The 115,343-nt window shown below is 34.6% G+C and carries 106 protein-coding genes, 2 pseudogenes and 1 riboswitch (1 of these 109 running past the window's edge); of the genes and pseudogenes, 53 read left to right on the top strand and 55 right to left on the bottom strand.

Translation table 11 applies throughout. The annotated features are described in order from the left end of the window. Positions 1–107: the beginning of a TM2 domain-containing protein gene (locus FA048_RS03355; protein ID WP_136838794.1), read on the bottom strand. The gene continues 256 nt to the left of window position 1, outside the view; the window shows 107 of its 363 coding nt (coding positions 1–107); it begins with the start codon at positions 105–107; its stop codon lies off the left edge, out of view. A gap of 2 nt (positions 108–109) precedes the next feature. Then, entirely contained in the window at positions 110–415 is a 306-nt protein-coding gene (locus FA048_RS03350) for a DUF2752 domain-containing protein (RefSeq protein WP_136838793.1), read from the bottom strand. A gap of 534 nt (positions 416–949) precedes the next feature. On the opposite strand from FA048_RS03350, the gene mfd reads away from it, so the two are divergent. Both mfd and FA048_RS03340 read left to right on the top strand, forming a co-directional pair. Then, positions 950–4,288 (top strand): transcription-repair coupling factor, encoded by a 3,339-nt coding sequence (mfd, locus tag FA048_RS03345; protein ID WP_136838792.1) that lies wholly within the window; start codon positions 950–952, stop codon positions 4,286–4,288. 127 nt (positions 4,289–4,415) lie between these two features. Next, complete coding sequence (locus FA048_RS03340) at positions 4,416–4,625, top strand: DUF3820 family protein (RefSeq protein ID WP_136838791.1); 210 nt, start codon at positions 4,416–4,418, stop codon at positions 4,623–4,625. Between the two features lie 337 nt (positions 4,626–4,962). On the opposite strand, the gene FA048_RS03335 is transcribed toward FA048_RS03340, so the two are convergent. Beyond that, a complete protein-coding gene (locus FA048_RS03335; protein WP_136838790.1) occupies positions 4,963–5,679 on the bottom strand; it encodes a DsbA family oxidoreductase in 717 nt (238 codons plus the stop codon). A gap of 149 nt (positions 5,680–5,828) precedes the next feature. Beyond that, positions 5,829–8,549 carry a M14 family metallopeptidase gene (locus FA048_RS03330; protein WP_136838789.1) on the bottom strand — a complete coding sequence of 907 codons (2,721 nt, stop codon included), beginning with the start codon at positions 8,547–8,549 and terminating at the stop codon, positions 5,829–5,831. 144 nt (positions 8,550–8,693) lie between these two features. Further along, positions 8,694–8,891: riboswitch (cobalamin riboswitch) on the top strand. 182 nt (positions 8,892–9,073) lie between these two features. Between FA048_RS03330 and metE the strand changes: the two genes are divergently transcribed. Both metE and FA048_RS03320 read left to right on the top strand, forming a co-directional pair. Beyond that, complete coding sequence (gene metE / locus FA048_RS03325) at positions 9,074–11,377, top strand: 5-methyltetrahydropteroyltriglutamate--homocysteine S-methyltransferase (protein ID WP_136838788.1); 2,304 nt, start codon at positions 9,074–9,076, stop codon at positions 11,375–11,377. Positions 11,378–11,427: 50 nt separating this feature from the next. Beyond that, entirely contained in the window at positions 11,428–11,814 is a 387-nt protein-coding gene (locus tag FA048_RS03320) for an acyl-CoA thioesterase (protein ID WP_136838787.1), read from the top strand. 209 nt (positions 11,815–12,023) lie between these two features. On the opposite strand, the gene FA048_RS03315 is transcribed toward FA048_RS03320, so the two are convergent. Continuing rightward, positions 12,024–12,833: a phosphatidate cytidylyltransferase gene (locus tag FA048_RS03315; protein ID WP_136838786.1), complete on the bottom strand. Its 810-nt coding sequence runs from the start codon at positions 12,831–12,833 to the stop codon at positions 12,024–12,026. 42 nt (positions 12,834–12,875) lie between these two features. Then, positions 12,876–13,799: a CPBP family intramembrane glutamic endopeptidase gene (locus FA048_RS03310; RefSeq protein WP_136838785.1), complete on the bottom strand. Its 924-nt coding sequence runs from the start codon at positions 13,797–13,799 to the stop codon at positions 12,876–12,878. A 52-nt stretch (positions 13,800–13,851) separates the two neighbouring features. Between FA048_RS03310 and dusB the strand changes: the two genes are divergently transcribed. Both dusB and apaG read left to right on the top strand, forming a co-directional pair. After that, entirely contained in the window at positions 13,852–14,859 is a 1,008-nt protein-coding gene (gene dusB / locus FA048_RS03305; protein WP_136838784.1) for a tRNA dihydrouridine synthase DusB, read from the top strand. Positions 14,860–14,889: 30 nt separating this feature from the next. Next, positions 14,890–15,276: a Co2+/Mg2+ efflux protein ApaG gene (gene apaG / locus FA048_RS03300; protein ID WP_136838783.1), complete on the top strand. Its 387-nt coding sequence runs from the start codon at positions 14,890–14,892 to the stop codon at positions 15,274–15,276. Positions 15,277–15,631: 355 nt separating this feature from the next. Here apaG and FA048_RS03295 read toward each other — a convergent pair whose 3' ends face one another. After that, positions 15,632–16,327 carry a zinc metallopeptidase gene (locus FA048_RS03295; protein WP_136838782.1) on the bottom strand — a complete coding sequence of 232 codons (696 nt, stop codon included), beginning with the start codon at positions 16,325–16,327 and terminating at the stop codon, positions 15,632–15,634. Between the two features lie 86 nt (positions 16,328–16,413). On the opposite strand from FA048_RS03295, the gene FA048_RS03290 reads away from it, so the two are divergent. Continuing rightward, positions 16,414–17,553: an NAD(P)/FAD-dependent oxidoreductase gene (locus FA048_RS03290; RefSeq protein WP_136838781.1), complete on the top strand. Its 1,140-nt coding sequence runs from the start codon at positions 16,414–16,416 to the stop codon at positions 17,551–17,553. A 90-nt stretch (positions 17,554–17,643) separates the two neighbouring features. Here the strand turns inward: FA048_RS03290 and purU are convergent, their stop codons facing one another. Continuing rightward, positions 17,644–18,483, bottom strand: a complete 840-nt coding sequence (gene purU / locus FA048_RS03285; protein ID WP_136838780.1) for a formyltetrahydrofolate deformylase — start codon at positions 18,481–18,483, stop codon at positions 17,644–17,646. A gap of 80 nt (positions 18,484–18,563) precedes the next feature. Between purU and FA048_RS03280 the strand changes: the two genes are divergently transcribed. Continuing rightward, complete coding sequence (locus tag FA048_RS03280) at positions 18,564–19,853, top strand: DNA recombination protein RmuC (protein WP_136838779.1); 1,290 nt, start codon at positions 18,564–18,566, stop codon at positions 19,851–19,853. Positions 19,854–19,894: 41 nt separating this feature from the next. On the opposite strand, the gene FA048_RS03275 is transcribed toward FA048_RS03280, so the two are convergent. The 3 genes from FA048_RS03275 to nadA all read right to left on the bottom strand — a co-directional run bounded on the left by FA048_RS03275 (position 19,895) and on the right by nadA (position 22,582). Then, positions 19,895–20,326, bottom strand: coding sequence for a hypothetical protein (locus FA048_RS03275; RefSeq protein WP_136838778.1), 432 nt, complete (start codon positions 20,324–20,326; stop codon positions 19,895–19,897). Between the two features lie 151 nt (positions 20,327–20,477). Beyond that, positions 20,478–21,515, bottom strand: a complete 1,038-nt coding sequence (thiL, locus tag FA048_RS03270; RefSeq protein WP_136838777.1) for a thiamine-phosphate kinase — start codon at positions 21,513–21,515, stop codon at positions 20,478–20,480. A gap of 68 nt (positions 21,516–21,583) precedes the next feature. Continuing rightward, the gene (gene nadA / locus FA048_RS03265) at positions 21,584–22,582 is read right to left on the bottom strand and encodes a quinolinate synthase NadA (RefSeq protein WP_136839396.1); all 999 of its coding nucleotides are present in this window, start codon (positions 22,580–22,582) and stop codon (positions 21,584–21,586) included. A gap of 445 nt (positions 22,583–23,027) precedes the next feature. Between nadA and nadB the strand changes: the two genes are divergently transcribed. Both nadB and FA048_RS03255 read left to right on the top strand, forming a co-directional pair. Beyond that, a complete protein-coding gene (gene nadB, locus FA048_RS03260) occupies positions 23,028–24,614 on the top strand; it encodes an L-aspartate oxidase (protein WP_136838776.1) in 1,587 nt (528 codons plus the stop codon). A 102-nt stretch (positions 24,615–24,716) separates the two neighbouring features. Continuing rightward, positions 24,717–25,229 (top strand): gamma carbonic anhydrase family protein, encoded by a 513-nt coding sequence (locus tag FA048_RS03255; protein WP_136838775.1) that lies wholly within the window; start codon positions 24,717–24,719, stop codon positions 25,227–25,229. Positions 25,230–25,291: 62 nt separating this feature from the next. On the opposite strand, the gene FA048_RS03250 is transcribed toward FA048_RS03255, so the two are convergent. The 7 genes and pseudogenes from FA048_RS03250 to FA048_RS03230 all read right to left on the bottom strand — a co-directional run bounded on the left by FA048_RS03250 (position 25,292) and on the right by FA048_RS03230 (position 32,596). Beyond that, positions 25,292–26,926, bottom strand: a complete 1,635-nt coding sequence (locus tag FA048_RS03250) for an Ig-like domain-containing protein (protein ID WP_136838774.1) — start codon at positions 26,924–26,926, stop codon at positions 25,292–25,294. Positions 26,927–27,059: 133 nt separating this feature from the next. After that, positions 27,060–28,922, bottom strand: a complete 1,863-nt coding sequence (gene mnmG / locus FA048_RS03245; protein ID WP_136838773.1) for a tRNA uridine-5-carboxymethylaminomethyl(34) synthesis enzyme MnmG — start codon at positions 28,920–28,922, stop codon at positions 27,060–27,062. 135 nt (positions 28,923–29,057) lie between these two features. Then, a complete protein-coding gene (locus tag FA048_RS20175; protein ID WP_449421249.1) occupies positions 29,058–29,408 on the bottom strand; it encodes an ABC transporter C-terminal domain-containing protein in 351 nt (116 codons plus the stop codon). A gap of 180 nt (positions 29,409–29,588) precedes the next feature. Then, a pseudogene (locus FA048_RS20170) lies at positions 29,589–29,900 on the bottom strand (ATP-binding cassette domain-containing protein); the annotation flags it as partial. Positions 29,901–30,080: 180 nt separating this feature from the next. Next, positions 30,081–30,821, bottom strand: a pseudogene (locus FA048_RS20165) (ABC-F family ATP-binding cassette domain-containing protein); the annotation flags it as partial. Between the two features lie 231 nt (positions 30,822–31,052). Further along, entirely contained in the window at positions 31,053–31,727 is a 675-nt protein-coding gene (locus FA048_RS03235) for an MCP four helix bundle domain-containing protein (RefSeq protein WP_136838771.1), read from the bottom strand. A 239-nt stretch (positions 31,728–31,966) separates the two neighbouring features. Beyond that, complete coding sequence (locus FA048_RS03230) at positions 31,967–32,596, bottom strand: GIN domain-containing protein (RefSeq protein WP_136838770.1); 630 nt, start codon at positions 32,594–32,596, stop codon at positions 31,967–31,969. Between the two features lie 514 nt (positions 32,597–33,110). Here FA048_RS03230 and FA048_RS03225 point away from each other — a divergent pair. Together FA048_RS03225 and FA048_RS03220 are read left to right on the top strand one after the other, a co-directional pair. Further along, a complete protein-coding gene (locus tag FA048_RS03225) occupies positions 33,111–34,628 on the top strand; it encodes a DUF2271 domain-containing protein (protein WP_136838769.1) in 1,518 nt (505 codons plus the stop codon). Continuing rightward, positions 34,609–35,268, top strand: a complete 660-nt coding sequence (locus FA048_RS03220; protein WP_136838768.1) for a PepSY-associated TM helix domain-containing protein — start codon at positions 34,609–34,611, stop codon at positions 35,266–35,268. The genes FA048_RS03225 and FA048_RS03220 overlap by 20 nt, the downstream gene beginning before the upstream one ends. A gap of 119 nt (positions 35,269–35,387) precedes the next feature. Here FA048_RS03220 and FA048_RS03215 read toward each other — a convergent pair whose 3' ends face one another. The 3 genes from FA048_RS03215 to FA048_RS03205 form a co-directional block, all read right to left on the bottom strand. Further along, positions 35,388–35,930, bottom strand: a complete 543-nt coding sequence (locus FA048_RS03215; protein ID WP_136838767.1) for a hypothetical protein — start codon at positions 35,928–35,930, stop codon at positions 35,388–35,390. Positions 35,931–35,960: 30 nt separating this feature from the next. Continuing rightward, positions 35,961–36,392 (bottom strand): rRNA maturation RNase YbeY, encoded by a 432-nt coding sequence (gene ybeY, locus FA048_RS03210; RefSeq protein WP_136838766.1) that lies wholly within the window; start codon positions 36,390–36,392, stop codon positions 35,961–35,963. Between the two features lie 77 nt (positions 36,393–36,469). After that, on the bottom strand, positions 36,470–39,787 hold the full coding sequence (locus FA048_RS03205) for a DUF4175 family protein (RefSeq protein WP_136838765.1): 3,318 nt from the start codon (positions 39,785–39,787) through the stop codon (positions 36,470–36,472). 153 nt (positions 39,788–39,940) lie between these two features. Between FA048_RS03205 and FA048_RS03200 the strand changes: the two genes are divergently transcribed. Beyond that, positions 39,941–41,458 carry a glycerophosphodiester phosphodiesterase family protein gene (locus FA048_RS03200; protein ID WP_136838764.1) on the top strand — a complete coding sequence of 506 codons (1,518 nt, stop codon included), beginning with the start codon at positions 39,941–39,943 and terminating at the stop codon, positions 41,456–41,458. A gap of 58 nt (positions 41,459–41,516) precedes the next feature. Here the strand turns inward: FA048_RS03200 and FA048_RS03195 are convergent, their stop codons facing one another. The 5 genes from FA048_RS03195 to FA048_RS03175 form a co-directional block, all read right to left on the bottom strand. Then, positions 41,517–41,708, bottom strand: a complete 192-nt coding sequence (locus FA048_RS03195; RefSeq protein WP_090993574.1) for a cold-shock protein — start codon at positions 41,706–41,708, stop codon at positions 41,517–41,519. 96 nt (positions 41,709–41,804) lie between these two features. Then, on the bottom strand, positions 41,805–42,785 hold the full coding sequence (locus tag FA048_RS03190) for a hypothetical protein (protein WP_136838763.1): 981 nt from the start codon (positions 42,783–42,785) through the stop codon (positions 41,805–41,807). A gap of 37 nt (positions 42,786–42,822) precedes the next feature. Then, positions 42,823–43,689 (bottom strand): phosphodiester glycosidase family protein, encoded by an 867-nt coding sequence (locus FA048_RS03185; RefSeq protein WP_136838762.1) that lies wholly within the window; start codon positions 43,687–43,689, stop codon positions 42,823–42,825. Positions 43,690–43,744: 55 nt separating this feature from the next. Further along, positions 43,745–46,237 carry a zinc-dependent metalloprotease gene (locus FA048_RS03180; protein ID WP_136838761.1) on the bottom strand — a complete coding sequence of 831 codons (2,493 nt, stop codon included), beginning with the start codon at positions 46,235–46,237 and terminating at the stop codon, positions 43,745–43,747. 141 nt (positions 46,238–46,378) lie between these two features. Next, positions 46,379–47,632 (bottom strand): aspartyl protease family protein, encoded by a 1,254-nt coding sequence (locus FA048_RS03175; protein WP_136838760.1) that lies wholly within the window; start codon positions 47,630–47,632, stop codon positions 46,379–46,381. A gap of 52 nt (positions 47,633–47,684) precedes the next feature. Between FA048_RS03175 and FA048_RS03170 the strand changes: the two genes are divergently transcribed. The 6 genes from FA048_RS03170 to FA048_RS03145 all read left to right on the top strand — a co-directional run bounded on the left by FA048_RS03170 (position 47,685) and on the right by FA048_RS03145 (position 53,971). Then, on the top strand, positions 47,685–49,019 hold the full coding sequence (locus FA048_RS03170) for a D-alanyl-D-alanine carboxypeptidase/D-alanyl-D-alanine-endopeptidase (RefSeq protein WP_136838759.1): 1,335 nt from the start codon (positions 47,685–47,687) through the stop codon (positions 49,017–49,019). Between the two features lie 257 nt (positions 49,020–49,276). Next, on the top strand, positions 49,277–50,068 hold the full coding sequence (locus tag FA048_RS03165; RefSeq protein WP_136838758.1) for an alpha/beta hydrolase: 792 nt from the start codon (positions 49,277–49,279) through the stop codon (positions 50,066–50,068). Positions 50,069–50,084: 16 nt separating this feature from the next. Then, on the top strand, positions 50,085–51,155 hold the full coding sequence (locus FA048_RS03160; RefSeq protein WP_136838757.1) for a glycosyl hydrolase family 18 protein: 1,071 nt from the start codon (positions 50,085–50,087) through the stop codon (positions 51,153–51,155). Next, the gene (locus FA048_RS03155) at positions 51,155–52,192 is read left to right on the top strand and encodes an aminotransferase class I/II-fold pyridoxal phosphate-dependent enzyme (protein ID WP_136838756.1); all 1,038 of its coding nucleotides are present in this window, start codon (positions 51,155–51,157) and stop codon (positions 52,190–52,192) included. Before FA048_RS03160 ends, FA048_RS03155 begins: the two co-directional genes overlap by 1 nt. Further along, positions 52,189–52,746, top strand: coding sequence for a SixA phosphatase family protein (locus FA048_RS03150; protein WP_136838755.1), 558 nt, complete (start codon positions 52,189–52,191; stop codon positions 52,744–52,746). Before FA048_RS03155 ends, FA048_RS03150 begins: the two co-directional genes overlap by 4 nt. A gap of 43 nt (positions 52,747–52,789) precedes the next feature. After that, complete coding sequence (locus FA048_RS03145; RefSeq protein ID WP_136838754.1) at positions 52,790–53,971, top strand: MFS transporter; 1,182 nt, start codon at positions 52,790–52,792, stop codon at positions 53,969–53,971. Between the two features lies 1 nt (position 53,972). Here FA048_RS03145 and FA048_RS03140 read toward each other — a convergent pair whose 3' ends face one another. From FA048_RS03140 to porX, 4 genes are all read right to left on the bottom strand, one after another. Then, the gene (locus FA048_RS03140) at positions 53,973–54,659 is read right to left on the bottom strand and encodes a M15 family metallopeptidase (protein WP_136838753.1); all 687 of its coding nucleotides are present in this window, start codon (positions 54,657–54,659) and stop codon (positions 53,973–53,975) included. Between the two features lie 51 nt (positions 54,660–54,710). After that, positions 54,711–55,937: an alanine dehydrogenase gene (locus tag FA048_RS03135; RefSeq protein WP_136838752.1), complete on the bottom strand. Its 1,227-nt coding sequence runs from the start codon at positions 55,935–55,937 to the stop codon at positions 54,711–54,713. Between the two features lie 103 nt (positions 55,938–56,040). Further along, complete coding sequence (tsaE, locus tag FA048_RS03130) at positions 56,041–56,466, bottom strand: tRNA (adenosine(37)-N6)-threonylcarbamoyltransferase complex ATPase subunit type 1 TsaE (protein WP_136838751.1); 426 nt, start codon at positions 56,464–56,466, stop codon at positions 56,041–56,043. A gap of 101 nt (positions 56,467–56,567) precedes the next feature. Continuing rightward, complete coding sequence (porX, locus tag FA048_RS03125) at positions 56,568–58,121, bottom strand: T9SS response regulator signal transducer PorX (protein ID WP_136838750.1); 1,554 nt, start codon at positions 58,119–58,121, stop codon at positions 56,568–56,570. A 101-nt stretch (positions 58,122–58,222) separates the two neighbouring features. Between porX and FA048_RS03120 the strand changes: the two genes are divergently transcribed. The 8 genes from FA048_RS03120 to FA048_RS19680 all read left to right on the top strand — a co-directional run bounded on the left by FA048_RS03120 (position 58,223) and on the right by FA048_RS19680 (position 65,472). After that, complete coding sequence (locus tag FA048_RS03120; RefSeq protein WP_136838749.1) at positions 58,223–59,446, top strand: HD domain-containing protein; 1,224 nt, start codon at positions 58,223–58,225, stop codon at positions 59,444–59,446. A 112-nt stretch (positions 59,447–59,558) separates the two neighbouring features. Then, entirely contained in the window at positions 59,559–60,641 is a 1,083-nt protein-coding gene (lpxD, locus tag FA048_RS03115; RefSeq protein WP_136838748.1) for a UDP-3-O-(3-hydroxymyristoyl)glucosamine N-acyltransferase, read from the top strand. Next, positions 60,631–62,040 carry a bifunctional UDP-3-O-[3-hydroxymyristoyl] N-acetylglucosamine deacetylase/3-hydroxyacyl-ACP dehydratase gene (locus FA048_RS03110; RefSeq protein ID WP_136838747.1) on the top strand — a complete coding sequence of 470 codons (1,410 nt, stop codon included), beginning with the start codon at positions 60,631–60,633 and terminating at the stop codon, positions 62,038–62,040. The genes lpxD and FA048_RS03110 overlap by 11 nt, the downstream gene beginning before the upstream one ends. Then, complete coding sequence (gene lpxA, locus FA048_RS03105; protein WP_136838746.1) at positions 62,040–62,834, top strand: acyl-ACP--UDP-N-acetylglucosamine O-acyltransferase; 795 nt, start codon at positions 62,040–62,042, stop codon at positions 62,832–62,834. Before FA048_RS03110 ends, lpxA begins: the two co-directional genes overlap by 1 nt. 63 nt (positions 62,835–62,897) lie before the next feature. After that, on the top strand, positions 62,898–63,512 hold the full coding sequence (locus FA048_RS03100; protein WP_136838745.1) for an ABC transporter ATP-binding protein: 615 nt from the start codon (positions 62,898–62,900) through the stop codon (positions 63,510–63,512). A gap of 396 nt (positions 63,513–63,908) precedes the next feature. After that, positions 63,909–64,469, top strand: coding sequence for an elongation factor P (gene efp / locus FA048_RS03095; protein WP_136838744.1), 561 nt, complete (start codon positions 63,909–63,911; stop codon positions 64,467–64,469). Between the two features lie 239 nt (positions 64,470–64,708). Continuing rightward, positions 64,709–65,272, top strand: coding sequence for a 5-formyltetrahydrofolate cyclo-ligase (locus FA048_RS03090; RefSeq protein ID WP_136838743.1), 564 nt, complete (start codon positions 64,709–64,711; stop codon positions 65,270–65,272). 38 nt (positions 65,273–65,310) lie between these two features. Next, positions 65,311–65,472, top strand: a complete 162-nt coding sequence (locus FA048_RS19680) for a hypothetical protein (RefSeq protein ID WP_169306804.1) — start codon at positions 65,311–65,313, stop codon at positions 65,470–65,472. Here the strand turns inward: FA048_RS19680 and FA048_RS03085 are convergent. From FA048_RS03085 to FA048_RS03070, 4 genes are all read right to left on the bottom strand, one after another. Further along, positions 65,435–66,460: a formimidoylglutamase gene (locus tag FA048_RS03085; RefSeq protein WP_136838742.1), complete on the bottom strand. Its 1,026-nt coding sequence runs from the start codon at positions 66,458–66,460 to the stop codon at positions 65,435–65,437. The two genes, FA048_RS19680 and FA048_RS03085, sit on opposite strands and share 38 nt — an antisense overlap. Beyond that, entirely contained in the window at positions 66,453–67,691 is a 1,239-nt protein-coding gene (gene hutI / locus FA048_RS03080; RefSeq protein ID WP_136838741.1) for an imidazolonepropionase, read from the bottom strand. The genes FA048_RS03085 and hutI overlap by 8 nt, the downstream gene beginning before the upstream one ends. A 67-nt stretch (positions 67,692–67,758) precedes the next feature. Continuing rightward, positions 67,759–68,526 carry an exodeoxyribonuclease III gene (locus FA048_RS03075; RefSeq protein ID WP_136838740.1) on the bottom strand — a complete coding sequence of 256 codons (768 nt, stop codon included), beginning with the start codon at positions 68,524–68,526 and terminating at the stop codon, positions 67,759–67,761. Between the two features lie 5 nt (positions 68,527–68,531). Then, positions 68,532–69,248, bottom strand: a complete 717-nt coding sequence (locus FA048_RS03070) for a peptidylprolyl isomerase (protein ID WP_136838739.1) — start codon at positions 69,246–69,248, stop codon at positions 68,532–68,534. Between the two features lie 236 nt (positions 69,249–69,484). Here FA048_RS03070 and FA048_RS03065 point away from each other — a divergent pair, with 236 nt between their 5' ends. The 9 genes from FA048_RS03065 to FA048_RS03025 all read left to right on the top strand — a co-directional run bounded on the left by FA048_RS03065 (position 69,485) and on the right by FA048_RS03025 (position 75,546). Beyond that, positions 69,485–69,886 carry an HYC_CC_PP family protein gene (locus FA048_RS03065; RefSeq protein ID WP_136838738.1) on the top strand — a complete coding sequence of 134 codons (402 nt, stop codon included), beginning with the start codon at positions 69,485–69,487 and terminating at the stop codon, positions 69,884–69,886. 95 nt (positions 69,887–69,981) lie between these two features. After that, the gene (locus FA048_RS03060) at positions 69,982–70,518 is read left to right on the top strand and encodes a heavy-metal-associated domain-containing protein (protein WP_136838737.1); all 537 of its coding nucleotides are present in this window, start codon (positions 69,982–69,984) and stop codon (positions 70,516–70,518) included. Between the two features lie 2 nt (positions 70,519–70,520). Continuing rightward, complete coding sequence (locus FA048_RS03055; protein WP_136838736.1) at positions 70,521–71,360, top strand: hypothetical protein; 840 nt, start codon at positions 70,521–70,523, stop codon at positions 71,358–71,360. Between the two features lie 5 nt (positions 71,361–71,365). Then, entirely contained in the window at positions 71,366–71,872 is a 507-nt protein-coding gene (locus FA048_RS03050) for a DUF3347 domain-containing protein (protein WP_136838735.1), read from the top strand. Between the two features lie 41 nt (positions 71,873–71,913). Further along, on the top strand, positions 71,914–72,432 hold the full coding sequence (locus tag FA048_RS03045) for a helix-turn-helix domain-containing protein (RefSeq protein ID WP_225872464.1): 519 nt from the start codon (positions 71,914–71,916) through the stop codon (positions 72,430–72,432). Between the two features lie 82 nt (positions 72,433–72,514). Beyond that, positions 72,515–73,108, top strand: coding sequence for a YceI family protein (locus FA048_RS03040; protein WP_136838733.1), 594 nt, complete (start codon positions 72,515–72,517; stop codon positions 73,106–73,108). Positions 73,109–73,185: 77 nt separating this feature from the next. Then, entirely contained in the window at positions 73,186–74,010 is an 825-nt protein-coding gene (ygiD, locus tag FA048_RS03035) for a 4,5-DOPA-extradiol-dioxygenase (RefSeq protein ID WP_136838732.1), read from the top strand. Positions 74,011–74,201: 191 nt separating this feature from the next. Then, complete coding sequence (locus tag FA048_RS03030) at positions 74,202–74,921, top strand: heavy-metal-associated domain-containing protein (RefSeq protein WP_136838731.1); 720 nt, start codon at positions 74,202–74,204, stop codon at positions 74,919–74,921. Position 74,922: 1 nt separating this feature from the next. Beyond that, the gene (locus FA048_RS03025; protein WP_136838730.1) at positions 74,923–75,546 is read left to right on the top strand and encodes a DUF305 domain-containing protein; all 624 of its coding nucleotides are present in this window, start codon (positions 74,923–74,925) and stop codon (positions 75,544–75,546) included. Positions 75,547–75,548: 2 nt separating this feature from the next. On the opposite strand, the gene FA048_RS03020 is transcribed toward FA048_RS03025, so the two are convergent. Genes FA048_RS03020 through FA048_RS03010 form a run of 3 tightly spaced genes read right to left on the bottom strand, consistent with a single transcriptional unit; the run spans position 75,549 to position 77,940 of the window. Next, on the bottom strand, positions 75,549–76,016 hold the full coding sequence (locus FA048_RS03020; RefSeq protein ID WP_136838729.1) for a DUF6265 family protein: 468 nt from the start codon (positions 76,014–76,016) through the stop codon (positions 75,549–75,551). Next, complete coding sequence (locus FA048_RS03015) at positions 76,013–76,573, bottom strand: YfiT family bacillithiol transferase (protein WP_225872463.1); 561 nt, start codon at positions 76,571–76,573, stop codon at positions 76,013–76,015. The genes FA048_RS03020 and FA048_RS03015 overlap by 4 nt, the downstream gene beginning before the upstream one ends. After that, entirely contained in the window at positions 76,540–77,940 is a 1,401-nt protein-coding gene (locus FA048_RS03010) for an aldehyde dehydrogenase family protein (RefSeq protein WP_136838727.1), read from the bottom strand. The genes FA048_RS03015 and FA048_RS03010 overlap by 34 nt, the downstream gene beginning before the upstream one ends. Positions 77,941–78,055: 115 nt before the next feature. Here FA048_RS03010 and FA048_RS03005 point away from each other — a divergent pair, with 115 nt between their 5' ends. The 7 genes from FA048_RS03005 (at position 78,056) to FA048_RS02975 (ending at position 87,093) form a co-directional block, all read left to right on the top strand. Beyond that, positions 78,056–79,258: a hypothetical protein gene (locus FA048_RS03005; protein WP_136838726.1), complete on the top strand. Its 1,203-nt coding sequence runs from the start codon at positions 78,056–78,058 to the stop codon at positions 79,256–79,258. A 173-nt stretch (positions 79,259–79,431) separates the two neighbouring features. After that, the gene (locus tag FA048_RS03000) at positions 79,432–81,075 is read left to right on the top strand and encodes a M14 family metallopeptidase (RefSeq protein WP_169306803.1); all 1,644 of its coding nucleotides are present in this window, start codon (positions 79,432–79,434) and stop codon (positions 81,073–81,075) included. Positions 81,076–81,087: 12 nt separating this feature from the next. Continuing rightward, on the top strand, positions 81,088–82,818 hold the full coding sequence (locus tag FA048_RS02995; protein WP_136838724.1) for a M14 family zinc carboxypeptidase: 1,731 nt from the start codon (positions 81,088–81,090) through the stop codon (positions 82,816–82,818). 53 nt (positions 82,819–82,871) lie between these two features. After that, positions 82,872–85,244, top strand: a complete 2,373-nt coding sequence (locus FA048_RS02990; protein WP_136838723.1) for a S9 family peptidase — start codon at positions 82,872–82,874, stop codon at positions 85,242–85,244. Positions 85,245–85,887: 643 nt separating this feature from the next. After that, positions 85,888–86,520 (top strand): peroxiredoxin, encoded by a 633-nt coding sequence (locus FA048_RS02985; RefSeq protein WP_136838722.1) that lies wholly within the window; start codon positions 85,888–85,890, stop codon positions 86,518–86,520. 13 nt (positions 86,521–86,533) lie between these two features. Next, a complete protein-coding gene (locus tag FA048_RS02980) occupies positions 86,534–86,842 on the top strand; it encodes a thioredoxin family protein (protein ID WP_136838721.1) in 309 nt (102 codons plus the stop codon). Between the two features lie 2 nt (positions 86,843–86,844). Continuing rightward, on the top strand, positions 86,845–87,093 hold the full coding sequence (locus tag FA048_RS02975; RefSeq protein WP_136838720.1) for a DUF6952 family protein: 249 nt from the start codon (positions 86,845–86,847) through the stop codon (positions 87,091–87,093). 215 nt (positions 87,094–87,308) lie between these two features. Here FA048_RS02975 and FA048_RS02970 read toward each other — a convergent pair whose 3' ends face one another. The 7 genes from FA048_RS02970 to FA048_RS02940 all read right to left on the bottom strand — a co-directional run bounded on the left by FA048_RS02970 (position 87,309) and on the right by FA048_RS02940 (position 95,846). Then, positions 87,309–87,758, bottom strand: a complete 450-nt coding sequence (locus tag FA048_RS02970; RefSeq protein ID WP_136838719.1) for a GNAT family N-acetyltransferase — start codon at positions 87,756–87,758, stop codon at positions 87,309–87,311. Positions 87,759–87,764: 6 nt separating this feature from the next. After that, a complete protein-coding gene (locus tag FA048_RS02965) occupies positions 87,765–88,070 on the bottom strand; it encodes a hypothetical protein (protein WP_136838718.1) in 306 nt (101 codons plus the stop codon). Between the two features lie 119 nt (positions 88,071–88,189). Then, positions 88,190–90,775 (bottom strand): phosphoenolpyruvate carboxylase, encoded by a 2,586-nt coding sequence (locus tag FA048_RS02960; protein WP_136838717.1) that lies wholly within the window; start codon positions 90,773–90,775, stop codon positions 88,190–88,192. 475 nt (positions 90,776–91,250) lie between these two features. Then, positions 91,251–92,798: a DHA2 family efflux MFS transporter permease subunit gene (locus FA048_RS02955; RefSeq protein ID WP_136838716.1), complete on the bottom strand. Its 1,548-nt coding sequence runs from the start codon at positions 92,796–92,798 to the stop codon at positions 91,251–91,253. Positions 92,799–92,800: 2 nt separating this feature from the next. Continuing rightward, positions 92,801–93,886 (bottom strand): HlyD family secretion protein, encoded by a 1,086-nt coding sequence (locus FA048_RS02950; RefSeq protein ID WP_136838715.1) that lies wholly within the window; start codon positions 93,884–93,886, stop codon positions 92,801–92,803. Positions 93,887–93,910: 24 nt separating this feature from the next. After that, positions 93,911–95,227 (bottom strand): TolC family protein, encoded by a 1,317-nt coding sequence (locus tag FA048_RS02945; RefSeq protein ID WP_136838714.1) that lies wholly within the window; start codon positions 95,225–95,227, stop codon positions 93,911–93,913. Continuing rightward, positions 95,208–95,846 (bottom strand): TetR/AcrR family transcriptional regulator, encoded by a 639-nt coding sequence (locus FA048_RS02940; RefSeq protein ID WP_136838713.1) that lies wholly within the window; start codon positions 95,844–95,846, stop codon positions 95,208–95,210. Before FA048_RS02940 ends, FA048_RS02945 begins: the two co-directional genes overlap by 20 nt. 117 nt (positions 95,847–95,963) lie before the next feature. Here FA048_RS02940 and FA048_RS02935 point away from each other — a divergent pair, with 117 nt between their 5' ends. From FA048_RS02935 to FA048_RS02915, 5 genes are all read left to right on the top strand, one after another. Continuing rightward, positions 95,964–96,323, top strand: a complete 360-nt coding sequence (locus FA048_RS02935) for a hypothetical protein (RefSeq protein ID WP_136838712.1) — start codon at positions 95,964–95,966, stop codon at positions 96,321–96,323. Positions 96,324–96,482: 159 nt separating this feature from the next. After that, positions 96,483–97,169: a HEAT repeat domain-containing protein gene (locus FA048_RS02930; protein ID WP_136838711.1), complete on the top strand. Its 687-nt coding sequence runs from the start codon at positions 96,483–96,485 to the stop codon at positions 97,167–97,169. A 10-nt stretch (positions 97,170–97,179) separates the two neighbouring features. Beyond that, positions 97,180–99,702, top strand: a complete 2,523-nt coding sequence (locus tag FA048_RS02925) for a glycoside hydrolase family 9 protein (RefSeq protein WP_136838710.1) — start codon at positions 97,180–97,182, stop codon at positions 99,700–99,702. A gap of 54 nt (positions 99,703–99,756) precedes the next feature. Then, positions 99,757–99,936 (top strand): hypothetical protein, encoded by a 180-nt coding sequence (locus tag FA048_RS02920; protein ID WP_136838709.1) that lies wholly within the window; start codon positions 99,757–99,759, stop codon positions 99,934–99,936. Positions 99,937–99,959: 23 nt separating this feature from the next. After that, positions 99,960–100,535 carry a DUF2911 domain-containing protein gene (locus FA048_RS02915; protein ID WP_136838708.1) on the top strand — a complete coding sequence of 192 codons (576 nt, stop codon included), beginning with the start codon at positions 99,960–99,962 and terminating at the stop codon, positions 100,533–100,535. A 30-nt stretch (positions 100,536–100,565) separates the two neighbouring features. On the opposite strand, the gene FA048_RS02910 is transcribed toward FA048_RS02915, so the two are convergent. Then, positions 100,566–101,063 (bottom strand): anti-sigma factor, encoded by a 498-nt coding sequence (locus FA048_RS02910; protein WP_136838707.1) that lies wholly within the window; start codon positions 101,061–101,063, stop codon positions 100,566–100,568. Beyond that, on the bottom strand, positions 101,060–101,641 hold the full coding sequence (locus tag FA048_RS02905) for an RNA polymerase sigma factor (RefSeq protein ID WP_136838706.1): 582 nt from the start codon (positions 101,639–101,641) through the stop codon (positions 101,060–101,062). Before FA048_RS02905 ends, FA048_RS02910 begins: the two co-directional genes overlap by 4 nt. Before the next feature lie 147 nt (positions 101,642–101,788). Here FA048_RS02905 and FA048_RS19675 point away from each other — a divergent pair, with 147 nt between their 5' ends. Then, positions 101,789–101,962, top strand: coding sequence for a hypothetical protein (locus tag FA048_RS19675; protein WP_169306802.1), 174 nt, complete (start codon positions 101,789–101,791; stop codon positions 101,960–101,962). A 46-nt stretch (positions 101,963–102,008) separates the two neighbouring features. Here FA048_RS19675 and FA048_RS02900 read toward each other — a convergent pair whose 3' ends face one another. The 3 genes from FA048_RS02900 to FA048_RS02890 all read right to left on the bottom strand — a co-directional run bounded on the left by FA048_RS02900 (position 102,009) and on the right by FA048_RS02890 (position 103,928). Further along, positions 102,009–102,680 carry an NAD-dependent epimerase/dehydratase family protein gene (locus FA048_RS02900; RefSeq protein WP_136838705.1) on the bottom strand — a complete coding sequence of 224 codons (672 nt, stop codon included), beginning with the start codon at positions 102,678–102,680 and terminating at the stop codon, positions 102,009–102,011. Positions 102,681–102,733: 53 nt separating this feature from the next. Continuing rightward, positions 102,734–103,492, bottom strand: coding sequence for a carboxypeptidase-like regulatory domain-containing protein (locus FA048_RS02895; protein ID WP_136838704.1), 759 nt, complete (start codon positions 103,490–103,492; stop codon positions 102,734–102,736). A gap of 109 nt (positions 103,493–103,601) precedes the next feature. Continuing rightward, positions 103,602–103,928 (bottom strand): alpha/beta hydrolase, encoded by a 327-nt coding sequence (locus FA048_RS02890; RefSeq protein ID WP_205943409.1) that lies wholly within the window; start codon positions 103,926–103,928, stop codon positions 103,602–103,604. A 62-nt stretch (positions 103,929–103,990) separates the two neighbouring features. Between FA048_RS02890 and FA048_RS02885 the strand changes: the two genes are divergently transcribed. Together FA048_RS02885 and FA048_RS02880 are read left to right on the top strand one after the other, a co-directional pair. Continuing rightward, complete coding sequence (locus tag FA048_RS02885; RefSeq protein ID WP_136838703.1) at positions 103,991–105,064, top strand: serine hydrolase domain-containing protein; 1,074 nt, start codon at positions 103,991–103,993, stop codon at positions 105,062–105,064. Between the two features lie 36 nt (positions 105,065–105,100). Continuing rightward, entirely contained in the window at positions 105,101–105,328 is a 228-nt protein-coding gene (locus tag FA048_RS02880; protein ID WP_136838702.1) for a hypothetical protein, read from the top strand. Between the two features lie 45 nt (positions 105,329–105,373). Here FA048_RS02880 and FA048_RS02875 read toward each other — a convergent pair whose 3' ends face one another. The 6 genes from FA048_RS02875 to FA048_RS02850 all read right to left on the bottom strand — a co-directional run bounded on the left by FA048_RS02875 (position 105,374) and on the right by FA048_RS02850 (position 113,623). After that, positions 105,374–107,512, bottom strand: coding sequence for a S9 family peptidase (locus FA048_RS02875; protein ID WP_136838701.1), 2,139 nt, complete (start codon positions 107,510–107,512; stop codon positions 105,374–105,376). Between the two features lie 131 nt (positions 107,513–107,643). Further along, on the bottom strand, positions 107,644–108,342 hold the full coding sequence (locus FA048_RS02870) for a response regulator transcription factor (RefSeq protein WP_136838700.1): 699 nt from the start codon (positions 108,340–108,342) through the stop codon (positions 107,644–107,646). Then, positions 108,339–110,003 (bottom strand): sensor histidine kinase, encoded by a 1,665-nt coding sequence (locus FA048_RS02865; RefSeq protein ID WP_136838699.1) that lies wholly within the window; start codon positions 110,001–110,003, stop codon positions 108,339–108,341. The genes FA048_RS02870 and FA048_RS02865 overlap by 4 nt, the downstream gene beginning before the upstream one ends. Positions 110,004–110,005: 2 nt before the next feature. Then, entirely contained in the window at positions 110,006–111,487 is a 1,482-nt protein-coding gene (locus tag FA048_RS02860) for a TlpA family protein disulfide reductase (protein WP_136838698.1), read from the bottom strand. A 146-nt stretch (positions 111,488–111,633) separates the two neighbouring features. Beyond that, on the bottom strand, positions 111,634–113,064 hold the full coding sequence (pyk, locus tag FA048_RS02855; protein ID WP_136838697.1) for a pyruvate kinase: 1,431 nt from the start codon (positions 113,062–113,064) through the stop codon (positions 111,634–111,636). Between the two features lie 139 nt (positions 113,065–113,203). Next, positions 113,204–113,623, bottom strand: a complete 420-nt coding sequence (locus FA048_RS02850; RefSeq protein ID WP_136838696.1) for an IPExxxVDY family protein — start codon at positions 113,621–113,623, stop codon at positions 113,204–113,206. Positions 113,624–113,781: 158 nt separating this feature from the next. On the opposite strand from FA048_RS02850, the gene FA048_RS02845 reads away from it, so the two are divergent. Further along, positions 113,782–114,018 (top strand): acyl carrier protein, encoded by a 237-nt coding sequence (locus FA048_RS02845; RefSeq protein ID WP_031266521.1) that lies wholly within the window; start codon positions 113,782–113,784, stop codon positions 114,016–114,018. A gap of 28 nt (positions 114,019–114,046) precedes the next feature. Further along, entirely contained in the window at positions 114,047–115,300 is a 1,254-nt protein-coding gene (fabF, locus tag FA048_RS02840; RefSeq protein ID WP_136838695.1) for a beta-ketoacyl-ACP synthase II, read from the top strand. Positions 115,301–115,343 lie beyond the last annotated feature (43 nt).

The raw sequence follows: 115,343 nt of genomic DNA, 5'->3' as shown, positions 1-115,343 counted from the left end.
AAAAATGTGCGAACTTGTTGCTCACTTAAGCCACTTGTTGCGGTTTGTAAATAACTATATTCTTGTGGGGTGATACCCGGTAATGCCATAAATTGTGAATCAAACATTGCTAGTCCTCCTTTAATTTTAAATTAATTTGTTTGTTAAATAATTTTTTGGTGAGCTGATAGATGCGGTAGCTTATTAAAATCAATGATGGTATACCGAACCAATGATGAGAAAAGCTTGCATTTACATCTCCGTGAAACAGTGCGGTAATCGACCTTCCTAATCCACATCCCGGGCACCAATCGAAACCTAAATTTGCCAATGGGCAAAGGGTAAAGTGGTGCTCATGAGGGCTTGCTGTTGCCAACAACACTAAAGCCAAAACCCAGAATACTAATTCTATCGGAAAGCTTTTAATGTACTTCATGTTTCGCGTTTTATATTATTTAGAAACAATGATAAGTTTTTTGTTACGGCTATTAAATTGTACTCGACGAAACTAAAAAAAATCTCGACAAACTCGGCTTTGGCTTCGAAGAAACATTTGAGTATGGAGTAGAATGTACTATGTATTGAGATAAGTTGGAAAAGATTGCAGTGCATTTTGGGATACAGCAGCCCCGCTTTTGTAGCAAGTTTTGCCAATTAATCTTCGACAAGCTCAGACTGACAATTGTCCGAAGTTTTATGCGAAATTGGGTTTATGAACAAAGCAGTTGCGCCATGCAAACCCCAAAATGAAATGCTGGTTTTGCCCTATAGCCCCGATTGCAGCATTACCCTGCAGCAAGGAGAAACGACGCAGCGAAGCGTAAAAGCGCAAACAAACTTATTGTTTTGCACCAAATTGCGCTTCAAATTATAAATCTAAATACTTAGAAAAATCGTTTTATATAAAGTAAGTATTCAAATCTTGATACTTGATACTTACTACTTGATACTAATTCTATACCTTTACATAGTGAACATTCGCGACCTGATTAACAGATACAAAACAGACGAGCGTGTTGTTTCGACAGCAAAATCGTTAAATAAAGGAAAGGGCAGTAAAACCCAATTAAAGGGATTGGTGGGTTCTGCCGATGCTGTAATTGCCATTTCAACCTACTTTTTACTACACAAACCACAACTTTTCATTCTACCAAACAGAGAAGAAGCTTCTTATTTTCTTTCAGATTTGGAAGGGATTTTAGATAAGGAAGTATTGTTTTTTCCTTCATCATTTAGAAAAGCTTTTGAATTTACCCAGATAGATACTGCTAATGTTTTGGCAAGGGCCGAGGTATTAAACGAATTAAATCATCAATCTGAATATGGAAAAATTGTGGTTACTTATCCTGAGGCATTGGCCGAAAAGGTAATTGACCGTTCAGTTTTAGAAAAAAACACCTTAGAAATTAGCATTGGAGCTACATTAGGTATCGATTTTATCAATGAGTTTTTATTTGAATACGATTTCGAAAGAGCTGATTTTGTGTATGAGCCTGGGCAATTCTCCATTCGTGGAGGTATTGTAGATATTTTTTCTTTTTCGCACGAACTTCCTTATCGAATTGAGTTTTTTGGTGATACTGTTGAAAGTATTAGAACTTTTGAAATTGAAAGCCAACTTTCTGTTGATGATGTAAAAAGCTTAACCATTGTGCCAAATGTACAGGCAAAATTCTTAACCGAAAATAACATCAGCCTGTTAGATTATATTGAAAAAGACACGCAACTTTGGTTTAAAGATGTAGAATATACCATAGACATTGTTAAAGGTGGTTATAAAAAAGCTGTTGAGCTTTGGAAAGCATTGGGCGTTGCTGAAAAGCAACAAAACCCTAATTGGTTAGATCCAAAATTCTCATTCACAGATGAAAAAATGCTATCTGATCTTTTTCAAGATTTTGCGCTAGTAGAATTTGGAAAACAGTTTTTCTACCAAACAGCTGATGTAGTTCATTTTGAAACCAAACCACAACCATCTTTTAATAAAGATTTCGATTTACTCATCAAAAATCTAAAAGAGAATGAAAACCAGCATATTCACAATTTCATTTTCACCAATTCTACCAAACAAACCGAACGTTTGTATGCGATATTAGATGATATTGATAAAACGGCTAAGTTTACCCCTGTAAATATTCCGTTAAGGGAAGGCTTTTTAGATGCCGCCCAGAAAGTTGCTTTTTACACAGATCATCAGATATTCGATCGTTTTTATAAATACCAATTAAAAAAAGGCTATCAACGTAGTCAAGCAATTACGCTTAAAGATTTACGAGAACTTAAACCGGGAGATTTTGTAACACATATAGATCATGGTATTGGTAAGTATGCGGGGCTGGAAAAAGTTGAGGTAAATGGCAAAACACAAGAGATGATTCGTTTGGTGTATGCCGATAACGATTTACTTTATGTAAATATCAATTCCTTAAATCGCATTGCAAAGTTTAGCGGAAAAGATGGTACACAACCCAAAATGAATAAATTGGGTACAGAAGCGTGGGATAAACTTAAGAAGACAACAAAAAAAAAAGTTAAAGACATTGCCCGAGATTTGATCAAGCTTTATGCGTTGAGAAAAGCTCAAGTGGGTACTGCTTTTGCCCCCGATGGATATTTAGAAACTGAGCTAGAAGCTTCATTTATTTACGAAGATACACCAGACCAAGTTAAGGCAACTGCCGATGTTAAAAAAGACATGGAAGCACCACACCCAATGGATAGGTTGGTTTGTGGAGATGTAGGCTTTGGAAAAACAGAAATTGCCATTCGTGCTGCTTTTAAAGCCGTTGCAAATGGCAAACAAGCCGCTATTTTGGTGCCTACTACTATTTTGGCACTACAGCATTTTAAAACCTTTTCGTCTCGTTTAAAAGAGTTTCCTTGTACGGTAGATTATATCAATCGTTTTAAAACTTCTAAACAAATTAAAGACACTTTAGAGCGTGTGGCAAATGGAAAAGTTGATATTGTAATCGGCACTCATCGTTTACTGAGTAAAGATGTAAAGTTCAAAGATTTGGGCATCATGATTATTGATGAAGAACAAAAATTTGGTGTAGCTGCGAAAGAAAAACTGAGGGCTTTACGCGTAAACGTAGATACCCTTACCTTAACCGCAACACCAATTCCAAGAACTTTACATTTCTCTTTAATGGGTGCTCGAGATTTATCGATCATGAGTACGCCACCACCTAATAGGCAAGCGGTTAATACAGAATTGCACGTTTTTAATGACAAATTAATTCAAGAGGCTGTACAATTTGAATTAGACCGAGGTGGGCAGGTTTTCTTTATCCACAACCGTGTGAATGATTTACCACAGCTAGGCGGACTGATACAAAAATTAGTTCCAAAAGCTAGAATTGGTATAGCACATGGTCAATTAGATGGGGACCAGTTAGAAGATGTAATGCTTGATTTTATCAATGGCGAAAAAGATGTTTTGGTGGCTACCACAATCATTGAAGCAGGTCTTGATATTCCGAATGCAAATACAATTATCATTAACCATGCGCACATGTTTGGGCTAAGCGATTTGCACCAGATGCGTGGTCGTGTTGGCCGCTCCAATAAAAAAGCTTTCTGTTATTTGTTGAGTTTACCTTTATCCACATTAACCAACGAGGCTAGAAAGAGATTAAGTGCTATTGAAGAGTTTTCTGATTTAGGAAGTGGTTTTAATATCGCTATGCGTGATTTAGACATTAGAGGAAGTGGAAATTTACTAGGTGGCGAACAAAGTGGTTTCATTGCAGAAATAGGGTTTGAAATGTATAATAAAATCTTGGATGAAGCTATTCAGGAGTTAAAGGATGCAGAGTTTAAAGATTTATTTAAGGATGAGCCGCAGCGAGCTTTTGTGAACTTTACACAGGTTGATACAGATGTAGAATTACACATTCCTGATGATTATGTAACCAGTATAACCGAACGATACAATTTATATACTGAACTTTCTAAATTAGAAAATGAGGCAGAATTATCCGCATTCGAGATAGAATTAAAAGATAGATTTGGACCAGTTCCACAGCCCGTAAAAGCAATGCTTAAGGTTTTAAGACTTCAATGGGTTGGTAAACGTTTAGGGTTTGAAAAACTGAGCTTTAAAAAGAATATCCTTCGTGGTTATTTTATTAGCGACAAACAATCAAAGTTTTTCGATTCAGAAGTATTCAATAAAATATTAGCTTTTGCACAAATCCATCAGCGTTTGTGTAATTTAAAGGAAGTAAAAGATAGTTTACGGATTTCTTTCGATAACATTGCAAACGTAGATGAAGCAATAGAAATGTTAGAGTTGATTCTTTAAGGATGTTGCGGGTTGCGAGTTACAGGTTATGAGTTTTAAGCACCAAAATCAGCAAATTTTAAAGATAGACACTATAGCTTAAGCACCCTGACCTGTAGCCTCCTAAAACACATAACTCGTACCCCAGATGGATCCACAAATGTTAAATGAACTGGTTACAATGAAAATGCCCTTTGGTAAATACAAAGGTTGGGTGATTTCGCGTTTGCCAGAAACTTATCTAGTATGGTTTCATAGCCAAGGCTTTCCTCCTGGGAGACTAGGGCATTTACTAGGAACTATGTATGAGATTAAACTTAATGGTTTAGAATACTTGTTGCAAGGTTTGAAGAAGTAATACCTTCCCTTTCCCGTCATTTCGAACGAGGCACGAGGACAAATCTCTATCCCTCTTTGTCCCATGGTTAATGTTTCCGCAGGAGCAAATTTGTTATTCAGGACATGTGCCAATCTTACATCAGTAGAGCAGTTAAGAATCTAACCATTAAATCAACTAAATAGATTCCTCCAAAGTCGGAATGACAAAGCAATCTTTCCTGCATGATAGATTGACGCGACTTATTACTTGACATTCGTTATGCTCAGCTCTACTGGGCATCGTAATGCTATAGAAAATCTAAATTTGGATTGCTTTGTGCATTATGATTCCAGTTTTCACGGGAATGACAAAACGATTATATCTCACACCCATTTTCATCGCAAACAGCATCATCGTTTTTATTTAATGATTTTAGTGTTGTTTTAGGCTGTGTAGCTTGCCATTCAGTAAAACCCTGCACGATTGCCTGTTCAAAAGCAGGGACTGGTTGTGCGCCAGATAAAGCATATTTCCTATCAAACACAAAGTAAGGAACACCTCTAACGCCTAATTGCTGACTTTCATAAACGTCATAACGAACGGCTTCTGCAAAATCATCACCCTGCAAAACTTGTTCTGTCTCTGTTTTATCCAAGCCCAAGTCTTCAGCAATGCTGATTAAAGTTTCTTGTTTAGCGATATCTTTGGCGCCCATAAAATGTGCCTTAAATAAGGCTTCTTCTGCTTCGTCTTGCAACCCCTTACTTTTTGCGAAATGAATAAATCGATGTGCATCAAAAGAATTAGCAGGAACGTTTGTAGCGAAGTTCAAATTCAATCCAATGTTTTCTGCCATCTCAACCACTTGTCCAGTCATTTGTTTGGCTTGATCTATAGACATTCCTTTCGCTCTAGCTAAATAAGTATATAAATCCTCATTAGTCGTATTATGATACTCTGGATTAAGCTGAAAACTTTTCCATTCTACTTCAATTTCACTCTTAAATGGCAATTTTTCTATCGCTTTTTCAAAATGTCTTTTGCCAATATAGCAAAATGGACACATCACGTCTGACCAGATTTCTATTTTCATAAAACAAAGTTAAGGGTGATGATTTATCGAATAGTAAGTTTAAAGTAAAAAACCAGCTAACAAAAAGGTTAGCTGGTTTTTAAAAGCTTGTCAGTCTGAGCCTGTCGAAGACCTTACATTCATTTTGACAAGCTTAATGTAACAACTAGTTATTTATATAACTGGTTAAACATCCATTTAAATGTTCCATGGGTTTGTGATCTGAATGTGATTTCTGGACCAAAGGCATATAATTTTCCTTTGCCATAATTTGCTTCAAAAGCGGCAATGCCATCTTGTAAATAACTTTGTCCCCAAGCCCAGCCGCTACGTAACGGCGTTGCATTTGCAAACCAAGCTAATGGTTTAATTTTTCCACTAGAAACCGCATCTGCACTTAATTTAAACACAGGGCTATTGTCAAAATAAACATCTGCTGTATTATCCATGCCCCAATTTGCAGGTTGGGATTTATCTAAAGCAACATTTAAAACACTTCCTGGAACATAATATTTTTCTGCAGGTAATCTTTTTTCAGTACCAGCAACTAATTCTACCAATGCATTGCGAACTGGCAAATTCAAATGAGCCGTTAAATTTGTGGCTGTACCAATGGCTACAATTTCACCGCCAGCTTCTAAAAATGCTTTTAATTGAGGTATTGATTTGTCTTGGCTCATTCTTCCAACCCTTGCCCTATATTCTTCTGGAATGGTTTCTAAAGCTGGAGTGCCAAATCCACCTCTATTTCCTGCTCCTGTAGATGCATTTGTGCTGTAAGCAGGTATTGATCCATCAACAAAAACAATCACATCGTATTTGTCTTTCAAGTTACCCTTATCAATATCTGGCGGATAAATAACTGTTGCATCAAAATGATATTGTTCCATAATAAAGCGAATCCACCCTGAATCCATTGAACCTCCATAAGTATCCCAAATGGCAATTCTAGAAGGTGTAATTTTTATTGCTTTAGCAGGCTTCGATCCAGCAACTATTCTCATTCCGAATGCATGTTCTGCTTTGTTTAAAATGCTTTTTGATTTGGCAGAGGCAGGCACATAAAAAGAACCATCAGTAGTATTACGATAAACCTCCACACCGCCTTTTAATAACTCATTTACCGCAATAAAACTTTCGTTCGCAGCTGCACTCAATACATAGCCGCCTCCAGAAGGAAGTGGTTTTGGTGTTACCTTTAATAATTCTCCATAAGGTAATTTTTCAAAGGGACCATCAAATTTATCTAGAATTCTATCAAACTTAACATTCATTAAATAAGCCAATGTCCAGCCGGCAGCATCGTAAGGCGCAACAGGAGGGCCACCTTCGTATTTAAAATCATTAGGGTGATCCTGCGGCTCGAACATATCTAAAACATGTGGGCGAAAAGCTTGATCTGTTTTTACAACGTAACTTCCAGCAGGATAGTTTTTACCAGCAACCGCAAAAGGTGCTGTTGCCCTTTGAACACCAACTCCAGTTCTTATCAAAGCATTTAAGAAGCGAATGGCTGTTGTAAAATCTGGTTGGTCTGCAGAAAGAATATACCCTCTGGCATCGCGATTAGCCGGGTTTTTCATCACCGTATCAAGATACTTTAGAGACATTCCCCCTCTTCCGCTGCTCGAAAGAAGAGCCGTTTTATCAGCTTGTGCTGCAGCGTTTATCGCATCAATCTTTTTAGGAGAGAATGACCAAGTGTCTTTACTTCCTCTATCAATAGAGTTTTTGCCCATCGTATAAATATTAAACAACAACTCATCATAATAACGCTGCGCATAGTTTAATACAGCATAGTTTAAGGAAACCGAGTAATCTATAGAGTTCTTGAAATACCATTTTTGCGGTAAAACCGGATTTGGGGAATCGCCATTTGGCAATAAACGAGAAGGCACTAAGGGAATTTCTGAGGGTGTTGGACTTCCTGTTATTTCAGTTAACAAACCTATCATATTGTGGAAATATGTTGTGGTTCTTAATCCGCCGTTATACCAAGTAGAAAACACAGAGCCGCCACGTTGTGTATAACCAGGCTTAGCTTCTACATTCATCCTATTGTGCATTGCGGCACCAACAGCATCTATACTTGTTAAAATAATTGGGTCGAAAACATAATTATAGGGGTCACGATACGGCGGCCCAGCAACTACAGTTCCAGCAGGACCTGTTTGATGGTGGTTATACATAATTTGAGGGATCCATTCTACGAACAATTGGCGTCCCATGTTTTGCGTTTCCTTAAGGTTTAACATAAAGAAATCACGGTTATTATCATGCCCTGCATATTTCTCATATAAACGAGGTAGCCCGCTTAACGATCTTTTCTTAGGGTCTTTCTCTCTCATGTACCAATCGCTTTGCAACTCTTGCCCATCTGGATTTGCATGAGTCATTAAAACAATTACATTATCTAAAATCTTAGTGGTTTCTGCATCAGTTTTACTAGAAAGGTTATAAGCCATTTGTATCAATTGATGAGCGCCCACAACTTCATTTGCATGTAAACCTCCATCAATCCACACCACAGCCTTGCCTTCAGCAGCCAATGTTTTAGCCTGTTCTGGCGTTAAACCTTCAGCATGTGCCAGTCTCTGAGAAATCTCTTTGTATTTGGCTAAGTTTTTTTGGTTTTCTGGCGAAGAGATGATCAACATGTATTGCGATCGTCCTTCTTCGGTTTTACCAATATCTACTAGCTTAACTCTTTTAGAGGCTTCTGCTAACTTTTTAAAATAAGCTTCTGTTTGAGTATAGTTAGCGAGCTGGTAATCATCGCCAATGTTAAAGCCAAAATGTTCTTTGGGGGTAGGAATAGTTTGCGCAAAGCTTGTTTGAACGCAAAAGAGCATTGCAACAAGCCAAAGACTGGTTTTGTAAAGTTTTGCCATATAAATAAGTTTAGTTTGTAAATCAAATATAAAGTAGAAAACAAAGTAATTTACCGCTGTTGTGTTTTTGTTACATCACCAAATACCTTCATATATTCATTCTTAATGCATACATTTGTTTTGATGTAAGTTCTTAACTTTATTTTTTCATCAACCGATAACGGTTTTACTTAGCTGTAGATTAATAGGGAATCGTGTTCAAATCACGAGCTGTCGCGCAACTGTAAACCTCTTCCTTTTTTGTAAGGATAAAAACAAATTATCAAATATGCCACTGTATAATTATGGGAAGGCGATAATTTGGAGGTAAGCCAGGAGACCTGCCATTATTGAATTGACGATGCTTTCGCGAAATAAAGCAATTGGTCAGGTCGATATTTATTCCAATAAATTAACTTTTATTACCATTTGTGTACCTTATAAGATATACATGGAATTTGTGTGCCTTTTCCTTTTGTTTGTTTTTAGAGCGCAATAATGCTTAAGGGCTTTTAAACGATTTATTAATTTAATCTTTAAAAGAAATGCTAACGCAAAATTTAGGATACCCGCGAATTGGTAGCCACAGAGAGTTAAAAAAAGTCTGCGAAAATTACTGGGCAGCAAAGACTGGACACAAAACAGTACTACAAGTTGGAAAAAACATTCGTCAAGAAAATTGGCAAATGCAGAAACAAACGGGGATAGCTATTATCCCATCCAATGATTTTTCATTTTATGATCAGGTACTTGATCATTCTTTAATGTTTGGTGCCATACCAAAGAGGTATAATGAAGTAATTCTTAAAAAGGGAAATACAGAGTTAGATTTATATTTTGCCATGGCCAGGGGTTATCAACAAGATGGTTTGGATATCATAGCAATGGAAATGACAAAATGGTTTGATACCAATTATCATTACCTGGTTCCAGAGTTTTATAAAAACCAGCAGTTTAAATTATTCTCTACTAAGATAATTGATGAGTTTTATGAAGCAAAACAATTAGGAATTACTACTAAACCTGTTCTAATTGGCCCAATTTCTTACCTATTATTAGGAAAAGAGAAAGAGAATGGGTTTGAAAAAATAGACCTAATTAAAAATCTTTTACCTGTCTACATAGACATTTTAACACGGCTTGATGCACTAAATGTAGAATATGTACAATTTGACGAACCTTTTTTAGCTTTAGATTTAAATGAAAAAGAACAAAAGGCCTTTCAAGAAACTTATAGACAAATCAGCAATGCTTTTCCAAGATTAAAAATAGTTCTGGCTACTTATTTTGATGCCCTTGATAACAACACTGAACTTGCAGCAAGCTTACCTATAACAGTTTTACACATAGATTTAGTTAGAGCGCCTCAACAACTGGATAAAGTTCTTGAGGTATTAGGTGATAGAACAATTCTATCGCTTGGTTTAGTAGATGGAAGGAATATTTGGAAGAATGATTTTGAAAATTCATTATCAATAATTGACCATGCTGTTAAAAAGATTGGAGAAGAAAGGGTTTGGATTGCTCCATCATGCTCATTAATCCATTCACCTTGCGATTTAGATAATGAAACAAATGAGAAAACATTAACTCCTGAAATTAAACAATGGATGGCTTTTGCAAAACAGAAAATTGCAGAAGTAGTAGTTCTTAAACAGTTGGCAACTAAAGAACAAGGAACGGCTGCTGAAACGAAATTTGCCGAAAATAAACTAGCCCAACAAAACAGAAAAACTTCTGATCTTATTCATAATCCAGAGGTAAAAACCCGTGTAAAAGCAATTGTTACTAAGGATGCTGAGCGTTTAAACGTTTTTTCTACTCGTAAAATGAAACAACGAGCAGCCTTAAATCTTCCAGCTTATACTACTACAACAATTGGTTCTTTTCCACAAACTACAGAGGTAAGAAGTTGGAGAGCTAAGTATAAAAAAGGTGATTTATCCCAAAAACAATATGATGATTTAATTGCAGACGAAACAGCTAAAGCTGTAAAATGGCAAGAAGAAATTGGATTAGATGTATTGGTACATGGGGAGTTCGAAAGAAATGATATGGTTGAATATTTTGGTGAGCAATTAGAGGGTTTTACTTTCTCTAAAAACGGTTGGGTGCAAAGTTATGGCTCACGCTGTGTAAAGCCGCCTATTATTTATGGAGATGTAAAAAGACCTGAGCCAATGACATTAAACTGGACAGTTTACGCACAATCATTAACATCAAAATACATGAAGGGCATGTTAACAGGTCCTGTAACTATTTTACAATGGTCTTTTGTTAGAAACGATCAGCCAAGAGCAGAAACTTGTACTCAAATAGCATTAGCAATAAGAGACGAAGTTTGCGATCTAGAAAAAGCAGGTATAAAAATTATTCAAATTGATGAGCCTGCAATTAGAGAAGGGCTTCCGCTGAGAAAAGAGGCTTGGCAAAACTACCTAAACTGGGCGATTAAAGCTTTTAGAATTTCTGCAAGTGGTGTACAAGATGAAACCCAAATCCATACGCATATGTGCTATTCTGAATTTAATGATATTATTAAAAATATTGCAGACATGGACGCTGATGTAATTACAATTGAAACATCAAGATCTCAAATGGAGCTTTTGGATGTTTTTGCAGACTTCAATTATCCGAATGAAATTGGCCCTGGTGTATATGATATCCATTCTCCAAGGGTGCCAAAAAGGGAAGAGATGATACATCTACTGAAAAAAGCAAAGGCAGTAATTCCTCAAGAACAGTTATGGGTAAATCCAGATTGCGGACTAAAAACTCGTGGTTGGGACGAAACCAAAAAAGCATTGATAGAAATGGTAGAAGCCGCTAAAGAAATGCGTAAAGATTAATACAAACATAGCCCGTTGAAAGTTTCAGCGGGCTTATTAAAAAAAACAAAATGACATTAGAAGAAAAAATTATCTCCTCACAGACCAGTATTTTTAAAGCTGTTTTTCCCAATACCACTAATCATTATGACACCCTTTTTGGTGGCGCAGCTATGCACATGATGGATGAGGTAGCATTTATCACAGCAACAAGGTTTAGCAGGCAAATCATGGTTACGGTAAGTAGTGATAGAATAGATTTTAAAAAAGCTATTCCTGCAGGCACAATTGTAGAGTTAATTGGTAAAGTAACTCATGTAGGCAATACCAGCATAAAAGTTAATGTAGAAATTTATATCGAGCAAATGTATGCTGAAGGTAGAGAGCTAGCCGTACATGGCGATTTTACATTTGTAGCTATAGATGAGGACAAAAAGCCTACACAGGTTATTAAATAACGTAATTCAGCATGTTGATTGTCTAATTCAAACTAAGAAAAAGTTCCTTTCAGGGTTTTTCAGATTATTCTTATCAATTGACTTTGTATTGCGTCATACCCAACTCGATTGGGTATCGTAATGCGTTTTGATTTGGCTTACAATTCCCATTTTCACACGAATGACGGAGATAATGGTAGAGTTCACACGATAAGATTATTCGTGAGGGTTTATGGATTTAATATCAAATACAGATAAACATAAACAACTGGTGCAGCAATTAAAAGCCCATCGAATCTGTCTAAGAAGCCACCATGCCCTGGTAAAAAGCTTCCTGAATCTTTCGTATCCAAGCTTCTTTTTAACATCGATTCTACTAGATCTCCAAGCGTACCGAAGCAAACAATTAGTACAGACATCCCGCCCCAAACCGCAGCGCTCATCTCGGTAAATTGTAAGGAGATTAAATAAGAAACTACTAAACTTGTGAGCATCCCCCCAAAAAAACCTTCCCAAGATTTTTTTGGGGAATGGCGTTCAAACAATCGATTTTTACCGAATCTTACGCCAAATAAATAAGCTCCTGTATCACTTGCCCAAAGCAATAATAAAAATGCCAATGGTAAATGGAAATTATAAACATGAAAATCGACCAAAAAGCCAAGTGAAAAGAAAAAACAAAAAGGGATCGTTACATAAATAAAACCTACAAATGTGTAAGAAATATTAGCAAAGGGGATTTTATTCTTTTTATAAAGTTCGAAGATAAAAACGGAGAATATTAAGGGTACAATTAGCAGTAAATACTTTAATTCGAACTGAAAAAAATGATATGCTGCGGTTAAAGAGAACATAACTGATGCCGCAAAAATGCCAATATTTCTATGTGGCCGAATGCCACCAATTTTCACCATTTTATAGAATTCTAATAACGCAACAATGCTTAATACCAAGTAGAAACCCGTAAAAGCGTAACCATTTAGTAGTGAGGCAAGCATTACTATGGTAAAAAAGAAAGCGGTTATTGCTCTGGTCTTCATTGTTAGATTTGAGATGTGAGTATTGTGATTTGAGACTGGGTTCTATTCTTCTACTTCTTTTTTGGTGGTATTGTCTTTTAAAATCCAGAACAAAGCTAGGGTAAATATTGCACTAATTATAACTCCATAAAAGGGAATATTTGTTTCGTCTGCTTTCTCTAATGGCATATTATTTCTCTGCAAATACCAAGCAATTGCAACTGCATATCCATTGTTTATAAAATGTGCAAATGCAGTATACCATAAACTGCCTGTCCAGAAGTAGATATAACCAAAAGCGGCCCCTAAAAACATTCTTGGAAAAAAGCCAAAAAATTGAAAATGTATGGTACTAAATATAATTGCAGATATCCAAATGGCAACGTGTGGATTTTTTAACCATCTTAAAATTGTTCTTTGTAAACCGCCTCTAAATATAAGCTCTTCACAAATAGCGGGAGTTACCGCTATTACCAACATATTGATAATGAGCGCACCAAAAGATGTTCCTTTTAAAATGGCTTTGGTAGTAATTGCACCTTCATCTTCTAATCTTCTCATCCACTTTTCCAATCCACTTAAAAAATCTGGTAAATGCATGGCCATATTTCGTTCGTTTATCCAACCCATTAATGGAATTGAACCAAGCATAATCAAAAATACAATTGCTAAGAGCTTAATTTTAGGCGCTTTAAACCCATAAAAATACTGTGGTTTTTTACCCTCAAATATGGCGAGCATAATTGCAGGAACCAAAAATAAACCTATCTGCTGTGCTGTTATAAGGATTTTTAAGGCGCCAACATATCTTACATCTTTGCCTGTCATCCAATCCATATTATGAATTAAGTCTAATCCATAAATAGCAATACAAATTACAAAGCCAATTAGTATGAAAACAATTAACCCAACAAAAGCACTAATTCCTAGTATTAAAAGCTGTAATAGCGGATGATTTTCTTCTCTAATTGGTTGATTGAATTGCATTATTTTGAATTTTCGTACCTTTGCATCATTAATTTGGTTTGAAGATAGAAAAATGTCTGTAAAGATAGGAAATATAGATTTGGGAGAATTCCCTTTATTGTTAGCACCGATGGAAGATGTGAGCGATCCACCTTTCCGTTATGTATGCAAACAAGGTGGGGCAGATTTGATGTACACAGAGTTTATTTCTTCTGAAGGATTAATTCGTGATGCTGCAAAAAGCCGTAAAAAACTTGATATTTTCGAATACGAAAGACCAATTGGCATTCAAATTTTTGGTAGCGACATCGAAAGTATGCGTGAAGCCACAGAGATTGCAACACTTGCAGGGCCAGATTTAATGGACATTAACTATGGTTGTCCGGTTAAAAATGTGGCTTGTCGTGGCGCTGGGTCTGCATTATTGCAAGACATCGATAAAATGGTAAAAATGACAGCAGCTGTTGTTAAAGCGACACACCTGCCAGTTACCGTAAAAACACGTTTAGGTTGGGATGACAATACTAAAAACATTGAAGAAGTTGCAGAACGCCTACAAGATATTGGTATCCAAGCTTTAACAGTTCATGGGCGCACCAGAGCTCAACTATACAAAGGTGAAGCCGATTGGACTTTAATTAGAGAGATTAAACGTAATCCACGTATTAAAATTCCAATTTTTGGCAATGGGGATGTAGATAGTGTGGAAAAAGCCGCCAACTGGAGAATGGAATACGAGGTAGATGGAATCATGATTGGAAGAGCCGCAATTGGTTATCCTTGGATTTTTAGAGAAGTAAAACATTTCTTTAAAACAGGTGAAATTTTACCTGGGCCAACGCTAGAAGAAAGGATAATTGCCTGCAGAACACATCTTGATAAATCAATAGAATGGAAAGGCCCAAAAGTTGGTGTATTTGAAATGAGGCGCCATTATGCTAACTATTTTAAAGGATTGCCAGACTTTAAACCTTACAGAATGCTATTGGTTAAAGAAGAAAACATCGAAACCATTCATCAAATATTAGACGAAGTGGCAGAGAAATATGAGCATATTTTACCCTTTTCAGAAATGGCTTGATTATTGAAAAGCATTTTATAAATTTATCAAATGGTTACAGCAATAACAGACGGTGTAAAAATTTCGGTAGAAACCATTTACCAAGACGAACATTCCAAACCCGCTAACGAACATTTTATGTTTGCTTACCGCATTGAGGTAGAGAACATGTCTGATCATGCAATACAATTAATGCGTAGAAAATGGTTTATCTTCGATAGCAACGGCACAGTAAGGGAAGTTGAGGGGGAAGGTGTTGTTGGTATACAGCCTGTTATAGAATCAGGTGAAAATTATGCCTATGTTTCTGGCTGCAATTTAAAAACAGACATGGGCAGTATGCGTGGTAATTATACTATGCATAATCTTGTACTAGAAACCAGCTTTAAAGTAGAAATTCCAGAATTTCAATTGATTGTTCCCTATAGGTTAAATTAATATTTAAGACTGTCATGCTGAGCCTGTCGAAGCATCTTTAAAAATTAAAGTTTTATTTGTAAAACAATGTCAGTAGTTCTTTGCGAATGTCGCCCTGCTGTCCGTTTTACTTCACTTCGTTTCGTGCTCACTTCCATCAGGTTTATTTTACAAAATACAGGCGCTACTTTGTCCCATTAGCGCCTACTTGGTTCATAAAAACGATGGCCCTGATATACTTTTTGTCATCCTGAGCTTGTCGAAGGACAAAAATATTGATGAAAGGTAGCGCGGAATTTTCTGAAAAGCAGCACCAAATTTTCACAAAAAAAGGATGATAAATTAATACCATCCTCTTAGCTCTCATTTAATATTTTTAGTCTCGCCCTCTGCCAAACAGCATTGAAGCGTAATACAGTAAGTTAGCCAATGCACCCAAAGCTGCAACTACATAAGTCATAGCCGCCCACCAAAGCGCATCTTTTGCTTGTACATTTTCTTCATCAGTGTACATTACACTTCTGTTATTTTTTAACCAGATTAAAGCTCTTTTACTTGCATCAAACTCTACAGGTAGTGTAATAATACTAAATATAGTAACAAGCGCTAAGCCACCTACTCCAATAGCCAACACAACTGGTGTGCCTTTAAAAATAATAAGCATAATACCTATTAAAAGCACCCATTGCAACAAATTTGAAGAGATGCTCACTAATGGCACCATGCTAGAGCGAAACTGTAGCCAATGATAAGATTTAGCGTGTTGAACCGCATGTCCGCATTCGTGTGCAGCTACAGCGGCAGCAGCAACGCTTCGTCCATAATATACATCTGTACTTAAATTTACTGTTCTTGTTGCCGGATTATAGTGATCTGTTAATTGCCCTTCTAAACTCAGCACATTTACATCGTAAATTCCATTGTCATGTAGCATTTTTTCAGCTACTTCCTTACCCGATAGCGCAGAGTTGAGCTGCATTTCTGCATATTTAGAAAATTTATTTCTAAATCGCCACTGCACAAACATGCTCAACAATAATATCGGGATGATTAAAATTAAATAGGTTCCCATATCGATAATGTATGTTTTTCATTGTGCATAAATCAAAAAGTGTTCCCATATTTAATAAAGATTTAAAATTGTTAAAACCTAGAGCTATGCCAACTAATTTATCCTACTGGGAAAAGAAAAATTTCTTTCATGCCGACATTATTATTATTGGAAGCGGAATTGTAGGATTGAATGCAGCAATTACCATCAAACATGAAAATCCAAAAATAAGCGTATTAATACTAGAAAGAGGTTTTTTGCCTTCAGGAGCGAGTACCAAAAATGCTGGGTTCGCTTGCTTTGGAAGCATTTCAGAACTAATTGAACAAGAAAAATTAAGCGGTACAGACGGTTTACACAGCCTGATTTCAAAACGGTGGAAAGGCCTATTAAAGCTTAGAAATTTGCTTGGTGATGACAATATATCCTTTAAAAATCATGGCGGATATGAATTATTTAAATCTGATCAGCAGGTTTTAGCAAATGATTGTGTATCAAAATTAAGCCATTTTAATGCATTAATTGAAGATATTGTGCTACAAAAAGATGTTTATAACGAAGCCAATGCCAAAATTAACTTGTTTGGATTTAACGGTGTTATTACTCTTATAGAAAATAAATTAGAAGCACAAATTGATCCTGGATTGATGATGAAGGCGCTCGTGTCAAAAGCAATGTCAGTGGGTATTCAAATTTACAATAACTGTAAAGTAGAGGATATAATACATGAGGATAATGGAGTGAATTTATTAACCCAACAAGGGCGTTTTACTTGTAAAAGAGTTCTGCTCACAAACAATGCTTTTGTAAATGAATTATTGCCAGATTTAGCTGTTGTACCTGGCCGAGGGCAAGTAATAGTTACCAAACCTATTCAAAACTTAAAAATTAAAGGGACTTTCCATTATGATAAAGGCTATTACTATTTTAGAAATATTGATGGTAGAATCCTTTTGGGTGGTGGTAGAAATTTAAATTTTTCTGCAGAGGAGACTACTGAATTTGGAGAAACTGCATTAATCCAAAATGCTTTACAGCAGTTATTAACAGAACTAATTGTTCCAAAAATTAACTTCGAAATTGAACATAAATGGAGCGGGATTATGGCTTTTGGTCCACAACTCACACCAATTGTTGATGAAGTTAAACCCAATGTTTTTTGTGCTGTTCGTTGCAATGGAATGGGTATCGCAATTGGTAGCCAGACAGGGGAAGAGGCAGGAGAAATGGTTATGAGGAGTCTTTAGGTTTTACCACATAGAAACATAGGTCATATAGCAGTTAATCTTTTTTTAACTATTCTATTCCTTCTATGTGCCTATGTGGTTCACAAACCCTTATTCAAAAACTATCGTTTTATTTCCACTTACAAAAACACGGTCTTCCAGAACTTGCTCTAACGCTTTACTCAATACAGCTTTTTCTATTTCTCTACCCGCAACCGCCATTTGTTTGGCATCATAAGTATGGTTTACGTGAATTGTCTGCTGTGAAATAATTGGCCCTTCATCTAAATTATTAGTTACAAAATGAGCGGTAGCCCCAATAATTTTAACACCTCTTTCAAATGCTTGTTTATATGGGCTTGCACCAATAAAAGCAGGCAAAAAGGAGTGATGGATATTAATTATTTTATGTGTGTATTGGGCATTAAACGCAGGAGAAAGTATTCTCATAAACTTTGCCAATACAATATAATCTAACTGATAATTGGATAGTAGATTGGTAATTTCATTTTCAAAATCAGCTTTGCTTTTGTCTTCATGTGAAACATAGAAAAAAGGAACATCAAATTTCTCAGCAAACTCTTTTAATGTTTCATGGTTTCCAATTACGCATTTAACCTCTGCTCCAAGTGTTTTAAAATGAGCCCTCACTAAAATATCTGCGAGGCAATGGAATTCTTTAGTTACTAACAATGCAATACTTTTCTCTGCTTTTGGAATGAGATGAACATCTGCCGCTATAGGTAGGCTGCTTAATAATTCTTCCTTTAAAATTTTATAATCTTCAACAGTTCCACTACATTCAATTCTGGTGAAAAATTTCTGTTCTACTTCATCAACAAATTCACGCATGGCGATGATATTCAATTGATGTTGAGCCAAAACTCTGGTAATATTGGTTACTAATCCAACACGGTCTTTACATTGGATTAAGACTAAAAGATTATTCATGTGGTAAATATAAGGTTTAAGCCATCTATAGGAAATTGGTTAGCCAATAATTTATTATTTTTGATAAAAATATTAGCAAAATGGAAATCGTTGTAGTTGTACTTTTAGTTATTGTTGTATTGTTAATTATTGCCGTTTTATTGAGAAAACCTATTTCCAATAACGAAACCATTAATTATTTAAAGGACGAAAAACTAAAATTAGAAGATGAATTAAACGATTTGCGTGAACGTTTTAGCGCAGAACGAAGCAATCTTGTTAAAGCAGAAGCATTAGTGAGTTCTTATCAGGATAAATTGACAGAGCAACAAAAAAACCTGGCAGATTTACAGCAGAAATTTACTTTAGAATTTTCGCTTATAGCAAATAAAATTTTAGATGAAAAGACAGCTAAGTTCACTGCACAAAATCAAACCAATTTAGATTCTATATTAAATCCGCTTAAAGCTAATATCAAATCTTTTGAAGAAAAAGTAGATAAAGTTTACCAAACCGAAGCAGCTGAAAGAAACCATTTAAAAGGTGTTATTTTTCAGTTGATGGATCAAAGTAAGCAAATTCAAACAGATGCTAACAACTTAACTAAGGCACTAAAAGGAGATAGCAAAAAACAAGGAAACTGGGGAGAGGTTATTCTAGAAAGAGTATTAGAACGTTCTGGATTAATAAAGGATAGGGAATATCGTATCCAAGCAAGCTTTAACAGCACAGAAGGAGCACGATTTCAGCCAGATGTAATCATTGACCTTCCTGATGAAAAACATTTGATTGTAGACGCTAAGATTAGCTTGGTTGCTTATGAAAGAATGATGAGTGCTGAAACTGATGAGGAAAAATTAATTAACCTTAAACAGCATTTAATTTCTGTAAAATCCCATATTGATGGATTGGCGGGCAAAAACTATCAAAATTTATATCAAATCAATTCTCCTGATTTTGTATTATTATTTATGCCCATTGAATCGTCTTTTAGCATAACTGTTCAAGCCGATAATGAATTATTTAATTATGCTTGGGATAGAAAAGTGGTTATTGTTAGTCCTACTACTTTATTGGCAACTTTACGCACCATTGCAAGTATTTGGAAAGTTGATAGACAAAACAAAAACGTATTTGAAATTGCTGAAGAGGCAGGTGCTTTGTATGATAAATTTGTTGGCTTTTTAGAAGATATGGAGAAGATTGGTAAGCATATAGACCTTACTCAGAAAGCGCACGATGATGCATTTAAAAAATTGCAGTATGGTAATGGTAATTTAATTGGCAAAGTAGAAAAGATCAAAAAGTTAGGGGCAAAGACCAAATCTAATAAACAGATTGATTCTAAATTTCTAGAGGAGGGTTTGGATGAACAGTCGTCTTCGCAATGACGAACACGACTATGGTTTCGCTTCTTAAAGCTATTTCTTTTTTATTTAATAAATTTAACCTTACCATCAACACATTCTACACCGGATGGTTCTATGGGAATTTCACAAGTTGAAAATATTCCCCACTTTTTATTGAAAACTACTTGAGCTGCTGTATAATCTTTTACTTTTTTTAGAAAAGCTGCTTCATTAATGCTTTTTTCGTATGCTATAAAACCAGTCGGACCGCCACAAGCTTTAGAACCGATAGCTATAATCTTCCAATTAGCAGCATTTGTACAAACCACTCCATTAGCTATGCTTGTAATTTCATTATATTTAATAGCTAGATAAGCTTGGCCATCTGCCTTAGAAAGCTTAGCAACTTCAACACAATCTTCACAATTTGGGTCTGTATCAAAATTTGGAGTGTCATCTTTACAGGCTGAAAACCCTGTTAATAAAATGAATAGAATAAAGTAAAGTTTTTTCATCTCTGTAAGTTTTTAGTCTATACGAAGCTATTAATCAAAACGCTACATCATTACAAAGTTAAAATTTCACTTACCCAAATTAAATTTGTCATTCCTACTTTGGAGGAATCTATTAATCAGATTCTTCACAATACTCAGAATGATAAAAAAATTACCCTTTAAAGGCATTCCAACCTTGCGCTTTTATCTCATGAGATATATTAGATTTTGAAATCATATTGCATCCAGCATTTTTATCTGTAATGTGCCCAATAATACTGATATCAACATCGTTCTTCAGCTTTGCGTAATCGCTTTGCTTAATGGTAAATAACAACTCATAATCTTCTCCACCATTTAATGCACAAACTGTTGGATCCAAACCTAATTCACGAGCGGTTTCATAAGTCATTGGATCTATAGGAATTTTTTCTTCGTATAAAGTACAACCTTTTTCAGATTGTGTACATATATGCAAAATTTCAGAGGCCAAACCATCAGAAACATCAATCATAGCTGTAGGTTTAATTTTCATTTGAGCTAATAAATCAACAATATCCCTTCTTCCTTCTGGTTTTAACTGACGTTCGATGATGTAATCTTTACCCTCTAAATCAGGTTGTAATTGTGGATTTTCTAAAAAGATTTGTTTCTCTCTTTCCAAAATTTGTAAGCCAACATAAGCTCCACCTAAATCTCCAGAAACACAAATTAAATCGCCTTCTTCTGCACCATTTCTATAACAAATATCTTCAGCAGCTGCGTGACCAATGCTAGTTACAGAAATTACTAAACCTTGTTTACTAGAAGAAGTATCGCCACCTATTAAATCGATGTTAAATTTATTACACGCCAGTTCTATTCCTTTATAAATTTCTTCCACAGCTTCTAACGGAAACTTGCTAGAAATACCTATAGAAACTGTAATCTGAGTAGCAATCCCATTCATCGCATAAATATCACTCAAGTTTACTTGAACTGCTTTATAACCTAAATGCATTAAAGGCACATAAGCTAAATCAAAATGAATTCCTTCTAACAATAAATCAGTAGATATTAACACTTGATCTTTAAAATCTAATACTGCAGCATCATCACCAACTCCTTTTAAACTTGTTTCGTGCTGTATTTTAAAATTTGTTGTTAAGTGTTTTATTAAACCAAATTCACCTAAATCTGATATCGCTGTGCGTTCTTTATTTTCAAACATAACCCCATACCCCTTAAGGGGCTTTTAATTTTATTTTTTTTAATTGTCAGTCTGAGCGTAGTCGAAGACTACAACCCTAAACTTGCAGATATTTCTAGCATTCTTTCTATTGGTTTACGTGCTTCTACAATAATATTTGCAGGTACAGTAACTTCTGGTAAACCATTTTTTAAACACAAATACAATTTCTCTAATGTGTTTCTTTTCATATAAGGACAATCATTACAAGCACAACTGTTATTTGGTGGTGCAGGAATAAATGTTTTTGTAGGGCAAGCTTTTTCCATTTGGTGGATAATGCCGCTTTCTGTTGCTACAATAAATTCTTCAGCAGGATTATTTATTGCATATTTTAACAATCCAGTAGTAGATCCAATATAATCGGCCATTGCCAAAACTGCTTCTTCACACTCTGGGTGTGCTATAAATTGAGCATTTGGATGACGTTCTTTTAATTTGGTAATTTTCTCTCTAGAAAAAATCTCATGTACCATACAGGCGCCATTCCACAACACTAAATCTCTTCCTGTTTTTTTAGCAACCCAAGCACCTAAATTTTTATCTGGACCAAAAATTATCTTTTGCTCTTTAGGTAAGCTCTCCACAATCTGAACAGCATTTGTTGATGTACAAACAATATCGCTTAATGCTTTTAATTCTGCTGTGCAATTCACATAAGTAATCACCAAATGGTCTGGATATTTTTCCTTAAATTTTTTAAACAAATGGGGTGGACAACTATCAGCCAAAGAGCATCCAGCTTTTAAATCTGGTAATAAAACCGTCTTTTCTGGTGATAAAATCTTAGCCGTTTCGGCCATAAAATGCACTCCAGCGAAAACAATGATATCAGCATCTGTTTTTGCCGCTTCTTGAGATAAACCTAAACTATCTCCAATATAATCAGCAATATCTTGTATATCAGGCTCTTGGTAATAATGAGCCAATATTACTGCATTTTTTTCCTTCTTTAATTTTTCAATTTCATCAAATAAATCAAGTGTAGGGTCAATTGCTTCGTCAACAAAACCTTTTTTATTTAATTCTTCTAATACCTCGATAGTCATCATCAATTATTTTTTGGTCCTTCTAACTTTTGTAAAGATACCGTGTTTCAACAGTACAATAGATTCTAATTATTTTATATAAAGAAGAATCTTATTACTTATTAAGGTGTTGGTATTGTGAGTAAGTTCTCATTTTTAATAGTGTAATATGAGTTATCATATACTTACCAACAATTAACATTCATTTTTATTTTAAATTTATACTGATTTACAACCTTATACTATTTAACCTATAAACTTATCAATACCAAAATGTGTATTGTTAGTTTAGTATCAAAAGGTTGATAAACTATACAAAGTTGCTTAAAAATAATGTAAAAGATTGTGTCAAATTACCTTTTTACCTTAGCTTTAAACATTCAAAAATAGTTGTTGGTTTTATTTATACATTATGTTAACACTATTTACGATGTTCTTAACAAGTTTTTGATTTACGTTAATTTTAATGAGAAAAGTCGATTTTTTAGTCATAGGTTCAGGTATTGCTGGTTTAAGTTTTGCTTTAAAGGCTGCACAACACGGAAAAGTGTTAATTGTTACCAAATCTAATGAGGATGAATCTAATACAAAATATGCACAAGGTGGAGTAGCTGTTGTGGTTGATGAATCTGATTCTTTTGAAAAGCATATTGAAGATACTTTGATTGCTGGAGATGGATTATGTGATGAAAATATTGTGGAAATTGTGGTTAAAGAGGGGCCACAACGCATACAAGAGATTATAGATTACGGTATTAACTTCGATAAAAATACTGCTGGTGTTTTCGATTTAGCTAAAGAGGGAGGCCATTCTGAGCACCGAGTTTTACACTATAAAGATATTACAGGGTACGAAATAGAGAGTGTTTTATTGAAGCAAATTCATGAAAATGAAAACATAGAGATATTAACACATTACTTTTGCTTAGAGCTTATCACCCAACATCACCTTGGTAAACATGTTGATAAGAGCAGTGAAGATATCAACTGTTATGGTATATATGCCTTTAATACAGAGCTTAACGATGTGGAGAAAATATTGGCAAGTGTTACTGTAATGGCAAGTGGTGGTGCTGGACATGTATATTCTAACACTACAAATCCAGTTATTGCCACAGGCGACGGAATGGCAATGGTGTATAGAGCAAAAGGAAAAATTAGAAATATGGAGTTTATCCAATTTCATCCAACTGCTTTGTATAATCCAGGAGAGTACCCTTCTTTTTTAATATCTGAAGCAGTTCGTGGTTTTGGTGGCGTTTTAAGAAGAAAGAACGGCGACGAATTTATGTACGAATATGATAAAAGAGGATCACTAGCTCCTCGTGATATTGTAGCTCGTGCAGTTGATAATGAGATGAAGAAGTCTGGAGATGATTTTGTTTATCTTGATATTACGATGAGAAAGAAAGCTGATATCTTAAAACATTTTCCAAACATTTATGCAAAATGTTTATCAATAGGTATAGATATGACGAAAGATTTTATTCCTGTTACACCAGCATCGCATTACATGTGCGGGGGTATTTTGGTTGATGAATATGGAAAATCTTCGATCAAGAATTTATATGCATGTGGTGAGGTTTCCTCAACAGGATTACATGGGGCAAATAGATTGGCATCAAATTCATTATTAGAAGCAACAGTTTTTGCACATCGTATTTATTTATCGGCTCTAGAGAATTTTAAAAACAATATTATACCAGATGAAATTCCAGAATGGAATGAACAAGGTGTAACACAATCTAATGAAGAAATTTTAGTTACCCATAACCTACGCGAAACCCAAAAAATAATGAGCGATTATGTGGGTATTGTTCGTTCTGATTTTAGATTGGATAGGGCGATGCGACGATTATTTTTATTGTTTGAAGAAACAGAAGAATTTTATAAAAAGAACAAGGTTTCTGTTAAACTTTGTGAACTAAGAAATGTAATTCAAGTAGCTTACATGATCATTAAATCTGCAGTTGCTAGAAAAGAAAGTAGGGGTTTACACTATACAACAGATTATCCGGAGCACGCTAAAGAATTAGTTGATACTATAATATAAATATCATCCTGAGCGTTGTCGAAGGATTATGTAAGAGTCTTCGACAAGCTCAGACTGACATTTTATCTAACATCTAAATACTAACTACTATATACTCACAATATGCCAATAATACTACCAGTTAAAGAAGTACACCCTAAATGGGGAGAAAAATGTTTCATTGCACCGAATGCTACAATTGTAGGCGATGTGGTAATGGGCGATAATTGTTCTGTTTGGTTTAATGCGGTAATTAGAGGAGATGTGAATAGCATTACCATTGGCAATGATAGCAATATTCAAGATGGCGCTGTAATTCATGCTACGTATTTAAAAGCGGCTACATTTATAGGTAATAGAGTTTCTATAGGCCATAATGCAATTGTACATGGATGTGAGGTAAAAGACCACGTGCTAATAGGAATGGGTGCCATCGTAATGGATAATGCTATTGTAGAAGAGTATTGCATTATCGCTGCCGGAGCTGTTGTTTTAGAAAATACCATTTGTGAAACAGGGCATTTATATGCTGGTACTCCGGCAAAAAAAATAAAGCCCATTACTGATGAGCAACGGGCTTTATTGAATAAATTGCCAGATAATTATATCATGTATAGCGGGTGGTTTAACCCCTAAATGCCCTAAAGGGGACTTCATAATAGAGTGTTAAATAAGCACAAAGATGGCCAAACTCCCCTTTAAGGGTTAGGAATATCTATTTTCTCTCTTCTTTCAAAATTTGCTCTAATAGAAAACTCTTTTGGTTCGTACCAAATCTTTTCTGGTTGAATTCCCTTGGCTACATTTCCGGTATCCCAAATGCCATTTTTGTTTTCATCATAAACAATACGTGCATAATATATACCTGACCTATAGTTAGGGAAAATAACAGGTCCACTTTTTAAAATTCTTTCACTTCCCATCACTACTTCCTTCTTTTCGTTTACCAATTCTAAAATATAATTTTTGCTGGTATCAGGCACAGTTACGTTAATATAAAGGGTGCTATAAATATCTGCTTCGGCAAGTAAAAAGTTTTTTGTAATCTCTTTGTTTTTTGAATTGAAAAGACCGGTTACAGCACCATCGCCAATTTTAAGGATATATTGTTCTTTCTTTTTCCAAGGATACTTAAAAGTATAAACTAGTAAATCTGTACTGTCTTTGGTTAATATAAATCCTTTTCGTGGAATAGAATCTTCAAGCAAAGTTATTTTAGTTAAATCTATATTTTCAATAGGGAAGTTGAAGTATAATTTTAAATCTTTAAAAGGGTTTAATGCCGAGCCTTCTAAATTATCTCCAGCTTGCACATTTCTTGTATAAACATCTTTTTTGCCTCTTGTAAATTTAACGGTATCCAGAGCTTTGCCTTCATCTTTAACAGCTACTTTTACTGAATCAAAAGATAAATCTTTTAGCCAAAATTTAACCGAGTCATTGTTTTTATTAAAGCGAACAATTTTACCTACATCAACTGCTACTGGATCTATAATGGTAAGCTCTGGGCGACGTAATTTTTGGTTAAAGTCCATCGTAATACTTCCATCACTGTTTAGTTTTCTATCTACAATTCTAAAATCCTTGGCTAACTCTTTAAATACTTTTAGGTTCACACTATCCATATTTTTTGTCAACACTAAAGGTTCTTTGATAAAACCGATCTCATCGAAATTTTGCTGATAAATTTTATCACCACCTTTTTCTTTTAGTGCATAAATTTTGTAGGTCTCTTTTTTAAGATTGTTCAATTTGTAATTTCCGCTACTATCGGTAGTTGTATAAATGGAAGGTTTCTTTTTTCCCAAAATAGTATCTCTAGCAAGCGGTAAAATAAAAACAACGGTTTCAATTTCAGGTGCTCCTGTTAATGCATTTTTAATAGTACCACTAATGCTTAAGGAATCTAAAGTAGGGCCTGTAGAGAAAACGTAAGTAAAATTTTTAATGGCATTACTTTCGTTGATGTCGGCTATCGCTTTTCCAAAGTTTAAAGTATAGGTTGTATTTTTTTCTAGCGTATCTTGTAGTGTAATTTCTAATTTTTTGGTGTTGCTACCTTTTAGTATAGGTGGCTTTTCCATTTCTGGAGAAATAGAGAATTCTTTAAACTCATTGTCTAATTTGATGTACTCATCAAAATCGATAACAATTTTTTTAGCTGAAAAATTTGTCGACAAATTTTTTGGTTCCATTTTTAAAACCTTGGGGGGGAGGCTATCTTTTGGTCCACCTTGAGGCATTTGGATGCTCGCACACCCGTAAATTAACCCAACGATTAAAATTAGATAATAAAAATACTGCTTGTTAACTAGCCTGTTGTTTTTCGACATTTAGATGAGCTATATTTAGTTTTATATTGTTTTTAATGAATAACATTAAGAAAACGAAAAAACGCCTTAAATCGTCTAAAATTAAGCCGTCAATTTGTTAATATTAATCAATTGATAATCAACAGTTTACGTGTTATTTAGTAATATGAACCATTAAAACAGAGATATCGGAAGGTGAAACTCCAGATATTCTTGAAGCTTGGCCTAAAGTTCTTGGTTTAATTTTCAATAGTTTTTCGCGAGCCTCTTTTGAAAGCGAAAGGAGTTTGTTATAATCGAATTCTGGATTGATAGACTTGTCCTCCATTTTCTGCATTTTGTTTACAATCTCATTTTCTTTCTCGAAATAGCTTTCGTATTTAATTTTAATTTCTGCCTGCTCTACAGTTTCAGTATCAAAGGTATTTAAAAGGTCGTCAAATGTTTTGCTAACTTTTCTAATATCGTCAATACCAACTTGTGGACGGCTTAGAATATTAAATAATTTTACATTTTGTGTAAGAGCAGCTGTTCCTAAGCTTTCTAATAACTCATTAGCTTCGCCCATCTCAATTCCTTGTTTTCTGGTGAAAGCAACGATTGCATCAGAATTTTCTATTTTCTTATTTACAATGGCTAAACGCTCGTCATTAATTAAACCTAATTTATGAGCAATAGGAGAGAGTCTAATATCTGCATTATCTTGTCTAAGCAATAAACGGTGCTCTGCCCTAGAGGTAAACATTCTATAAGGCTCTTCAGTACCTTTAGTTACTAGATCATCTATTAAAACGCCTATATATGATTCTGAGCGCTTCATGATCAGTTCATGTTGATCTTTTACTTTCTGATGTGCGTTTATTCCTGCTATAAATCCCTGACTAGCAGCTTCTTCATAGCCTGTAGTGCCATTAATTTGCCCCGCAAAGAACAAATTACTGATTAATTTAGTTTCTAGCGTTAATCCTAATTGTGTAGGTGGAAAGTAATCATATTCAATCGCATAACCAGGCCTAAACATCTTCGCATTTTCAAATCCAGGAATTTGTGTTAGGGCTTTGTATTGGACATCTTCTGGTAAGGAAGTGGAGAAACCATTAACATAAATTTCACAGGTATTCCAGCCTTCAGGTTCTACAAATATTTGGTGTCTTTCTCTTTCTGCAAAACGATTAATTTTATCTTCAATAGATGGACAGTACCGAGGACCTAACCCCTTAATCCGACCCGTGAACATAGGGGATTTCTCGAAGCCTTCTTTTAAAGTTTCATGAACATTAGAATTGGTATAAGTAATCCAACAGCACCTTTGGCCTGTTGGTCTTTCTACGTTTGTATAAGAAAAGCGGCCAGGATTTTCATCTCCCCATTGCTCTTCCATTAAACTATAATTTAATGATCGACCATCAACTCGGGGAGGAGTTCCAGTTTTCATTCTGCCTGCTTCAAAACCTAATTCGGTTAATTGTTCTGTTAAACCAGTTGCTGATTTTTCTCCAGTTCTGCCGCCACCAAATTTCTTTTCTCCAATATGGATAATTCCATTTAAGAAAGTGCCATTTGTAAGTACAACGGCCTTACCCATGATCTCTACACCAAGTGCTGTTTTTACACCTATAACCGTGTTGTTTTTAATGATCAAACTACCAACCATCTCTTGCCAAAAATCAACATTCGGCGTTCTTTCTAATGCTAATCTCCACTCTTCAGCAAAACGTTTTCTGTCATTTTGAGCTCTTGGGCTCCACATGGCAGGGCCTTTAGACTTATTTAACATTCTAAATTGGAGTGTCGTTTTATCAGCGATAACTCCAGAATAGCCGCCCATAGCATCAATCTCTCTCACAATTTGTCCCTTGGCAACACCACCCATAGCAGGGTTACAACTCATCTGCGCAATAGTCTCCATGTTCATGGTAACTAATAACACAGAAGAACCAAGGTTTGCGGCTGCAGCTGCGGCTTCGCAGCCGGCGTGTCCTGCGCCTACAACAATAACATCGTATTCTTTAAACATGTTTATATTTTTGTTTCACGTGGAACAAGATAAAGTTAATGAAATCTCACCGAGATCAAATCTTGTTTCACGTGAAACTTTTACTTTTTATACAATTTGATTTGGCTATTGTGCCACGAACTAATAACTAATGCGCTAGTTTGTTTTGTCAGAAAGTTCAACCCAGCGCTCCATTATGCTTTCTAATTCTTTATTTAATTTTGCTATTCCCTCTGAAGCTTCTTGTATTCTAACATAATCAGTAGCGTCTATTGCATTTAACAACTTAGTTAAATCTTCTATCTCGTTTTCCTTTTCTGCAACAGTTTCTTCTATTTCGTCTAATTCTTTTTGCTCTTTAAAGGATAATTTTTTAGGAACAGTATTATTTTTATCCTCTTCAATTACTGTTTTTTTAGGAGCGGGATTATCTTTGCCATTGTCTAAACTAATGCGATATTCAGAATAGTTTCCATTGTAAATGCTTACGCCACCATTGCCTTCCATAATAAATAATTGCTCACTCATCTTATCAAGTAAATACCTGTCGTGAGAAACAAGGATTAATACGCCGGGGAAATTCTCTAAAAATTCTTCCAACACATTTAGAGTGTCAATATCTAAATCATTGGTCGGCTCATCCAGTATTAAGAAGTTTGGGTTTTGCATTAACACCTTCATTAAGTGTAAGCGTTTTTTCTCTCCACCACTTAATTTCTCTACCATTCCGTGTTGCTTCTTAGGAGGGAAGAGAAATAAAGTTAATAGTGCAGATGCAGAAATTGTTTGCCCATCTGCCATCTTAATATATTCTGCATCAGATTTAACAATATCAATTACCCTTTCTTTTGGGTCAAAAGCCAAGCCGCCTTGTTTGTAATATCCATACACAGTAGTATCTCCAACATCTACATTTCCTTTCTCTGGTTTTAAAAAACCAGTTATGATATTTAACAAAGTTGATTTACCGGTTCCGTTTTTACCCGCTAAACCAATTCTATCTCCTCTTTTAAACACGTATGTAAAGTCATTAATGATTTTTTTATCATCAAAAGTCTGTCCAATATGATTTAACTCAAGAATTTTATTTCCTTGGCGAGCCATCTTCACATTCAATGTAACTTTTTGATTGTCAGAACGTTGCTTAGTTTTATCTTCTAAATTATAAAATGCATTTACCCTAGACTGAGATTTTACTGTACGGGCAGCTGGCATACGCCTCATCCACTCTAATTCTTTCTTCAATAGGTTTTTATTCTTCTGAAAAGTGCTCTCATCAGAAGCCTCTCTTTCACTTTTCTTTTCTAGAAAGAATGCATAATTTCCATTGTAGTTATAAATTTTTCCTCTATCTAACTCTACTATGGTATTACAAACATTGTCTAAAAAATACCTATCGTGAGTAACTAAAAGAATGGTCTTATTACCAGAAGTCAATAATTTTTCTAACCATTCAATGGTATCAATATCCAAATGGTTGGTAGGCTCATCTAGCACATAAATCTCTGGATCTTCAATTAATAACTTGGCCAAAGCCAAACGTTTTTTCTGTCCGCCAGAAAGTGTATCTATTTTTTGTTGTAGATGATTAATACCCATACGGCTCAAAATCGTTTTGATTTCATGCTCATATTCCCATGCATTGTGTTCGCTTAATTCTTCATACAAGCGGTTCAATGTTTTTTCATCTGGATTAGGGTCTTCAATCAATTCTTCATATTCCTTGATCAACTGTTGCTGTTTATTCTCTAGTGAAAAAATGAAATCACTAATAGAATAGCCATCAGGAAAAGATGGTTCTTGATCTAAAAAGCCAATTTTAACGGCTTTATTTTTAACAATTTTTCCCTCTAGAGGAGAAAAGCGCTCGGCAAGTAATTTTAAAAGGGTGCTTTTACCGGCTCCATTTATACCTACCAACGCTACACGTTGACCAGGATTAATGCCCAGTGTTAAATTTTTGAAAAGCCATTCATCATGGTATCCATGGCCTAAGCCTTCGGCTGCAATTAGTGTACTCAAAGTATTTTTTAACGATTTATCTAATAAGAAATTACTGCAAAAGTAAGGATTAAAATTTTGGTATGGGAAGGAGGGAAAAATTAGGAGCTAAAGATTTACCTAAAGATTGCTTATTGTTGTTTCCTAAATCTAATTCAAGTTAAAATTCTCTTGTTTTATTTTAATCACATTAGAAGTAAACATGATTGATACGATTAAAATACCAATCACTACTGCTAAAACAAGTTGAATATTAGAGTATAAATTACTGCCAGCAATAATACTTTTTGATTCTTTGATCAGCTCTTCTCCAACTTTAGTCTGAATTTTAGTTAGGGCTGTCAGGTTTTCAAAAATTTCCTGATAAGATTTGCTAGCCATCTTGTTAAAAGCAAGCTTGGTTTCTGCAGTTGCATCTGGTGGGATATTTAAGATTGTTTTTTCAATCGTCCTGTTTTCTAATAACTTATTTTTCAGCACATTCAAATGGTTTTTTTCAGGCTTTACCAAAAAAGTTTGTTCATATTTTTTCAATAACAAATCAATGTTCGCATCATGACCAGCAAGCCTTTGATTTAAACTATTATCAGTGCTATTGGTATTAAGATGATTGTCGATTAGAAACCTTTTCGCATATATTCCTTCTGAAATGTAGAATAAATCTGTTGCTGGAATTAGCCTATCGTTATACAAAGAGGTAAACGCTTTACCCATGTTTTTAATGCTTTGGTCCTCTAAAACCCTGATCAAAATGGTACAAGCCATAATGCAGAAAAGCAATACAGCAACCTTTGTTTTCTGTTTAATTGAATGTGCAAACTTCATAAGCTAGGATTAGTTTATTGCAAAATAATTAAAGATTACAATTTAAACTAATACAGCTGCATAACTTGACTTGTTTATAACGAGAATAAATTTAGAAATGGAGCAAAATTCTGTTATCTGTGCGAATCTGTGGTTGGGAAGGCTATCTAAAATATAAACGCAAAAAAAAATGCAGACATCCATCTGCATTTTTTTAACTAAACTAAAAACTAAACTAAATTTATGATGGATTATGAATTTTAAAGGTTAACTAAATCATCAGAAGTTGGCAAAGTTACCGGCGCAATTACAGTTGCAATTGCAGCATTCTGCGATTTAATATTTGTGGTTTCTGCAACAAATTGTTCCATATTAACTTTGGCAACACTTCCTAAAACCGCATCATAAGCGGTAGTAGAACCAGATAGAGTTAAGTTTGCTTGGCCACCAACATTGGTAGATAAACTGATGGTATTTGTATTTAATTTTGCAGTTGCGTTATCATTCAAATTAACAGCTAAGTCTAAAGTGTTAAATTTTCCAGAAGTTCTAACGCTTGCATTGTTAGATGCTGTGATCTCAGTTAAACTGGTTACATATACAACAACAGTTAGAGTTTCTTTATTGAAAGAACTGATACGCAATTCTCCATTTTTTTGTTGTACCAATGCATTTTTAGAGAAGTAGTTGTCATATACTTTAACGCTCTCATCTGCACTTTGAACCAAAATCAATTCAACGTTTCCACATACATTGATTTTATTTACTTTCTTAACTTCAGATAATACAGTTACTTGTGTGTTATCTTCTGCTTTTACATTTATTGTTGCTGTTGTTAATACTAAGCCTGTTACTGCTAATGCGATTAATGATTTGATAGAAGTTTTCATATTTTTATTTTTTTAAAATCTTTGTTTTATAAATTATTTTCTTTTTTGCCACCGCCCTCTTTCAGGCTGGTTTCGTATATAAGACGACACTAAGGGAAAAAGGTTGCAGCGCAAATGGCCGTATTATACCTACATCGTGTAACTCTCGACGAACGCCTGTAATATTTCGACCAACAGACCTCAAAAAATTAGGGGAAAGCAAGTTCTAAGGGATTGTAACTATTTAGTTCCCTCTTAAGGAGTAAAGATTATGAATACCACAACCCTCAAAGTAATTAAAATAGCACCCCATTTGATTTCAGAAAAGAAAACCAGTTTTGTTAAACCTGTACAGCCTTAATAAATTGATTTATGACTCTTTTGATGAGGTAATTGCATTCGCAAAATATAGGTGGGATTATAAATAGACAACAGCATCTTTAAACCTTTTGATAAAAAAAATAGTCACAAAAGACAGAAATTCAATTTCAAGTTTTACATTTGCACTCTATTTAGAATTAAACTTAATAATAATATGAAAGTAATAGCCTCCGTAGTTGCGGCTTTTTTGTTAATTGGGGTTACTCCAAAAACAGAAACTCCAAAAAATGCCAATCAACGTTTGTATGTATCTCATTACGAAAATATATTAGGAACATCATTAGAATTTAAATTTACAAGTACATCAGAAGCTGAGGCAGAAAAGGCAGAAGTTGCGGCATTGGCAGAAATAGATAGGCTTTCATCAATATTTAGTGCTTATGATCACAATAGTGAGTTTAACAAATGGATGAAGCAAGACTTGAACAAACCGGTTAAAGTCTCTAAAGAGTTATACGATATGCTAAATCTTTTTGCACAATGGAAAAGCCGTACTAATGGAGCTTTAGATGCATCCGCAGCGGTTGCCGGTAAGTTATGGAAAGATGCAGCAGCAAAACAACAATTACCAACTACGGTAGAAATTAATGCCGCAGTTGCTACCATGCAACAAATACACTATCAGCTAAATGTAGCTAATTCTACAGCTACTCGTTTAACAAATGCACCTTTAGTGATGAATACCTTTGCAAAAAGCTATATCATTAATTTAGCGTGTGATGCGGCTTTGGCTTCATCAAAGGTAAATGCAGTGGTAGTTAACATTGGTGGAGATTTAGTAATTAAGGGCGATGTTACAGATGCTGTTAATGTTACCAACCCTTTGGCTAACGCTGAAAATGATGCACCTTTAGCTCATTTATTAGTGAGCAATAAAGCGGTAGCAACAAGTGGTAATTACAGAAGAGGTGAACAAATTGGCAAAAATTGGTATTCTCATATTGTAGATCCACGTACCGGAAAGCCCGTTGAAGGTGTAATTAGCGCAACCGTTGTTGCAAAAAATGCAACTGATGCAGGGGCGTTGGCAACAGCTTTTAACGTATTGTCTTTGGCAGAAAGTAAAGCATTAGCGGTCACTATTGAAGGCGCAGCATATTTGATTATTACTAAAGATGGTAAAAGAATAGAGAGCAGTAATTGGGGTTCTTTGGTAGATAAATCAGTTACTGAAAATAAATCAACCACTCAACCTGTAGTATCTGGGGCAGGAAAGCCATGGGATCCTAAATTTGAATTGGCTATAAATTTCGAATTCAATGCAATTGCAGGCAATGGCCATCGCCCATTCGCTGCGATTTGGGTAGAAGATGAAAATAAAGTTGCCGTTAGAAATTTAGCGTTATGGTATAATAAAACGAAATGGATTCCTGATTTGAAAAACTGGTACAGAATTAATGGAGATAGCTTTAAAGCCGATAAAAATAATTATGCTTCTGTAACCGGCGCAACTCGTTCTCCAGGGAAATATACTATTAAATGGGATGGTAAAAATGACAAAGGAGAATATGTTCCACAAGGAAAATATACCATCATTATTGAAACCTCAAAAGAGCATGGTACTGATGAAATTATACGCCAACCAATGGAATTTAAGAAAGCTGCAAAAAAGGCAACTAACGCAGGTAATGTTGAAATCTCAAACGTAACTTTTGACTTCCGTAAAAAATAATCCCGCACCGCTTGCTTCTAAGAAGAAAGTAGCTACAAAAGCAAATAATCCGAAGAAAGAAGTAGCCAAACTATCACGCTGGCTACATATTTACCTTTCTATGGTGAGCTTTGCGATTGTTCTTTTCTTTTCGGTAACTGGGTTAACATTAAATCACCCAACATGGTTTGGCGGCGATAAGCAAGTTGAAACTAAGCATAAAGGAACATTGAATGTAAAATGGGTGAATAATCCAGACACGACTAAAATTGCTAAGCTAGAAATTGTAGAATTTTTGCGTAAAACTTACAATGTTAAAGGCTATGTGAGCGAAATTAGAATTGATGATTCTGAAGTGAGCGTTTCTTTAAAAGGCCCTGCATATTCATGTGATGCTTTTATTGATAGAGAAAAAGGAACATATGAAGTTTCTGAAATTAAAATGGGTCTTGTTGCAGTAATGAATGACCTGCATAAAGGGAGAGATTCTGGTTCTGGCTGGTCTTGGATTATAGATATCTCAGCTGTGTTTTTAATTCTAGTTTCTCTTAGTGGATTAATATTGCTATGTTTCATTAAAAAAAGAAGAGTAGCAGGCTTTATAACGGGTGTTATTGGCTTGGTGATTTGCTATTTGATCTACGCAATTTTTGTTCCTTAGTCTTACCGTCATCGCAAATAAGGAATGAGTGAGATGCCTTTAATCCTAAAAATGCTGACCATTGCTGGGATACTTTAGAATGTTGTTATACTAACTCACAGCGGCCTCTGCGCTAGATCTTATACAAGAAAGGACTTTAAAGACGAATTGTCATCAAAAGGATAACCTTTGTAATCTACGATCAATTCACATCCTTTTGGAAGCTGAACATATATTTCTTCTAATAACGGATCATCTCTGTCTGCGCGTATCAAAAGCTTTTTTAATGAGGTTAATTTTCCGATTTGTTCAAAACCGGCTGTTGTTATTGAAGTTCCGATCAAATGTAAAAGCTCTAGCCCATTAATTGAACAAATAAATGGCATTGCTTCATTTGTGATGCTGTCACAACCTTTAAGCCTTAATTCGGTAATGCTATCTAGTTTTACTAATTCTGCAATTCCGGCATTGGTAATGTAGGTTTCATCAAGGTCTAATTGCCCAACAGATTTAATTCCTTGTACCATTCTCACTAAGTGGTCATCATCAACATGATTATATAATCTGAAACGAACTTGTTCTACATGTAAAGGAATTCCATCTATATGTTTAGGAACATTCATATAATAAAATGTTCCCCAAAATTCTTGTTCGGCTAGTTTTTCCTTTTTTTTATTTCTCATTGCTATCACAATTAAGCAGCGAAAGATTAATTAGGATACTATCTCAAGCTTTGCCAAATATAAATCTTCCTTTTCCGTCATTAAGGCTTTAGCAGCTTTGGTTTTGTCTTTGTAACCTAACAGGTGCAGGGCTCCATGAATCATCACTCGGCACAATTCATCTAATGTAGCTGATTTAAATTTAGTTGCATTTTCTTTAATCCTCTCTACACTAATAAAAATATCACCTACAATCGTTTTAAGCTCTTCTGAGTTGTCGAAAGTAATCACGTCGGTATAATCGTCATGCTGGAGGTAATCTTGGTTTATACGCAGCAAATATTCGTCTGAACATAAAATGAAGTTAAGCTCTTCTAATTTATAACCTTCAGAAATGATTGTTGAACCAATCCAATTTTTAATTATGGTTTTGTGCTTTAGTGTATAAGTAAGGTCTTCGGTAAAAAAATTGATGCGTGCCATGGGAAGGAATTTTTGTCATTCAGAGCACAGCGAAGAATCTAAAAGAGATTACTCACAAGTTCGTAATGACAAGTGGGTTATTTATTAGGCGAATTTAGCAATTTAAAATATTCTGCAATTTTGTTTTTGTAATAATAGTTTAGATTTGGCGGCAATTTTTGAAGCATTTCACTCTCGCTTTGTTGCTGTTTTTTAAACCGGTCTAACATTTGTTTATAAGACGGTGGAAACTCTTTCGCTGCGTTACTTTCTCTCTTTGAATCTTGGTCTTGCTCACGTTGGGCTTTATCAGCATCTAATAACTTTGTGGTTAAATCCTTTTGGCGGTTCATTGTCTCTTCGTTAATCCTTTTATTCACCAAATCATTTTCTGTTTTCTTCATGTCTTCGGTCATCTGGTTCAAATTACCCAAACCGCCTTTTCCATCTTTATTTTCTTCTTTGTTTATTTTTTGCAAAGCTTCCCTAATCATCTGTTGTTGCTGAGCCATTTTTGCAAATTCTTGGCTCATTTGTCCTTTTGGCACAGTTCCCATATTGCCCTCTTTTTGCATTTTATCTCTGGCATTCTGCATTTTTTGATTGAGTTGATCTTGCATTTTTTGCAAATCCTTCATGCTTTGTTTGCCTTTTTTACCCTTGCCAGATTTAGCATTCTTTTGTGCATTTTGCATTTGCTCTAAAGCTTCATTCATCATCAATGCTAAATTGTTTAACGATGTCATAGCAAATTGTTGGGCACGATTAGCCTCTGCAGTTCTTCTATCGCCTAAATAATCTATTGCTTTTTCAATGTTTAAATTGATTTTACCAACTTCTGCATTTACTGTGCTTTCTATTTGTGGCACTCTTTTACTCAATGAAAACAAACTGTCAGCAATGGTCTTCATGTTATCTTTTATGGTGTTTTGTTGCTGTACATTCGGAATGTAAGAAGGATCATTGCTAGCCATTCTTCTTAAGGCAAGCATAACTTTTTCTTGGGCAAAAGAAGTACTTAGTAAATTTTCTAATAAACGGCGCAGCTCTTCTGCATTGGTTTTTGATTCTTCTTCTTCTCCCTGTTGTTGACTTTGCTTCATTTTTTGAGCCAATTGATCCATTTGCTCACCAGCTTTTTGTTGCTTTTGAGATGCCTTCTGTTTATCGTTTTTGTTTAGTTCTTCCTTACTTTCCTGTTGGTTTTTCTCAATCTGTTCCGTTTCTTCTTTAGGGTTTTCGAAATCATTTGGCCTTTCTAATTCTTGATTTTTTTCCTCAAGTTTTGCCAACTCTTTCTGTAAATCTTTAAAGTCTTTATTTAGCTGATCTTGCTTCTTTTTAATGTCACTTACATCTGCATTTTTTTCTTGACTTTGTTGGCTCAATTCTTTTTGCTGTTTAGCCATTTCTTCCAAGCGGTCAATTTTATTTTGTAAGTTTTGTTCAAACTCTAATTGTTTATAGAGTTCTAAAATTCGATCTAGTTCATTTTTTAGCATTTTATTGTCCATTTGCATTTTAGACAATTCCTCTTTTGTTAAATCTTTATTGTTCTGCTCCATTAATTGTTGCAATTTTTTCAATAAATCTTTTGTTTTATCATCTAGAACATTGTTAAACAAATCATCAATTTGTTTTTGCTTTTCTTTTAGTTCATCGGTTAAAGCATTATTTTCTTGTTTTTCTAGATTGTTTTTTTCGTTTTGTGCCCTAATTTCTTTTACAGCTTCTTCCAATTGTTTCTGTTTTTCTAAAAGCTGATCAATTTGTTTTTTATCCTCAAAAGTCAATTGCTTTTTATCCAATAAATCTTGAGTTAATTTTTTACTATCCTTTTCAATCTTCTGTGCCAATTTAATGGTCGATTCCATTTTTTTCTTTAAGGCTTCACTACCTTCAGCTAATTTTTCTGCAATTTGTTGTTGCGTAGGTGCTTGGTAGATTTTAATTTCAGAACGAAAAATTTTTGCACCATTTACGCCATCATTGTCGGCTACCTCGAAATAGTATTCTAAAAACTGACCAGGTTTAACGGCAATTTCATTCAAATTCCATAAATAGAAAAACGCATTTTCTATTTGGTTGTTTTTGATAGGAATAAGCTTGGTTTGTTGAGCTATTGTTTTACCATTTTCTTTAATGTTGTATTTAAATTTCAATGAGGTGAAACCATAATCGTCAGCAATATTACCTGAAAAATATAAAGCTTTTGTGCTTACAGAATCAGAAGATTCTATAACAGAAATATTTGGAAATTGATCGGCAATAACAGCAATTTGGTGGTTTAAAGAATCAGCATTACTAACATAATTGTTTTTAGGTACAATCCGATAGGTGCCGCTTTTTTTAATGGTTGTACTGAAGTTGGCAGAATTGTCTTCTACTTTTAAATTATAAATTTGATTTAGTAAAATAAAAGCTAAAGTTTGGCTATTTTCTGTTTGCAATTCCCAAGTTACTCTTGTTCCTTCTGGAATTAACAAGTCACCAACGTTGCTAAGGGTCTCATTTTTCCTATTGAGATAAGCTGGATAAACTAATTTTGCACTTATATTTAGCAAAGAGGGACGAGGTTTGACCTCTATTGCAAATGAGGCTGAATTAAATCCACCGCCAAAAAAGCGAAGGGATTTATTTTTTTGGATATTCTTAAAAGTATAATTGAAATTGCTGATGTTTTCTTTCTCTAACTTGTAGGTGTTTGCGCCATCCTCGATATAAATATCTTGAGGAAATTCATTTCCTTTTAGCTGGAGCTTAATGGTTAAGTCATCGCCCTGTGTAACAGTTAAGGCCTTGTTTAAAATCTCAAATTCGAAGGGAGCTGTAGGTAAAATCGCCTCATTATATCTAATAAAACTATTCGTTCCCTCCTTTAAAATTGCAGGAGCAATAACACCAATGAAAATGATAATGGCTAATGGTAATAAAATGTATTTAATGCGCTTTCTATTATCGTTTAAATTAATTGCACTAGCAAAAGGAATTGGTCTTAAATCGCTTATTTTCTGATCGATCCCAGCCAGAATTAATTGGCTGTTCTGAGGAGAATCATCTGCTAAGGCTTTTAACTGCAAGGTATTTAACAACCTGTCTTTTACATTAAAGAAATGATCACCTATTAAATGAGATGCCTGTTCTAAACTAATTGTTTTGCTTAACTTAAAATAAGCAAGTGCAGGTTTAATAATCCAATAACCAATGGCAGCCAAAGAGATGATAAGAAATGAAAAGAAAAGAAAGGTTTTTGTTCCTGTTCCTGGATGTGTATAATAGACCAACACAAATAAGCATAGATACAGCCCTAAAACACATGCGGCAGCATAAATGCTTCCACGCAAAAGTTTATTAAGGTAAAACTTTTGTGTAAATTCATTAATCTTGGCAATTAAAAGGTCGTAGCTATTACCCATAGTTAAGTTAACGAATATAAAGGAAAAAATTGTGTAGTTAAATAGCCAATAAACCTATTGATAAAGCGTTTTCGATTTAATTAAAAGAAGTTAACATAAAATAAATGTAACTATTATTTCAAAACCCTATTTTTAACGCTTTAAACCATATATATGAAACAGTTAACCATTGCAATTTTAATGATAACCATAATTACGACAATTGCAAATGCACAAAAGAAAATAACATCTTGGAATAAAAACCAAGTAATTGCGCATCGAGGAGCATGGAAGAAAAATAATATACCAGAAAACTCTATCGCAGCTTTACAGCAAGCATTTAAATTAAACTGCCATGGCTCAGAATTCGATGTTCACTTAACTTTAGATAGTATAATTGTGGTTAACCATGATGCTACTTTTTTAGGCACTAGTATAGCCAAATCTACTTACAAGCAATTGTTAGAGAAGAAACTTTCAAACGGAGAAACGATCCCTACTTTAGAAAACTATTTGAAAACAGGGATGAAACAGAAAAAAACCAAGTTAATTTTAGAGATTAAACCTCAAAACTTAGGTAAAGAAAGAGATATGCTTTTAACAGAAAAGGCACTTCAAATGGTCCGGAAATTAAAAGCACAGGCCTGGGTAGAATATATCAGTTTTGGATATGATATCTGCACTTACATTATTAAGAATGAACCAAACGCTAAAGTAGCTTACTTAACAGGAAATGTTGAACCAGAAAAAATGAAAGCAGACGGTTTTAGTGGAGTAGACTATCATTTCTCGGTTTATCAGCAAAATGCAGATTACATAACAAGATTTAAGAAGCTCGGAATGACAGTTAATGGTTGGACTGCAAATCTTCCTGCGGAAATATCCTACTTAATTGCTAATGAGGTTGAATATATTACCACGAATGAGCCTGAGCTAACATTTGAAATGATTAAAAACGCTCCATTAGTAAGTGGTTGGAAATTGAAATGGGCTGATGAGTTTGGCGGCAAGGGATTACCTGATCCAAAAAATTGGACTTATGATGTTGGAGGAAATGGATGGGGGAACAATGAAAAACAATTTTATACAAAGGCAGATACTTTAAACACTAAGGTTGAAAAAGGAAGCCTAAATATTACTGTTCGCAAAACGGATAAAGAAAACATGGCATACACCTCGGCACGTTTGGCTACTCGAAAAAAATTCGATTGGAAATACGGGCGGTTGGAAGTTAGGGCAATGCTGCCTAAAGGAAGAGGTCTGTGGCCTGCAATTTGGATGTTGCCTACTAATTGGAAATATGGTTCTTGGCCTGCAAGTGGCGAAATTGATGTGATGGAGCATGTTGGTTTTGCACCAGATTCTATCCATGGGACAGTACATACAAAATCATTTAACCACACTATTAATACACAGGTAGGAAAGGCGATTAAATCTGATACACATTACACTGAATACCATGTTTATGCTATGGAATGGTTTGAAGATCACATAGATATTTTTATGGATGGTAATAAATACTTCAGCTTTAAAAACAGTAGAAAAGGAATGGAAGAATGGCCTTTTGATCAAGATTTTCATTTACTACTAAACATTGCTGTAGGTGGTAACTGGGGAGGGAAACAAGGAATAGATGACCAAATCTTTCCTGCTACAATGAAAGTAGATTATGTTAGGGTGTATCAGAAATAAAAAATTATGCAAAAAAAAGCCTCGATTTGAGTCGAGGCTTTGGTAAATATGATAATAATTAGATTACTTTCACATTAACGGCATTCAAGCCTTTTTTACCGCTTTCAACATCGTATTCAACTTTGTCGTTTTCACGAATTTCATCGATAAGGCCTGTTGAATGTACAAAAATTTCGCTATCGCCGTTTGCAGGGATAATAAATCCGAAACCTTTAGTTACATTAAAAAATTTTACTGTTCCTTCTTGCATTGTATTGTATTTAATAATTAAGTGTGCAATGTACATAATTAATATTTAATAATTGCAAATACCTCATTTTTTGATAAATATAAGTTTAAAGAGAGTTTAATTTCCTGTTCTGCCAATTACTTTTAGAGAAATTTCGCTTGAATGAGGGATACCTAGAGTTTTGCCAGGTGTAATGTAAAAAAGATTGCTAAGATACATATCGGCAATGCCTTGCAGTAATTTTTTCCTTTGTTCTCTATATTCTGGTAGTACAAACTCATAACCTTTTGTTACGTACATTTTTCCATTTGCGTCAACCACAACAGAAAAATTATAGACAAAATCTTTGTAAGATTTGTTGATGACAATCTTATAGTAGGGATAAAAATAATCAACGGCAGATTTTCTATTGTTTAGTTCATCAGCCGTACTTATCTTTTCTACACTAACATTTTTACTATTTGGAACAAAAACAACTGGGGATGTAGCCGGGAATGCAACAGTAGGATTTGATGGGTCTTTATATGTTTTAAGACTGAGATCTTTTATAAATAGCGTATCTCTGCTTGTTGGTTTTTGAAGTTCGCCAATTGTTGTGTTTAATTTATCAATAATTTTTTTTGAGTAATAGGTAGAATATACATCAGAGCGTGGATCATCGTCACCAGCTATTTTCATGGCATCAACTTGTACTCTTTGTAAAACCAAGCTATCTTTTGAAATGATCCGTACCCTAAAATACTCTCTGGCGAAGTTATAAATCCTTCCATGATCATGGTGTAGATAGAATGACTCCATTTTTTTCTTCTCAGGACTATAAGCAAGCATCGTGTCTGGTGCTTTAAATTGAATGATCCATGTAGGGATTTGTTGGAAGCCATCATTATTAAACGAAACGCCATTTTTAAAACGGCGTTTAACCTCAAAAAAACGAATGCCATTAACATCTTTGAATTTAAGGTTGTTTTCTGGTAGGTCTTCAATCTCTGTTTGGGATTTAGGAGTTTTACGAGCTTCAACCTTTGAGTCAGAATTGCATCCTGCAAAAAATAAGATTGATGTGATAAATATAAAAAAACAGGAGTTCTTAGACTTCATTTTATGCTATTATTCAATAAATAACGTGGTAAAGATATTATTGTTTCTTTTTTAATAGGATAACATTAGCAACTTTTCTTGTGCCTTCATGATCCCATTTTTTATTATCGGAAGGATAATTTACTACTCCGTTTTCTGGAGCACTACTAACCCACAAAGTTGTAGAGCCCCCACCATCTAAATTAATGGCACTTGTACAACCCAGCCACCTCATTACTTTGGTTAGCTCGAAAAGACTCATCCCTGCAGAATTTTCCTGTCTTCCGTCAACAGTTAACAAAATCACTGTTCCATCTGCTTTAATTCCAATTGCACTCCGTGGATGACGAAGCCTATTGAAAGCCGTGGTGTCTAATTCTTCAATTTTTTGATTATAAATTAATAAAGGGCCACTATTCATTACATCTTTTTCGGTTAAACTATCTTCCCAATTAGTGCTTCCATCCCATTTTTTGATGCTTAATTTGCCATTATTAATTAAAATAGCAGCTCTTTGGTGTCTTGCTCTTGTATTGTTTTTTTCGAGACGATTTTGATTAATTACCGCTCCACCTACTTTAACAAAATCTACAGACCCACCATTTTTAATATCGAAAAAGGTTCCATTTATAGCAGCGATGGCATTGTTTTCCTTGCCGAATATTTGTGTGACTTTTAATACTTTCACATCTGCACCAATTGCAAATAACGGAGCATTTCCTCTAGGCTTAACCTCAACGTAGGAGATATTTTGGTTCGCCATAAACAGATTTTTCCCATTAAAATGATGGCTAACCAATTTAGTTTTTGGTGCTATTTTTTGTTTTTGCCATTTGGTTTTAACAACAGCTATAGAATCGACATTTTGTGCGAAGGCAAAGCTTCCTACAGAAAATATTAAAAATAGTATAGTTCTTTTCAGCATGGTGCAAACATAAAAAAACCCGCTCTAATTTTAGAGCGGGCTATATTAAATAATATTATTTTTTAGGATCAAGGATATCATTTATTCTAGTAACTAAATCTTCATAATGAGCTTTAGTCATTGCATCTCCAGCTGCTGCTCGAGCTTTAGCAGCTGCTGCTAAAGTTTTTAACTCTACCCTAACTAAAGGTCTGATATCTGTAACACCAACGTTAATTGGCGTAAAGTTGAAACCTGGAGGTAAACCTATTGGAGCGGGTGCATCAACCATTAAACTTCCTAGTCTATCAATATACCCTCTTTGTAAATTACGCTTGAATGCATCCGGTCTACTGGCCGCGAAAATTGTTCCACGAACATCTGTAAATAATTCAGGAACTGTATATGCACTAGCGCCATTTTTGGTTTCATTATCTAACATTCTAAGCAATCGTGAAACTGTAAAAATATTATTAATGGTGCTGGTTTGTGCTGCTTTAATTCTAGTTAACATAGCGCCATTATCAAATTTGTTCAATTGATCGCTATTAATTAACCAAAGTGGAGTAGTGAATAATTGCTGATTTAAAAATGTAACAGCTTCTTTTTGTTTTGCTTCAGAAACATAATTATAAACGGCTCCTGCTTGCTCATAAGTTTTGTAATTTTCACTTAATCCACCAATGTTAAAAGTAACATGGCCCATGTATCTGCTGAACTGACCAATCACCTCTCCGTAAAGCTCACTTAGATTGCTGTAATCTTTACCCGCTTCATAAGTCCATTTTTCTATGTTTGGCAATATCCGTTTTAAGTTGGCAATACCATATGTACTAGCTTTCATTGCATTGTCACCTAAATCTTCACTTTGATCACGAGGATCGTATTGGTTACCTTGACGACCATAGAAATATAATGGGTTTCCAGCTTTTGCTTTAGTCCAAACATCTAATTTTTCCTTTTCTTGTTGAACGGTTAAATTGCCAGGAAACCAAGAATAACCCCATTTTACGGCCCACTTATCATATTCGCCAATTCCAGGGAACATTCTTACAACACCATCTCCAGGTTGTGCAACATAGTTGAAACGAGCATAGTCCATAATTGAAGGAGCGGTAGCATATTTATCTGTAAAGGCTTTTGAACGTAACGAATCTACAGGATAGGCATAGCTAGAACCAAAGTTGTGTGGTAAACCTAAGGTGTGGCCAATTTCATGTGAAGATACAAAACGGATTAATTCTCCCATTTGGTTATCACTGAATTTAGATTTACGAGCTTCTGGATTAATTGCTGCCGTTTGAACAAAGAACCAATTTCTAAGTAAGCTCATCACGTTATGATACCAACCGATATGGGTTTCTAAAATCTGACCCGTACGAGGATCAGAAACATGAGGGCCATATGCATTAGCAATATCTGAAGCAAAATAACGCACCATAGAATAACGAGAATCATCTACGCTAAACTCTGGGTCTTGTTGAGGTGTAGGCGCTTCTTTACCAATGATTGCATTTTTAAAGCCAGCAGCTTCAAAAGCAACTTGCCAATCGTTAATGCCGGCAATTAAATATGGCACCCATTTTTTAGGCGTTGCCGGATCAATGTAAATAACAATTGGTTTAACTGGTTCTACCAATTCACCACGTTTGTAAGCGGCAGTATCTTTTGGAACTAAATTCCATCTATGGATATAAGCTGTACGTTCTGCTTTTTGAGCATCAGTACCATAATCCGTTTGTCCTTGACCAAAGAAGCCGACTCTCGCATCCATTAAACGTGCTTTAGCAGGCGTTTTTGGTAATAATAACATCGAAGTATTAAACTCAAATGTAATTGCACCAATGCTATTGTCTATTGGAGATTCTGCTGAACGATAGGTTTTTGCAGTAACTACTTCAATGTTTATTGGAAATGTTTTGATCGTATCTACATAAGATCTTGTGGCATCAAAAGCAGTCGTTTTATAGGCTTTTCTTATAGCATCTGTAGCGCCAATTGCCATAATATCACCATTGTAAAAATCAGTAACATCAATAACAACACCTGTTGTATCTTTATTATAAGCCTTAATATCAAAAGAGGCTAGAATACTCGAAAGATTAGAGTTTTTAACAGATTCGTACATGTCCGTACCTTTATCAGCCTTTACAGAATAGCTAGGTACGCGGATAAAAATCTGCTTTCCGCGACGCTCCCATTGCCATACTTGTTCATTAAGTTGCTCACCTCCATATTGTTGGTTGCCAACTTTCACTCCAGATGGCACTTTAGCCAAACGAGTTACCACAAGCATTTCACGGTTTAAAATAGAATCAGGAATTTCAAAATACCATTTATCATCCACTTTGTGGGTTTTAAATAATCCTGTTTTGCTTTTGGCTTTATTTGTAATTATTTCTGAAAAAGGTTTAATCCCTTCTTTTTTAGGAGCTGCGCCTGCAGGAGGTGTTGTTGCGGCTGATGCTGGCGGAGTAGTTGTTGGTCTTCTTTGCGCAAAAGTGGTACCCCCAATTGCACATAAAAATGCCAACCCAGCTACAGCCAATAGGTTTTGATTTTTACTCATAATATTGTAAGTTAGTTTGGTATTAAAAGGTTAAAAGTAAAACTGTGTTATGGATATAATAGCCGAGTAAAAGAAATGTTACGATAATGTGGGAAATGCTTCAAAAAAGAATGAAAGTAATCGGTTAATATTATCTAATAGTTAAACCCTACGCTTTAGTTTTAGTAATTTAACAATATTCTTATCGCCCCTTATGATTTCAACCACAACAGTTTTTCCATCATCAGACTTAAATAAGTTAGTGATTTCTTCTAAGGAGTAAAGTAAAACCCATTTAAAATCTAATGATATAATTTCATCTTGTTCTAAAAACCCAGCTTTATCAGCTGGAGAACCCTTTTCAATTCTACCAATAAAATACCTCTTGCTGTTATTGGGATCTATATAGACTTCAATTCCAGACATATCATGATCAAAATCTGCTCTATAGCCTTGATTAGGTTTTAAATATATTGCAGCATTTTGGTAGTCATAGGTTGCATCAAATCTCCTTAAAAATTCTGCACCTAAGTTTCCGTCTTGGATTCCATAGCCTATTTTTGCGGCAACAGATTCAAATGAAGGAAAACCCGATATAATATTTTTAAATGAAAATTTCCCAAGCTTTAAAAGCGGAATTCTCCCTACATGACCACTTATAGGACCACTTAATCCTATTCCTAAATTTGCTGTAATTATAGAATCTGGAAGAGGAAAAGCGGCTCCATCAAGGGCCTCCATAGATAAGGCATGACTTGCGCCACAATCTATAATCAGCTTTGCTTTAATATTTTTTTGCTGTGGAGTTACCATATCCACAATTATGTATGGTTTTTTGTTTTGAATTTCAAGAGGAAATTTCACACCCCTTTTTCGTGCTTTTTCAAGGGGTGAAGAAAACACAATACGCTGAGTTGAATAACTAATCTTTACAACAAAACTATTAAAGAAATAATATCCTATAATTCCATGAATTTTTTTTCCTACATAGCTGGAAAGATTAAAAACATCTTCTTTTAAAATTGCTGTAGGAATGTGTTGAATGGTTGCCTCTTTAATCGTTACGCTAAGCTCAGAAGTTAAAAACGCAGGTATTTCTCCGCCTTCGCCTACCCCATAAATTTTTGTAGTTCTTAAATTTTTAAGCTCAAGGGTATCCATAAGAGCAGGCTCTGTAATAATCAAAGGACCAACTCCTGTATCTAAAATAAAATTATAAGGACCTTTCCCGTTTATATACAGAGGGATTATAATTAGGTTTTTTATCAATTGAAAGTTTACAAAGCTCTTTTTGCGATTTCCTTCAAAAGAAAATGTTTGTGCACAGGCAATATTCGCAACGCAGATCTGCGCTATAAGCAATACTAAAATTATAGTAAGCGAATGGATTTTTATTTTCCTTTGCCAATATTTCATGAAACTAAATTAATAAATTAGGGCGCACATTTTCATCAGAAAAGATTTATAAATGAAAAAATACTCCCTAGATAAAAAAAAGCTACTAATTTATTTGACTCTAGTTCTGGTGATTTGTTTCTCAGCATGTGCCCCTAACCGAATTATTGCTAAAAAAGTTAATAAAGAATTTAAAAATTCTCTAATTATCGATAAATATCATGTGGGTTTTGCCTTATATGATATGGAGAAAAAAGAAATGATTTACCAAAAAGATGCCGATAAATATTTCACTCCTGCATCTAATACTAAACTTTATACTTTTTATGCCGGCTTAAAAATGATGCCCGATTCCATACCATCTTTAAGGTATATAGAAAGAGGCGATTCTTTAATTTTTTGGGGAACAGGAGATCCATCATTTTTACACACCCAATTAAGGGGGACAAAAGCATTCGATTTTCTTAAATCAAGCACTAAAAAACTCTTTTATGCTCCGGGTAGGTATACCGGGTCTTTTTATGGCAATGGTTGGCAATGGGATGATTACAATGAATATTACCAAGCAGAAATTAATGATTTGCCATTATTTGATAACATGGTCTTAATTACCGCAAAAACCGCTGGGAATATGGATGTTTTGCCAATCACTTTTGCAAGTTGTTTTGTAAAAGACTCCATTACAAATACAAAAACGTTTAAAGTTACCAGAGACTTTAATTCCAATAAATTCAATTTTACCACAGCCATTATCCCATCAAAATATGCTCAACAAGTTCCATATAAAGTTAGCACATCAACAACTGTTAATCTTTTGGTTGATACATTGAACAAATATGTAGACATGATAAACATGAAAATGCCTATTGATGCGAAAACAATTTATAACTTAAAAAGCGATACCGTATTCAAGCACATGATGCTTCCTAGCGATAATTTTATCGCCGAGCAATTGTTATTAGTTTATGCTAACAAATTAGGCATCGAATTAAACACTGCTAAAACTATAGATTACATTAATACTACGTATTTATCGGCATTACCAGATAAACCTAAGTGGGTAGATGGATCAGGGCTGTCAAGAGGAAACCTGTTTACACCAAGAGATATGGTTAAGCTTTTAGAACTGATCTATGCAGAAGTAAATGATAGGGAAAGATTATTTACAATGCTACCGGCTGGTGGAAAAACTGGCACATTAAAAAACGCCTATCCTAAAACAGATATACCTTTTGTTTATGGTAAAACAGGAAGTTTGTCTAACAACCATAATCAAAGTGGATATGTAACTACTAAAAAAGGACGAACTTTAATATTTTCTTTCATGAACAATAGTTTTGTTTTACCTACGGCTGATGTTAGGAAAGAAATGGTTAGGATAATGACTTATATACATGATAATTTTTAAGATTGAAAAGGTATTGAGTTAGCTGAATTCATCAAGAACGAAATCCTCTTTTAGAAATTATTTCACGCCATCTAGCTAATGCCACAATAAGCCCACGGAAGTTAAATCCGATAGAACCCCTTTTGCTGTTAAAGGCTGCGGGTTTTTGCGGGATATCAAAATATAACTGCAAAAAAATGCATCTTTTTAGTTTTTTTTTGCGCAATTTAGATAATGCGAAATCAGTATTCTAATAAATTGCAGGTTTTTGAATAGTTATGAAATTATATTTAGTTACTTTATTATTATTGCTTAGTGGGTCGGTTTTAGCACAGGATCAATTGACTTATCAAAGCAAAAACTTGCCTAGAACAGACACAACTTGGGTTTTTAAACCAAAAAACTATAAGAAGTTAGAAAAACTGCCAATCATTTTTCTTTTACATGGTTATAGTGGAAACTATAAGCAATGGAATAATATCATGGACGCACAAAAGTATGCAGATGAATATGGATTTATAATTGTTTGTCCAGATGGATTATTCAGCAGTTGGTATTTAAATAGTCCGGTAAAGTCAGATTGGCAATTTGAAAATTTCTTTTTCGATGAGTTATACCCAGATATGAAGAAGAGATATAAGGTTGATGAGCAGCATATCTTTATTACAGGTCTTAGTATGGGTGGCCATGGCGCTTTTAACTTGTTTATTAAGAGACCAGAACTTTTTACAAGTGCAGGCAGTACAAGTGGCGGTATAAAGTTGTCTGATGGATTTGGTAAGTTCGGATTAGGAGATTTATTGGGCAATCCACCTGCCGATAGTGAACTCTGGAAGAAATTTTCTGTTTTTGAGAATATAGATAAGCTTAAAGGAAATCCAAAACCTATAATCTTCGACTGTGGTTCATCAGATTTTTTCTATGTGTCAAACAATCAACTGAAAGAAAAATGTGACTTGTTAAAACTTAATGCAACATATACTTCTCAACCCGGTGCACATAATAAAGCATATTGGGCTAAATCTATAAAACAACAGTTTACCTTTTTTAAAAATCAAGTAAATCCCTAACCAAATCTCTATTCATATGAAATTAAAAAATATACTATTTGCCTTAACCGTTGTGTTAACTATCGCTTCATGTAGCAAGAAAAGCGACCCTACACCAACTCCGACGCCCCCAACGCCCAATCCACCTAGCATTCCAACACCACCCACAAGAACACCTTGGGTAGCTGGCACTTTTAAGATAGTGGCTTATATGCCAGGTTACAGAGACCCTGCAACGGTAGATGATAGCAAGTATAAAATGATTACCCACTTATTCTTTGCTTTTTTAAATGTCAATCCAACAGGCGATGGATCTGTTATTGCTTTAACAACTACAGAAAATACAAGGTTTAATACGGTGAAAGCAAAAGCCCAAGCCAATAATGTTAAATTTGGAATTTCGGTAATGGGCGCAGAAACCATATTTGCTACTATTGCTGCTTCTTCAACAGCAAGAAACAATTTTGTTAACAACGTGGTGAATTTTGCAAAAACAAATGGTTTAGATGGTGTTGATATTGATTGGGAATATCCAAGAACAGTTGCTGGAAATCCTAACACTGATTTTACTACCCTGATGGCACAACTATCGGTCGCTTTGCATAATGAAAACAAGTTTTTAAGCGCTGCTATAACACCAGCCGTTTATACTTCAACAAATAAAGATGCTATAGCGCAAGATGCTTATCAATATGTAGATTTCTTTAATATTATGCAGTATGATGGGGGTGTAGGTTATGATGCAGCAGACCCTTTAAATCACGCAACCTATAAAATGAGTGTTAATAGCCTCAATACATGGATAGATACCAAAAAGATGCCAAGAGAAAAGGCGATTGTTGGTATTCCATTGTATGGAAAATCTTCAGGTGGCACTTCAAAGGGATATAGGGATATCGAAGCAAGCGGAGCTAATGTGTATTTGAATCTTGCAACGGTTGGTGGTGTAGATTACGGATATAATGGAATTCAATTGATCTGGCAAAAAGCGCAGTTGGCCAAGGATAGGGCTAATGGAATTATGTTTTGGGAATTCTCTCACGATTCAAACACTTCAAATTCATTAATTAAGGCTGCAAATGACCAACTGGGAAGGCCCTATAATTAATGCAATATCACACAAACTTTAAGCAATTAAATACTCACTTAGGCCCAAGAATTGAAAGTCGCCTTTATTTTGGAGGCACAGCCTATTTAGGCATTCCTCAAAATGAAGCTTATTTAGCATTGTACCTGGAGGGTTTAAAAAAATTTGGATTAAACAATGGAACAAGCAGAGGAAACAATGTTCAGCTTGGCATTTATGACGAAGTTGAACATTATGCTGCGGAAAAGTATGGTTCTGGGAGTGCGCTAATTACCTCAAGCGGATATTTGGCGGCCCAGCTTACCATTAAACATTTTGTAAATTTTGGAGAAATTAGATACGCTCCAGATACTCACCCTGCTTTATGGCAAAATGATAATCCACAAACAGATGGAGCTTTTGCAAATTGGGCAGTGAACATAGTTGATGAGATAAACTCAAGTGATAAAGAAAATTGGGTAATCATTAGTAATTCGATGAACAATCTTTATCCTGAAATTTATGATTTTTCTTTTCTAAAACAAATCAACCAATCAAAGCATATTATTTTGCTAGTAGATGATTCGCACGGAATCGGTATCATTAATAATGGTTTAAGCGCACTATCTGCAGTTCCTAAATGTGAAAATGTAAAAACAATCATCATTGCTTCTATGGCTAAAGCATTGGGTGTTGATGCAGGAATAATTTTTGGAGATACAGATCTGATAGCAGAATTAAAAGAGACAAATGCTTTTTTAGGCGCCTCACCTCCTGCCGCAGCAGGGCTTTTTGCTTTTATGAATGCTGAAAAGATTTATGAAGTCGAACTTTCTAAATTAAATCAGAACATAGCTACATTAAGTAATGTGCTAAACGGAAATAAGGATTGGCATTTTATTCCTAATTTCCCTGTTTTTTTCTCTAAAAATGCTGACCTTAGCACAAAATTACTTGCAAAAAATATATTGGCCTCTTCTTTTCCCTATCCAGATAAGGATGGACCAATTATAAATAGAATTGTTTTAAGTAGTTGGCATACAAATACCGACATTGAAGAACTAATTAAAGCGTTATGATGAAAAAATTTATACTTATATTATTGGTGGTTTTGCTAGGACAGCAAGCTGTAAATGCTCAAAAAGCTGTTAAAGTTTTTGTAGTAAGACATGCTGAGAAAGTAGTAGATGATCCAAAAGCAAAAGACCCAGAATTATCTCCGGGAGGCGCAGAAAGAGCTGTGGATTTGATGAAATATTTAAAGGGAGAAAAGGTTGATTCTATTTATACTACAAACTATAAAAGAACAAAATTAACCGCTTTTCCATTGGCAGATAAAATAGGAATAGCCATTAAAACTTATGACCCTTCTGAACAGAAAGCATTAGCAAAACAATTAATAACTCATGCCACAGGGAAAAAAATATTAATTGTTGGACATTCTAATACTGTTCTGGAAATTATTGAGGCCTTTGGCACTGCAAGACCGGTAAAGGAATTAACAGATGATGATTACGATTATATTTTTGAAATCACAGTAAAAGGAACAAAAGCCGATGTTAAATTCAATCGCTATGGAAAATCTCATCATAGCGAAGAAGGAACTAAAAAGGAAATGAAAAGCGCTAATTAATTTGCTAAACTAATGCCTTTAATCTATTAAATTCATATCCTAAGTGCAACCCTCCTCCAGTATATACACACTTCAGTTCGGATTAGTTTGTTTAAGCTCTTTTCTGTTCTCTGCAAGTTTTAATATGCTAATTCCGGAGTTGCCAGCCTACTTAACAGGCTTGGGTGGCGCAGAATACAAAGGGTTAATTATTGCTCTTTTTACCCTCACAGCTGGTATTTCTCGTCCGTTTAGTGGTAAGCTTACAGATACAATTGGTAGAGTGCCAGTAATGGCGGTAGGCTCCCTGGTATGTTTTTTATGTGGTTTTCTTTATCCAATATTAACTTCAGTTGCAGGGTTTTTATTTTTAAGATTGATACATGGCTTCTCTACTGGATTTAAACCAACTGCAACTTCAGCTTATGTTGCAGATTTAGTTCCTGCAGAAAGGTGGGGTGAAGCAATGGGAGTTCATGGAGTTTGTTTTAGTACAGGCTTAGCCATTGGACCTGCAATCGGCAGTGCAATAACAGCTCATTTCTCTATCAATATATTGTTTTACTGTTCATCGCTTTTTGCATTACTCTCTATTGTTATTTTAGCGAATATGAAAGAAACCCTTCCAGATAAGCAAAAATTCAAAGCAGCACACCTTAAAATCAAAAAAGAAGATATTATAGAGTGGCAAGTATTACCTGCGGCACTGATTGTTTTATGGAGCTATATTAGTTATGGTGTTATATTAACCGTAATATCAGACTGGAGCAAACATTTGGGAACGAGTAATAAGGGACTATTCTTTATGGTTTTTACCTTATCCTCCTTACTCATTCGGTTTGTTGCAGGCAAAGTTTCTGATCGCTATGGAAGAATGCTTATTCTAAAAATCTCTTTAGGAATTTTGATGATTTCTTTACTTGGGATTGCTTTTGCAAGCACATCATTTTTACTCATGGTAGCTTCAGCTATTTATGGTGTAGCTACAGGAATGTTATCTCCAACAGTAACAGCATGGACTATAGATTTAAGTAAGCCCGGGCATAGAGGAAAAGCAGTTGCAACTATGTATATTTTTTTAGAAGTGGGGATTGGTTTGGGCGCTTTGTTAGCTGGGAGTATGTTTATTGAAGATATATCTACCATCCCACATATTTTCTACATCTGTGCTGGCATTACTTTAATAGCATTGCTTTATTTACAGATCTTTTATAAGCCCAAAGCCCTTTCAGGTGCCGAAGTTTAAGCTACAAATTTTCAAAAGGGATATCCATTAAATCATAATTTTGCCAACCATTAAAATCGAAGTGCCACCATTCGTTATAAATCACTTTAAAGCCGTTTGCTTGCATAGTAGTAATTAAATAATCTCTGTTTTTGATAATTGCTGCTGGAAGATTTGCAAAATGTGGTGCCGCTTCTGGTGCAAAACTGTCGTAAGGGGTAGGCATGGGAACATCCTTGCCTGTTTTTATATCTATAATAGTTAAATCAACCGCACAACCGCGATTATGTTTGCTGCCTTTTGCAGGATTGGCAACAAAATTTTTGTCACTTGCTTTCTCCCAAAAGGCAAGTGTAATTTCATAAGGGCGATAAGCATCAAAAATCTTTAAACCATAACCCTTTTTATTAAGAATAGCTTGTATTCTCTTTAATTTTTCTACAACTGGCTTACGTGCAAAAGCTCTAGCTTGTTTATACATAACTTGTTGCATAAAGTTATTTTTGGTTGCATAGCGAATATCTAGAACTACAGATGGAATTGCTTTTTTTATTTCAATTAATTCATTGTTTGGATGAACTGTATAATCCGCTTTGTAGGCCTTATAATCATTTATAATTGTTAAGCCGTAAGGGTTTTGTGCTTTTTTTTGAGCACAAGCCGACAAGGAAAGCGATACAATTAAAAGAAGGAGATTTAGGTTTTTCATTATAAAATTAAGTTCTACTGTTAGATGCTTTGATTCTCAAATAACGAAATATTATTGATTAGAAACGACCAGTAATTCTAAATCTTTAAAAGGTAAGTTATACATGTTTGCCAAGTCTTTATTGGTTAAATGACCTTGGTAAGAATACAGCGCCTCACGAATGCCAGGTCTATTCCAAACCATGTTCATTAGACCGCCCATATCCCCTATGTCAACCAAAATTGGGGCGAATATATTTGTTAAGGCATACGATGCGGTACGCGGAACTCTAGAAGCAATGTTTGGAACGCAATAATGGATTACATCGTGTTTCCTAAAAACGGGGTCCTTATGATTGGTAACTTCAGATGTTTCAAAGCAACCGCCTTGGTCAATGCTTACATCTACTACAACAGAATGAGCTTTCATTCTGGCAACAGTTTCTTCCATAACCAAGCAAGGGCTACGTCCGTGTTCAGATCTGATTGCGCCTATTACTACATCACAAGTTGTAATTGCTTTGGCCAAAACGATTGGCTGCATAACGGATGTGAAAACCCTACTTCCTAAATTATTTTGTAATCGCCTTAACCTAAAAATAGAACTGTCAAAAACTTTAACCTCAGCACCAAGAGAAAGTGCCGTTCTTGCTGCATATTCACCAACAGTTCCTGCACCCAAAATTACAATCTCTGTAGGCGGAACGCCCGTAAATCCACCAAGCATTAATCCTTTCCCACCAAATGCACTACTTAAATATTCTGCGGCAATAAATATTGATGCTGAGCCTACAATTTCGCCCATGGCACGTACAACACTCAATACATTTCCTTCATCACGAAGGTTTTCAAAACATAGCGCATTAATTTTTTTGTGGAGGATAGCCTTTAAATTTGCTTCCTTTAATGTTCCAATTTGCAATGCAGAAATTAATGTTTGCCCTTTGTGCATCAAGCCAATTTCTTCTAACGTTGGTGGGGCAATTTTTACAATGATATCAGCATCATAAACATCTTTTTTGCTGAAGGATATTTGCGCACCTTGCTCACTATAATCTTTATCGCTAAAGTTTGCACCAACACCAGCGCCAGATTCAATCATAACCCTATGGCCATTGTTAACTAAAAGAGCAACAGAAAGCGGGGTTAAAGCAATTCGACATTCTTGAAAAGAAGTCTCTTTTGGGATACCGATATATAAACTATTACTTTTTTTATTAGTTTCTAGCGTCTCTTCTTGAGTTTGCAATAAACCTCTTTGAGCAATTGCTGCCATGCCTTCTCTTAATCCTGTCGCCATGATATAATCTGGTAGTTTTTAGATGGTTGAAGATACGGAAATTTTTTTAAAGATTGGTTGATTGGCAATAGTTAATGGACAATTAAGCAATGCTATCGACTATTTAACTATCAACCCTAATAAAGCTAAACCTTCTCTGTTCATCACTGGTAATTTCAATTTCTACCTTTATGTATTTTTCTGGTAAAAGTTCTTCAACTTTTGTTGGCCATTCAACCAAACAATATTCGCTACTATAAAAATATTCCTCATAGCCAATATCGTAAGCTTCTTGTAGGTTTTTTAAACGGTAAAAATCGAAATGATAAACTAATCCTGTTTTACTTTCATACTCATTTACAATAGAGAAAGTAGGGCTGCTCACTACATCTTCAACTCCTAAAACCTTACAAAAAGCCTTAATAAAAGTAGTTTTGCCTGCTGCCATTTCTCCTTCGAAAATGAAGAATTTATTGCCATTGGCAAAAGCAAACAATTCTTGTGCAACATTAGGTAATTCAGCTGTGCTATTTATTGAAATAGATTTCATATTGTAAAGATAGAATCTTACCCACATAGATACATAGTTCACAAAGAAAAGTATGCGTTATACAAGTCTATAATTTTCTATGTGCCTATGTGGTTAAATAATTATCTCGAACTATAAGTCACTACCGGAATAATCATTTCTTCTAAAGAAATCCCGCCATGTTGGAAAGTCTCATTGTAGTAATTTACAAATTGATTGTAATTGTTTTGGTAAACAAAATACTGGTCTTCTTTTGCAAAAATATAATTAGAGCTGATATTTATTTTTGGTAACTGTGCCTCATGAGGGTTTTTAATAAGAAAGACTTCTTTCGGATTAAAGTTCAAATTTCTACCTTGTTTGTAACGCAAATTTGTATTTGTACTTCTATCACCAATAACCTTACTTGGATGTTTTACTCTAATCGTACCATGATCAGTAGTAATGATTACTTTAACCCTTTTTTGAGAGATTTTCTTCAATAAATCTAATAAAGGTGAGTGCTCAAACCAAGATAGAGTTAAGGAACGATAAGCTGCATCATCATTTGCCAATTCGCGAATCATTTGCATATCTGTACGAGCATGAGAAAGCATATCAACGAAGTTATAAACAATCGCATTAAACTCATTATCCATCAAATTACCAACCTTTTCCGTCAAATCTTTCCCTTGGTCAAAAGTTAAAATCTTGTGGTAGCTAAACTTGCAATCCTTTCTTAAACTTCGCTTAATTTGTTCTCCTAAAAAGGTTTCTTCATGTAAATTTTTTCCCCCTTCATCATCATCATTTTGCCATAAAGAAGGGAATTTTCTCTCCATTTCTAAAGGCATTAGTCCAGAGAAAATAGAGTTACGGGCATATTGAGTTGCGGTAGGCAAAATACTAGAATAGGTATCTTCTTCATCTAAGCGGAAATATTCACTAATTAAAGGGTTAATAATTTTCCATTGATCATAGCGTAAATTGTCAATCAGAATAAAAAATACAGGCGTATTCTCATTAATTAACGGGAATGCCTTTTTCTTCAATAGTTCATTTGATAAAAGAGGAGCCTTTTCTTTTCCGTTAACCCATCCCAAATAATTGTCTTCAATAAATTTAGAGAATTGCATATTAGCTTCAGACTTTTGCATGGTTAAAATTTCATGCATTTGAGGGTCGTCTAATTTCTCTAATTCTAATTCCCAAAAAACTAATTTTTTATAAACATCAACCCATTCCTCATAACTTAACTTGTCATTTAAAGTCATGCCTATATTCCTGAAATCTTGTTGATAAGCAGAGGAAGTTCGCTCACTTACTAAACGTTTATTGTCTATAATTTTCTTTATCGTTAATAAAACTTGTTTTGGGTTTACTGGCTTAATTAAATAATCATCTATTTTAGATCCGATAGCATCTTCCATTAGATTTTCTTCTTCGCTTTTGGTAATTAGCACAACAGGCACATCAGAGCGAATATTTTTAATAGCAGATAAAGTTTCTAAACCACTCAATCCAGGCATGTTTTCATCTAAAAAAACCAAGTCGAAATGTTCTTTCCCAAAAGCCTCTAAAGCGTCGTTACCATTTGTAAAAGTGGTTACATGGTATCCCTTTTCGTTCAGTAATAAAATATGTGGTTTTAATAAGTTAATCTCATCATCGGCCCATAAAATTTTGGTTTCCTGCATTATATATACTTTTTATGTAATTTAAAGGTTTAAAAAGCGCTAGGCTTTTTTACTATGGATAAAAATAGCAATTTTTGTACCGTATAATATAATTTTAAGAATTGAACAAAAAGAAAATAATAAACGACCCTGTCTATGGGTTCATTACTATACCATCAGCGTTAGTTTATGATTTGATTTCGCATCCATATTTTCAGCGGCTGCGGTATATTAAACAATTAGGAATGACCCATTTAGTTTATCCTGGGGCATTACACACTAGGTTTCACCATGCTATCGGGGCAATGCACTTGATGAGTTTGGCACTAGAAGTATTGAGAAATAAAGGACATCAAATTACACCACAAGAAGAAGAGGCTGCCACTATAGCAATTTTACTACACGATATTGGCCATGGCCCATTTTCTCATGCATTGGAGCATACACTAGTCAACGGAATTAAACACGAAGACATTTCTATGTTGATGATGGATAGATTAAATGAAGAATTTGATGGTCGTTTAACCCCTGCAATCACTATTTTTAGAGGAAAATATCATCGCAATTTCTTTTGCCAATTAATTTCTGGTCAATTAGATTTAGATCGGATGGATTATTTAAATCGGGATAGCTTTTTTACTGGAGTTAGTGAGGGCGTAATTAGTTTCGATAGAATTATCAAAATGTTTAACGTTGTTGATGATCAATTGGTAATTGAAGAAAAGGGAATTTATTCAATAGAAAAGTTTCTAATTGCTAGAAGGTTAATGTATTGGCAAGTTTATTTGCATAAAACCGTTATAGCAGGAGAACAATTATTAGTTAAAATTTTAGAGCGGGCAAAAGAGCTTGCTTCTAGTGGAGAAAAACTTTTTGCAACTCCGTCTTTGCAACATTTTTTGCAAAATGACATTACTGAACTAAACTTTTTTGAGGATGATTTCCATTTATTACAATTCTCTAAATTAGATGATCAGGATATTTATGCTTCTGTTAAAGTTTGGGAAAGTCATGACGATCTAATTTTATCAAGGCTTTGCAAAATGTTAAATTCTAGAACTTTGTATAAAGTAGAAATTAGCAATACAGAGCCTTCAGCAGATAGGATTGAGCGCTTGGCTACACAAACAGCGCTAGCTTTAAACTTAGAGGAAGATGATGTGGCTTATTTTGTCTTTACTGATACCATAAGAAATAGAGCTTATAATGCAGGGAATAGCAACATTAATATTTTAATGAAGAATAATGAGCTTGTAGATATTGCAAAAGCATCAGATTTGTCTAACTTAGAATCATTAGATAAGACGGTAAAAAAGCACATTCTTTGTTATACCAGAGACATTTAGCATTTTTTAACAAAATTTTTAACATATAACTACGTTTACAGTCTTATTCTTGTAACGAATATTAACAATTGTGTTTATTTGTTCATATCAATTTAACATTTAACTTTGTAAGATGCAATTTACTGCCAAGCAGATAAGCGAATTTTTGGATGGAACTGTAGAAGGTGATGAAACCGTTAAGGTTGGCGAGCTTTCTAAGATAGAGGATGGAAGTACTGGTTCATTATGTTTTCTATCTAATCCAAAATACGAAAGCTATTTGTACACAACACAAGCTTCGGTAGTAATTGTGGCGAATGATTTTGTGCCATCACAGCAAGTAAGCTGTACCTTAGTTAAGGTTAAAGATCCATATAGTGCTTTTTCAATTCTTTTAGAAAAATATAACGAAGCCTTAAACCAAAATAAAACGCAAGCGGGGATAGATCAACCTTGTTTTATTCATCCGACAGCAAAAATTGGTAAGAATGTGTTTATTGGTGCGTTTTGTTGTATTGAAGAAAATGTAGAAATTGGTGATAATTGCAGAATTTTTACTCAAATATATATTGGCTCAGGCACTAAAGTTGGTCAGGATTGTACCATTTACCCAGGTGTAAAAATTTATAACCGCACACAGCTGGGTGATAGAATAACAATACATTCTAATGCTGTAATTGGTAGTGATGGATTTGGATTTGCACCACAGGCAGACGGGACTTATAATAAGATAGCACAAATTGGAAACGTTGTTATAGAAGACGATGTTGAAATTGGTGCAAATACCACAATAGATAGGGCCACTATGGGCTCTACTTTTATCCGTAAGGGGGCAAAACTAGATAACCTTATACAAATTGCTCACAATGTAGATGTAGGTGCACATGCTGTTGTTGCTGCACAAACGGGTATTTCTGGAAGCACAAAGCTTGGAGAAAATTCTGTTATCGGCGGACAAGTTGGTATAGCAGGTCACCTAAACTTAGGCAAAGGCACACAGATTGGGGCACAAGCGGGTATTAATTTTAATACCGAAGAAAACAAACAATGGCATGGTAGCCCGGCACAACCGCTAAAAGAGTGGATGCGCTCTACTGTAATATTTAAAAAATTACCAGAAGTAGATAAAAGAATAAGAGCGCTAGAAGCTAAAATTGCTGAATTAACTGCCATCATAGATCAGATTAGTACATTACAAGAAAAGAATGAACGTTAAGCAAAAGACTATTAAAAGTGAGGTTTCTGTTAAGGGTGTAGGTTTGCACACAGGCGCTAATGTTACATTAACATTTTGCCCCGCTCCAGATAATCATGGTTTTAAATTTCAAAGAATAGACCTTCCCGGACAACCAATTATTGATGCAGATTGCGATAATGTTACTGATACAGCTCGTGGAACAACCATTACTCAAAATGGTGCAAGCGTAAGTACAGTAGAGCATGTAATGGCATCGTTAGTAGGGATGGATTTAGACAATGTTTTGTTAAAACTTGATGGTCCTGAGACACCAATTATGGATGGCAGCTCTATTTTATTTATCGAAGCATTAGAAGAAGCCGGATTGGTTTCTCAAGATACAGATAGAGAATATTTCACCATTCCTCATAATATTACTTATGCAGAAGCAGATAGAAAAGTAGAAATAGTGGCTATGCCATTAGATGATTATCGCTTTACTTGCATGATAGATTATAATTCTCCAGTTTTAGGTAGTCAACACGCAGGCATTTCTAGTATTGCTGAATTTAAGAAAGAAATTGCTTCCTGTAGAACGTTCTGTTTTTTACATGAATTGGAGTATCAATTGCAAAACAACCTTATTAAAGGAGGAGACTTAAATAATGCAATTGTAATTGTAGATAAGGAAGTAACAAAACCTGAATTAGAGCATTTAGCTAAAATATTCAATAGGTCTGCGATAGAGGTAGCTCCACAAGGCATTTTAAATAACATGGAGTTACGCTACCAAAATGAACCAGCTCGTCATAAATTGCTAGATATGATTGGTGATTTAGCTTTGGTGGGCGTACATTTAAAAGGCCATATTATGGCTGCAAGACCTGGTCATGCTGCAAATGTTTCTTTTGCAAAGAAAATTAAAGCAGCAATTAAAAAAGAAAAAGGAAAAAAGATCCAAAAAGTATACGATGCCAATGTGAAGCCATTGTATGATGTAGTACAGATTATGGATATTTTGCCTCACAGACAACCATTTTTGTTTGTAGATAAAGTATTAGAACTTTCTAAAACCCACGTTGTTGGTGTTAAGAATGTAACCATGAATGAGGACTTTTTTAGGGGCCACTTTCCTGGAGCACCAGTTTTACCAGGGGTAATACAAATTGAGGCTATGGCTCAAGTTGGCGGAATTTTAGTTTTAAGTACTGTTCCAGACCCAAGGAATTATTTAACCTATTTTTTAAAAATAGATAATGTGCGTTTTAGGGCGCAAGTTTTACCAGGAGATACCTTAATTTTTAGATGCGATTTGATGGAACCGATTCGTAGAGGAATTGCTCAAATGAAAGGTATTGGTATGGTAGGAGAAAAAATAGTAGTTGAGGCCGAAATGATGGCCCAAATTTCAAGAGTAAAAGATAGCGAACCAGCATAATGATACAACCCTTAGCATACATACACCCACAAGCGAAAATTGCAGATAATGTTGTAGTTGAGCCATTTGCTGTAATTCACAAAGACGTAGAGATTGGCGAAGGAACTTGGATTGGTTCTAATGTTGTAATTATGGACGGAGCCAGAATTGGTAAAAATTGTCGAATTTTTCCAGGTTCAGTAATTTCTGGTGTTCCACAAGACTTAAAATTTGCAGGTGAAGTTACAACAGCAGAAATTGGCGACAATACAACTATTCGCGAATGCGTAACCATTAACCGCGGTACAAAGGATAAATGGAAAACAGTGATTGGTAAAAACTGCTTAATCCAAGCGTACTCTCACGTAGCGCATGATTGTGAAGTAGGGGATTTTTGTATATTTTCTAATAGCACTACACTAGCAGGCCACATTACCATTGGCGATTATGTGGTTTTAGCGGGTTTAGTGGCTATTCACCAGTTTGTAAAAGTAGGCTCACACGCATTTGTAACAGGTGGTTCATTGGTTCGTAAAGATGTTCCTCCGTATGTTAAGGCGGCTAGAGAGCCACTTTCTTACGTTGGCATCAACTCTGTTGGTTTGCGTAGAAGAGGATTTTCTCCAGAAAAAATTAATGAAATTCAAGAAATTTACCGCGTTCTTTTTGTTAAAAACAATAATGTAACTAAGGCATTAGATATCATCGAAGCAGAATTCCAACCTACAGAAATACGTGATGAAATTGTTGATTTTATTCGCAATTCTAATCGCGGTGTGATGAGAGGTTTTGGTACCGGAAGCAAAGAAAGATAAATAAAGTAGAAGATTTCAGGCTGAGGGCTTTGTCTCAACACACATCTCAATACCCAATACTAAATGAACATCATCCTAAGTAATGTAGGCCGTAGGTTTAATAAGGAGTGGATATTTAAAAATATCGACTTCAGTTTTACTGGGAAAGGAAAATATGCTGTTCTAGGACCAAATGGCTCAGGCAAATCAACTTTGTTGAGTATAGTTTTGGGTAATTTATCTCCATCTGAAGGAGAAATCAGCTATCACCACCAAGAGGAAATTAAGGTTGAACAGATTTACCAAAATATCAGCTTTGCTGCACCTTATTTAGATTTAATAGAAGAATTTACCCTACAAGAAACAATAGACTTTCATTTTCAATTTAAAGCGTACGAAGAAGGGTTAGACGCTTCAAAGGTTCTGAGCTTGCTTGGGCTAGAGAAATCTCAGGATAAAGCTTTAAAACACTTCTCATCTGGAATGAAACAACGTACCAAGCTTGCATTGGCTTGCTGCGCAAATACACCAATTTTAATATTAGATGAACCAACCTCTAATTTAGATGCTCAAGGTATAGATTGGTATTTGGAATTGATTAAACAATACGCATTAAATAAAATGATAATTGTAGGATCTAACCAAGAGCATGAATATTCATTCTGTGAAAATAGATTGAGTATATCTGATTATAAATAACAGATAAAGATTTTGTCATATTTCTGCTAAAAACCATTAGAAAACTAGCCTATTTCTGTTTAAAACCCGCACTAAAAAATATTTTTATTTTGCTATTGTTTTATTGAAGAATAGTTTGCACCTTTGCGCCATCAAATAAAGGCTAAAAACTAGTCTGAGATTTGTGAAGAAAACGCCAAAATTTATTAAGAAATCATTAATAGTAGATTGATAAAGAGAGTAACGTTATTAAATAGAATAAAATAAGAATTTCATAGTTTAGTTTAGGTTTAGGTTTAGGTTGATTGTAGCTTCGGAGTGGTTCCCGAAGCTATCTTTTTTTACAGCTTTTTGAAAAATAGTTTTTACCTTGCGCCTTCAAAAAGAACCAAATAATTAGTGATTTTTTAAAATATCATGGCAAAAGCATCAGAAATAAAAGTAGGTAACATCCTTCGTTTCAATGGAGAGTTGGTTACTGTTGAAGAATGGAATCACCGTACACCAGGTAAAGGTGGCGCATTTTACACAGGTAAATTTCGTAATATCAAAACTTCTAGACTTGTAGAAGCTAGAATGAACACAGATGAAGTAGTAGAAATTTGTCGTGTAGAAACAAATGATTATCAATATCTATATGAAGATGGAGATTATTTGGTAGTAATGGATAATACTTCTTTTGAACAATTTAACGTGCCTAAAACACTTTTTGGTGCTTCAATTAAGTTCTTAAAAGAAGGAATGAGTATTATTGTTGCGCTAGAAAGCGAAGAACCAATTCAAGCAAGCATTCCTAATTTTGTAGAAATGGAAGTTGTTTATTCTGAGCCAGCGGTTAAAGGAGATACTTCTACAAATGCTTTGAAAGCAGCTACAGTAGAAAATGAAGTAGAAATTAAAGTGCCAATGTTCGTTAATCAAGGCGATAGAGTTAAAATTGATACACGTACAGGTGAATATGTAGAACGTGTAAAATAGTATAGATTGTCATTCCGAGGCCGTGAGGAATCCATTTTTCGAATAGATTCACTTCGTTCAGAATGACAAAAGAAATAATAGCCGCAGATTCGCTGATTAAATCAATCAGTAAATCTGCGGCTTCTTTTTGATAATGGTCATACCCAACTCGATTGGGTATCCTAATGCGATAAAAGATTTTTAGCTTTGTATCTTGCTTTAAGATTCCCGTTTTCATGGGAATGATGATGAAACGAAATATGCTTAAACCAGACTTAAGAAAACAAGCTTTAGCGAAAAGAAGTGCTTTAACAGCGCAAGAACTAGCCATGTTAAATGAAAGTCTTTTAAAACAGTTTAAAACGCTTGATTTATCAAATATTAAAAGCATACACATCTTTCTTCCAATTGTTCATCAAAAAGAACCAGATACTTTTTTAATTATAGATTGGTTGCAAGAAAATCATCCAGGAATTGAGATCGTAGTTCCAAAAGCAGATTTTGGTTCGAGTTTAATGAGCCACTATTCTTTTAAAGATAAGCAAGACCTGGTTAATAATCATTATCATATTCCAGAACCGCAAAAAGCAAAACCGTTTACTGGTATACCAGACCTGGTAATTGTACCGTTATTAGCTTTTGATGTAAAAGGCTTCAGAGTTGGTTATGGAAAGGGATTTTACGATCGGTTTTTAGAGAATATAAACACACAAAAAATAGGATTATCTTTTTTTGATGCTACTCCAGAAATTATTGATGTACATTTGAATGATATTCGTTTGGATAAATGTATTACGCCAACAGGGATTATAGATTTTGGTTAAGTCTAAATACTTTATACTAACTACTAAATACTACTATCATGGAAAAGGAATTTAAAATAACTTCAGCTAAACATTACGAAGAAACAATGATTAATATTTTCGAAATGCAGGAGCAGGAAGATCCATTAACACCTGCCCAAAAAGTAGAAATGGAGTTAATGATTAAAGCTTCTGAGAAATATGAGGCCGAAGAGCTTTAATGAAATCGCTTACTAAATACGCGATTGTTTTACCTGTTGTCAAATCTTTTCTTCCATCTGCCAATTCAGTAGCACCCTCACAGATATGCAGATAGCTATATTTTTTATGATTTGATAAAAGGATTTTGCGAATATCATTTAATGCAAATCCTGATGAAGTAATAGCACTAGAAAGCACATTTTCAATGCTATCTAAGTCTATTTCTAAACCGGATGGTTCTGGTAAATCCTTTACAAAATCTTCCCAGGTTTCTTCAATAGCTTTTTTACTTGTCAAAAGATCTTCAAAATAAATAACAGCTATATTTTTACTTGCAGCAATGTAAGCAGGTAAAGACTGATGTACATAGTTTTCTTGTAAGCCAAAAACTCGATATTGGTTTAAATGACCATGTTGCATAGCATAGCTAAATCCGTTTCCACTGTGTCTACCCTCTTTAGTATCTCGTAAATCGGCATGGGCATCAATATTAACCACATTTAATGGCTTATTTAACGCAATTGACACACCAGAAATTATCGGAGCGGCATTGTTGTGCCCACCTCCAATTACGATTGGAATTTTTCCTACTTGAGCAATTTTCTGAATTACTGGATAAACCAGTGCATCAATTTCATTTGTCTTATTTCTCAAACCTTGAATACTAATATCTGCAGGCTCTTCGATTTCAAAATGACCTAAAACTAAAACTTCATCTCCTTTTAAAAAAGAATTGCTTTGGGTATTTAAGAAAGCCTTTAAAGCTGATTTCCAGGCAGTTTTGGCACCAGCATTTCCTAAGTTTGCTCTTACACCAATATCTTCCGGAATGCCTAATAAAACATATTGGGCTGTAGATTGCTGTAAACATGCCAATGAGATTGTTTGGGTGCTATCTTCCTCGCAATGACTATAGATTTGAATATGTTGACCTAATTTTTCTTCCCCATTTCTTGTGTTTATTAGGGAGTCAATGTCGCTTTGCGAATAAATTTTAAAACTATCCATTGTAGATTTCTCCGTTTAAAATTACTGTTTCTATTTGCGATTGACCAAAACTGTAAGGTAAAAAAGCCAAAGAAGGCATTGGTTTGGTAATGAATAAATTTGCTTTTTTTCCGATTGTGATACTTCCAATTTCTTGACTTAATTCTATTGCTGCGGCACCGTTTAATGTTGCTGCATTAATGGCTTCTTCGGGCATCATTTTTAATTTTATACAACCTAAAGAAACTACAAAATTCATATTTCCAGATGGTGTAGAGCCTGGGTTATAATCTGTGGCTAAAGCTACTATTGCATTTGCGTTCATTAGTCCACGGGCATTTGCAAAAGGGATATTCAGATAAAAAGAACAAGAAGGTAAAAGTGTTGCGATGGTCTTGCTGCCTGTCAAACTTTTTAAAACATCATCATCAGTTTCTTCTAAATGATCTACCGATATGGCTTTGTTTTTTATCCCTACTTGTACGCCTCCTGAAACAGAGAGCTGATTAGCGTGTATTTTTGGTTTCAATCCATATTTTGCAGCAGCAGATAAAATTTCATCAGTTTCTGAAACCGAGAAAAAACCTTTTTCACAAAAAACATCAATATAATCAGCTAATTTTTCTTTAGCAACAGTCGGAAGGATTTGATTGATAATAAGGTTAATATAACCTTGATGGTCATCTTTATATATTTGTGGATATGCGTGAGCAGCTAATAAAGTTGCCTTAATTGGAATAGGAAAAGTTGTTTTTAACCTTTTGATGACCCCTAGCATTTTCAATTCACTTTCAACAGTTAAACCGTAGCCACTTTTAATTTCAACTGCTCCCGTTCCCTGCTTAATCATGTCTTTTAATCTCAAACTTGCACTTTCAAAAAGTTCCTCTTCAGTTGCTTGTTCTAATTTACGAGCCGAGTTTAAAATTCCACCGCCAGCTGCGGCAATATCCTCGTAAGATTTACCTGCTATTTTCATTACAAACTCTTCTTCACGTGGGGCAGCAAAAACAATATGTGTATGGCTGTCGCACCAAGAAGGGAAAACGAATTTTCCTGAAACGTCAATCGTATTGAGGTGTGAGAATTGTGTATTGAGATTGGACATTAATCCAAAATCTTTAATCAATCCATTTTCTAACAACAACCAAGCATTTTCTAATACAGGTAAATTAGCCATTTCGCTACCGCGAAGGAATAATTTTTCTTTTGGGTGTACACCTACAAGGCCTTTTATGTTTGTAATTAACATTGAATTGTGGGTTGCAAGTTGCGAGTTGCAGGTTTGGGCTCGTAACCCGTAACCTTTAGCCCGTAACTCAATTTATCTCAAGTAAAACCGGACAATGGTCTGAATGTAATGCATCGGGTAAAATTCTAACATTTGTTAATCTATTTTCCATTGGTCTGCTTACCAAGTGATAGTCAATACGCCATCCTAAATTTTTACCTCTAGAACCAGCTCTATAACTCCACCAGGTGTAATGATGTGGGTCTTTATTGAAGTGCCTAAAGCTATCAATAAATCCATTATTCATAAATAATTCCATCCATTCACGTTCTTCCGGTAAAAATCCGGATGAATTTGCATTGGATTTAGGGTTGTGAATATCAATTGGTTGGTGACAAATATTATAATCGCCAGAGATAATTAAGTTAGGGTGTTCTTTTCTAATTTCATCAATATAAACATCAAAAAAGCGCATAAATTCATACTTTTTGATTTGTCTTTCGTCACCACTAGACCCTGAAGGCATGTACAAACTCATTAAAGAAAAGTTATCAAAGTCTGCTCTTAAAACCCTTCCTTCTGCATCAATCCATGGTTCGCCGCAACCATATGAAACATTGTTAGGTTTAATTTTGGTTAATATCGCAACTCCACTGTATCCTTTTTTCTCTGCTGGAAACCAATAATGGTGGTAGCCTAACTGCTCAATTAAAGCAACGATTTCTGGAATTTGTTCTTTTAAGGCTTTTACTTCTTGCAAACAAACCATATCTGCATCTGTACCCTGTAACCAGTTAAAAAGTCCTTTTGTTGCAGCGGCACGAATGCCATTTACGTTATAAGAAATAATCTTCATTTAATTTATGCGTTTGGTTTAACGACGTTTTTGGCTAGTTCTTTTTCTAATTTTTTTGCTTCGCGTTTTTTCAAGATAGTTACCGTCATTTTGATATCTTCTTTTGGTCTGTCACCTTTTCCCGTTGGCTCGGCTGCAATACTGTCAATCATTTCTAAACCTTTAACAACTTCTCCATAGACAGTATAATTTCTGTCCAAATGCGGAGTGCCTCCAATAGTTTTATACACTTGTCTTTGCCATTCTGGGATTTTAAATTTCATCCTTTTAGTTTCAAGGGCATTTAGAGTAGAATCTGTCCAAACTTTTCCTTGTACAATATAAAATTGACAACTGCTAGATCCTTTTGTTGGATTAATATCATCACCCTCTCTTGCGGCCGCTAGAACTCCTTTTTTGTGAAATAAACTATCTCTAAATTCTGCAGGAACAATGTATTCTGGTCCACCATCTCCAAGGGTAGACTCTGGGGTTGCATTTTTTGACGTGGGGTCTCCACCTTGAATCATAAATGCTTTGATCACCCTATGAAATAAGGTGCCGTTGTAAAAACCTTCTTTTGCTAGTTTTAAAAAATTATCACGATGTAAAGGTGTTTCATTATATAATTTAATGATCACCTCGCCTTTTGGAGTAGCAATTTTTACGTATTGATGTTTAGGCTTTGCAGCAAATGTTGCAATAAAACAAAGGCTAAAAAAGAGAGTTAAAACTTTTTTCATGTTTAAAATATGATTTAAGCTAAGGTATTCAAAAAAAGCAACACATGAATACGATTTAACCCAAAAAAGATGTCATCCTGAGCGTAGTCGAAGGAATCTTTTTTGGGTTAAAATGAGTTAAATTCACCCTCAAACTATGCTTAGAATGAAATTACTTCTAGACGGTAAATCATTTTACCAATTTTTAACAGTTCATAAAATAGGTATGTGAAAATTTATATATAGCTTTGTGAATAATGAAGTTAAAGCAAAAATTAGCAATAAGTCTTTGCGCCCTTTACGTGGTAAGCGTAATTGGTATTGCTCTGAGCATGCATTTTTGTAGCGGTAAATTAGCTTCAGTTTCACTTTATGCTAATAAAACTTCTTGTAAATACTGCAAAACAGAACCCGTTGATAAGAAAGATGACGGCTGTTGTAAAAATACAAAGGTTGATGTAAAAGTAAAAGATAGCCATCAAGTTGAGGCTCCAGTTAAACTTCCAAAATTTTCTAGTTTAGAGAGTTACCTGCCTTATAAAGTAGTAGACTTTTTAAAACCATTCTTTGTAAAATACCTAAGTAGGTTAGAAAACAAAGCTCCTCCACGAACAACGGGGATATCATTACAAATACTGCACTGCGTTTTCAGAAATTAGGATAATTCATTTTTTTAAGTTGTTAGGTAATGCCTTTAGCTTAATTCATAATTCCCATTTGGGAAGATTTTATTATTCATTTAAAAATTTCAAAGATGAAAACGACTAAAATAATTTTAAGTTTTTTGATGCTTTTTGTAATTAACAAAGCATCTGCCCAACAAATATCAACTATAGAAATGCAAGTGACAGGCCTAACTTGTTCTATGTGTTCTCAAGCTACTGAAAAATCATTACGCACTTTAGATTATGTAAGTAATGTAACACCAGATTTAAACAAAAACCTTTTTATTATTACTTTCAAAAAAGACAAAGCAGTAAATTTTGATCAATTGAATAAAAAAGTAAAAGATGCAGGTTTTTCAGTTGGTAAATTAGAGGCAACAATCAACTTTAACCAGGCAAAAATAGATGATAACGGGCAGGCAATTGTTGGTACGAATGTATATCGTTTTGCAAATGCCAAAAGCAGAGTTTTAAACGGCCCTGTTAAAGTAAATGTGATTGATAAGAATTTTATTTCTAATAGTGCTTTTAAGCAAAAAGCAGCAACAGTTAAATTTGATTCTTACGCATCTGGAACAGGAGTAGTGAATGGGAAAAAAACCAGGATTTATCATTTAAGCATTTAAAAATGATAAAGAAAATAATAGTATTTGCACTAATCTTAATTGGTGCAAATCAACTTGTTTCTGCTCAAGAACTCTATGTTTTTACCGAACCTGCAAGTAATATGCCCGCCAAATCTATTGGGGCTAGGCTTACAAACGAGGGAATGTTTAAACCTAATTTTACTAACAGAACCTTGGCCGAAGTAATGGTTGGGGTGAACAAAAACTTTATGTTCCATTTGCAAGGTTTCATGTCTGATATGGACGGAAAATATCGCGTAGAAGGAGGAAGCATTTATGCAAAATATAGATTTTTATCCCTAGACGAAGCGCAAAGCCATTTGCGGGCTGCCGCCTATGGTCGAATTAGTACGAGTAAAAGAGATTTATATTCAGAAGATATTAATTTAGAAGGGGATAATGCTGGCTGGCAGGGAGGAATAGTCGTTACACAGCTAATTCATAAGCTTGCCCTATCGGCTACGGTAGGTTATAGCAATGCATTTGATAAAGATAGGCCTGTTTTATTTTACGGTGTTACTGGTATGCTAAATAATGCGATGGTAGAACCAAATGAAATGCTTAATTACAGCCTATCATCAGGATATTTATTGTTGCCATTTGTGTATAAGAATTATAATCAGCCTAACTTCAATCTGTACGTTGAGTTGTTAGGTAAAACAAATCCGGCAAATGGAAATTCATACTTAGATATAGCTCCAGCAGTTCAATTAATTTTAAACAGTAAAACAAGAATTGATCTGGGTTATCGTTTTCAGGCAACTGGAAACATTCAAAATAGGTATTTAAAGAACATGTACTTGGCAAGGGTAGAGTTTAATTTTTTTAACGCGTTAAAATAAAAAACATGAAAAAGACACTATTAATACTTGCAGTTATTTTTACTGCAGTTACCACAATTACAAAAGCACAAAGTGAGGCAGTTAAAAAAGAGTTTAACAAAACCTTAATGGCTTATTTTGACACCAAAAATGCTTTGGCAAAGGATAACGTAAACTTAGCGGCCATTGGCGCTAAAGACTTAGCAACTGCTTTGACAGGCTTTCCAGTTAAATCTTTATCAGCTGCACAACAAATAACTTGGAAAACTCAAGCAACAGAAATAAAAAAAGCGGCAGATGCAATTGTGCTACAAAAAGATTTGAAAGAACAGCGTAAAAGCTTTTGGCCACTTTCATCAGCCATATTAAAGTTGGCTAGAGAACTTAAATTAAACAATAAAGACGTTTATGTGCAGTATTGCCCGATGGTTAAAAAAAGCTGGCTAAATGAGGTGGAAAATGTACAAAATCCATTTTATGGTAGCATGATGTATGATTGTGGCGAAGTGACGGAGACTATCACAAAAAAATAATGAAATTGTATATCAAAAATATGGTGTGCAACCGTTGCAAAATGGTGGTTAAAACCGAGCTCGAAAAGCTTGGCTTTAACCCTATTTCTGTACAATTAGGCGAGGTTGAATTGCTGCAAGAAGAAATCAGTACAGCAAAAGCCCAAGAAATGCAAAATGTGCTAAGCCACTTTGGTTTTGAGCTTTTAACAGATAAAAAGAAACAGCTAGTTGAACAAATAAAAACAGCGATTATTGAATTGGTGCATTATTCAACATCGGTTTTAAAAATTAATCTCTCAGCTTATTTAAGTCAGAAATTAAACCTAGAATATGCAAATTTAAGCGCTATTTTTTCTGAAACAGAGCAAAGTACTATTGAAAAATACTTCATTCACCAAAAGATAGAAAAGGTAAAAGAGCTAATGGCTTACGGCGAAAAATCACTAAGTGAGATCGCTTATCTTTTGAACTATAGCAGTGTAGCACATTTATCTACTCAGTTTAAAAAAATAAGTGGGCAAACGCCATCTGAATATAAAACCCAAAACGCTGCACGAAAAACCTTAGACGAGATCTAATCGCTATTTCATTTCTTATCATACATCAACAAAGTGAAGGCACTACTTGTTGTAGCTTTGTATTACCCTAAAAGATATGATTATGAAAAAGTTATTTTTATTTATTCTGGTAAGTAGCATCAGCATTGCTTCTTTTGCCCAAACTAAGTGGACAGTTGATCCAATGCATTCATTTGTGAATTTCTCTGTTAAACACATGGGAATTTCCTTTGTAGATGGTTCCTTTAAAAAATTTGATGGAACAATTACGACAACCAAAACAGATTTAACAGGTGCTAAAATTAATTTTACTGTAGATGTGGTAAGTATTAATACAGGTGTAGAAATGCGAGATAATCATTTAAAAACAGATGATTTTTTTAATGCAGAAAAATATCCAACCATGACTTTTGTAAGCACATCATTTAATAAAAGAGTAATGAAATCTGCTAAGCAGGAAACTAATATATATGTGCTAAAAGGAAAGTTAACCATTAGAGATGTAACTAAAGATGTTTCATTTTTAGTTACTTATGGTGGTACTGCAAAGGATCAACAAGGAAATACAAAAGCAGGATTTATGGCAACTACAACAATTAACCGGTTAGATTATAATATCAAATATGATCCAACTGGTGCAGGTATTGCTAAAAACATTAACATCACCTTAAATCTGGAGTTCGCTCAAGCGAAGTAAAATTTATTTGTCACATCGAGCTTGTTGAAGGGTATTTAAACCATCTCGACAAGCTCTATGTGGTATAATTAGAATCCATGGCAACACTAAATCAATTCAAAAATTTCACATCAGGTTTAGCTCAAACAGCGTTAATGCCAGTTCTATTTATGGGACATGGCTCGCCTATGAATGGAATTGAAGTTAATGAATTTAGTTCAAAATGGGCAGATATAGCTCGGAAAATGCCAACTCCACAAGCTGTATTGGTAATTTCAGCACATTGGTTTACAAAGGGAACTAAAATTACGGCGATGGATCTCCCTCCAACAATTCATGATTTTGGAGGATTTCCACAAGCACTTTTCGATGTGCAATATCCTGCATCTGGCAATCCTATTTTAGCACAGGAAACAGCAGATTTAGTAAAGTCCACAGCTATCATTTTAGATCACGATTGGGGTTTAGACCATGGCGCTTGGTCTGTAATTAAACACATGTACCCAGAAGCGAATATTCCAGTCTTACAACTGAGTATTGATTACACAAAAGATGCCCGATATCATTATGATTTAGCCAAAGAATTAGCTCTTTTGCGCAAAAAAGGGGTATTAATCTTGAGTAGTGGTAACATGGTGCACAATTTAAGAATGATGAGTTGGGAAATGATTAATGGTGGTGGCTACGACTGGGCAATTGAGGCCAACGAAAAATTCAAAACAGCTATACTAAACAAGGACCACCAACCTTTAATCAACTACCAAACCATGGGCAGCGAAATAATGATGGGCATACCAACACCTGAGCATTATTTGCCATTGATGTATACAATTGGGTTACAAAATGAAAATGAGAGCGCCACTTTGTTTAATGATAAAGCAGTGGCTGGTTCATTAACCATGACATCCGTACAGGTTGGTTAGCGTTGTCTCGTCATTTCCGTGAAAACGGGAATCATAAAGCGTTCTATTCCTCATTGTCTTTCTACTTGCATTACGATTACTAGTCAAGCTGGTAATGACGATACGCCCTTAAAATTATATAAACCTTTCTGGTTATTATATAACATTAGCACAGCTCGCTTGTTATAATTTTGCCTATCAATTTTATAACAATGACACACACCTATCAAGTAACAGGTATGACCTGTTCTGGATGCGAAAATAAAGTTAAAAGCAGTTTGCTCATGCTTCCAGACATTACTTCAGTTGAAGTATCAAAAGATACCAATTCGGCCACTATAAACATTGATAAGCATGTTAGTTTAAATGCTTTGCAAGATGCTTTAGGAGGGCCAGCATCTAAATACCAAATTCTGGCAACTACACATAATGAAGCGTTTGAGGAAACCAAATCATTTTTTGAAACCTATAAGCCCGTGCTTTTACTTTTTGCTTATGTTGGTATAGTTTCCGCTCTAGCCAGTTGGCAAAATAGCACAATCAATTGGATGTTATTTATGCGGTTTTTTATGGCTGGATTTTTCCTCTCTTTTTCATTTTTTAAACTAATTAACCTAAACGGTTTTGCAGAAAGCTATTCGATGTATGATATTGTAGCAAAGAAATTTAAACCATGGGGCTATATATATGCATTTATAGAATTGGGTCTAGGAATTGCTTTTGTGCTTAATTTTAACCCAATGATTACCAATTGGATAACCTTAATTGTAATGACGATTAGCATTATAGGGGTTTTACAAAGTGTATTAAATAAAAAGAAAATACAATGTGCTTGTTTAGGTGCGGTTTTTAATTTACCAATGAGTACTTTAACTATAATTGAAGATTTATTAATGATTGCCATGAGTGCAACCATGCTAATTTTAATGTAAGATGAAAAATACAATAACTACAATAGCCGCTATTGCGGTATTGTTTACTGCTTGCAACCAAGCCGAACAAAAACATGATGAAAAAGATCACTCTGCTATGCAACATCAAAAGAAAAGCAATGAAAATGTAATGATGAAAGCGATGGATGAAAGTATGATTGCGATGCATAAAGCGAAACAAACGGGAAATGCAGATTATGATTTTGCATCAATGATGATACCACACCATGAAGGGGCAGTTGTAATGGCTGAAGCGGTTATCAAAAATGGAAAATCTTCGGCATTAATTAGTTTTGCAAAAGAAGTAGTGCTTGCACAGAGAAAAGAAATACAAATATTGAATGACTTTCTTAAAACGGCTAATCAGGAACCAACCAAAGGTGCAGCGGCATTTAAAAAAGCATTAGATGCATCTATGGTGCCAATGATGGATGGAATGGGAAAAGTAAAAATAACTGGAGATATTGATAAAGATTTTGTCGCTTTAATGATTCCGCATCATCAAAGTGCAGTAGATATGGCTAAAGCATACTTACCTTACTCAAATAATGCCAACATACAATTAATAGCAGAACAAATTCTAAAAGCGCAAGAAAAGGAGATTAAGTGGCTACAAACACAATAGCATTACTTTTTTCTTAGGTAAGGGAATTCAGATTTCATCTTTTTGCCATTCATTTCTCCTTCAATCCAAGCTAATAGCTGATCTTTGCCCTTGTTTTGGTAAATAACTCTTTGCGGAAAATCATGAGCTTTGTTTTCAAAAATGAAGATATTGTTTTCAGTAGAGATGAGTTTGAAATTAGTTGTGCCAGTATTGTTTTTTTCAAGCCCGGTTACACAGTAATGGAAAACATTGCCAATCTTTTTAATGACAACAACTTCTGTTAAAACACTATCGCCGCTTAAAGCATGGCGATAGCTTTTTCCATTTAAGCTATCTTTGCTTTTAATCCAGCTTTCAGAAATTTTCCCTTTTGCTGTTTTCATTTCCCAGCTCCCTGTTAAGAATGAGAATTGGTTTAAATTAACTTTTTGCGCATTGGCGGATAATTGAGTTAATGCAAAGATTAATAAGATTAAATATTTTTTCATGTTAATGTAGATTTTATGTGTGCTAGATGATGTTTGCCATGCCAAGCGTAATTCCCAACTAAATATCCTAAAGTAAATTCCTGCTTGGCTGCTGGATGATAATATTTTCTTTCGAAATCAATAAATTTCACAGTTTTTAAAAGAGAAACCAAGCGCTCATGAATGGCTTTTAGAACGGCTATAGAAAGTTTAATATCTCCAGTTTTTGCATCTGGTAATTCTGCCCATTTTACTTCATCATAAGGTCTAACTTCAGGCCTATCTTCTGTTAAAGTTAAATGAACACGTGTATAAGCATTAATGTGACTGTCTGCCAAATGATGTATCACTTGTCTAACTGTCCAGCCACCTGGGCGATAGTTTACCTCAAGCTGTTCTTCACTTAAATCAGCAGAAATATTAGCTATTTCCTGAGGAAAAACTGATAATTCGTCAATCCATTCCCTTAGTTGAGTTTCAGCTATTATTTTTGGCGGATTATATTCTCCAATTGGGTATCTTAATTTTTCTAAGTCTTGCATATTTACATAATCTTCTTTAACATTTTTAAAACCCAATCTTTACCTTGGTAGGGTGGATAAATCATCTTATTAAAATCTAAACTTCGCTGAAACATAATTGCCCTTTCATGCGAGAAGTTTTTAAACCCAAAAAGACCATGACTACTCCCCATTCCGCTGCCATTTACACCACCAAAAGGTAATTTTGGATTACTGATATGAATTAAAACATCGTTTACACAAGTGCCACCTGCGCTTGTATTTTTGATAAGATATTTGATATTCTTATTGCTTTTGCTAAAAATATAAAGAGCTAAAGGTTTACTTTTTGCATTGATTTGCTCAATTACCTCTTCTAAATTTGTATAAGTAATAATTGGTAATATCGGACCAAAAATCTCTTCCTCCATCACCTTTGTGCCGCAAGGGACTTTACTTAAAATAATTGGATTAATGGTTTGACTTTGCTCATCAAAACTTCCGCCAAAGTCAATTCGGGCACCTTTATCAATTGCTTCGTCTACTAATTCTTTTAACCTCTGGTAATGTTTTTGATTGACAATTTTGCCGTAAGCCCTTGGGTCTATTTTGTTGTCAGATTTAAAATACATTTTAGTGGCTGCGGCCTTGTACAGACTAACAAATTCATCCAATTGTTGCTCATGCACAAAAACATAATCTGGGGCAATACAGGTTTGTCCACTATTCACTAATTTGCCCCAAGCAATTTTTTCTGCTGCCTTTTGTAAATTAACATCTTTATCAATTATTGTTGGTGATTTCCCACCTAATTCCAAAGTAACTGAAGTAAGAGTTTTAGCTGCGGCTTCCATTACAACTTTCCCAATAGCTGTACTGCCTGTAAAAAAGATATGGTCAAAAGGAAGCTTTAATAATGCTGTAGAAATAACAGCATTGCCTTGAAAACAGGCTACTTCTTGTTCTTCAAAAACATCATTAATGATTTTGTGAACCACTTTACTCGTAGCGGGGCTTAATTCAGAGGGTTTAATTATAGCACAATTTCCTGCCGCAATTGCAGAAATTAATGGGCTCATTGTTAATTGAAAAGGATAGTTCCAAGGAGCAATAATTAAGCATACTCCTTTAGGTTCATAATAGATCCTATTTTTTGCAAAGGGGTTGTTAAGTGTTTTTCCAACTCTTTTTGAAGTCATCCACCCACTTAAATTTTGAATGGCATAATCTAATTCACCATAAATAAAGATCAGTTCGGTAACTGCACTTTCAAAATGGCTTTTGCGCAAATCACTTTGTAAAGCTTTATAGATATGATCTTCATGCTTTTCGATTGCCGACTTTAAGTCTTTTAATTTGGCAATTCTCTCTGCCGCATTACTTTTTCTAAGCGTATATTTGTAAGCTTGTTGAGCGTTAAATATTAGATTAATTTTTTGTTCCATAGTATTGAGAACTAATGTGTTTGAGAATTGTTAAATATAGTTAAATGGCAATATAATCAATTAAAAATACATCTAAAGTAAGCATATTGCGTATATAATCGAATAACCCTATAGAATGAAAAAGAATTTGTTTTTTGTATTGGCGCTCCTAACCTTTTTTGGTTCAGTAAAAGCGCAAACATTAAGGCCAGGTGTGTTGGTAGTAGGTAATGGAAATGCAGCTGTTTCGGCGGCATTGCAATCGGCTATTTCGGGTGTAGAAACTATCATATTGTTACAGGCTGGGGGTTTTGATATTTCTCCAATTAATGATGATTTAAATTCTGGTATACAAGCTACGTTTTTAAAGAAGATCCGCGAGGCGAAACAAATTAAAGATAGTACGCAAGCAGTAACTTTCGACAAACCATTGGCGAATGATATATTAACAGCTTGGACATACAGTATAAAAAAACTAACTGTTATTAAAAATATAATGTGGGTTAAGGCCGATGGGTATGTGAACAGTTGGGTTTTTAAATTGAGTGACGGAAGAACAATTAGAGCAAAAGTTTTAGTCAATCCAGCAGATGCGAAATTAAACGAAGCATTAAAAGTAACCACGGCAACAAATAATCAGCCTACTAAATTAGATTATTCGAATACGATTTATAGAACAAGTGTTGCTGCGGGTATGAGCAACAATGAAATCACAGCAAATACTTTTTCACTGTACCAACTTTTTGTTCCTGAGCATGATAATTTCATTTGGATAGCAAACCCACAAAACATGCTAATTGGACAAGCAGCAGGCGCAACGGCTGCTTATGCTGCCTTTTATAACAAAAAGACATCAGAATCAAATCTTAAGAAAATCCAAGGCGAGCTGATCAACTATAAGTTAAATATGATCCCATTTGTAGATATCAAACAAGCAGACTCAAATTGGAAAGCTATTCAGTTTGTGGGGCTAACAGGCGTTTTAAAAGCAGAAATGATTGGAAATAAAGCATTCTTTGTTCCGCAAAAACTAATAACCACTACAGAAGTTAAACAACCGATAAAAGATTTCTTTTACAAGGCCCAAATTTGGTTTGATGATTATAAAAGTGATAAAATGACCATTGGATCAACTATTGATATGGTTTGTTATGTTGGAAATAAGGCATTAGAAAACACTAAAAAGGAACTGGCTAAAAAATGGAAAACGAATTATCAGTTTAACTCAGAATTCGATTTAGAAAGACAAATTAACCGCAAAGAATTTGCCGTTATATTACAAGACTACATGCCACCATTTAATGTAAATGTTGACGAAAAAGGTAAGGTTATTAGGTAGCCTTAAAAAAAATTCTGCTCAATAGGAACATAGGCTTTCTATTTTTGAATTTTTGTATGTGTGCTTGTTCCTATGTGGTTTTAATACCGCTCTGTAACATTTGTAAAATCTTGATAGGCTTTGGATTATGTAACTGCTTTTTTTCTATAAATTGCACTCATAACCTAAACAATATGAAGAAACTATACCTTTTTAACTTTTTCTTCTTGTTTCTGCTGGGCAATGTTCTTGCTCAGAATCAACAAGATTACAGTAATAATTCAACTTTAGCTCAACGTGTTAAAGCTCTCGCAGCTAAATACCCCCAACTAGTTAAAAGTAAATCATTAACACAAACTATTGGTGGAAGAGACATTTTGATGTTAACAATTGGCACCGGTAAAACAGAACAAAAGCCAGCTGTTGTAGTGGTTGGTGGTGTTGAAGGCAAACATCTTTTAGGAGTAGAAATGGCGATTGGTTTTGCAGAAAAATTAATGGCATCTTCTACGGTAGACAGCATAAAAACATTGTTAGACAAGCAAACTTTTTATGTTTTTCCTAACATGAGCCCAGACGCTACTGAACAATATTTTGCAAAGGCAAAAAATGAACGAAGTGGAAATGCGACTAAAACAGATGATGATCGTGATGGTAATATAAATGAAGATGATTCAGATGATTTAGACGGAAATGGAAAAATTACCTGGATGCGCATTGCTGACCCAACAGGAAAATACAAGTTGAATACTGATGATCCTCGTTCATTGTTGATGGCTGATGCCACTAAAGGTGAAATAGGAAAATATATTTTATTACCTGAAGGAATTGACAATGATAAGGATGGAGAGTTTAACGAAGATGGAGATGGCGGTGTAGCATTTAATAAAAATTCAAGCTACAACTTTAAGCCATTCGTTGCTGGCGCTGGAGAATATGCAGTTTCTGAAAAAGAAAATAGAGCGTTGTTCGATTGGCTTTTTGATGCTTTTAATGTTTATGCAGTCGTAACTTTTGGTCCAACAAATAACTTATCTACACCAGTTACTTTTAATGCTCCAGGTGTTGCTAAAAGAATAATTACAAGCTGGTTCGAGGCAGATGCAAAAGCAAATGCATTGGTTTCGGAAAGATATAATAAGATTACCAAAACTAAAGATGCTCCTAAAACACAATCAGAAAGTGGAGATTTTTCTCAATGGGGATATTTCCATTATGGTCGTTTAAGTTTTAGTACACCAGGTTGGTGGGTGCCAAAAGTAGCGCCAGACTCAGCTCGCAAAGAAAAGAAATTTAATAATGAAGATGCTGTTGCAAGTTATTTACGCTGGGCAACTGGTCAAGGCATAACCAATACTTTCACGCCATGGAAAGCAGTTGCTCATCCAGATTTTCCTGGTCAAACAGTTGAGGTTGGTGGTTTAGATCCATTTGTTTTAATTAATCCTCCCTATAAAATGGTTGATGGTATTGTAGCCAAACACACAGATTTTATTATTGGCTTAGCTGGTATGGCTCCGCAGTTAGATTTAATAAATGTTAAAACAGAAAAAGTTGCTGATGGATTAACACGTGTTACATTGAAGGTGATGAATACAGGCGATTTACCGACGTATACTAAAATTGGTGATCGCAGTTATTTTTTGAAAAAGATTGTAGTGAATGTTAAATCAAATGCAAATCAAACTTTTGTAAGTGGGCGTAAAACTCAAACTTTAGAAAGTATCCAAGGAAAAGAGTTTAAAGAATTAACATGGTTAATTAAAGGCACAGGAAAGGTTACCATCGAAGCCGGTAGCCCAACTACAGGAAGTAAATCAATCGAAGTATCACTATAAATCAGAAACACAATGAGAAAAAATATAATTCTTCTGGCTGCAATGATTTTGTGTGCTGGGATTTTAAAGGCTCAAAAACCCGAAAACATATTAGCTGCGGTTGGTACGCCGCCAAACCCAAAAGTTCAAGTAAGTTGGAATAGGTACAATGACTATGCGGCAATTACAGACATCTGTAAAAGACTTGCTGCAGCGCATCCCAACTTGGTTAAGATAGAATCGATGGGTAAATCTTTTCAAGGAAAAGACCTTTGGGTCGTGACCATTACAGATACAAAAGTTGGCAACGCCGATAAAAAACCTGCAATGTATATCGATGGAAATATCCATTCGAATGAAATTCAGGGAAGTGAATTTGCACTATATACAGCTTGGTATTTGGCAGAAATGTATGCATCTGGCAATAAATCGATCATGTCTTTACTGGCGGATAAAACTTTTTATATCGCTCCAACAATTAATCCTGATGCAAGGGATAATTTTATTCACCAGGCAAATACAGCTCACTCACCACGCACAGGCTTGATTCCTATTGATAATGATCGAGACGGTACAACCAACGAAGATGGCTTTGATGATTTAGATGGTGATGGACATATTGTAATGATGCGTCGTAAAAGCGCAACTGGCCGTTTTAAAGTTGATCCTACCGATAATAGAAGAATGATTTTAGTTGGCGCGGAAGAAAAAGGAGAATATGAGCTTTTAGGCTCTGAAGGAAATGACAATGATGGCGATGGTTTTGTAAACGAAGATGGTGAAGGTGCTTATGATCCCAATAGAGATTGGGGATGGAATTGGCAGCCAAATTATATTCAAGGTGGCGCCTATAAGTATCCGTTTTCATTGCCAGAAAACAGGGCAATTGTAGACTTTGTAATGAAACATCCCAACATCGCGGCAGCACAATCTTATCATAATAATGGCGGTATGATTTTAAGAGGGCCAGGTGCGATTGAAGATGTTGACACTTACAATGCTTTAGATATACGAGTGTATGATGCACTAGGTAAAAAGGGCGAAGAGATGTTGCCAGGTTATAAATATCTGGTAGTTTATAAAGATTTATATTCTGTTTTTGGTGGGGAATTGGATTGGTTTTACGGGGGTAGAGGAATTTATACTTTCTCAAATGAGTTGTGGACCGGATATTCAATGTACAACAAAACAGATGGTGAAGACAGTCAAAATCAATTGTATACTTTCGATAAGGATTTGTTAATGAAAGATGCTTTTGTTGATTGGCACGCCTACAAACACCCACTTTATGGCGATATCGAAATTGGTGGTTTTAAGAAAACATACACCCGTTTGCATCCAGGTTTTTTGTTAGAAAGTGATGCCCACCGTAACATGGCTTTTAGTGTTTACCATGCTTACAATACGCCAAAATTATCTGTTGGCGAGATTGAAGTGAAAGATATTGGCGGTGGATTAACACAAGTTACAACAATTGTAAACAATGAAAGAATGATCCCGACACATTCTAGTCAAGATGTGAAAAACAATATCGAAATACCTGATATTATTTCTTTGAGTGGAGGGACAGTAGTTGCAGGAATGATCGTGACCAATCGCGATATGAATTTCACAGTTGAACAAAAGCTAGATCCAACAAATATAAAGGTTCAAAATATTCCAGGTAATTCTTTTGTAACAGTTCGTTGGTTAGTAAAAGGCGGAAGTAAGTTTACCGTTAATGTAAACAGCAAAAAAGGTGGCTTAGCAAGTAAGTCAAATTAACAAGTTTTGTCATCCTGAGCATAGCGAAGGATCTATTAATAAAGACATAATAAATGAAAAAATATCTAGTTTTATTTCTCTTTCTATCGTCAATAGCACAAGCGCAACAGCTTGCTCTCTTAACGGTTCAAAAAATTATGCGAGATCCAAAATGGATGGGTGTAGCGCCAACAAACTACCGTTGGTCTGGTGACAGCAAAACAGTATTCTTTAGCTGGAATCCTGAAAATAAGGAGAAAGACCAAGCTTATAAAGTAAGTGTTTTAAGCAATAAGCCAGAAATTACAGAAGACAATGCAGCAGAGAAAGCATTGGCAGTTAATTACACTTATAACAAGGATAAATCTTTAGGCATGTATGAAAAAGGTGGAGATGTTTATTTGTACAATTTTAAAACGAAAAAAGAAACTCGCTTAACTAACACAGTTGATAGAGAAAATGGAGCTTATTTTTTGTACAATAATGAGATTGTTTATCAACGTGGTGACAACTTGTTTCAAGTGAGTTTGTTAACCAGTGAAACGAAACAACTTACCAATTTTATTAAAGGAAAAAGACCAGCTTTTCCAGATAGAGTTGCACCAACTCTTCAAGACACTTGGTTAAAAACTGATCAAACAGAGCTTTTTGATATCATTAAAAAACGTAATAAAACGGGAGGTAGGCCTCAGGCTTTTGCAGGCGGTCGTCGTTCTGGTACTGCAGATGCAAATCAGAAAACAATTAAACCAATTTATTTAGAAGACAAGGTTTTATCAGGTTTAGTAGTTAGTCCGGATGGAAAATTCATCAGCTATCGCTTAACAAATCCTGTAACTACAAATCACAATACAATTGTTCCTAATTATGTAACAGCATCTGGATATACAGAAGATATTCCAGGCCGTGCAAAAGTTGGAGAATTCTTAAATGTATCAGAAAGCTTCATTCTAGATTCAGAAAAAGACAGCGTCTATACAGTTAAAACGGCGCAAATTCCAGGGATCAAAGATTTACCAGATTACTTAAAAGATTATCCTAAACAATTAGAAGAACGAACTAAGAAGAACGAAGATCGTAAAGTTAATTTAGGTACTCCAGTTTGGAATGAAAACGGTACAGTTGCTATCATCACTGCAGATGCACAAGACAATAAAGATTTGTGGATTTTAAAATTAGATGCCGCGACAGGGAATGTTAGTATTTTAGATCGTCAACGTGATGAAGCATGGATAGGTGGTCCAGGTGTTGGGAGAGGCATAAATTGGATAGACAATAATCGTTTTTATTATCAAAGTGAGGCTACGGGTTATTCTCATCTTTATACCTACAATGTAGCTAGTGCAGAGAAAAAGCAACTAACTTCTGGCAAATGGGAGGTACAACGCGTACAGCTTTCTAAAGACAAAACTACTTTTTACATCAGTGGAAATAAAGAACATCCGGGTATTACGCATTTTTATAAATTGGGTGTAAATGGAGGAGAACTGGTTCAAATAACTGCTATGAAAGGCGGCAATGAAGTTACAATGTCTCCAGATGAAAAGTGGTTGGCTATTAATTATTCTTACATGGATAAGCCATGGGAATTATATGTTCAGGCAAATAAACCTGGCGCAAAGGCCATTCAAATTACAAAGTCTACCAGCGCAGAATTCGATAGTTATAAATGGCGTCAACCAGATTTAGTATCCTTTAAAAATCGTTATGGTGATGATGTGTATGCAAGAGTTTATCCATCAGCAAATCCACACCCCAATAAACCTGCAGTAGTATTTGTTCATGGAGCGGGTTATTTGCAAAATGTACATTACTGGTGGAGTCAATATTTTAGGGAGTATATGTTCAATAATATGTTGGCGGACAATGGTTATACAGTTATCGATATAGATTACACCGCGAGTTCTGGTTATGGCAGAAATCACCGTACAGGAATTTATAGAAACATGGGCGGTAAAGATTTAACGGATCAAGTAGATGGCGTTAAAATGTTGGTAGAGAAATATGGCGTTAATCCTAAAAACGTAGGCCTGTATGGAGGCTCGTACGGCGGTTTCATTACCTTGATGGGCTTGCTTAAAGAGCCAGAGGTTTTTGCTGCTGGAGGAGCTTTAAGATCGGTTACAGACTGGGCTCATTATAACCATGGTTATACTTCAAATATTTTAAACGAGCCATTTAATGATCCAATTGCTTACAAACGCAGTTCGCCAATTTATTATGCAGATAAACTAAAAGGAAACTTGGTGATGTTACACGGTATGGTTGATGTGAATGTTCATTTTCAAGATGTTGTGAGATTAACCCAACGTTTTATTGAGTTGGGTAAAGACAATTGGGAGCTGGCCGTTTATCCAGTAGAAGACCATGGGTTTGTAGAGCCAAGCAGTTGGACTGATGAGTACAAACGTATTTTCAAACTATTCGAAACAACGTTGAAAAAATAAATTTAGGTCAATTCTAAGAAACTTTCTATGTCCCCTTCTGGAGGGGTTGGGGGAGGAAAATAATTACAGAAGCCATAAGACTAATTTTCTTATGGCTTTTTATTTGGGTGTGTCCCAAGTTGCGCCAGGGTCAGGCTATTTGCTGCAATCTTTTTGTTAGCGAAACTTGCGAAGTCCGTAAAAGCTGGCTAGAAGACTTCATAAGCTTAAACAAAAAGGATTTTCGCTACTATCCTTCACGCGAAACACCAACACGTCATTGCGAGGAACGAAGCAATCTCCCGGCATTAGCAAAACCAGCAAGGAGATTGCTTCGCAAAGCTCGCAATGACGAATAATACTTCTGTACCCTAACCATGCTAAACAACATTTAATAGGCAATTTGTCTTATCCCGTGGTCTGTGAGCCACAGACCACTTTTATGGATGTTTTGTATTAGAACCCATATTAAACAGAAGCTGAAATAAATCAAAAGCAGTACCAATCGTTTACAAAGTTTTAAAATAGACAAAAACTAATTCTCACAACTATTATATAGTTTTTATCTATATCACTATCAACATTAAGTATCTACTATAAGTTTAACTCCGTTGTTTTCGAGCTTAGTTTGCCGTATCTTTGCGCCATAAAATTTAAAATAATTATGGCATTTGTAGGTAAAAAATTCCCAAGCGTTAGTATTGATGCAATGTCCGAAATGGGCGATGATTTAAAGATCAATATATTTGAAGAAGCAACAAGCAAGAACAAAAAAGTATTGTTATTCTGGTATCCAAAAGATTTCACTTTTGTTTGTCCAACAGAATTACATGCATTTCAGGCTGCTTTGCCAGATTTTGAAAAAAGAAACACAATTGTAGTTGGTGCTTCATGTGATACTAATGAAGTTCACTTTGCATGGTTAAACACAGCAAAAGATAATGGCGGCATTGAAGGCGTAACTTATCCTTTATTAGCAGATACACACAGACATTTATCTAGCATTTTAGATATTTTAGATCAAGAAGTACAATATGATGAAGAAGGAAATGAATCATTCTCAGGTTCTAACGTTTCTTATCGTGCTACTTATTTAATTGACGAAACAGGTAAAGTTTTCCATGAAAGTGTAAACGATATGCCAGTAGGTAGAAACGTTAAAGAATATTTACGTTTAATTGATGCTTATGCTCACGTTCAAAAACATGGTGAAGTTTGCCCTGCAAATTGGGAAGAAGGAAAAGAAGCAATGAACGCTAATAGAACAGGTGTTGCTGAATATTTAAGCGCTAACTAATTTAAATTACATTATGTTTTTAGAATTAACCGAAGATAACTTGCAACAACATCTTACTGACAACAGTAAAGTGATGGTGCAATATGCTGCTTCATGGTGTGGTAACTGTAGAATAATGAAGCCTAAGTTCAAAAAATTAGCATCAGAAAATGAAGATGTGGCTTTTTTGATTGTTGATGCTGAAAAATATCCCAACTCAAGAAAATTTGCAAATGTTGATAATTTACCAACTTTCGCAGCTTTCGAAGGTGGTGCTTTGGTAGACCAAGTTCAAACGAACAAGGTTGAAGGATTAACAGCGTTATTTACAAAAATTAGATAATCATGAAAATTCCAGTAATCAGACAGTTTTTTCAAACAAATACACCTGAGCAATTAGAAGCAACCTTAGAAGTATTAGAAGCTTTTTGTGAGTTTAGAGGAGTGCATGAAGGTGAAATTGATGTAGCGGGAGAATTGATTACCAATATTTGTGGAGCCTTAGAAGTTCACCAAATGGTAAAAGATGGAGCTGCAGAAAAAGATGCATTAAATGCATTCGGACAAAAAGTGATGGGTTCGATTGATAGGTAATTATCATCCCTATATTTATTGAAGGCCCCGATTTATCGGGGCTTTTTTAGTTAATGGAAACTCGTCATTGCGAAGCACTACACCCCCTAAAGTAGGAGGTTCGCAATGACGAAAATGTTTTATGACATTCGCATTGTGACTATAGTGAGAATACTTTCATCATTGACGATTAAAAATAGCATAGAGATGCTGAAACAAGTTCAGCATGACGATTATTATCTTTCCAACACCATCTCTACATGGGCTATTCCATCTTCCAAAAACTCTTCACCTTCGGCGGTAAAACCAAAGCTTTCGTAAAATTTTTTGAGGTAAAGTTGTGCACCAATTCTAATCTTATTGGTGGTGTAAGTTTCTAAAGTATGGGTAATGCTTTTTTCCAATAAAGTAATTCCGATGCCCAATCCTCTATAAAAGGGAGAGGTTATTACTCTTCCAATACTCGCCTCTTTAAATGAAATACCTTGCGGAACTAACCTTGTATAAGCAACCAGATCTTCATTGTGCCAGGCCATTAAGTGAGTTGATTTTTTGTCTTTCCCATCCACATCAAGATAAACACAATTTTGTTCAACCACAAAAACCTCACTCCTTAATTGCAAAATAGAGTAAAGCTCATTAGTTGTTAGTTCACCAAAAGCTTTATATACCCAGGTCAGTTCCATTAAAGATTACATCAAAGAGAATAATTGCCAAAAGGCAAGCAAAAAACTTAAAATCATCCCGCCAGTTGCCGCAATTTTAAATTTGTTTTGCATTCTAGATTGTAAATATAAAACACCAGCAGTTACCAAAATCAAAATTATCACAAAAGTATGTAATACCGTATTTTGTAAAAATGAAGGGAAGGCAGTAGCGTATTCAGCTTTCATAGCATCAAAACTAATGTCTTTGGCTGTAATTGTAAACCAATAAATAAAGCTTGATATGCCAGTTGCCAATAATAAGGTAGCTATTATAAATTTCAAATTTTTCATAATTCAGTTTTTATTAAAGCTATGACTTTGCTATTAGAAGCTTGTTACAGTTTATAATACCGTACCCTAGTTCGTCATACCCAATCAAGTTGGGAATGACGTAAAGTGAAAGAATGAAGCTAAGCCAAATTCCTTCCGGCATTTACGATACCATAAACTGTACGAATGGCCAATTTTTCATAAGCTTGGCGTTTTTCATCTGTTAACTCATGTTGCAGTTTCTCTAAAGCATAATGCTGTACTAAAACCAAAGGTAAAATGATTTTTTCGCGAACAGCAATAGACCTTTTTTCTACTGGATAATTTTCCATTAAGCTTTGATGTCCTGCTAATTTCAATAACATGGTTTTAGAAAGCTCAAATTCTTCATGTAACATTTTCCAAAACGCGCCGAATTTTTTGTCATTTGCTAAGTATTCAGTGATAGAAAAATCAGATTTGCTCATAGACATCATACAGTTGTCTATAATTGTTTTAAAATAACCAGATTGCTGATAAGTCTTTTTAACCTGTTCCCAGTTTCCAGCTTTTTCTTGATTTTTTAGAGCTGTTCCGATACCATAAAATCCAGGAATATTTTGTTTCAATTGGCTCCATGATGTAACGAAACTAATTGCCCTTAAATCTTCAAGTTTTAAGGCCTCTCCAGAGTTTCTTTTTACTGGGCGACTACTTATAGTGATTTTAGACAACAAGCTTAAAGGAGACAATGTTTCTAGATACGATAAGAACAATGAATGTTTCCTTAATGCCAAAAAGGATTCGTAACTATCATTGGCCATAATTTCTAAAGTATCGTAATTTGCTTTATCTAATAAAACATTGTGTTTTTCTTTAACACCAGCAGAGATCCCTGCATTTATCAATTGTTCTATATTAAAGGCGGCGCTATCAATTGAACCATATTGAGAGCTGATGGTTTGTCCTTGAATGGTCAATTGAATGTTTTTGTTGGCAATTTCTTTACCCATTGAAGCATAAAAACGATGGGTTTTACCTCCACCACGAGAGGGAGGTCCACCACGGCCATCAAAAAATGCCAGTTTGATGTTGTGCTTTTCTGCCACTTCTGTTAAGCCAACTTTAGCTTTAAAGATAGACCAGTTGGCCATTAAATAACCACCATCTTTTGTACTATCAGAAAAACCTAACATGATATCTTGTTTTCCACCTCGGCTAGCTAAGTGTTTTTTATAGAATGGATGTGTATATAATGTTTCCATAATTTCAGCTGCACCAGACAAATCATGTACGGTTTCAAAAAGAGGTACAAAATCGATAGTCAATTCTTCAGCTTCCCAGCCATTCCATAGAAACAATTCTATCAACTGTAAAATATCACTTGCTTGCTGGCAATTGCTAATAATAAAGCGATGACATGCCATTTCTCCATTACTTTGTTGCATTTCTTTAATTTGCGTAATGGTTTGTAAGGTATCTTCAGTTAAGCTATTCTGCTCATCGGCAAAAATTATTTTTGCATTTCTAAATGATAAGGCCTTTATTTTTTCGTTTTCATCTAATTCAGCATAGTTTTCTGGAAACAGTGCATTAATAGGTTTTTGTTGACGACAATAGGTATGTACATCACGTAAAATTCTACTATCCTGTCTAATATCTAATGAGGCAAAATGGCTGCGGTATAATTCAACTTTTCTGGTTAAATTACTTACCAAATCAACAAATAAGCCATCATGTTCTTTAACTAAAGTGTTTTGTATTTTATTTAGATTTTCAATAATGAAGTCAGAAATATCTTCAGGTTCTAAATTGCTATCAAATGCATTTTTATATAATACATCTTGTAAAAGACCCATTGCATCCTCAACACCCCTAAAAGTAATTCGGCGTTTAATGTTTCTAAAATCACGGTAATAACACCTAAATAAGATTTGACGAAGCATTTTAGAAACCTGCAAAGTAGTTTCTGCATGTACATTCGGATTGCCATCCCTATCGCCACCTGGCCAAAAACCAAGCTCTATAATTTTTTTAGGATCAATATGATATTCACTTAATAACTGATTTAAACCCGATTGAATATTTGCGGCAGCAAAGTAAAACACATTTTCTAAATACCATGCCAAGCTTAATGCTTCATCAACAGGTGTTGGAGATTTTTTATTAAAGAAAGGTGTTTTACCTAATTGTTGTAACAATTGGTTAATGGTCGTAATATCATTTATTTTAATAGCAGTTGTTAAATCATTAATAATGGCCAAAACACTGCCAGGGTAAAACTGTGTAGGATGAGCTGTTAAAACCAATCGCAAAGAAAAATCTTCAATCAATTGATCTACCTTCTCATGTAAAGTTTTATTATCATTAGCTTTTAAGAATAATGCTCTTAAAGAACTCTGCTCATCTGTAATGTTCAATTTCGTGAACGAGGCGTCTTCAACTGCATCAAAAAGTACAACTTGTCTTTCTATGTATTGGATAAACCTAAAAAGTAAATCGATAATTTCTTGCGAATCGGTATTTGGCGTATATTTTTCAAAAAAATCTTCAATCAGCTTTGCTGGAGTTTCATGGTTTTTAACTCCTTCTTCGCAACTTTTAATAAACAAGGGTAGTAAAGTTCCCGTATCTTTTACCTTATAAAACGGCAAAGTAAGGAACAAACTATTGTATAATTCGAAACGAGAAATTACCTCGTTATTAAAAACTGATTCTCGTTGACTAGTAGGTTGAAGTGATTGCATGCCCAAAAGGTAAGAAAATTGTACCTAAACAACAAAAATATTACAAAATCAATTAAAAAATCGATCTAATTATAAAATATTTTGAATTCCTAATTTTGATGATTTGATTTTTTAAGTATAGGTTAAAAAATCAAATGTATTAATTTTGAACTTTTATAAATTATTCATACCTTGTATAATATTAAAGGTTAAACAAATCTTTTAAAAGTATCCACAAAGTTAAGTGTAAGAATAACTTTGTAACTAATTGTTAATTTTTTGGGAAAAACAGTCCCGGCGTTTTCGTCGGGACTGTTTTATTTAACCCCCAACCCTCCTGAATGATTGGGACAGATCCTGAAGGAGTTAGTCCGCAAGTCTATTCAGCTTTGCGTCATTCCCACAAAAGGGGGAATCTTAAAGCTATTTTCCTTTCTATCGCATTACAATACCCAATCAGGTGGGTATGACGAGAAATAATAAGCTTATGCAGGGGTTAATGCGCATCAGTTACTATATTCGCGTTCTTTTTAAACTTTTGCAGGTACAGCAAAGGAATAGAAAATAACATAACCAAACCTGCAACCCAATAGGCATCATTGTAAGTGAGTAACATTGTTTGTTTAATCACAGATCCTTCAATAGCCTTCATTGCCATTAGTTTCGCATCCATAAAAGAAGCCCCTTTTGCCATAAAATTACTAATTAGGCCGTTTAACTTTTGGGTAAAAGCAGGATTGTAATCATTTATATTAGTAAGCAAATTGGCCCTGTGACCACCAGCACGAACATGTATAAGTGTTGTTAATGCGGCAATTCCAAAAGATCCGCCCAACTGTCTGCTCATGTTATTTAATCCAGATCCTTGTCCAATCTCAGCTCCAGATAAATCTTGCATGGCCAAAGTGGTTAGTGGTACAAAAAGTAAAGCCATTCCAAAACCTCTAATTACCAATGGCCAGAAAAAATCGCCTGTTCCTGAAGCCAAAGTTGATTTGCTCAACATATAACAGAAAACGAAGAAGAGAAACATTCCTCCTGTTGCCATAAACTGTGCAGGAACACCTTTCTTTAACATAATCCCAATAAATGGCATCATAGAAATGGTACAAATTCCGCCTGCAATAAATAGCTTCCCAGTTTGTAACGGAGTAAAACCTAAGAGGTTTTGGGCAAAAACAGGAAAAACAAATACAGATCCATATAAGCCAAATCCCAAGATAAAGGAAGTAACCATACCGATGGAAAAACTTCTTTTTTTCATGATTTTAAGATTGACAATTGGGTGGTCGGTACTCAGTTCTCGCCAAATAAACAATAGCAAGCCAAAAACAGAAGCCGCTGCTAAAGCCACAATATATGGTGTAGCAAACCAATCTTCACTTTCCCCTTTTTCTAATAAGGTTTGCAAACTACCAACTGCAATCGCTAATAAGCCTATTCCATACCAGTCTACAGGTTTTCCTTTTCCGTCTTTTGGCGTTTCTCGAATAAAAGTTATGGTACAGTAAGCTGCGAGAATTCCGACGGGAATATTTACATAGAAAATCCACGGCCAATCCGCTATTTCCAAAATATAACCACCAATTGTTGGTCCAACCGTTGGGCCTACAACCGCACCTAAACCGAACAAAGCAGTTGCAATACCCACATCTTCACGAGGCCAAGTTTCTATTAAGATAGCTTGAGCTGTGGAGATTAGTCCACCACCCGCAAGTCCTTGCAAAATTCTAAATAAAATTAGCTCATTGAGCGAAGTTGCATTACCGCACAAAAATGAAACAAGGGTAAAAACGATGATAGAGGTTAAGAAATAATTCTTACGCCCGAAACGGCTACCCAACCAACCAGACATTGGTAGGATGATTACATTCGCTACTGCGTATCCAGTAGATAACCAGGCAATGTCTTCTAAAGTTGCACCTAAGTTACCCTGTATTTGAGGAATTGCTACGTTTACAATTGTAGTATCAATCAGCTCTAAAAGCGAAGCTGTGATTACAGTAAACGTAATAATCCATTTTTTAAAACCTACTTCGGCCATTGTTAATTATTTACAGAAACTGAAACTTTAACACTCATTCCTGGGCGTAATTTTTCTAGCATTTCTTTGTCTTTAGATTCTATTTTGATTTTTACTGGTACGCGTTGTACTACTTTTACAAAGTTACCAGTAGCGTTATCTGGAGGTAAAAGAGAACCCTTTGCACCAGTAATTGGAGAAAAATTGTAAACTACACCTTCAATTGGCTCATCTTCGTAAGCATCAACAGTAATTTTAACCTTTAAGCCAGGTTTGATTTTTTCTAACTGTGTTTCTTTAAAGTTTGCAGTAACAAATAAACTGTTCTCATTTACAATAGCAAATAGAGATTGGCCCGGCTGAATCAATTGCCCTTTTTGTACATTCTTTTTAGAAACAATGCCTGTTGCAGGAGCTTTAATCTCGGTATATGATAATTGTAGTTTAGCAAAATCTACATCAGATTGACGTTGAGTTACACCAGAGTTACTTACACCAAGTTGGGATTGAGTTGTGCCTACTTGTTTAACTGCTGCATTATATTGATCTTGTGCTGCTTCATATGCTGCTTGAGCTGAAGCTTTTGCAGCTTCTGCAGATTCCTTATTGGCCTTTGCCTGATCAAAAGCTTGTTGTGTGATTGCACCATCTTTTATCAAGTTTGCATAACGATTAAAATCTTTCTGTGCTAAATTTAATTTAACATTTGCCGCTTGAACATTTGATTTAGCTGCTTCAATGTTTGCTTTGGCCGTACTTGTATTTGCAGAAGTTGCAGCGATTTGTGCTTGGGAAACACCAACACCTGCATTTGCACCAACTTGACCAGCTTGAGCTTGTTCTAGTTTAATTTTGTAATCGCGGTCATCTAAAGTTACTAGAACTTGGTCTTGACTTACTTTTGTGTTTTCTTCAAAGTTGATGTCTTTTACATAACCACCAACACGAGCCACAACCGGACTAATATCGCCATCTATTTGTGCATCATCTGTATCAACATGTTTGCTAGCATACATATATTCACTAATACCGAATGCTGCACCAGCAACTACCAAAATTGCTAGTATGATGGGTAAAACTTTATTTTTCTTTTTTGCTTCTGTTGTCATTGTCTTTATGTTGTTATGGTTATATTATTGAGTAATTTTTCCTGTTGATTTTAATAAAGTGTAGTAAGCTAATTTTGCATCGGCCTTTGCCAATTCCAAATTGATTTTAGCTTGATATAAAAGTGTTTCTGCATCAATTCTATCTGTAGCAGAAGCAATGTTGTTTTTGTATTTCGATTCTAATAACCTGTCGTTTTCAGTTGCTTGAGCGATAGAAGTTTCTAAAACATTAATTCTTTTAACTGCTAATTGATAGTTCTGATAATTTCTGTTCAACTCTGTTTTTACATTATCTGATAAAACATCTTTTTGCAAACCAATTTCCTTTTGTTGAATTTTTGCTTCAGCTATCTTGTTCTTGTTGTTCCATAAAGAAGCCACATTCCAAGAAACTGTAGCGCCAATGGTGATTGGCATAATAAACTGTTCTGATGGAGGAATAAAACTACCACTCGGATTGATGTAGTATAAATTTGCACCAACGCCAACTGTAGGCCTTGTATTTGCTTTAATGCTTTTGATATTGAAATCGGCAACCTTATTTTGCAAATCTAATTGTTGTAATTCTTGGCGGTTAGCAAAAGCAGTGTTAATGTAATTACTTAATGGCTGTACAGTTTGTAAAGGCAATTCACTTTCTGAAATGGCAACTTCAGTATCTTCAGGTAAACCTAAAAGGATGTCTAGATTGTAGTTGATTATTTTGCGATTGTTCTCAATCTCTAAATCAGTTAATGAAACATTGGCTTGTTGTAGTTGAAACCTCAATACATCATTTTTTGTAACAATGCCTTGCTCAAAGAAGCGTTGTGCTTGTTTGAGTTGACTAGCAATTGCCTCTAAATTTTGGGTAACAACCTTTTTGCTTTGCATTAATTTAAATAAAGAAAAGTAGGTGTTGATTATTGCATAGCTCACTTCCTCTTTGTTTTTATCAGCATCTAATCGAGCAACATCGGTTAATAATTTGGTGCTTTCTTGTGCATATTTATATTTGCCACCGCCATAAATAACTTCTTGTATAGCTGCAGTGCCCACAAAAGCATCAGCTCTGTTTGGCAGGTGAATAGGATTGCCACCGCCAATTGTTAAAGTATTGGTTGGAATTTCGGCATGGTTATATAAAAAGCTTGCAGAAGCACTAGGTAAAGCATTGTCTTTAACAACGGCCAATCTTGCAATAGATTCATCAATTTTATTTTGAGAGAGTTTTAAGTTTTTGCTATTGGCAATACCTAAATCTATTGCTTCTTGTAAAGTTAATTTTTTAACAGATTGTGCATGCAGAACTGCAGGCAACAGAAACGTGGCAAGCAAGAGTTTAATTTTGTGAGTTATCATTTTGTGGTTGTGTTAAATGTGTAATAACGAAGTCTTGTAGGTGAGCAACTAGTCTCTTTCTTAAAACCTCTCTTTGTTTCTCATCATCAATATCAAAGTTTGTATCATCTTCAACCTTGCTTGGTGATATTGCGATTAAGCTGATGGTACCCATAATAGTAGCGATGCTCATTCTTACATCAACTTTTCTGAAACTCCCATCGGCTATACCCTTTTCAATAATATTTTCAATTATCACCCTGTTGTTAGCCATTGCATCTTTAATTTGGCTAAACATACTCGGACGTTGCGTTAGAGAAAGCTCTCTGTGCATCATTTTATGAAAAGTGATGTTTGAGAAAATTCTATTAACATATTGCTCTACTACTTTTAACAGTTTCTCTTTTGCAGGAATTTGCTCGTCATTAATTTGGTTTAATTGAGATTTAAAACCACAAATGCGATCTTCCATAATTTCTAAAAAAACGCCTTCTTTACTGCCGAAGTAGTAGTTAATCATTGCCATATTGGCACCAGATTCCTTTGCGATTTGACGGGTAGAAGTACCCTCAAAACCGAGTTCTGCAAAGAGTTTCAGCGCAGCATTCAGGATATCGGTTCTTTTATCAGTTTTTTCCATATCTATTTTTGAAAGAACAAAATTAATCAATCGATTGATTAATTATCAAATTATTTTAGTCGCTTTTACAATTGGATGATAAATGAGTAGATTTATCAAGCCGTCTGACTTAATATTATGAAAAAAAGAAAAGTAATAATTATCTCTTTCATAGCTATAATTGCCATCTCAATAGCTTACGACAATCTGTATGTAAAAGGCATGATTGCTGGAAAATATATTTATAATTTCTCAGGAGATCAATTAGAAGGACCTGATAAGGGAGACCATTTGGTACTTAAGATGAATGGTTTATTTGAAAGTGATACTTGGGGAAAAGGAATCTATAAACTAACTGGCTCTAGGATAGAATTAAATTATGCAGATGAATTTGGCGATGGTATTTACGTTTTCACAATTTCAAGGCGATTTTTCTGGGGCAAACCAAGATTAGTGGTTAATAAAGATCTTGGATACTATTTTGAGAAGACGAACTAAATCCCCTAAACTGCTCGAAATGTTAGCACAGCGCATTTCGAACTTATTCAATAAAGCGGATTTCAAATCCGCAAATCATTCATTCGAGAGTCGCTTACAATTGGATGATAAAATGAGTAGATTTAATTAAGGTTATGACACATAGTTTTGAAAAATTAAATGAACAAACTTGAACAGTTAGAAAAAAGACGACTTGAATTACTAAGCAGGCCAAGAAGTAAGGAGGAAATAGAAGAATCATTAGAGCTTGACAAGGAAATAGAATTAGAAAGAGCCATCGAATACGAAGAGATGAAGCCTGAATTGGAAAAAATTGGAATTAATATTAATTCTATTTGGGATTTAGTAAATACTAAAAAGCTTTATCCAGCAGCAATTGATACTTTAATAAAGTATTTGCTAAAAGTTAAACATGATAGAAATCTTGAAGGATTCGCAAGGGCTTTAACAGTAAAAGAAGCAAAGGGTAAAGCTAGCATAGCATTAATATCAATATATGAAAGCATACCCAAAGAAAAAGAAGATTTAAGATGGGCTATTGGAAATGCTATTGCAACTACAATGACAAATACTGACATTCCTTGGTTATTTGTTGCTGTTCAAGACTCCAGCAGCGGTCGGAGTAGAGGTCAATTGATAAGAGCCGTTGCGACTGTAAAAACCGAAGAGGCAGAAAACATTCTTATCAAACTTCTTGATGATAATAAGGCAATTTTACCAGCTATACAATCACTGGGTAAAATTAAGTCTAAAAAGGCAAAGGATAAATTACTTAGTTTAACAGGTTCAACTAACCGAGATGTAAACCAGGAAGCACTTAAAGCAATAAAAAAAATTGAAAACTAAGTTAATATAGATGAAAAAACTTGTCATCCCTTTTGCTCTTTTATTTATTATATCACTAATATCCTTCAGCCCAAAACCCGTAACAGATTCTACCAACAGCTGGGTAAGGATTAACTTATTGGGTTATCAACCTAAATCAAGCAAAGTTGCCATTTGGGCTAGTAAAACCAATGAAGTTCCAGAGAAATTTGAGCTAATTAATCAGCAAAGCGGAAAGGTTGCCTATACCTCAACCAATATTAAATCTTTCGGTGCTTATGGTCCTTTTACAGCAACTGCCAGATTGAATTTCTCTGATTTTAAAACCCCAGGAAAATATTTCATCCGCATTGCAGAGGTCAAATCTCCAGAAATTATAATTGACGATGAAGTTTATCGACACACGGCAGATTTCGCCCTACGTTACATGCGCCAACAAAGAAGCGGGTTTAATCCATATTTAAGAGACAGTTGCCATACCCATGATGGCTTTGCATTATATGGAGATAAAGCAGGAATAAAAGACAGCACACATTTCGACGCATCTGGCGGATGGCACGATGCCAGTGATTATTTGCAGTATTCAACCACATCTGCCAACGCTGCCTATCATTTATTAATGGCCTATCGAGATTTTCCTCAGGCATTTGCCGACACCAAACAAGCCAACGGATTGGATGGAAAAAATGGCATGGCGGATGTTTTAGATGAGGCTAAATGGGGATTGGATTGGTTGCTAAAAATGCATCCAAAAGACAATATCATGTTTAATCAACTTGCAGATGATAGAGACCATATTTCAATGAGAATTCCGAAAGAAGATAGTCAATATGGTAAAGGTTTCGAACGCCCATTGTATTATATTAATGGAGAACCACAACAGCGTGGAAAGTTTATGAATAATACCAAAGGAACAAGTTCTACAGCTGCCAAGTTTGCAAGTGCATTCGCTTTGGGTTCTAAAACTTTCCTATCAACGGACGAGAAATATGCGCAACAATTAAAAAATAAAGCAATAAGTGCTTTGGCTTATGCAAATATTAAAAAAGGAGTAACTCAAACGGCCTCTGTAAAATCTCCTTATATCTATGCTGAAGACAATTGGGTTGATGATATGGAACTTGCTTATGCTTCTATTCCTTTGGTTGATGAAAAATCTTGGAATAAGAGTTCGAAGGAGGCTTTGAACTATGCTAAATTAGAACCGGTTACACCCTGGCTAACCAAAGATACAGCTAACCATTATCAATATTATCCTTTTGTAAATATCGGGCATTATGAATTGGCAAAGCTCAATCAGCCGATGCGAAAAGAATTAATGAGGTATTATAAACAAGGAATTGAGCAGGTTTGGGAAAGAGCGCAAAAGAATGCTTTTTATCGGGGTGTCCCATTTATATGGTGTAGCAATAATTTAACAGTTGCTTTTGCACAACAATGTTTTTGGTATAAAAAGCTAAGTGGCGATGAAAGTTTTACAGAACTAGAACAGGCAAATTTCGATTGGCTTTTTGGTTGTAATCCTTGGGGAACGAGTATGGTTTATGGTTTGCCAACATGGGGCGATACACCTACTGACCCACATTCTGCCTTTACACATTTAAAGCAATACCCAATTGATGGTGGTTTGGTTGATGGTCCGGTTTACACGAGTATTTACAAAAACCTAATCGGTATTCAATTAACCAAGCCTGATGAGTATGCTGAATTTCAAAGTGATTTGGCTGTTTACCATGATGATTATGGAGATTACAGCACCAATGAACCAACAATGGACGGAACGGCCTCTTTGATATACCTATTAGCCGCATATGATAGTAGAGTAAAAACCTTGCCTAAGGAGTTTCAAACAGAATTAGGTGCAATCACTAGAGGAAAAAAAACAGAGAAAAAGATAGCCCTAGTTTTTACTGGAGATGAATTTGCAGATGGAGGTGAAAGCATTAATAAAACATTGGTTGATGAGCAGGTAAAAGCCTCTTTCTTTTTAACGGGAAGATTTTATAACAAACCTAAATTTAAAGCGCTGATAAAAACCTTAAAGGCAAATGGGAATTATTTAGGCCCACATTCCAATGGCCACTTGTTATATAATGATTGGACTAAAAGAGATAGTTTGTTGGTCTCAGAACTTCAGTTTAAATCAGATTTGATTTGGAATTATGGGGCAATGGAAAAGTTTGGAATCAAAATGAAAGATGCCCCATATTTTTTACCGCCATACGAATGGTATAACCAACAAATAGCCGATTGGACAAGCCAAATGGATAAACAATTGATCAATTTTACTTCTGGAACTCGTTCAAATGCTGATTACACTTACCCAGAAATGGGAAAATCTTATCGTAATAGTGAAGAAATATATAAATCGATAATAGACTATGATCAAAGTAAAACAAACGGCTTAAATGGATTTATCCTTTTATTACATGTTGGTACCGATCCGAGAAGGAAAGATAAATTCTATCATAAACTTCCAGAATTAATCAAATATCTTAAAACTTCAGGGTATGAACTGGTCAAAATCAATGAATTGTTAAAATCCGAACCTTAAATCAGCTAATATTTTTAAATAAATATTTACCTTTGACACAAATCATATAAAAAAATGAACACAGAAAATAAAAACAGTTTTGAGTGGGTTTGGTACGTAATAGGCATTTTAACAGGTATGTTATCTGTATTTTCAGTAACCACTAGTTTTGGATGGATTCTTTTAGGTGGGATTTTCGGACTGATCTTCGCTGCTGTATTTTTAAATAAAATTGTAAAGGGCAGACACTACTAAGCCTCTACAAAATACTATTTCTTATGAAAAAATTAAGTTTATGCTTAATGTTTGCTTTGTTTGGATATGTTGCGAATGCGCAAACAACAGCAACACCTGTAAAATACCCTATAATAGATCCAAGTCCAATGGATGCATTATATTACCCGGTTAATGCAGTAAAAGTTAAAAAAGAAGATAAATCCCTTCCAATTATTAGGGTATTGTATTCTCGTCCATCAAAAAAAGGAAGAGAGATTTTTGGGATTTTGGAGCAGTTTGATAAAGTTTGGCGTTTAGGAGCAAATGAAAATACCGAGATCTATTTTGCAAAAACAGTTACCATAGGAGATAAAAAAATTAAAGCAGGCACTTATAGCTTATTTGCTATTCCGAGTAAAGAAAAGTGGACCATTATTGTAAATAAACAAACCGATAGATGGGGTGCTTTTACTTATGATGAAACAAAGGATGTGGTAAGAGTAACAGTGCCAATTACAAAAACAGATAAGGTAATAGAGTCATTTTCCATGACGTTTACAGATTCATTAGAAGGTGCTAACTTGTTTATGGCTTGGGACACAACTCAGGTAATGTTGCCTATTCTATTTAAGAAATAAGAATTATTAATTTATGATAAAAAAGGGAGTTTAAACTCCCTTTTTTTGTGTTAAATCTTTTCGTTTTCTTAAAAAACTATCTAGGTAGAGTAAAATTAAAACAACATCTATCATTAAAAATATTTTTATAGAAGTTGGGTTTATAATTTTACTTTCATCAAATTGAAGGTTCATTTTAGGTAAAGGCAAGTTGAAAGTCGTATCGCTATTGGCAATTACATAACCAAATATGCCTGCAATAGAAAGCACGAAAAATGCAGTGATACTATAAATTATTCTGTTGTCAACTTTTGTTTTTAAGGCAACAGGTTTAAGCTCTACGCTAACCTTATCCATTACATTACGGGTAAAAGACATCGAAGGCTCCTCGAAATCAAGCTTATTTAACTCGTTATGTACTGCTAACAATTCTTGATAAACCGTATGATATTGCAAATTTACAGCTAATCTAGCTTCAATCTCAGCTTTTTCTTCGGTAGTGCAATTACCGTCTATGTAGTTCCAAAGTTGTTCTTCTATTGTGTTCATATCAATTCCTTAACTTCATCCTTTAACAAATATTGTAATTTTTCTTTTAAACGCAATCTTGCCCTATGCAATTTTACTTTTACCGTATTGGCTTCCATATTTAGCGCTTCACCAATTTCCTCTAAACTTTGCTCTCCTTTGTAAAACAGCGTAATAATTACAGCATCATCAGGTAAAAGCATATCAATTGCTTGATTTAGATATACATACGATGATTTTTTCTCTACCGTATTTGCATCAAAATCAGTTCCACTGTTGGCAATTTGCAATACATTTTCATCATCATTAATTGATTGTGTATCAAGTCTTTTTTTGCGAAGAAAAGTCATTGCCGTTGTATAAGTGATAGTATACAACCAAGTTGTAAATTTTGAAGTCTGTTTAAACGTTCCTAGAGCCCTGTAGGCTTTTACAAAACAATCTTGTGCAACTTCTTCTGCATCCTCTCTATTCTTTGCGAAACGCATAGCCAACGTAAATACAAATCGCTGATGGCGTTTTACCAGCACAGCATATTGTGCGGTATTGCCAGCTAGCACTGCATTTATTAAAGCTAAATCTGTTTCCTTTTCTTGCATGTTATACAACTAAGACTACGCGTTTTTAAATAAGGTTACACCAAATTACGATTAAAGAATTGATTTAGCTTTTATATAAAACAATCCTAATGTTTTGAGGTTATTATAGAAGCGCTCGGCATATTATTTAAACTAAAATTTACAGGTATGAAAAATGTAAGCACACCAAAAAACAACCCAACAGTACAAGGTGGTTCGAAAGCAGATAGAGCAAATCACAATATCAAATTGGATAAAAAGGAAGTTGGCATCAGTAATTCTGGAGGACAGCGATCGGATCAAACCTCTAATAAAGACAACGAAAGAAAAAGAGGGGAATAAAAGAAAGCCGATGAATATTCATCGGCTTTTTTATTAATAAGAAGTTTTAACTTTCCTTTGAGAGCTCAATAATATCCTTAACCTCTACTACTTTTCTTTCTGCTGTAGAGTTGGCAGTATTAATCATTGCTAAACCCATTTCTTTAAGTGTAACAAAGCTATTTTTGTTTATGGCTTTTAAAATGGGAAACAGCCACATAAAAGCCTTATATAAACCCTGAGTATATTTTAATCCCTTGGTAGGTTTAATGATTCCCGGGCGGAAATTAAAAACCTGCTTAAAAGGCAGTTTCATCAAATCGTTTTCTGTTTTTCCTTTTACTATTGCCCAATTTATCCCACCTTTTTCACTACTATTTGTTCCAGCTCCAGAAACATAACAGAAAGTCATATCTTGGTTTAACTTACTTAATGTTTGTGCTACATGCATGGTTAAAGTATAAGTCATTTTATAGTAGACCTCTTTAGCGGTACCGACAGAAGTAATGCCCAAACAAAAATAACAAGCATTATAGCCTGTTAATTGATTTTCTATAGCTGCAAAATCTAAAAAATCTTGATGAATAATCTCTTTGAGTTTTGGATGAGTATAGCCAGTAGGTTTACGGCTGATAGTTAAAATAACTTCAACTTTTGGGTTTTGTAAACATTCGTAAAGTACTCCTTCGCCCACCATGCCCGTTGCTCCAGTAATAATTACTCTTATTTTTGCTTCCATAATTACTAATCTAGGTCTAATCTAAGTATTAATGTTGAACAACAAGATTACTTTTAATTCTTGGGTTTTATAAAATCACCATAACTCTTTTTAATATATAGGATGATTTCATATTCGCTCATTCGTTTAGATTCCTGATAAGTTGGACGATAAGCCTCTATAAATTTCTGCAGTGAATCTCCTTTTAAATAGGTTAACGATTCTATTTTTGCTTTCGAAAAGCGAGAATCAATAAAGTTAAATTCTTCGGCTTTTAATAAGGTTTGCTTGAGTTTGGAGGTAGGATTCTTCTTTTTTCCAAAAAAACTAAAGGCTGATAAGGCATTAAATCTAAATATGGAAGCCGTAGAATTGGGATTGATATTTGCAAAAGGAGAACGGTAACTTGGATCTACTTTAACGAAGATATCTGTAAAATTTGGTGCTTTATAAGCAAATATTGTGGCGTATTCTTTTCTTAATGCCAAAGAATCCTTCATATAATTTCGATTTGCCCTTATGTTGACTTCCTTTAAGTTGATGCTTTTAGTGTTTAATTTTATATAGACGTTGGCATTAGTCATTTCTCTTTTAACAATCAATTCATGAGTTTCATAACCTATAATTCTGAAACTAACTTTTTCTCCAATCACAATATTAATAATACTGAATTTGCCATTTTCATCTGTTAATGAAGTGGTTTTTTTTGTGATGACTTGAGCATTTTCGATAGGTAAGTTGGTAGCGAAATCTAATACAAAGCCATTTATATTTTGTGCGTATAAATTTGAGCTAAGTAAAATCAGAAATAATATTAAAAGGTGTTTCATCATTCTAATCAAAGCTAAATCATAATGATATGATTATTAAACTTTTAACAGTACTTAACATTTTTAAAAAATGATGAAATCTTTGTAGCCTATGCTAGAATTACTCTTATTATTATGTGTGATGTTGATTCCTCAGTTGGTTGCTTCCTAATTCGGCAAGAGCTTGATGATTACCCCTTGAAGCAGTAAAAGACCAACTACCAACACTTCCTCCTTGGGGCTCAGGGTAAATGTAGTCGATTACCGGATACTTTTTATTAGGATCCATTTGTGTTGGTGTAAAAACCAATCCATAAATAGCTGTTGTCCCGTCATATGCTTTTACATTAACTGGAATAGGTGCTTTCCAACCCTGAGCTTGCAATCTCGAAACATTAGTCTTCTCTAAATTTAGAATCCCAGTTGCCCCAGTAATAATTACTCTTATTGGTGTATCCATAGTTTGATTTATAACTATACTAATTTAGTGCAACATATTGATTTTAAGTGTGTCTTTTAGTTATGATTAAGAAATTTACATTTACATTAGCTTTATGGGTTATGTATATTACGGTATGTTCACAAGTGCCTAATGATAACCCTTTAAAAACAAGGTTAGATTCAATCGTAAATAATGCATGCATCAATTATTTTAAAAATTCTAAAAGAGTTGGTTTCACTTTAGGATTTACAGCTAGTGATAAATCTTATATTTATAATTACGGAGAAACGGCACCTGGTTCTGGTAAAATGCCATCAGCTAAATCTATTTATGAAATAGGATCGATTACTAAGACCTTTACAGGCCTTTTAGTTGCTAATGCGGTTCTCGAGGGCAAACTTAAATTGACTGATGATATCAGGAAGTATTTACCTAGTGAATTTATAAATTTTAAATATCCTAATGGAGAAACTGTAAAGGTAATTTATCTCCTTGCGCATGTCGCTAAACTCCCCAAAAACTTTAATGAAAACAATGGGCAAATTACAGAAAGAATTTTTTTAGAAAACTTTCGAGCAATTAAATTAGATACCTTAAAAGAATTTAAATACTCATATTCAAATATTGGTTATCAACTATTAGGGTATGTGTTGGAAAAAATTTATCAAATGCCTTATCAAGATTTGGTTCAAAAATATATTGCAAATCCCTTAAAAATGACTAATACTAAGGTTTCCTACGAAGATAATAGCCAAATTTTAAGGGGATATGATAAGAATAAAGACGAAGCTTCTGCTACACTAGCTGCATTTCCATCAGCAGGCGGTTTGAGGTCTAATATTACAGATATGCTAAAATATTTAAAGTATCAACTTGAATCGAAAGATGAGCTAGTAAAACTTACGCATAGGATAACCTCTGGAGACATTGACAAAGAAGCTCATGCAATTCAATGGGCAATAGGGAAACTATGGAATTGGGATTATTATTTAACCACGGATGGTGGAACCAATGGTTTCAGGAGTTTCTGTATAATCTATCCTGATTACAAAATTAGCTTCATTATCTTATCCAATCAGACTGATGAAAATGCTGGCGGAGGTTTATACAGGATAACAGCTGCAATATTTAATGAATTGAAAAATAGTCGTTAAATTTGCAATACTTAACTTTGTACGTTAATCTATTTTATGCCAGAATTACTCTTGTTATGTGTGATGTTAATCCCTCAGCTTGTTGCTGGTGTGTATGCAAAAAGTATGGATAAAAGTTTTTGGTTCTGGTTTTTTATCTCCTTTTTAATTCCAATTGTTTCTTTAATTGTACTCTTATTTTTAGATAAAGATAAGGAGGGAAAAAGGCAAAGCTATCAACTTGCAGATCATGTAAATAAAGAAAAAGATAAATTGTCTAAATAAAAAAGCCATCAGCATTACTGATGGCTTTTTTTAAATAGTAGACCCTTAATTTCTAGGAGCCATTGCCTTGCCTAATTGATAATCTGTTGGTGGAGTAGTATTCAACAAGTGTTGTACAAAATAGTCCCAACGTCTGCGCATCATATACGGCGAGAATTGCCCGAAACCATGTGCACTATTTGGAAACAATAATAAGTCAAAAGATTTATTTGCTTTAATTAAAGCATCAACAACTAACATGGTATTAGAAGGAGGAACATTATTGTCCATCATACCGTGTGCTAGCATTAATTTTCCTTTTAGGTTTTTAGCATAATTTTGATTGGCTTGTTTTTCATAATCAGAATTTTCTACCAAGCCATTATAGCGTTCGCCCCAATCATCCTCATAATTTCTATTGTCATGGTTTCCAGATTCTGCAATACCAACTTTAAAGAAGTCTGGGTAGCGGAACATTGCTGCTGCGGTAGCAAAACCGCCACCAGAATGGCCCCAAATACCAACTTTAGTAGTGTCAATTGGGTATAATTTAGCCAACTGTTTAATAGCTGTAATTTGATCTGGCAAAGTATTTTCGGCCATGTTGCCATAACTCATATCATGAAAGCTTTTTGAGCGAAACGGATTGCTAGTTCCCTCAATTACTACTACGATAAAGCCTAGTTCGGCAAGTGCCTGATGATCTCCTCTTGAAGCAGTAAAAGACCAACTGCCAACACTTCCTCCTTGGGGGCCAGGGTAAATGTAGTCGATTACCGGATACTTTTTATTAGGATCCATTTGTGTTGGCGTAAAAACCAATCCATAAATATCTGTTGTTCCATCATGGGCTTTTACATTAACTGGAATTGGTGCTTTCCAACCTTGGGCTTGCAATCTCGAAACGTCAGTCTTCTCTAAATTTAGAATCAATTTACCAGCTAAGCTTCTTAAATTCATTACCATAGGAACATTTGGTTGAGAATAAGTGTCGATAAAATTATTCCCCGAAGGAGAAAACGTAACAGCATGATTTCCTAACTCTGGGGTTAATAAAGTTAAGCCTTTACCATCAAAACCGATTTTATAAAAGTATTGGAAATATGGATTTCCTGCTTCACGACCACCGCCCATAAAATAAAGCAAACGGTTTTTTTCATCAACTTTTAGTAATTTAGTTACCAACCATTCTCCTTTAGTAATTTGATTTTTAAGTTTGCCAGTTGTTGCATCGTATAAATACATATGCCCCCAATTGTCACGCTGCGAATACCACAGAATTTCTTTCGAGTTTGGTAAATAACGCCAATTAATAGTGCCCCTTCCAGATTCAAATTGAGTTTTTACAGTTTCTTCAAATACTTCTCTAACAGCTCCAGTTGTCGCATCCGCAATGCGGAATTTCTCATTTTTATGGTCACGAGAAGTAGATAAAAAGGCCATTTCAGACCCGTCAGCTTTCCAATCAATATCATCGAAAGTACCGCTACTTGCAATGTCATCACTTAAAGTAGCCCTATGTGGATCTGGTGCAATATTTAAACTAATCACCTTTGCATTTTCTACATCAATAATCACTCTTCTAATAGTAGCAATTACTTTATCACCTGGTAAAGGGTATTTCCATGCTTTTAAAACTGGTGCACCTACATTTGTGGTTACCAAATACATGTCACTTACATTGCGTTGATCTTGCTGAAAAGTAGCTAGTTTTTTAGAATCTGGCGACCAGCGAACGATTGGGCCATCGCTCATTGTCCAACCGGCATTGTCAGTTGCATATCCATAATCTTTAACTCCATCTGTAGTTAATTGGGTTTCCTTTTTGGTTGCAATATCTCTCACCCAAAAATTCCAATCTTTTATAAAAACAGCCTTTTTACTATCAGGAGATAGTACTTCTCTTCCAGTAGGTCTTCTGCCTTGTGGTTGAGTTGAAGTTGTATAATCTGTGGTTAAAGTTTTGGTTTTTTTAACAGGATCTACCAAAAAAGTTTGGGTGCCACTTTGATTTTTTACGGTGTACCAAAATTTATCATTCTCTAGCCAATTTAATCTTCCGGGTACGCCATCAATAAATTTTTCGGTATTGTAGCTCATAAAACCCTCAGCTCTCTCGTAATCTTTTGCAGTTATGCTGCCTTGCTGGGCATTTGCTGATATTGCTAAAGCAAAACCAACTAGTGTAAATAAATATTTATTCATATGTATTGTAAATTTCTTAAAGCATAAAAATAATGTCTTTCGGCTAATCGGTTTTTAAAGTATTAGTAATGATACAGAACGACAGGATATAACTTGCTTGTTTTCTTAGTTTAAGTAAATGCCAGCAGTACTTAGAAAACTAGCTTATAACCAAAACCTCTATGGTTTATTATCTGGATCATTGGATCTTTTTTAAGAGACTTTCTTAACTTGGTAATGAAAACATCAAGACTACGGGAACTAAAGAAGTCATCATCTCCCCAAATCTGGATTAGAAAGGTTTTCCGATCTAATAATCGATTTCTATTTTGATATAATACTTTTAAAACTTCGGCTTCTCTAGCAGTTAATTTTTTTGGTATCCCTTGATATGATAATATGCAATGCTTTATATCATAAGTATAGTTACCTATATCAACAATTCCGTGGTTTAACTCACTCTGACTTCCTTCCAGAAGCCGATTTTGATTCAATAGAACTTTAACTCGAATAATCAATTCTTCCATATCAAATGGCTTTTTAAGGTAATCGTTACCCCCAGCTTCATATCCATTTAATACATCAGTTGACATTGTTCGTGCAGTTAGAAAGAGTATGGGTGTTTGTTTATCTTCCAGCCTTATTTTCTTTGCAATGGTTAGTCCACTTTCTGATGGTAACATTACATCTAATATCATAATGGAGGGCTTATATTTAACATATTCATCGTATGCTAAACTGCCATCTATCATATGGACAACTTCAAATCCTCTATTTTCCAAACTATCTTTAATGATTTGACCTAAAGCCTCTTCATCTTCAACTAATAACACTTTTGGGCTCAATTTCATTGCGGTAAACTAATTTCGAATGTACTGCCTGTTTCATCGGACCTGATTAAACTCACTGTTCCATTGTGCAGCTCTAGTATGTTTTTTACATAATTTAAGCCTAAACCATATCCTTTAATACGGTGGTCATTTGGTGTTGGAACCCTAAAAAATTTATCAAAAATATGTTGTTGATATGTCTCAGGAATTCCAATTCCATTATCACTAATTTGAATGCTAATTCCAATAGTCGTTTGTTTACAAGAGATTATAATTTCAGCTTTTGCTTTACTATACTTAATTGCATTATCAACCAAATTTAAAACTACTTGATATAAAAGTGTTTGATCTGCAAAGATTTCGTCAGGAGCAACATAATTTAATCCTATAATTACCTCCTTTTTCGAGTGCATTTGTTGAACTGCTATCATCTCTGTTAACATTTCTTTTAAATTGAATTTAATAACATTTAACTCAAAGTCGTTTTGCTCATAAATTACGCTATTCAAAATGGTATCAATCATAATCGAGAGTCGTTTCATCTCGTTAGCCGCTGTTTCCAAATATTGATTTGTTTTCTTCTTGTCTTCTAATACTCCAAAATTTTGCATTCCCTGAATTGCCGACAAAGTTGTAGCCACTGGTGTTTTTAGTTCGTGAGAAACATTGCTAATGAAATCATCCTTCATTTCTGCAAGTTTTTTCTGTTTTAAGATAAGGTAAAACATATAGGTTAAACAGAAACCAATAAGTAAAAATAATATTGCTGAACTTATGATACTGTACAGCATTTGGCTTAATACAAATGATGTAGGTATTTTAACAGCCAATAAAATTGTGGGTAGATTATTAAAAGTATCCAAATTCCAACTTAAAGTAGGTTTGGCTACAAATACAGAATCTTTAGTTGTATTTAATTGTTTAACATATGCATATAGAGAGTCGATTTTAGAATCGGGAGTTGCTTTTTCATTTCTTATAGGGACTTCAATTACATCTGCAGATTTATTGAGATTATTTTGTTTCTTATTTACAGTGAATTTCTTTTTATAAATTTCATCTATAGTCTTATAATAGCGAATATTGCTAGAGACAATTAGACCACTTTCTTTAAACTCTTTTTTAAGTAGCTGATTTAATGTGGCAGTGTCAGACTGTAAACCATCTTGATACCTCATTATCTTTTTTTGCATTTTATCCCCCTCACTATTTTTAGGATAGTTAATTCGATAATCTAATAAAAACCCCGAGCATAGACCCATTAATCGATCAAGATCATCCATTGTGTTTAGTTTGTTAAAAAAGAACCGGTAAGGGTTTTGCTTTACTGAATTTAAATCTGAATGCAATGAGAAGTGAGCAGAATAAGAATTATCCTTAGGCAATTTATTATTTCTATACCAAATACTGCTATATACTTTACCTGTAGAATCTGTATGAGATTCAAATCGATAGTCAATATTTTCTTCTGATTTAATTACTTTTTTAAGTATTTCCCGCACTGTATCAGCAACTAATTTTTTATGCGTAATAATGGCTGCATTTAATTTTTGATCAACATCTAAAATTATTTTTTCTTTACTAATCTGGTAGCTCTTTTTTAACCAACTTACTTGAAAAATAGCAATACCAAGTGTGGCCAACACCATCAATAAAATCAAATATTTTAATTTGGTTTTCATTACTATTTCTTTAATAACCGTGTAATTTCTTCTGCTTTTTGTTGCACGTTGCCTAATGAGGTTTTTGACATTTTGCTGATCACCTCACCCTCATCACTTACCATGAAATGAGATGGATAACTGTGAAATTCGAATACATTATTTACCATAGCCACCTCATCTTTCGATAAGTTAATAAAATCGCCATCAATCTTAAATTTTTTCTTAATTGCGAGCATACTTTCTTCAGTGGTAAATGCGGAAAGAAATAAAAATTTAATCGGTTTGCCTTCTAAAGCTGAAATTAATCTCGGATAACTCGGCAACTCGCTCATGCATGGACCACACCAATCTCCCCAAAAATCGATATATAAACTCATGCCTTTATACTGTGTAAATAAAGTAATTAACCTTTGTTTTAATGCCGGATTAACCTTTAAAGCATTTAAACGTGCCACCACATCAAATTTCTTGAAAGTTACATCATTACGAATGCCCCCTTTCAATAGTGGCTCATTTAAAAATGGATTGGTAATTACCGCGTTAAAACGAGAAAGATATGGCGTTGATTCTAATCCTGAGCCCGCTTTATGCAGAAAAATATTGTAATACATTAATTGTTTGGCTAAACCATTAGCAAACTTGTCAATGTCATCAAGACAAATGTCAACTTTATTTTTTCCAGTTTGTGCTTTAACAATGTTGTAATTTGGATTAATGTTAATCATGATTTGGAAATCGCCCACTAAAATATTTAAAAACTCATAATACATAGAGTTATTAAACGCATTAGAATTATTAATAGGGATTGTCTTTATAAATTGCAATAGCTGATTTTGTGTAATCTCCTTATTCATTTTACCTGCAAATGGAAAAAATAAAATTTCCTTACCTGCTTCATATTGTAATAAACTGCGTTGCCAATTGATAAATTTTTGATCTGTAACTTGATTATCTTTAATAAATGCATTCAAAAATGTTAATTGCTCATTGAGTTTTATGATCACACTTTCTGCAAAAGCACTATCGGTTTGCGTTTTATTGCCCATATCCGATTTAGCTTGAAATGAATGTTTATTAAAGGCTGAACTAAATTTAAAAATAAGGTTATTGATATTCGCTAGTTTACCTTTTGCAACAAAGGCAGCTTCAAAGTTTGTTTCTCTTTGTATCTTCGAATCGTAAATATCTAATTGTAAATTTTCATTTGGCTTAGTGTAAATATTAATATAGGCTTCTTTATAGTTTAGCTGCATATTGCCCTCAAAAGGTTGATATAGCTTGATCCAAAAACTGCCATTGTCTTCAATTTGAATTGATTGATTTGTTGCTCTTCCAAAAATGTCGTAAGTAGAAAAGGTAATAAAATGATCCGTATGCTGAGGATCATAGCCAATAATTTTCCCACTAACTTGGGTACTATCTTTTGTATTAAAAGGATTTACCTGGGCCGATACCTGATGAATTGCTAAAAATGCAATTATAAATGTTATTAATTTTTTCATATCCGTTAATTTATTTTTCAACTAAACTAAGCGGGTATAGTGGAGAAAAAAAACGTATTAAGAAACGTTAACATTCAAACATTGATTTCAAAAAAAAAAATGCCCAAGCTTTCGCAAGGGCATCTCCTTATTTTATTTGTTTAGACTTAGTCTATAACAGTAATCTTTAACATATTGGTTTTACCTTTTGCCTCAATCGGAATAGCTCCGGTATTGATCAAAATATCACCTTTTTTAATTAATTTTCTCTTTTTCAAGAATTCATTAACATCAGTAATAGTAGTGTCAGTGCTATCAAATTTATCATAAAAGAAACCTCTTACACCCCAAATTAAGCTCAGCGTATTTAATAAGGTTTCATTACTTGTAAAGATAAATATTGGTGCTTGTGGTCTGTGACTAGCAATTTCAAAAGCAGTATAACCACTTGATGTCATTGAAACAATACCGATAGCATTAGTTTGTTTAGCAAGAAAACAAGCAGAATCGCAAACAGCATCACTTAAAAAACTCGGAGATTTTTTGTTCAAGAATTTTTCTGGATGGAAAGGATAATTGTTTTCTTCAATGTTATTGATGATTTTCTGCATGGTTTCGATAACAATTAATGGAAATTCTCCAACTGAAGTTTCGCCACTTAACATTACCGCATCTGCTCCATCTAGTACAGAGTTTGCTACGTCATTCACCTCTGCACGAGTTGGACGAGGAGTTGTAATCATACTCTCTAACATCTGAGTAGCAATAATTACAGGTTTAGAGGCAGCTCTAGATTTTTGAACAATCATTTTTTGCAACAAAGGAACTTCTTCCATTGGCATCTCTACTCCAAGATCACCACGGGCAACCATAATTGCATCAGAAACAGCAATAATTGCATCAATATTCGCAATTGCTTCTGGTTTTTCAATTTTAGCAACTACTCTGGCGGTTTTGCCTCTTGCTTTGATAATATCTTTTAATTCGATGATATCTTCTGCATTACGAACAAAAGATAAACCAATCCATTCAACATTGTTATCTAATACGAATTCTAAGTTTTTACGATCTTCAGGAGTTAATGATGGGATAGAAACCTTTGTGTTTGGAAGATTAACACCTTTTCTTGATGTTAAAATACCACCATGAACAATTTCACAAACTACCTCATCTTTATAATTCGTTTCAATTACACGCATTTGTAATTTTCCATCATCTAAAAGGATAATTTCTCCTGCTTTCACATCTTGTGGGAAGTTCTCATAAGTAATGTAAATACGCTCTTCGCTACCTACACATTCTTTTGTAGTAATAACGGTTCTTGAACCATTAACTAAATGGATACCACCATCCTTAACCGTACCAATTCTAATTTTTGGTCCTTGTAAATCGGCTAAAATACCAACGTTATAATTGTATTTTTTGTTGATACTACGGATGGTATCTAATACTTCTTGATGATCAGCCTGAGAGCCATGAGAGAAATTAAGACGGCAAACATCTAATCCGGCATTGAACATGCTATATAAAACGTCTGGTTTTGCCGATGCTGGGCCTAAAGTGGCAACAATTTTAGTTCTAGAATGAAAAGGTTTCATTTATTATTTTGTTTATTGAAGATAAAATCAAAAAGCGTGAATTTATATAAAACAACGTCGTTTTATCTTTTTGTTTAAAATATTTTCAGTTTGAATAAGATTCAAATATAGTGTATTTACTACACTAACAATATAAAATTTACATTACCAAATTTTCTTTCGACTTCAATTTGAGTGGATTTATTTGCGCAGCTACCTGTATATCAGGCAGTTTGTTTAATCTAGTTAAAATAAAATTGAGGTCTTCTTTATCAATATACTGATGGATGATGATAAAAAAATCTACCTTATTCATTTCAGGAATTAAAAACCCTTCTGGATTTCGATTGTTAACTAAATAATACTCAATTTCACCTTGTTCAACAAAATAATAAAACCTAGAAAAAGACAGAGGATCTTCATCAATATTATAGTAAACCTCGTGATCATCAGTCTTTTCGAAGTCGAACTCTAGTGCTTTATTTATTTTATGACAAAGGATATAATCCTTTGCAGCTGCCGTTATGGCTATTAAAACAAAATCAAGGTCTAGAGAGAGTTTTAAATAGGTTTTGTTCAAAACGAAAATATTTTTTTAGAATTACGAAATTATAAAACTAATTTTACATTAAGTTTGAAATAAAAACATTAAAATTGATTGAGAAATAAAAACATTTGAAAAGTGTTAGAATTTATTTTTCTTTGCACAGAATTATTTAACCATTAAATTATAAAATTATGTCTGATATTGCTTCAAGAGTTAAGGCTATTATCGTAGAAAAACTAGGTGTTGATGAAAGCGAAGTTACGCCAGAAGCGTCTTTCACAAATGACTTAGGTGCAGATTCTTTGGATACTGTAGAATTGATTATGGAATTCGAAAAAGAATTCAATGTAGCAATCCCTGATGATCAGGCTGAAACGATCGGTACTGTAGGTCAAGCAGTTGCTTATTTAGAAAAAAACGTTAAGTAATAATACGCTTTCCGTACAATACTTATAAATGGAACTAAAAAGAGTAGTAGTTACAGGTTTAGGTGCGCTCACTCCAATAGGCAATACCGCCCCAGAATTTTGGGATGGTTTGATTAATGGTGTGAGCGGTGCTGGGCCAATTACAGGTTTTGATACTGAAAAGTTCAAGACAAAATTTGCATGCGAGCTTAAAAATTTTAATCCGGAAGATCATTTGGATAAAAAAGAAGCACGTAAGTTAGACCCTTTTGTACAATATGCTTTAGTCTCTACAGCAGAAGCTGTAAAAGACGGGGGTTATGATTGGGAAAAAATTGATACCAACCGTGTTGGTGTAATCTGGGGCTCGGGCATTGGCGGATTTAAAACTTTCCAAGAAGAAATGAAAAACTTCTTTTTGGGAGATGGTACCCCCCGTATTAACCCATTTTTTATTCCTAAGGTAATTATTGATATTGCTCCAGGCCATATTTCTATGAAATACGGATTACGTGGACCAAATTTTTCAACTGTTTCTGCATGTGCATCTGCTACTAATGCAATGATTGATGCATTCAACTATATCCGTTTGGATATTGCTGACATTATCATTAGCGGTGGTTCAGAGGCAATCATTAACGAAGCAGGTATTGGCGGATTTAACGCCATGCACGCACTTTCTACAAGAAATGATGATCCTAAAACTGCATCACGTCCTTTTGATAAAGATCGTGAAGGTTTTGTAGCCGGTGAAGGTGCAGGAACCATTATTTTAGAAGAATTAGAGCATGCAAAAGCACGCGGTGCTAAAATCTACGCAGAAATCGTAGGTGGTGGTATGAGCGCTGATGCAAATCACATAACAGCTCCACATCCTCAAGGATTAGGTGCAAAACTAGTGATGGCAAATGCATTAAGAGATGCTAAAATGACTACAGCTGATATTGATTATATCAATGTGCATGGTACCTCTACACCACTTGGTGATGTTAGTGAAAGCAGAGCGATTGTTGATTTATTTGGAGAAGATGCCTATAAATTAAACATTAGTTCTACCAAATCTATGACAGGTCATTTATTGGGCGCTGCTGGAGCTATTGAAGCTATTGCAACTATTTTAGCTGTAAAGAATGACATTGTTCCTCCAACAATTAACCACTTTACAGATGATCCTGAGTTTGATCCAAAATTAAACTTTACGTTTAATAAAGCTCAGAAACGTACAATTCGTGCTGCTCAAAGTAACACGTTTGGCTTTGGTGGTCACAATGCATCTGTTATTTTCAAAAAATACGAGGAGTAACCTAAAAAACTATCTTTGTTGATATTTGATTGTATATTTAATT

This window comes from Pedobacter polaris (assembly GCF_005116505.1).
Taxonomy (GTDB): Bacteria; Bacteroidota; Bacteroidia; order Sphingobacteriales; family Sphingobacteriaceae; genus Pedobacter; species Pedobacter polaris.
This window is presented reverse-complemented; position numbering and strand designations above follow the sequence as displayed.

Excerpts from the sequence above, each read along its gene's own strand:
- FA048_RS03350 (WP_136838793.1), bottom strand. The coding sequence starts at position 415 with ATGAAGTACATTAAAAGCTTTCCGATAGAATTAGTATTCTGGGTTTTG.
- FA048_RS03340 (WP_136838791.1), top strand. The coding sequence starts at position 4,416 with ATGGATCCACAAATGTTAAATGAACTGGTTACAATGAAAATGCCCTTT.
- FA048_RS03335 (WP_136838790.1), bottom strand. The coding sequence starts at position 5,679 with ATGAAAATAGAAATCTGGTCAGACGTGATGTGTCCATTTTGCTATATT.
- FA048_RS03330 (WP_136838789.1), bottom strand. The coding sequence starts at position 8,549 with ATGGCAAAACTTTACAAAACCAGTCTTTGGCTTGTTGCAATGCTCTTT.
- metE (WP_136838788.1), top strand. The coding sequence starts at position 9,074 with ATGCTAACGCAAAATTTAGGATACCCGCGAATTGGTAGCCACAGAGAG.
- FA048_RS03320 (WP_136838787.1), top strand. The coding sequence starts at position 11,428 with ATGACATTAGAAGAAAAAATTATCTCCTCACAGACCAGTATTTTTAAA.
- FA048_RS03315 (WP_136838786.1), bottom strand. The coding sequence starts at position 12,833 with ATGAAGACCAGAGCAATAACCGCTTTCTTTTTTACCATAGTAATGCTT.
- FA048_RS03310 (WP_136838785.1), bottom strand. The coding sequence starts at position 13,799 with ATGCAATTCAATCAACCAATTAGAGAAGAAAATCATCCGCTATTACAG.
- dusB (WP_136838784.1), top strand. The coding sequence starts at position 13,852 with ATGTCTGTAAAGATAGGAAATATAGATTTGGGAGAATTCCCTTTATTG.
- apaG (WP_136838783.1), top strand. The coding sequence starts at position 14,890 with ATGGTTACAGCAATAACAGACGGTGTAAAAATTTCGGTAGAAACCATT.
- FA048_RS03295 (WP_136838782.1), bottom strand. The coding sequence starts at position 16,327 with ATGGGAACCTATTTAATTTTAATCATCCCGATATTATTGTTGAGCATG.
- FA048_RS03290 (WP_136838781.1), top strand. The coding sequence starts at position 16,414 with ATGCCAACTAATTTATCCTACTGGGAAAAGAAAAATTTCTTTCATGCC.
- purU (WP_136838780.1), bottom strand. The coding sequence starts at position 18,483 with ATGAATAATCTTTTAGTCTTAATCCAATGTAAAGACCGTGTTGGATTA.
- FA048_RS03280 (WP_136838779.1), top strand. The coding sequence starts at position 18,564 with ATGGAAATCGTTGTAGTTGTACTTTTAGTTATTGTTGTATTGTTAATT.
- FA048_RS03275 (WP_136838778.1), bottom strand. The coding sequence starts at position 20,326 with ATGAAAAAACTTTACTTTATTCTATTCATTTTATTAACAGGGTTTTCA.
- thiL (WP_136838777.1), bottom strand. The coding sequence starts at position 21,515 with ATGTTTGAAAATAAAGAACGCACAGCGATATCAGATTTAGGTGAATTT.
- nadA (WP_136839396.1), bottom strand. The coding sequence starts at position 22,582 with ATGACTATCGAGGTATTAGAAGAATTAAATAAAAAAGGTTTTGTTGAC.
- nadB (WP_136838776.1), top strand. The coding sequence starts at position 23,028 with ATGAGAAAAGTCGATTTTTTAGTCATAGGTTCAGGTATTGCTGGTTTA.
- FA048_RS03255 (WP_136838775.1), top strand. The coding sequence starts at position 24,717 with ATGCCAATAATACTACCAGTTAAAGAAGTACACCCTAAATGGGGAGAA.
- FA048_RS03250 (WP_136838774.1), bottom strand. The coding sequence starts at position 26,926 with ATGTCGAAAAACAACAGGCTAGTTAACAAGCAGTATTTTTATTATCTA.
- mnmG (WP_136838773.1), bottom strand. The coding sequence starts at position 28,922 with ATGTTTAAAGAATACGATGTTATTGTTGTAGGCGCAGGACACGCCGGC.
- FA048_RS20175 (WP_449421249.1), bottom strand. The coding sequence starts at position 29,408 with ATGGAAGGCAATGGTGGCGTAAGCATTTACAATGGAAACTATTCTGAA.
- FA048_RS03235 (WP_136838771.1), bottom strand. The coding sequence starts at position 31,727 with ATGAAGTTTGCACATTCAATTAAACAGAAAACAAAGGTTGCTGTATTG.
- FA048_RS03230 (WP_136838770.1), bottom strand. The coding sequence starts at position 32,596 with ATGAAAACTTCTATCAAATCATTAATCGCATTAGCAGTAACAGGCTTA.
- FA048_RS03225 (WP_136838769.1), top strand. The coding sequence starts at position 33,111 with ATGAAAGTAATAGCCTCCGTAGTTGCGGCTTTTTTGTTAATTGGGGTT.
- FA048_RS03215 (WP_136838767.1), bottom strand. The coding sequence starts at position 35,930 with ATGAGAAATAAAAAAAAGGAAAAACTAGCCGAACAAGAATTTTGGGGA.
- ybeY (WP_136838766.1), bottom strand. The coding sequence starts at position 36,392 with ATGGCACGCATCAATTTTTTTACCGAAGACCTTACTTATACACTAAAG.
- FA048_RS03205 (WP_136838765.1), bottom strand. The coding sequence starts at position 39,787 with ATGGGTAATAGCTACGACCTTTTAATTGCCAAGATTAATGAATTTACA.
- FA048_RS03200 (WP_136838764.1), top strand. The coding sequence starts at position 39,941 with ATGAAACAGTTAACCATTGCAATTTTAATGATAACCATAATTACGACA.
- FA048_RS03195 (WP_090993574.1), bottom strand. The coding sequence starts at position 41,708 with ATGCAAGAAGGAACAGTAAAATTTTTTAATGTAACTAAAGGTTTCGGA.
- FA048_RS03190 (WP_136838763.1), bottom strand. The coding sequence starts at position 42,785 with ATGAAGTCTAAGAACTCCTGTTTTTTTATATTTATCACATCAATCTTA.
- FA048_RS03185 (WP_136838762.1), bottom strand. The coding sequence starts at position 43,689 with ATGCTGAAAAGAACTATACTATTTTTAATATTTTCTGTAGGAAGCTTT.
- FA048_RS03180 (WP_136838761.1), bottom strand. The coding sequence starts at position 46,237 with ATGAGTAAAAATCAAAACCTATTGGCTGTAGCTGGGTTGGCATTTTTA.
- FA048_RS03175 (WP_136838760.1), bottom strand. The coding sequence starts at position 47,632 with ATGAAATATTGGCAAAGGAAAATAAAAATCCATTCGCTTACTATAATT.
- FA048_RS03170 (WP_136838759.1), top strand. The coding sequence starts at position 47,685 with ATGAAAAAATACTCCCTAGATAAAAAAAAGCTACTAATTTATTTGACT.
- FA048_RS03165 (WP_136838758.1), top strand. The coding sequence starts at position 49,277 with ATGAAATTATATTTAGTTACTTTATTATTATTGCTTAGTGGGTCGGTT.
- FA048_RS03160 (WP_136838757.1), top strand. The coding sequence starts at position 50,085 with ATGAAATTAAAAAATATACTATTTGCCTTAACCGTTGTGTTAACTATC.
- FA048_RS03155 (WP_136838756.1), top strand. The coding sequence starts at position 51,155 with ATGCAATATCACACAAACTTTAAGCAATTAAATACTCACTTAGGCCCA.
- FA048_RS03150 (WP_136838755.1), top strand. The coding sequence starts at position 52,189 with ATGATGAAAAAATTTATACTTATATTATTGGTGGTTTTGCTAGGACAG.
- FA048_RS03140 (WP_136838753.1), bottom strand. The coding sequence starts at position 54,659 with ATGAAAAACCTAAATCTCCTTCTTTTAATTGTATCGCTTTCCTTGTCG.
- FA048_RS03135 (WP_136838752.1), bottom strand. The coding sequence starts at position 55,937 with ATGGCGACAGGATTAAGAGAAGGCATGGCAGCAATTGCTCAAAGAGGT.
- tsaE (WP_136838751.1), bottom strand. The coding sequence starts at position 56,466 with ATGAAATCTATTTCAATAAATAGCACAGCTGAATTACCTAATGTTGCA.
- porX (WP_136838750.1), bottom strand. The coding sequence starts at position 58,121 with ATGCAGGAAACCAAAATTTTATGGGCCGATGATGAGATTAACTTATTA.
- lpxD (WP_136838748.1), top strand. The coding sequence starts at position 59,559 with ATGCAATTTACTGCCAAGCAGATAAGCGAATTTTTGGATGGAACTGTA.
- FA048_RS03110 (WP_136838747.1), top strand. The coding sequence starts at position 60,631 with ATGAACGTTAAGCAAAAGACTATTAAAAGTGAGGTTTCTGTTAAGGGT.
- lpxA (WP_136838746.1), top strand. The coding sequence starts at position 62,040 with ATGATACAACCCTTAGCATACATACACCCACAAGCGAAAATTGCAGAT.
- FA048_RS03100 (WP_136838745.1), top strand. The coding sequence starts at position 62,898 with ATGAACATCATCCTAAGTAATGTAGGCCGTAGGTTTAATAAGGAGTGG.
- efp (WP_136838744.1), top strand. The coding sequence starts at position 63,909 with ATGGCAAAAGCATCAGAAATAAAAGTAGGTAACATCCTTCGTTTCAAT.
- FA048_RS03090 (WP_136838743.1), top strand. The coding sequence starts at position 64,709 with ATGCTTAAACCAGACTTAAGAAAACAAGCTTTAGCGAAAAGAAGTGCT.
- FA048_RS19680 (WP_169306804.1), top strand. The coding sequence starts at position 65,311 with ATGGAAAAGGAATTTAAAATAACTTCAGCTAAACATTACGAAGAAACA.
- FA048_RS03085 (WP_136838742.1), bottom strand. The coding sequence starts at position 66,460 with ATGGATAGTTTTAAAATTTATTCGCAAAGCGACATTGACTCCCTAATA.
- hutI (WP_136838741.1), bottom strand. The coding sequence starts at position 67,691 with ATGTTAATTACAAACATAAAAGGCCTTGTAGGTGTACACCCAAAAGAA.
- FA048_RS03075 (WP_136838740.1), bottom strand. The coding sequence starts at position 68,526 with ATGAAGATTATTTCTTATAACGTAAATGGCATTCGTGCCGCTGCAACA.
- FA048_RS03070 (WP_136838739.1), bottom strand. The coding sequence starts at position 69,248 with ATGAAAAAAGTTTTAACTCTCTTTTTTAGCCTTTGTTTTATTGCAACA.
- FA048_RS03065 (WP_136838738.1), top strand. The coding sequence starts at position 69,485 with ATGAAGTTAAAGCAAAAATTAGCAATAAGTCTTTGCGCCCTTTACGTG.
- FA048_RS03060 (WP_136838737.1), top strand. The coding sequence starts at position 69,982 with ATGAAAACGACTAAAATAATTTTAAGTTTTTTGATGCTTTTTGTAATT.
- FA048_RS03055 (WP_136838736.1), top strand. The coding sequence starts at position 70,521 with ATGATAAAGAAAATAATAGTATTTGCACTAATCTTAATTGGTGCAAAT.
- FA048_RS03050 (WP_136838735.1), top strand. The coding sequence starts at position 71,366 with ATGAAAAAGACACTATTAATACTTGCAGTTATTTTTACTGCAGTTACC.
- FA048_RS03045 (WP_225872464.1), top strand. The coding sequence starts at position 71,914 with ATGGTGGTTAAAACCGAGCTCGAAAAGCTTGGCTTTAACCCTATTTCT.
- FA048_RS03040 (WP_136838733.1), top strand. The coding sequence starts at position 72,515 with ATGAAAAAGTTATTTTTATTTATTCTGGTAAGTAGCATCAGCATTGCT.
- ygiD (WP_136838732.1), top strand. The coding sequence starts at position 73,186 with ATGGCAACACTAAATCAATTCAAAAATTTCACATCAGGTTTAGCTCAA.
- FA048_RS03030 (WP_136838731.1), top strand. The coding sequence starts at position 74,202 with ATGACACACACCTATCAAGTAACAGGTATGACCTGTTCTGGATGCGAA.
- FA048_RS03025 (WP_136838730.1), top strand. The coding sequence starts at position 74,923 with ATGAAAAATACAATAACTACAATAGCCGCTATTGCGGTATTGTTTACT.
- FA048_RS03020 (WP_136838729.1), bottom strand. The coding sequence starts at position 76,016 with ATGAAAAAATATTTAATCTTATTAATCTTTGCATTAACTCAATTATCC.
- FA048_RS03010 (WP_136838727.1), bottom strand. The coding sequence starts at position 77,940 with ATGGAACAAAAAATTAATCTAATATTTAACGCTCAACAAGCTTACAAA.
- FA048_RS03005 (WP_136838726.1), top strand. The coding sequence starts at position 78,056 with ATGAAAAAGAATTTGTTTTTTGTATTGGCGCTCCTAACCTTTTTTGGT.
- FA048_RS03000 (WP_169306803.1), top strand. The coding sequence starts at position 79,432 with ATGAAGAAACTATACCTTTTTAACTTTTTCTTCTTGTTTCTGCTGGGC.
- FA048_RS02995 (WP_136838724.1), top strand. The coding sequence starts at position 81,088 with ATGAGAAAAAATATAATTCTTCTGGCTGCAATGATTTTGTGTGCTGGG.
- FA048_RS02990 (WP_136838723.1), top strand. The coding sequence starts at position 82,872 with ATGAAAAAATATCTAGTTTTATTTCTCTTTCTATCGTCAATAGCACAA.
- FA048_RS02985 (WP_136838722.1), top strand. The coding sequence starts at position 85,888 with ATGGCATTTGTAGGTAAAAAATTCCCAAGCGTTAGTATTGATGCAATG.
- FA048_RS02980 (WP_136838721.1), top strand. The coding sequence starts at position 86,534 with ATGTTTTTAGAATTAACCGAAGATAACTTGCAACAACATCTTACTGAC.
- FA048_RS02975 (WP_136838720.1), top strand. The coding sequence starts at position 86,845 with ATGAAAATTCCAGTAATCAGACAGTTTTTTCAAACAAATACACCTGAG.
- FA048_RS02970 (WP_136838719.1), bottom strand. The coding sequence starts at position 87,758 with ATGGAACTGACCTGGGTATATAAAGCTTTTGGTGAACTAACAACTAAT.
- FA048_RS02965 (WP_136838718.1), bottom strand. The coding sequence starts at position 88,070 with ATGAAAAATTTGAAATTTATAATAGCTACCTTATTATTGGCAACTGGC.
- FA048_RS02960 (WP_136838717.1), bottom strand. The coding sequence starts at position 90,775 with ATGCAATCACTTCAACCTACTAGTCAACGAGAATCAGTTTTTAATAAC.
- FA048_RS02955 (WP_136838716.1), bottom strand. The coding sequence starts at position 92,798 with ATGGCCGAAGTAGGTTTTAAAAAATGGATTATTACGTTTACTGTAATC.
- FA048_RS02950 (WP_136838715.1), bottom strand. The coding sequence starts at position 93,886 with ATGACAACAGAAGCAAAAAAGAAAAATAAAGTTTTACCCATCATACTA.
- FA048_RS02945 (WP_136838714.1), bottom strand. The coding sequence starts at position 95,227 with ATGATAACTCACAAAATTAAACTCTTGCTTGCCACGTTTCTGTTGCCT.
- FA048_RS02940 (WP_136838713.1), bottom strand. The coding sequence starts at position 95,846 with ATGGAAAAAACTGATAAAAGAACCGATATCCTGAATGCTGCGCTGAAA.
- FA048_RS02935 (WP_136838712.1), top strand. The coding sequence starts at position 95,964 with ATGAAAAAAAGAAAAGTAATAATTATCTCTTTCATAGCTATAATTGCC.
- FA048_RS02930 (WP_136838711.1), top strand. The coding sequence starts at position 96,483 with ATGAACAAACTTGAACAGTTAGAAAAAAGACGACTTGAATTACTAAGC.
- FA048_RS02925 (WP_136838710.1), top strand. The coding sequence starts at position 97,180 with ATGAAAAAACTTGTCATCCCTTTTGCTCTTTTATTTATTATATCACTA.
- FA048_RS02920 (WP_136838709.1), top strand. The coding sequence starts at position 99,757 with ATGAACACAGAAAATAAAAACAGTTTTGAGTGGGTTTGGTACGTAATA.
- FA048_RS02915 (WP_136838708.1), top strand. The coding sequence starts at position 99,960 with ATGAAAAAATTAAGTTTATGCTTAATGTTTGCTTTGTTTGGATATGTT.
- FA048_RS02910 (WP_136838707.1), bottom strand. The coding sequence starts at position 101,063 with ATGAACACAATAGAAGAACAACTTTGGAACTACATAGACGGTAATTGC.
- FA048_RS02905 (WP_136838706.1), bottom strand. The coding sequence starts at position 101,641 with ATGCAAGAAAAGGAAACAGATTTAGCTTTAATAAATGCAGTGCTAGCT.
- FA048_RS19675 (WP_169306802.1), top strand. The coding sequence starts at position 101,789 with ATGAAAAATGTAAGCACACCAAAAAACAACCCAACAGTACAAGGTGGT.
- FA048_RS02900 (WP_136838705.1), bottom strand. The coding sequence starts at position 102,680 with ATGGAAGCAAAAATAAGAGTAATTATTACTGGAGCAACGGGCATGGTG.
- FA048_RS02895 (WP_136838704.1), bottom strand. The coding sequence starts at position 103,492 with ATGATGAAACACCTTTTAATATTATTTCTGATTTTACTTAGCTCAAAT.
- FA048_RS02890 (WP_205943409.1), bottom strand. The coding sequence starts at position 103,928 with ATGGATACACCAATAAGAGTAATTATTACTGGGGCAACTGGGATTCTA.
- FA048_RS02885 (WP_136838703.1), top strand. The coding sequence starts at position 103,991 with ATGATTAAGAAATTTACATTTACATTAGCTTTATGGGTTATGTATATT.
- FA048_RS02880 (WP_136838702.1), top strand. The coding sequence starts at position 105,101 with ATGCCAGAATTACTCTTGTTATGTGTGATGTTAATCCCTCAGCTTGTT.
- FA048_RS02875 (WP_136838701.1), bottom strand. The coding sequence starts at position 107,512 with ATGAATAAATATTTATTTACACTAGTTGGTTTTGCTTTAGCAATATCA.
- FA048_RS02870 (WP_136838700.1), bottom strand. The coding sequence starts at position 108,342 with ATGAAATTGAGCCCAAAAGTGTTATTAGTTGAAGATGAAGAGGCTTTA.
- FA048_RS02865 (WP_136838699.1), bottom strand. The coding sequence starts at position 110,003 with ATGAAAACCAAATTAAAATATTTGATTTTATTGATGGTGTTGGCCACA.
- FA048_RS02860 (WP_136838698.1), bottom strand. The coding sequence starts at position 111,487 with ATGAAAAAATTAATAACATTTATAATTGCATTTTTAGCAATTCATCAG.
- pyk (WP_136838697.1), bottom strand. The coding sequence starts at position 113,064 with ATGAAACCTTTTCATTCTAGAACTAAAATTGTTGCCACTTTAGGCCCA.
- FA048_RS02845 (WP_031266521.1), top strand. The coding sequence starts at position 113,782 with ATGTCTGATATTGCTTCAAGAGTTAAGGCTATTATCGTAGAAAAACTA.
- fabF (WP_136838695.1), top strand. The coding sequence starts at position 114,047 with ATGGAACTAAAAAGAGTAGTAGTTACAGGTTTAGGTGCGCTCACTCCA.